Raw genomic sequence first — 113,097 nt, forward strand, 5'->3', positions numbered from 1 at the left:
CGGGCCGACAGAATGGTCGAGCGCGGCACGCTGCCATGCTCGGCATCGAAGCGGAAGAAGCGCAGCATGCTGGCCCCGCTCAGGCCCTCGCGGACGAAGGTGCCGCGGCCATGCACGCGCTCGATCAGGCCTTCGTCGACCAGCAGCTGCAGCGCTCGCCGCATCGTGCCCAGCGCGACCTGGCTCTCCTGTGCGAGGGTCTGTTCTGAGGGCAGCGCCACGCCAGGCACCCATTCGCCGGCCTGGATACGGCGCCTCAGTGCCTGCGCCAGCAAGGCGTATCGGGCGCGGCCGCTGCCGTCGGGGTCGCTGGGCACGAGCTTGAGGGAAGGGGGCATCGAAGGCATCTGGCGATGGGTTGTGATGACGGGAGGAGCGAGCCGCGCCGGCTCAGTTGTCGGGCTTGATCTTGGCGCGGTCCACGACCACCTTCCAGCGCTTCTGCTCCTGCTCGATGAAGCGGCTGAAGTCGGCCGGCGTGCTGCCCACCGCGATGGCGGCATCGTTGTTCAGGTGCTCGAGCAGCGCCGGTTCCTTCATGGCCTTGGCCGCGGCGGCCGCCAGCTTGTCGGCAGCGGCCTGCGGCAGGTTGGAAGGTGCGAGCAGGCCGTACCACTGCGTCATCTCGAAGCCCGGGTAGCCCTGCTCCGCGACGGTGGGCACATCGGGCAACTGGGGGATACGCTGCGTCGTGCCGGTGGCGATGCAACGGAGTTTGCCGGCCTTGATGAACTGCAGCACGGCGGAAGCGCCCACCGAGGCAGCGTCCAGGCGGCCGGCCATCAGGTCGGTCAGCTGCGGGCCGGTGCCGCGATAGGGCACGTGGGTGATGAAGGTGTCGGTCACCATCTTCAGGTATTCCATCGCCAGGTGCCCGGCGCTGCCGTTGCCGGCCGAGCCGTAGTTCAGCTTGCCCGGGTTCTTCTTGGCATAGGCCACGAACTCCTTGAGGTTCTTGACCGGCAGATCGGGGTGCACCAGGTACAGGCTCGGCACCTTGGCCAGCAGCGAGATGGGCCGGAAGTCCTTGGCCACGCTGTAGGGCAGCTTGTCGAAGATGAAAGGGTTCACGGCGAGCGTGCCGATGTGCCCGAGGATCAGGGTGTGCTGGTCATCCGCGCGCGCCACCTCGGCCATGGCGACGTTGCCGGCAGCACCCGGCTTGTTGTCGACGAACATCGACGTGCCGAGCAGCTTGGCCATCTCCACTGCCGACGACCGCGCGACGACCTCCGAGCTGCCGCCCGGCGCGAAAGGAACGACAAACCGGATGGGCTTGGTCGGCCAGGCGCCCTGTGCCCTGGCGATGCCAGGCAGCGCGGCGGCAGCGAGCCCCGCGGCGCCGCCCGCGATCAGCTGGCGACGGGTGATGGCGATGGGTTGCATCTGGGTGCTCCTAAGTCCTATAGATGACTAGAGCTTATTCCCGTAGCCAACCCGATGCGTGAGAGGTACTACGTAGCGTGTCAACGGCCTGCAAGCAGTTTCGGAGCACGACGGCAGGTGAAGCCAGAGGTTCTCCGCGACGCTCAGGCTCGCCGAACACCACGTTGTCCTGCGGTGCATACGTCAGGCTGGCGGACAGTCGGACGTGTGCCGGAACGCTGCCCAGATCCTCGCCGCGCCAGCCAACCCGACCGCGGCCCAATGGAAGGAAGCCGGCCAGCGCCTTCAGCAGCGTCGAATTGCCGACGTCCACCTCGCCAACGCCTTCCTCAAGCTGCAGACGGACAACCGTGCCGCGCTGGCGTCGCGCGTGCAGGCGCTGGTCGAGATGCGCCGGCAGACGATGGGTCGTACCGCGGTGAACTGATCGTCCGTCTTCTCAGGGGCGTCTCGGCGCCGATCCGAAAAGCCGGATCAGCAGCTCACGAGCCCAACGCAGCATCGGCAGGTGCTCATGACGGCGGCTCCAATGCAATGCGACCGTGAAGTCGCCGGCCGGCAAGCGGGCCTCGACGATGCGGAAGCGCTTGGCGGGTTCGAAGCCCATGGCGATGGCCTTGGGCATCAGCACCGCCAGATCCGTCTGTCGAACGATGGACGGAAGCGCGAGGAAGGTCGACGTCTCGAGCCGGATCCGGTTCTCCAGGTTCAGCGAGTGGAGGATGCGCCGCGTCTGCGCATGCGACTGCACCGAGACGAGATCCAGGCGCCGCAACTGATCCAGGTTGAGCGTCCGGCGCCCGAGCGATTCCGCCAGCGGGTGATCTGAACGCATCACCAGCACGTAGCGGTCGGTGAGCAGGTCGACCTTGACCGTGTCGACCAGCTCGGGCAGGAAGCCGATCGCGAAGTGGATCAGGCCGTTGTCGAGCGCCTGAACGATGTCCTCCTTCGGCCAGGTCGAGGCGTGTACCCGGATGCCCGGCGCCGCACGTCGCACTTCCGACATCAGCTCGGGCAGGAAGCGTGCCTCGCCGATGTCCGTGAGGTGCAGCCGAAGCTGCCCGGACGAAGTCCCCGGCTCGAAGGCATCGTCGTCGGCGAGTCCGGCTTCCAGCAGAGCGAGGCCGGCCTGGACCGAGCGCGCGAGGCGCTCGGCGCGCGGCGTGGGCCGCACACCGCCCGGCGTGCGTTCGAACAGGTGATCCCCCAGAGCCAGCCGCAGCCGCGTCAGCGCCTGGCTGGTGGCGGGCTGCGACATGTCGAGCTCCTCGGCGGCGCGACTGATGTTGCGCGTCCGGTAGACCGTGTCGAACAGGCGAAGCAGGTTGAGGTCGACCGCGCGCATATTGGTTTTGTGGATGAGGCTTAGTCGGTGCATCTTATTGCCGAATGAAGAACAGGTGCCCAGACTGCACGCAGGAGCTTGAACCCAACATGCAAAGCGAACAGTCCACACCCCAGGTACCGAACCGACCCACCGTCCGCGAAGCCTTCGTGCGCCTGATGCGCGACCTCGGCCTCGACACGGTGTTCGGCAACCCCGGGTCAACCGAGCTGCCGATGTTTCGCGACTTCCCGAAGGACTTTCGTTATGTCCTGGGCCTGCAGGAGTCGGTCGTCGTCGGCATGGCCGACGGCTACGCCCAGGCCACCCGGCGCGCGGCGCTCGTCAACCTGCACTCGGCCGCGGGCGTCGGCCATGCGATGGGCAATCTGTTCACCGCCTACAAGAACCAGACGCCCTTGATCGTCACCGCCGGCCAGCAGTCGCGTTCCATCCTGCCGTTCGACCCGTTCCTGTCGGCCGTGCAGGCGACGGATCTTCCGCGCCCGTACGTGAAGTGGGCGTGCGAGCCGGCACGCGCCGAAGACGTCCCGCTGGCGCTGCTGCGTGCGTACCACATGGCTATGCAGCCGCCTTGCGGGCCGGTGTTTCTCTCCATCCCGGCCGACGACTGGGATCGCCCGAGCGATTGGGTGCAGGTTCGCCAGGTGAGCCACGCCATCGCACCCGAGCCGCAAGCCATCTCGCGCGTTGCCGAGGCCCTGGCCGAGAGCCACCGGCCGCTGATCGTCGTGGGGGCCGGTGTGGACCGCGACGATGCAGTGGATCGCGTGGTGCAGCTCGCGGAGCGTCATGAGGCCGCCGTGGTGGCCGCGCCGATGAGCGCGCGTTGCGGGTTTCCGGAGCGCCACCGCCTCTTCCAGGGCTTCCTGCCGGCGATGCGCGAAGCCATCGTCGAGACGCTCGCGCCGCACGACCTGATCCTGGTGCTCGGCGCACCCGCCTTCACCTACCACGTGGAAGGCCGCGGCCCGCACATTCCTCCAACCGCGCGGCTCTGGCAGATCGTCGACGATCCGCAGGTGGCGGCGTGGACGCCCTGCGGCGACAGCGTGGTGTCGAGCATCGGCCTCGCCGTCGACGCGCTGCTCGAGGGGCCCGGCCCGCGGGCGCAACGCGTGCCGCCCGCACCGCGCCCGGCCGTGGCTCCCGCGCCAGCGAGCGAGCCGATGTCGGCCGCCTTCGCGCTGCAGACGCTGGATGCCGTGCGCCGGCCGGGCGACGTGGTGGTGGAAGAAGCGCCGGGTTCACGCGGCACGATGCAGCGCTGCCTGCCGATGGCGGGGGCGCAGAGCTTCTACACGATGGCCAGCGGCGGGCTCGGGCATGGCATGCCCGCCGCAGTCGGCATCGCCCTGGCTCGCCAGCGACAGCGACAAGCCGGCCGGGTGATCTGCCTCATCGGCGACGGCTCGAGCCTGTACTCGATCCAGGCGCTGTACAGCGCGGTGCAGTGGGGCGTGCCAATGAGCTTCGTGATCCTCAACAACCGGCGCTATGCCGCACTGCAGGACTTCGCCCCCGTGTTCGGCTACGGCCCGGACGACAAGCCGGCCGGCACCGACCTCCCGGGCCTGGACTTCGTCGCGCTCGCCAAGGGCCACGGGCTCGCCGGGCGACGCGTGGCGCGCGCCGCGGAGCTCGGTCCCGCGTTGCGGGCTGCCTTTGAAGACGCCGGTCCCAATCTGGTCGAGATCGTCGTGAACTGACCCCGGCGCGCCGGCCCATCCTCCCAGTACCGCAAGGAGACATCCATGAGTTCGATTTCCATGCTGATCAACGGCGAGCCGGCGCAAGCGCGTTCGGGCGCCACCTTCACGCGCGCCAACCCGCTGGACGGCCAGGTCGCGACAACGGCCCCCGCCGCCTCGCCCGAGGATGCGATCGCGGCCGTGGAAGCGGCCGCCGCGGCGTTCCCGAATTGGTCGCGCACCAGCCCCGGCGAGCGGCGCGCGCTGCTGCTGAAGGCGGCCCAGGCGCTCGAGGCGCGCGCCGCCGACTTCACGCAGGCGATGGCCGCGGAGACCGGGTCCTCGGCGATCTGGGCGGGGTTCAACGTGCATCTCGCGGCCGACATGCTCGTCGAGGCCGCGGCGATGACGACGCAGATCGACGGCCAGGTGATCCCGTCGAACGTGCCGGGCAGTCTTGCGATGGGCGTGCGGCAACCCGCGGGCGTGGTGCTGGGCATCGCGCCGTGGAACGCGCCGGTGATCCTCGGCGTGCGCGCGGTCGCGCTGCCGCTGGCCTGCGGGAACACCGTGGTGTTCAAGGGCAGCGAGCTGTGCCCTGCGACGCACGGCCTCATCATCCAGGCGCTGCAGGAAGCGGGGCTGCCCAAGGGCGTGGTGAACTTCGTCACCAACGCACCGGCCGATGCCGGGCCGGTGGTCGAAGCGATGATCGCCCACCCAGCGGTGCGGCGCGTCAACTTCACCGGGTCCACGCACGTGGGCCGCATCATTGCCAAGGTCTGTGCCGAGCACCTCAAGCCCTCGGTGCTCGAGCTGGGCGGCAAGGCGCCGCTGCTGGTCCTGGATGATGCCGACCTCGACGCCGCGGTGAACGGGGCCGCCTTCGGCGCCTTCGCCAACTCGGGCCAGATCTGCATGTCCACCGAGCGGATCGTGGTCGACGCGGCGGTCGCCGACGCCTTCGTCGCCAAGCTCGCGGCCAAGGCCAAGGCGCTGCCGCTGGGCGACCCCCGCAAGGGGTCGGTGGTGCTCGGCTCGGTGGTCGACCTGAAGACGGTCCATCGTGTCAACGAGCTGATCGACGACGCGCTGGCCAAGGGGGCGACGCTGGTCTGCGGCGGCAAGGCCGAGAACACGCTGATGCCTGCCACCCTGCTCGACCACGTGACGCCGGCCATGCGCATCTACCGCGAGGAGACCTTCGCGCCGGTCAAGGCCATCGTGCGCGTGGATGGGGAGGAGGCCGCGATCGCCTGCGCCAACGACAACGAGTTCGGACTGTCGTCCGCCGTCTTCACCCGCGACATGGCTCGCGGCTGGCGTGTCGCGCAGCGCATCGAGTCGGGCATCTGCCACGTCAACGGTCCGACCGTGCATGACGAAGCGCAGATGCCTTTCGGCGGCGTCAAGGCCAGTGGCTGGGGCCGCTTCGGCGGTCGCGCCGGCATCGACGCGTTCACCGAGTTGCGCTGGGTGACGCTGCAGGCGACCGATCGCCACTACCCGTTCTGAGTTGCCAGTTCCGGCTGAAGGCTAGAAGGAATCGAGATGAATCGCTCCAACATGACCCGCCGCGCGTTTGCGGCACTCACCCTCGCCACGCCGCTGTTCGCGCTGGCGCAAGACGCCCGACCGATCGAGTGGGTCGTCGGCTACCCGGCCGGCGGCGGATCCGATGCCGTAGCCCGCGTGGTGGCCGAGCAGATGGCCAAGTCGCTCGGCGCCAGCATCGTCGTCAACAACAAGCCCGGCGCCGCGACCAACATCGCGGCCGAGTATGTCGCCAGGTCCAAGGCGCCGGGCCAGATGCTGTTCACCGCCGACTTCGCGACCTTGGCGGCGAACCCGTCGCTGTTCGCCAAGTTGCCCTACGACCCCGACAAGGACTTCGTGCCCATCGGCCTGCTCGCGCGCTTTCCGCTCGTCCTCGTCGTCGGTCCGGCGGTGCCGGCGGCGAACTTCAAGGAGTTCGTCGCGTGGGTGAAGGCGAGCAAGGACCCGGTCAACTTTGCTTCGGCGGGCATCGGCAGTCCGCAGCACCTGGCCGGCGAGCTCTTCGCGCAGAAGAGCGGCCTGAAGCTGCAGCACGTGCCGTATCGCGGCGGCGCGCCGGCGGTGCAGGACTTGATCGGCGGACAGGTGCCGTTCGCGTTGATGGACAGCGCGACGGTCGTGCAGCACCTGCAAAGCGGAAAGCTGCGCGCCCTCGGCGTCGCGAGCGCGAGCCGCGTCAAGGTCCTGCCCGACATTCCGACGCTGGCCGAACAAGGCCTCCCCGGCGTCGAGGCGTTCGCCTGGCAGGGCCTCGTGGCACCGGCGAGCACGTCGCCCGATCAGGTCGCCTCCTTCGCGAAGGCGCTGCGTTCCGCGCTCGAATCGGAACCCGTCAAGGCCCGCTATCAGGCGCTCGCCATCGAGGCGTTGCCGGGGTCGCCGCAGCAGATGAGCGAGTTCGCCAAGGCCGAACGCAGCCGCTGGGGCGCGCTGATCAAGGCGGCCAACGTCACGCTCGACTGAAGGCAAGCAGGTCCCGGCCATGCTGCTCAACGCCGACGACTGGCGCCGCGAGGCACGGCGCCGACTGCCGCGCTTCGTGTTCGACTATGTCGACGGTGCGGCCGACGACGGTCTCTGCCTGCGCCGCAACCGGACCGACCTCGACGCGATCACGCTGAAGCCGCGCGTCCTGCGCGACACGAGCACGGTCGATACCGGCGTGGAGATCTTCGGGCGGGGCTGGGCCATGCCGGTCGGCGTCGCGCCGACCGGACTGAACGGCCTGGTCAGGCCCGGAGGTGACGGACTGCTGGCGTCGGCAGCCGCCGGTGCAGGCATCCCCTTCACCTTGTCGACGGCGTCCAACGAGCGCCTCGAGCAGTTGCGCGTGGCCGCGGCCGAGGGCGAACAGTGGATGCAGCTCTACGTGATGCACCGCGAGATGGCCGAGCGCATCGTGCGGCGAGCGGCGGCAACCGGATACCGCGCCCTGGTGCTCACCGTCGATGTCCCGGTCAGCGGCAACCGCGAACTGGATCTTCGCAACGGGTTCCGACTGCCGTTCCGGCCGACCCCGCGGCTTGCGTGGGACGTCGCATCGCATCCGCGCTGGGCGCTGCGGCTCGCACGTCATGGCGCGCCCGACTTCGCCAACCTCCGGCCCGACGAAGGAGAGCCCGCCTCCGCGGCCTTGCAGGCTGCCTTGCTGGCCCGGGCGATGGATCGGACGCTGGTCTGGGAGCACCTCGCGTGGCTGCGCGAGCTGTGGAAGGGCCCCTTGCTGCTCAAGGGCATCCTGCATGCGGAAGACGCCCGGCGCGCCGTCGACCACGGCGCGGATGGCGTGATCGTCTCGAACCATGGCGGCCGGCAACTCGATGCGGCGCCTTCCGCGATCAGCGCACTTCCTGCCGTCGTGTCAGCGGCTGCGGGGCGCGTTCCCGTCTTCATGGACGGGGGGGTGCGGCGCGGATCGGATGTCGCGAAGGCGCTCGCGCTAGGCGCCGCTGCTGTCTTCGTCGGGCGGCCGCTCCTCTACGCGCTCGCAGCCGGGGGGCGGGATGGAGCAAGCGCCTGGTTGCAGTCGCTCCGGGACGACCTGGTGCGAACCATGGTGCTGCTCGGCACAAGGCGCGCCGAGGAACTGCGGGAGACGGTGGCCTGACGACGGGCCGACTCGACCCCTTGTCGAAACGCGGAAACACGCAACCGGCGAGCTTGTCGCCGATAACCGAATGGAGACCTCGATGAACACCCGACCCCGACCATGTCGACCCGCACCGACCGCTCGTGACGGCTTCGCGCCGACGAAGGCGCGATCCTGGACGCATCGCGCGGCGCCATGGCTCGCCGCCGTCGTGATGGCCGTGCCGGGCGCCACCGCGTTCGCGCAGGCATGGCCGACGAAGCCGGTGAAGATCATCGTCAACTTCCCACCCGGCGGCGCGGCGGACCAGATCGCGCGTGCGGTCGGCCAACCGCTGCAGGAGGCGCTCGGCCAACCGATCGTCATCGAGAACCGCAGCGGCTCGGGCGGCAATCTGGGCGGCGACGCAGTGGCCAAGGCGGCGCCCGACGGCTACACGCTCCTGATGAGTTCCGGCGGCATGGTGTCGGTGAATCCGTTCATCTACCCGAAGATGTCGTTCGACCCGGCGAAGGACCTGGTTCCCGTCGCCGCCGCGGCGCGCGTGCTCGTCTTCCTGGTCACCAAGCCGGAGTTCCCGGCGAAGGACGCGAAGGAGTTCCTCGCCTACCTTCGGTCGCATCCGGGCAAGACCTCATTCGGCTCGCCGGGCAACGGCAGCTCGCCGCACCTGGCCGCCGAGATGATGAAATCCCAGGCGGGCGTGTTCTCCACCCACGTGCCGTACCGTGGGGCCGCGCCGGCGCTGACGGACCTGCTGGCCGGGCAGATCGAGTTCCTGTTCGATCCGGGCGTGGCGATCCCGCACATCAAGGCGGGCAAGCTCAAGCTGCTCGCTGTCGGGAGCCCCAAGCGGTCACCGCTGTTTCCGGACGTGCCCACGCTCGACGAGGTGGGGCTGAAGGGATTCGACGCGGACACCGTGTTCGGCTTCTACGCGCCCGCAGGAACACCCGCCGACGTGATCGCGCGGCTCAACCGGGAGATCAACCGCATCCTCGCGTTGCCGGGTCCGCGGGAGCGAATCCAGGCCCTCGGCGGCGAGCCGGCACCCATGACACCCGCTCAGTTCCACGACAAGGCGATGGAAGACGCGAAGCGCTTCGGCCAGATCATCCACGAGCGAAAGATCGTCGGCGACTGATGGACCCCTGCACGAGGGCTGCAACATCATGCGAATCACGGTACTGGGTGCGGGCGCGATGGGCTCGCTGTTCGGGGGGGGGCTGGCCGAGAGCGGCCAGGACGTCACCCTGATCGACGTCAACGACGCTCACCTGGAGGCGATCCGCGCAAGTGGCTTGCGGCTGGAAACCGATCGAGGCGACCGGCGCATCACCCGGCTTGTTGCCCGCAGACCGGAAGCGGCCACCGAAGCCCCGGATCTCCTCATCGTCTTCACCAAGACGCTGCACACTGGCAGCGCTCTGGAAGGCGTCAGGCACCTGATCGACGACCACACGCACGTGCTGTCCCTTCAGAACGGCCTCGGGAACGTCGAGACGATTGCTCAGTTTCTGCCCTCGGCGCGCATCCTCGTCGGCGTCACCACCTGGCCCGCGGACATGGTTGCCGCCGGTCACGTCCATTCCCACGGCGAAGGCGCCATTCGGCTCTGGGCCGTCGACGGCACGAACGGGCCTGCCTTGGCGCAATGCGTCGAGGCGCTGACCGCCGCCGGACTTCGCTGCACTGCCGACCCGAACGTGTGGGCGTCGATCTGGGAAAAGGTGGCGTTCAACGCTGCACTCAACAGCATCTGCGCGGTGACCCGCTGCACGGTCGACCAGATCGACCTCCTGCCCGAGGGCCGCGATCTCGCGCTGCGGATCGTCGGCGAAGTCACGGCGGTCGCACGGGCCACCGGCGTCGCTGCGGATCCCGACAAACCGTCAAGCAATGTCCTGCATGCCATGGCCCACCATCGCGGCCACAAGCCCTCGATGCTGCAGGACGTGCTGGCCGGCCGACCGACGGAGATCGAGGCCATCAACGGAGCCGTCGTCGCGGCTGCCGTCAAGGCCGGAGTGCCGGCGACGTGCACTCAGGTCATGGCGACGCTCGTTCGCCTGATCGACGCGCGTGGATCGGCGCAACGGCAACGTTGATCCCGAACCTCAAAGGAGCTGAACATGTTGAGCAATGAAGCTCTTCGCGCACTGCTGGAGCAGCGCAAGCAACTGAAGAACCAGGTGAGCCCCGGCGAATGGCAGGCCCGAGTCGAACTCGCCGCTTGCTACCGGCTGATCGCGCACTTCCGGATGACCGACTGGATCTACAACCACATTTCGGCGCGGCTTCCGGATTCGCATGAGCACTACCTGATCAATCCGTTCGGTCTGCTCTACGAAGAGGTGTCGGCATCGAGTCTCGTCAAGGTGGACGTCCACGGCAAGCTTGCCGAGGACGTGGCGCTCGAAGTCAACCCGGCGGCCTTCGTGATCCACGGGGCCATCCACCAGGCGCGGCCCGACGTGGGCTGCGTGCTGCACACGCACAGCGCAGCGGGCGTCGCCGTGGCGGCGCAGGAGCAAGGGCTGTTGCCCATCTCGCAGCACGCCTTCAAGGTCTACGACCACGTTGCATACCACGACTTCGAAGGCATCGCCCTCGATACCGACGAACAGCAGCGGCTGGTGGCGGACATCGGAGACAAGGACGTGCTCATCCTGCGCAATCACGGCCTGCTCACCATGGGGGAGACCGTCGCCAAGGCGTTCGAGCTGATGTTCTTCCTCGAGCGTGCGTGCCAGATTCAGATCGCGGCGCTCGCCGGAGGCAGCGCCGTCATCCGTCCTTCGCAAGCAGTCTGCAACCGGACGATGGAACAGTTCGCCGGCGACGACAGCTACGTTCAGGGCCGTGACTGGCAGGCGCTTCTTCGGCTGCTCGATCGCATCGACCCTTCCTACAGGGACTGAAGGAGACGACATGAAGCCGATCCGAACCCAAGTCGCCATCATCGGCGCCGGTCCTACGACTGGGGACGTTCTGGGACGTCGCTGGAACAGCCGGTGGCGGAGGGAGCGGGATTCGAACCCGCGGTGGGCTGTTAACCCACACACGCTTTCCAGGCGTGCGACTTAAACCACTCATCCATCCCTCCGCAGGGACAGCCTTGCATTCTAGCGTGGAGTTCCGGGGTGGGAAGCCGGACTGCGCATCAGAGCCATGGCGGACGCCACCAGCGTCGAGACTTCGCTCATGTTGCCGGGCACGATCATGGTGTTGTTTTTCTGGGCCAGTTGGGAGAAGGCATCGACGGCGCGCTCGGCCACCTTGAGCTGGACGGCCTGTTCGCCTCCCGGCTCGCGGATGGCCGCGGCGATCTGGCGAATGGCTCCCGCCGTCGCTTCTGCCACGGCCGTGATGGCCGCCGCCTCGCCCTGTGCCTTGTTGATCTCGGCCTGCTTCTCGCCCTCGGAGCGGGCGATGAAGGCCTCACGTTCGCCGGTGGCGATGTTGATCTGTTCCTGGCGGCGGCCCTCGGACGCGGCGATGAGGGCGCGCTTCTCGCGTTCGGCCGTGATCTGGGCCTGCATCGAATGCAGGATGGCGGCCGGCGGCGTCAGGTCCTTGATCTCGTAGCGCAACACCTTGACGCCCCAGTTCAGCGCTGCGTCGTCCAGAGCCGCGACCACGCCGCTGTTGATCAGGTCGCGCTCCTCGAAGGTGCGGTCCAGCTCCATCTTGCCGATGACGCTGCGAAGCGTGGTCTGCGCCAGCTGGGTGATGGCCACGATGTAGTTCGAAGAGCCATAGCTGGCGCGCATCGGGTCGGTCACCTGGAAGTACAGGATGCCGTCGACCGTCAGCTGGGTGTTGTCCTTGGTGATGCAGACCTGGCTGGGCACGTCGAGCGGGATCTCCTTGAGCGAATGCTTGTAGGCCAGCCGGTCTACGAACGGCACCAGGAAGTTCAGGCCCGGGGCCAGGGTGGCGTGGTAGCGGCCCAGCCTTTCGACGACCCAGGCGTTCTGCTGCGGCACCACCTTGACGGCACGCACGATGAACAGAGCGGCGATCGCGAAAACGATCAGGGAGATGATTTCCATCGGTAGGTTCTCGGTGTGTTGACGGATTTGATGGAGGAAACTTCAGCCGGGACTGCGATCCAGCACCAGCCGCGACCCTTCGACGGCGACGATCACATGCTCGCCTGGTGACGGCGTGCCGGCACCGCCGAAGCGCGCGCTCCAGGCGGCGCCACGGTAGTTCACCCGGGCGTGGCGGTCTATGCCCCAGGCGTCCACCTGCACGCGCGAGCCGACGTCCAGGTTCATGTCCGGGTTCTCGGCGGCGGGCGGAGCCGGCGGGCGCCCCAGTCGCCGGCGGTGCCAGAGCGTGACGGCGGCACCGCCGACGACCGCCGCCGCCACCAGCTGACCCGGAAAGCCGAGGCCTGCGTGCGCTCCGAGCGCGCCCGCGACGGTGCCTATGGCCAGCATCAACAGGTAGAAGGTGCCACTGGTGAGTTCCAGAACGACCAGCAATCCGGTGGCTATCCACCACGCGGTGGAATGATCCCACGTCATCTTTGTCTCCTTCCTTCGGCCCTACACTTCGCGCTTTCCATTTTCTGCCCGCCCGACGAAGGGCCGACGCCATGCAGCGCTTTTCTTTTCCCATCGTGATCATCGATGAGGACTTCCGCTCCGAGAACACCTCGGGCCTGGGCATTCGCGCGTTGGCCGAGGCGATCCAGAAGGAGGGCTTCGAGGTCACGGGCGTGACGAGCTACGGCGACCTTTCGCAGTTCGCGCAGCAGCAAAGCCGGGCCAGCGCCTTCATCCTGTCGATCGACGACGAGGAGTTCACGCCCGGCCCTGAACTCGATCCGGCCGTGCTGAACCTGCGCAAGTTCATCGAGGAGATCCGCTTTCGCAACGCCGAGATCCCGATCTACCTCTATGGCGAGACGCGCACTTCGCAGCACATCCCGAACGACATCCTGCGGGAGCTGCACGGTTTCATCCACATGTTCGAGGACACGCCGGAGTTCGTCGCCCGCCACATCATCCGCGAGGCCCGCAGCTACCTCGATTCGCTGGCGCCGCCGTTCTTCCGCGCGCTGATGGACTACGCCCAGGACGGCTCCTACTCCTGGCATTGCCCGGGGCACTCGGGCGGCGTGGCTTTCCTCAAGAGCCCCATCGGACGCATGTTCCACCAGTTCTTCGGCGAGAACATGCTGCGGGCCGATGTCTGCAATGCGGTGGAGGAGCTGGGCCAGCTGCTGGATCACACCGGGCCGGTGGCGGCCAGCGAGAAGAACGCGGCGCGCATCTTCAATGCCGATCACTGCTTCTTCGTCACCAACGGCACCTCTACCAGCAACAAGATGGTCTGGCACCACAACGTGGCGCCGGACGACGTGGTGCTGGTGGACCGCAATTGCCACAAGTCCATCCTGCACTCGATCATCATGACGGGCGCGGTGCCGGTGTTCCTCACGCCGACGCGCAATCACTACGGCATCATCGGCCCCATCCCGCAGAGCGAGTTCAGCAAGGCCTCGATCCAGAAGAAGATTGCCAAGCACCCGCTGCTGCAGGGCGTGGATCCGAAGAAGGTCCGGCCCAAGATCCTGACCGTCACCCAGAGCACCTACGACGGCGTGCTCTACAACACCGAGACGATCAAGAAGACGCTCGACGGCTGGGTCGACACGCTGCACTTCGACGAAGCCTGGCTGCCTCACGCCGCCTTCCACAAGTTCTACGGCACCTATCACGCGATGGGCAAGGGCCGCGTGCGACCCAAGCAGGCCATGGTCTATGCCACGCAGTCCACCCACAAGCTGCTGGCCGGCATCAGCCAGGCCTCACAGGTGCTGGTGCAGGAATCGCAGACCGTGCAGCTGGACCGCGACCTCTTCAACGAGGCGTACCTCATGCACACCTCGACTTCGCCGCAGTACGCCATCATCGCCTCCTGCGACGTGGCCGCCGCGATGATGGAGCCTCCTGGCGGCACTGCGCTGGTCGAGGAGAGCATCCTCGAGGCGCTGGACTTCCGCCGCGCCATGCGCAAGGTCGAGAAGGATTACGGGCGCGACTGGTGGTTCAAGGTGTGGGGCCCCGAAAAGCTGGCGACCGAGGGCGTGGGCAAGCCCATGGACTGGGTCCTGAAGGCGAACGAGAAGTGGCACGGCTTCGGCAACCTGGCCGCCGGCTTCAACCTGTTGGACCCGATCAAGTCCACCATCATCACGCCCGGGCTCGACGTGTCGGGCAAGTTCGCCAAGACCGGCATCCCGGCCTCCATCGTGACCAAGTACCTGGCCGAGCATGGCGTGGTGGTCGAGAAGACGGGTCTCTACTCGTTCTTCATCATGTTCACCATCGGCATCACCAAGGGCCGCTGGAACACCCTGCTCACGGCGCTGCAGCAGTTCAAGGACGACTACGACCGCAACCAGCCGCTGTGGCGCATCCTCCCGGAGTTCTGCGCCGCGCACCCGCGCTACGAGCGCCTGGGGTTGAAAGACCTGTGCCAGGCCATCCATGAGGCGTATGCGAAGGGCGACATCGCCCGGCTCACGACCGAGATGTACCTGTCGGATCTGCATCCGGCGATGAAGCCCAGCGATGCCTTCGCCAACATCGCCCGCCGGCGCATCGAGCGGGTGGAGGTCGACAAGCTGGAGGGCCGCATCACCACCTCGCTGCTGACGCCGTACCCCCCCGGCATCCCGCTGCTGATCCCGGGCGAGCGCTTCAACAAGAAGATCGTCGACTACCTGCGCTTCACGCAGTCGTTCAACGCAGCCTTCCCAGGCTTCGACACCGACGTTCACGGCCTGGTCGCCGAGGACCTGCCGAACGGCCAGCGCCGCTACTGCGTCGACTGCGTGAGGGACTGACCTCCGACGGGCGCTCCCTATCAGGGCGTGCGCGGATCCGGCTTTGCCGGTCCGCTGCGCGAGCCCCTTCGGGGGCAGCCCCTTGGCAAGGGGGCGTGGGGGTCAAGAAGGTACTTCGCCCATCATGACCTGGTTGAAGCCGCCGTCCACGTAGGTGATCTCGGCGGTGACGCCGGCGGCCAGGTCGGACAGCAGGAAGGCGGCGACGTTGCCGACGTCCTCGATCGTCACGTTGCGGCGCAGGGGAGCGTTCCTGGAGAAGACCTCCAGCAACTTGCCGAAGCCCTTGATGCCGGAGGCGGCCAGCGTCTTGATGGGGCCGGCGGAGATGCCGTTGACGCGGTAGCCCTTGGGCCCGAGGTTGGCGGCCAGGTAGCGCACGCTGGCCTCCAGCGAGGCCTTGGCCAGGCCCATCGTGTTGTAGGCGGGCACGGCGCGCACGGCACCCAGGTAGCTCAGGGTGAGCAAGGCGGCGTTGGGGCGCAAGGTCGGCAGGGCGGCCTTGGCCATGGCCGGGAAGCTGTAGGCCGAGATGTCGTGCGCGATGCGGAAGTTCTCGCGGGTCAGGCCATCCAGGAATTCGCCGGCAATCGCGTCGCGCGGCGCGAAGCCGATCGAGTGGACGAAGCCGTCGAAGCCTTCTGGCCAGGCCGCCTGGAGATCGGTGAACAGCCGCTCGATGGCCGCGTCATCGCCCACGTCGCAGTCGAAGACCAGCGTGGAGCCGAACTCGGCAGCGAATTCGGTGATCCGCTCCTTGAAGCGCTCGCCGACGTAGCTGAAGGCCAGTTCGGCGCCTTCGCGCCGGCAGGCCTGGGCGATGCCGTAGGCGATGGAGCGGTTGGACAGCAGGCCGGTGATCAGAAGGCGCTTGCCGGCAAGAAAACCCATGCGGTCTCCGGTCTGGGAGTTGAAACGAGGCCCGGATTCTCGCACCTTTGTTCCCCGCGCCTTGCGGGTACGGCTCTTGCAGGCTATAATCACGCTTTTCACACACTTGACGAGTGGGCGGATTCATCCAGCCCATTTTTTTTGCGTGGGCGAATCGTTGTATTCAGGATCGTTTCATTCAGGGGTAATCAGCACCAGATGAGCTGGAGTCAGGCCGTCGAGAAGACGGTAACCGGTTTGGGTTATGAACTCGTCGAGGTCGAGCGATCGGCCGGCGGGTTGCTGCGCGTGTACATCGACCGTGTCCCCGGTCATGCCTATCCGACCGGCGAGCATGAGTTCGTCACGGTCGAGGACTGCGAGGCCGTGACGCGCCAGCTGCAATACGTGCTCGAGGTCGAGAACGTCGACTACGCCCGGCTGGAGGTGTCCTCGCCGGGCCTGGACCGGCCCCTGAAGCGACCCGAGGACTACGCCCGGTTCGCCGGCCAGGTGGTCCAGATCACCTTGAAGCTGCCGTTCCAGGGACGCAAGAAGTTCCAGGGCGCGCTCCATCCGGCCACCGAAGGCTCGGGATGGCAATTGATATTCAACGATGGCAAGGTCGACCAGGTACTCGACTTCGCCTTCGACGAGGTTCGCGAGGCCCGGCTGGTGCCGGTGCTCGATTTCAAGGGGCGCCGTGGCAAGGGCGCTCCGACCGGCAGCCAGTCCGCCGGCGAAACTGACGGAGGTCAACAACAATGAACCGCGAAATGCTGATGTTGGTGGATGCGATCTCGCGCGAGAAGAGCGTGGACCGCGAGGTGGTGTTCGGCGCCGTCGAGGCAGCCCTGGCCCAGGCCACCAAGAAGCTGCACGGTGGCGAGGTGGACATCCGTGTCACCGTCGACCGGGAAACCGGCGAATACGAGACCTTCCGCCGCTGGCACGTCGTGCCGGATGAAGCCGGCCTGCAGATTCCGGATGCCGAAATCCTCCTGTTCGAGGCCAAGGAGCAGATCGACGACATCGAGGTCGAGGATTACATCGAGGAACCGATCGAGTCGGTGCCCATCGGCCGCATCGGCGCGCAGGCCGCCAAGCAGGTCATCCTGCAGAAGATCCGCGATGCCGAGCGCGAGCAGCTGCTGAACGATTTCCTCTCGCGCGGCGAGAAGATCTTCGTCGGCACGGTCAAGCGCCTGGACAAGGGCGACCTCATCGTCGAGTCGGGCCGCGTAGAGGGCCGGCTGAAGCGCAACGAGATGATCCCGAAGGAGAACCTCCGTTCGGGTGACCGCGTGCGCGCCTTCCTGGCCGGCATCGACACCGCTGCGCGCGGTCCTCAGATCATGCTTTCGCGCTCGGCGCCCGGCTTCATGGTCGAGCTGTTCGCGCAGGAAGTGCCCGAGATCGAGCAGGGCCTGCTGGAGATCAAGAGCTGCGCCCGCGACCCGGGTTCGCGCGCCAAGATTGCCGTCGTGTCGCACGACAAGCGGGTCGACCCCATCGGCACCTGCGTGGGCGTGCGCGGCTCGCGGGTGACCGCGGTCACCAACGAGCTCGCGGGCGAGCGCGTCGACATCGTGCTGTGGTCCGAGGATCCGGCGCAGTTCGTGATCGGTGCACTGGCGCCGGCCAACGTGCAGTCCATCGTCGTCGACGAGGAGAAGCACGCGATGGACGTGGTGGTGGACGAGGAGAACCTCGCCATCGCCATCGGCCGCGGCGGCCAGAACGTGCGCCTCGCGTCCGAGCTGACCGGCTGGCGCATCAACATCATGACGGCCGAGGAATCGGCCGCCAAGCAGGCCGAGGAATCCGGCTCGATCCGCAAGCTCTTCGTCAACAAGCTCGATGTCGACGAGGAAGTCGCCGACATCCTGATCGAGGAAGGCTTCACCAGCCTCGAGGAAGTGGCCTACGTGCCCCTGCAGGAGATGCTGGAGATCGAAGGCTTCGACGAAGACACGGTCGGCGAGCTGCGCAACCGTGCCAAGGATGCGCTGCTGACGATGGAGATCGCCCGCGAGGAGAAGGTCGAGGAGGTTTCGCAGGACCTGCGCGATCTCGAGGGCCTGAGCGCGGAGCTGATCGCCAAGCTGTCGGACGGCGGCGTGCACACCCGAGACGACCTGGCCGACCTGGCCGTCGACGAACTCATCGAGATGACCGGCGTGGATGACGCGCAGGCCAAGGCGCTGATCATGAAGGCGCGTGAACACTGGTTCAACGCCTGATCCGCCCACCCCTTCGAGACACCGGCATCAAGATCAAGGAATTCAACACATGGCAGTGACCACCGTCGCCCAACTCGCCACGGAGCTCAACCGGCCCGCGGCGACGCTGCTCGAGCAGCTGAAGTCGGCCGGCGTCGCCAAGATATCGCCGGACGACTCGCTGACCGAGTCGGACAAGGAACGTCTGCTCGACTTCCTGCGCAGCTCTCACGGCACGTCCGGCGGGGATCGCAAGAAGATCACGCTGACCCGCAAGTCGACCAGCGAGATCAAGCAGGCGGACGCCTCCGGCAAGGCCCGCACCATCCAGGTCGAGGTGCGCAAGAAGCGCGTCTTCGTCAAGCGCGACGACGTGCCCGGTGCCGCCCAGGAAGAAGAAGCGCCCGCCGCTCCCGCCGTCGACGAGGACGAACTGTCCCGCCGCGAGGAAGAGGCGCGCCGTCAGGCCGAGCTGATCCGCCTGCAGGAGGAAGAGCTGGCCGAGAAGCGTCGCCAACGCGAGGAGCGTGAACGCGCCGAGCGCGAGGCTGCCGAACGCGCAGCGGCCGAGAAGGCCGCCGCGGAGAAGGCCGCTGCAGAGGCCGCTGCACAGGCGCAGGCCGCGCTGGCCAAGGCTGCCGCCGCGGCGCCGGCTCCTGCCGCCACGGCAGCGCCGGCGGGACCCGCGACACCTGCGGCTGCTCAGGCACCTGCCGCAGCTCCTGCCGAGCCCGCAGCCCCGCCGAAGCCGGCCCTGCGCGTGGTGAAGGCCGCGGACGCGGATGCCGACGAGAAGCAGCGCCTGGCCGACCTCGGCAAGCGCCGCAAGGCTGCCGAGGCCGAAGCCGCCGCCATCCGCGACATGATGGCGCGCAAGAGCAAGGTCCTCGTCGCCAAGAAGCCCGAGGAGCCGAAGCCCGTCGATGCCGCCGCCAAGGAGGGCATCAAGGGCACCATCCACAAGGCCAAGGCCGTGCCCGGCGCTCCCGCGTCGGCGACGACGGCGGCCACCGCCGGCGCCAAGCCGGGCGACAAGAAGTCGGTCAAGTCCGAGAAGCTGTCGTCGAGCTGGGCTGACGACGCCAAGAAGCGCGGCGCCGCTCCCAAGGGTCGCACCGACTCCGCGGCCGGCCGGGCCGGCTGGCGTGCGCCGCGTGGCGGCCGCCGGGGCGACTCGCGCGATGGCGGTCACTCCAACTTCCAGGCGCCGACCGAGCCGATGGTGCAGGAGGTGCACATCCCCGAGACCATCTCGGTGGCGGACCTCGCGCACAAGATGTCGGTCAAGGCCTCCGAGCTGATCAAGCAGCTGATGAAGCTGGGACAGATGGTCACCATCAACCAGCAGCTGGACCAGGAGACCGCGATGATCCTGGTCGAGGAGATGGGCCACAAGGCCCTCGCCGCCAAGCTGGACGACCCGGAAGCCTTCTCGGAAGAAGAGCAGGCCGCTGCCGCCGCCGGCGATCAGCTGCCGCGCGCGCCGGTCGTCACCGTGATGGGCCACGTCGACCACGGCAAGACCTCGCTGCTGGATTACATCCGCCGTGCCCGCGTCGCCGCGGGCGAAGCGGGCGGCATCACGCAGCACATCGGGGCTTACCACGTCGATACCCCCCGCGGCATGATCACCTTCCTGGACACCCCGGGCCACGCGGCGTTCACTGCCATGCGGGCACGAGGCGCGAAGGCGACCGACATCGTCATCCTGGTGGTGGCCGCCGACGACGGCGTGATGCCGCAGACCAAGGAAGCGATCCACCATGCCAAGGCGGCGGGCGTGCCCATCGTCGTGGCGATGAACAAGATCGACAAGCCTGATGCCAACCCCGAGCGCGTGAAGAGCGAGCTCGTGGCCGAGCAGGTGGTGCCGGAAGAATTCGGCGGCGAGTCGCCGTTCGTGGCCGTGTCTGCCAAGACCGGCCAGGGCATCGACGACCTGCTGGAACAGGTACTGCTGCAAGCTGAAGTGCTGGAGCTCAAGGCCCCGGCCGACGCGATGGCCAAGGGCTTGGTGATCGAAGCGCGCCTCGACAAGGGCCGCGGCCCGGTGGCCACGGTGCTGGTGCAGTCGGGCACCCTCAAGCGCGGCGACGTCGTGCTGGCCGGTGCCAGCTACGGCCGGGTGCGCGCGATGCTCGACGAGGATGGCAAGAACACGGCCGAGGCCGGCCCGTCCATCCCGGTGGAGATCCAGGGCCTGACCGAGGTGCCGCAGGCCGGCGACGACTTCATGGTGTTGTCCGACGAGCGGCGTGCGCGAGAGATCGCGACCTTCCGCCAGGGCAAGTACCGCGACGTCAAGCTGGCCAAGCAGCAGGCCGCCAAGCTGGAAAACATGTTCGAGAACATGGGCGAAGGCCAGGCGCAGACCCTGCCGCTGATCATCAAGGCCGACGTCCAGGGCTCGCAGGAAGCGCTGGCGACCTCGCTGCTCAAGCTGTCGACCGACGAGGTCCGGGTACAGATCGTGCACGCGGCCGTAGGCGGCATCAGCGAGTCGGACGTCAACCTGGCGATCGCCTCCAAGGCCATCATCATCGGCTTCAACACCCGTGCCGACGCCGGCGCTCGCAAGCTGGCCGAGGGCAACGGCGTCGACATCCGCTACTACAACATCATCTACGACGCGGTGGATGAGGTGAAGGCGGCGATGAGCGGCATGCTGGCACCCGAGCAGCGCGAGGAAGCCCTGGGCACCGCCGAGATCCGCAAGGTCTTCGTGGCCTCCAAGATCGGCACGGTGGCCGGCTCGATGGTCACTTCCGGCCTGGTCCGCCGCGGCGCGAAGTTCCGTCTGCTGCGCGAGAACATCGTCATCTACACCGGCGAGGTCGATTCGGTCCGCCGCGAGAAGGACGACGTCCGCGAGGTCAAGGAAGGCTTCGAGTGCGGTATCAAGCTGAAAAACTACAACGACATCGCAGAGGGCGACCAGTTGGAGTTCTTCGAGGTCAAGGAAGTCGCCCGAACGCTGTAAGGCGGGTCCGGCTTCACGCCAGGAAAACCCCGCCGGAACCGGCGGGGTTTTTTGCTTCGGGAGCGGAACAAAACCATGAAACACAAGCGCAGCATCCCCAACCGCAGCCACCGCGTGGCCGACCAGATCCAGCGAGACGTGGCCGAACTCATCCGTGAGTTGAAGGACCCGCGCATCGGCATGGTGACGATCAACGCGGTCGAGGTCACGCCCGACTATGCGCACGCGACCGTCTTCTTCTCGCTGCTGGTCGGCGACCCGCACGAGTGCGAGGTCGGGCTGAACGAGGCGGCCGGCTTCATCCGCAACGGCCTGTTCAAGCGCCTGGCGATCCACACGGTGCCCACGCTGCACTTCAAGTTCGACCAGACCACCGAGCGCGCGGCCGACCTGAATTCGCTGATCCAGCGGGCCAATGCCACGCGGGCCAAGGACGACGAAGACCAGACGCCGTGAGCCAGCCGCATCGTCCACGTCTTCCACGCCGCGCCCTGCACGGTGTGTTGTTGCTCGACAAGCCCCTGGGCCTGTCGAGCAACGACGCATTGCAGAAGGTCAAGCGCCTGTTCCGGGCCGAGAAGGCGGGCCACACGGGCACGCTGGATCCGCTGGCGTCCGGCCTGCTGCCGATCTGCTTCGGCGCGGCCACCAAGTTCTCGCAAGTGAGCCTGGACGCCGACAAGGCCTACACCGCCGTGCTGCGGCTCGGCCAGCGCACGGTGGGCGGTGACCGGGAGGGTGAGGTCATCGAGGAGCGCCCGGTCGATGTGTCGAGCGACCGGCTGGCTGCGGCCTGCGCCGCTTTCGTGGGTGAGATCGACCAGATCCCGCCCATGCATTCGGCGCTGAAGAAGGACGGCAAGGCGCTGTACGAATACGCCCGCGCCGGCATCGAGGTCGAGCGCGAAGCTCGCCGGGTCTGCATTCATTCGATAGACATCCTCGGTTGGGATGATGCGGCCCTGGAGCTGACGATGGACGTGCGCTGCAGCAAGGGCACCTACATCCGCACGCTGGCCGAGGACATCGGCGAGCGCCTGGGTTGCGGCGCGCACCTGGCCTCCCTTCGCCGCACCGAGACCGGCGCCCTGACGCTGGCCGGCGCGATCACGCTGGATGCGCTGGCTGCGCTCGACGAACCCGCCCGCGATGCGCTGCTGCACCCGCCGGACTGCCTCCTCGGCGACTGGCCGTTGTTGCGGCTGGCGTCGGACGAGGCGGCGCGTTTCCTTTCCGGGCTGCGCCGCCGGGTCGATGAGCCGGATCGCCAGGCGGTCCGCGTCTACGGTCCCGAGTCCGCCGCCTTCCTCGGCAGCGCCCACATCACCGCCGGCGAATTGATCGCCGACCGCCTGCTGAGCCCGATCGAGGTGCAGGCCCTGATCCAGATTCCAGAGAGCACGACATGACCCGCCAGATCCGCAACATAGCCATCATTGCCCACGTCGACCACGGCAAGACCACGCTCGTCGACCAACTGCTGCGCCAGAGCGGCACCTTCCGTGAGAACGAGAAGGTCGCCGAGCGGGTGATGGACAGCAACGACATCGAGAAGGAGCGCGGCATCACCATCCTGGCGAAGAACTGCGCCGTCGAATGGAAGGGCACGCACGTCAACATCGTCGACACCCCGGGCCACGCGGATTTCGGCGGCGAAGTCGAACGCGCCCTGTCGATGGTCGACGGCGTCGTGCTGCTGATCGACGCGCAGGAAGGCCCGATGCCGCAGACCCGCTTCGTCACCAAGAAGGCGCTGGCGCTCGGCCTGAAGCCCATCGTCGTGGTCAACAAGGTCGACAAGCCGGGCGCCCGTCCGGACTACGTCATCAACGCGGCGTTCGAGCTGTTCGACAAGCTGGGCGCGAACGACGAGCAACTCGACTTCCCGGTCGTCTATGCCTCGGGCCTGAACGGCTGGGCGTCGCTGGAAGAAGGCACGCCGGGCGAGCAGTGGGGCCCCGACATGACCGCGCTGTTCGACACCGTGCTCAAACATGTGCCGGCCCACGAGGGCGACCCTGCCGCGCCGCTGCAGCTGCAGATCTCGTCGCTCGACTATTCGACCTACGTCGGCCGCATCGGCGTGGGCCGCGTCAACCAGGGCACGATCAGGCCCGCGATGGACGTGCTGGTGATGGAAGGCCCGGATGGCCGGACCCTCAAGGGCCGCATCAACCAGGTGCTGACCTTCGAGGGCCTGGAGCGCGTGCAGGCCACCGAGGCCGGCCCCGGCGACATCGTGCTGATCAACGGCATCGAGGACATCGGCATCGGCGTGACCATCACCGATCCGCTGAACCCGCAGCCGCTGCCGATGCTGCGCGTCGACGAGCCGACGCTGACGATGAACTTCTGCGTCAACACCTCGCCGCTGGCCGGCCGCGAAGGCAAGTTCGTCACCAGCCGCCAGATCTGGGACCGGCTGCAGAAGGAACTGCAGTCCAACGTCGCGCTGCGCGTGAAGGAGACCGACGAAGACGGCATCTTCGAAGTCTCGGGCCGCGGCGAACTGCACCTGACCATCCTGCTGGAGAACATGCGCCGCGAGGGCTACGAGCTGGCCGTGTCCAAGCCGCGCGTGGTGTTCCACGAGGTCAACGGCGAGAAGCACGAGCCGATCGAGCTGGTCACCGCCGACGTCGAAGACACCCACCAGGGCGGCGTGATGCAGGCCCTCGGCGAGCGCAAGGCCGAGCTGGTCAACATGGAGACGGACGGCAACGGCCGCGTGCGGCTGGAGTACCGCATCCCGGCTCGGGGCCTGATCGGCTTCTCCAACGAGTTCATGAACCTGACCCGCGGCACGGGCCTCATCAGCAACATCTTCGACGGCTACGAGCCCCACAAGGGCGAGATCGAAGGGCGCAAGAACGGCGTGCTGATCAGCATGGACGACGGCGAGATCTTCACCTACGCGCTGGGCAAGCTGGACGACCGCGGCCGCATGTTCGTGAAGCCGGGCGACCCGGTGTACGAAGGCCTGATCATCGGCATCCACAGCCGCGACAACGACCTGGTCGTCAACGCCACCCGCACCAAGCAGCTGACGAACTTCCGCGTCAGCGGCAAGGAAGACGCGATCAAGATCACCCCGCCCATCGACCTGACCCTGGAGTACGCGGTCGAGTTCATCGCCGACGACGAGCTGGTCGAGATCACGCCGAAGAGCATTCGTGTACGCAAGCGCTTCTTGAAGGAGCACGACCGCAAGCGGGCTTCGCGAGAAGGCGCTTAAGCGCCTTATCGCTGTGCCCGCGGAGCGGAAAACCCTCTGCTCCTCCAGCCCCCTCCGAGAGGGGGCTCCAGTTTGGACATTGACTGCGGCCTCTCTGGAGGCCGCTCTGATTCATGACCCACCGGCGTGCGGTGTTTGTGATGGTGTTGGTGACCCTGCTGTGGAGCACGGCTGGCGTCGTCACCAGGCAGCTGGACCAGGCGCTCTCCTTCGAGGTCACCTTCTGGCGCAGCCTGTTCAATGCGGCCGGCCTGTTGGCGATCCTCACCTGGCTGCGTGGCCCGAGGGTGCTGGCGGACAGGCTGAGGAACGGCGGCAGGCTGCTGTGGTTCTCCGGCCTGTGCTGGGCCGTGATGTTCACCGCCTTCATGGTGGCCATCACCATGACCACCGTGGCCAACGTCCTGGTGGTGATGGCCACGGCACCGCTGTTCACGGCGTTGCTGTCGCGCTTCGTCCTGCACCACCGCCTGCCGGCGCGCACCTGGGCCGCCATCGTGGTGGCAGGTGCCGGCATCGCCTGGATGTACGGGGCGGACATCAGTGGGGCCGGCGGCCGGCACGTCCTCGGCACGATGATCGCGCTGGGCGTGCCGGCCTCGGCGGCGATCAACTGGACGCTGATCCAGCATGTTTCGCGCGGCGACGAACCGGCGGACATGCTGCCGGCGGTGCTCATCGGCGCATTGCTCTCGGCGGCCGTTACGCTGCCCATCGCCTGGCCCTTGCAGGCGTCGGTCTCGGATGTGGCCTGGCTGGCCGCGCTGGGAGTAGGGCAACTGGCCATTCCCTGCGTCATGGCCGTCACGGCGGCACGCACCCTGGCTGCGCCGGAGGTCGCCTTGCTGTCGCTGCTCGAAGTGCTGTTCGGCGTCGCCTGGGCCTGGGCCGGTGCCGGCGAGAAGCCTTCGGTCGCCGTGCTGGGGGGCGGTGCGCTGGTCCTGGCCGCGCTCGCCGCCAACGAAGTCGTTGCACTGACCAGGCGCAGGCCAGCCTTCTGAGCCCCCTGGTTCATCGCTCCGGGCGAGCTGCGCTGGAGCGCGATCTCCGCCGCCGGGCTAGGGCCACTCCCGAGCGCCGGGGGCCGGTGGCGGCCCTAGCATGGCCCGATCCCATCGATCGACTGCCACAGCCATGCAACAGCTCAGCGGCCTGGACGCGACCTTTCTCCACCTGGAGTCCGCCGAGATGCCGATGCATGTCGGCGCGCTGCATGTGCTGGAGTTGCCCCCGGGGCATCGCGGCCGTTTCGCCACGCAACTGAAGGCGCTCATGGCCCAGCGCCTGCCGCTCATGCCGGCACTGCGCCGGCGCCTGTGGTGGATGCCGCTGAACCTGGCCAACCCGGCCTGGGTGGACGCCACGCCCGACCTGGACCACCACATCGTCGAGCACAAGCTTCCGAAGACGGCCAGCGATGGCGACGGCATGGCCGCGCTGCACGAGGCCGTGGCCGAACTTCATCCGCAGCTGCTGGACCGCAGCAGGCCGCTCTGGCGCTTCCACGTCCTGGAGGGACTGGGCAAGTCCGCCGCCGGACGCAAGCGCGTCGCGCTGTACACGCAGGTGCATCACGCGGCAGTCGATGGTCAGGCCGCCGTTGCCCTGGCCAACATCCTGTTCGACCTGACCCCCGAGCCCAGGCCCATCGAGCTCAAGCCCTCGACACGCCGCAAGGTGTTCCGGCACGACATGGCGGAGATGCTGCGCGGGGCCCTGGCGGGAGAGGCGCTTCAGGTGGGCCAATTGATCCGCGAGCTGCCCGGCACGGTGACGAGCCTGGCCAAGGCCGCCGGAGCGGTCGTTTCCAACACCACGCTGCTAGGGGGCAAGCGCTCGGGCAAGGTCAGCAACCTGGCCCTGGCGCCCCGTACGCTTCTGAACGTGTCGGTCGGGCCGGGGAGGGCGTTCGCCAGCCTGTCGCTGCCCTTGACCGACATGAAGGCGCTGGCGAAGGCGCACGAATGCAGCCTCAACGACATGGTGCTGATGCTGTGCGCCAGCGCCTTGCGGCGCTACTTCGCGGCGCATGGCCTGGCGATCCCGCGCAAGCCCATGATCGCCGCCGTGCCCATCTCCCTGCGGGCCGCAGGCGACACGAGCTCGGACAACCAGGCCTCGCTCAGCTTCATCAGCCTCGGCACCCACTTGGCCGATCCGCTCAGGCGCCTGGCCCACATCAGGGCGTCTTCGGCGGCAATGAAGTCGACCATGCGCTCGCTCAAGAGCGTGCTGCCGACCGACTTCCCCAGCATAGGCGTGCCGTGGCTGATGGAGGCGGCGCGATCCGTCTACGGCCGTGCCAAGGTGGCCGAGAAGATCCCGCCGGTGGCGACGATGACGATCTCCAACGTCCCGGGCCCGCAGGTCCCCCTGTTTCTGGCGGGCGCCCGCATGCTCACCAACTACCCGACCAGCATCGTGGTCCACGGCCTGGCGCTGAATGTCACGGTGCAGAGCTACGACCAGCACATGGACTTCGGCATGATGGCCGACGCCGCGGCGATGCCCGATGTGTCACGTTTTGCGCTGGCGGTGGGGCAGGCCTACGAGGAGATGCAGCAACTGCCTGTCGCCATGGCGACACCTGCCGCCCCGCAACGGTCTAGGGCGCCCTCTCGGATTCGGAAGGCGGCCGCTCGCTAAGATGCCTGAATGCGTTTTCGCCGTACCGACGCTCCGATCTCCGACCTGCAGCCGCCCGGGCTGCTGAAGCTGGCCTTGGAAGGGCGCGCGCCCTGGGAGTTCGCCGCCTTGCTCGCCGCCGCGCCGTGGCTGCGCCAGCTGCCCGAGGGTGATGGCCATCCCGTCATCGTGTTCCCGGGCCTCGGCGTGTCCGACTTCACCACGGTGCCGATGCGCAACTTCCTGAAGGACCGCGGCTACGAGCCTCACCCGTGGCGGCAAGGGTTCAACTTCGGCCCGCGCGATGGCGTGCTCGAGGCTTGCGCCGAGCAGCTCCAGTCGGTTCACCAGCGCAGCGGCAAGCCGGTCAGCCTCATCGGCTGGAGCCTGGGCGGCATCTATGCCCGCGAGCTCGCCAAGCTGCATCCTGACCTGGTGCGCTGCGTGATCACGCTGGGGTCTCCCTTCACCGGCCATCCGAGGGCCACCAACGCTTGGCGATTCTTCGAGCTGGTCAGTGGCCTGTCGTCCCATGATCCCGAGGTGATGGAGGACGTGCGCCGGCCGCCACCGGTGCCGACCACCTCGATCTATTCCCGCACCGACGGTGTCGTCGCCTGGCAATGCAGCGTCAACCCCGAGCTGCCGCACACGGAGAACATCGAGATCCAGGCCAGCCACGTCGGCATGGGCATGCACCCGCTGGCCATGTACCTGATCGCCGACCGCCTGCGCCAGCCGGCGGATGCGTGGCAGCCGTTCCATGCCCATGGGGCGCGGCGCTGGTTCTTCAAGACCCGGCCTGCCGGCCAAGCCCAGGCAGGCGACGCGCAGGCGGCCTGAAGCCATGCAGATCAGCGCCAACGGCATCGCCATCGAGATCGAGGACCAGGGTTCCCCCAACGGCGAGCCGCTGCTGATGATCATGGGCCTGGGCATGCAGCTGACCAGCTGGCCCGACGAACTGGTGCAGGCGCTCGTGTCGCGCGGATTCCGGGTCATCCGGTTCGACAACCGCGACGCGGGCCTGAGCCAGAGTTTCGACCACCTGGGCGTGCCGAACATCCCGCTGACGACGTTGCAGCACTTCCTTCGCTGGCCGCTGAAGCCGCCGTACACCCTCGCGGACATGGCGCGCGACGCGCTCGGCGTGCTGGATGTGCTGGGCATCGCTCGTGCGCACGTGCTGGGTGCCTCGCTCGGCGGCATGGTGGCGCAGCACCTGGCCGCCGAGAACCCTGGCCGCCTGCGCAGCCTGAACCTGATGATGACCACCAGCGGCTCGCGAAGGCTCCCCCAAGCTACGTTGGCCGCGCGCAAGGTCATGCTGCGGCGGCCGCAAGGCCAGGGCGACGACGCGCTGGTGCAGCATTACGTCGAGCTGTTCAGGGTCATCGGCAGCCCCGCCTACCCGCACGACAGCGGCATGTTCCGCGAGCGCGCCTTGCGCAACGTCCGGCGTGCGTTCAGGCCCGCCGGCACCCTGCGCCAACTGGTGGCCGTGGCCGCCGATGGCGACCGAACGCCGCTGCTGGGTCGCATCCAGGCGCCGACGCATGTGATCCACGGTGAAGCCGATCCGCTCATCCCCGCGGAGAACGGCCGCGATCTCGCGCGGCGCATCCCGAACGCCACGAGCGATCTCATCGCCGGCATGGGGCACGACCTGCCGCTGCAACTGGTGCCGCGCTATGCCGAAGGCATAGCCGTTAACGCCGCGCGCTGGGCTTGAGCGGCGACGCGCCGCGCGGGATGAGCGCGGTGTACATGCCTCGCCGCGGCCTCCCGCCTGACGACGGCTGGCAACGCTGGTTATCCGGCCTGTCGAGCTGTCGGGTCCTCGCCGGATTCGAGGCGGTGCTTCTTCCGGTCGTCGAAGCGCACCATCGATGGCGCCTTCTGCCCGAGCTGCGACCAGTGCGTCACATCGAACCGCAGTTCCGCCACGGCGCACAAGGGCATGCTGGCCACCTCGCCGCCGGACAGCTGCTCAGCCAGCTTGGCGACCTCGGGGTTGTGGCCCACGACCATGACGCTCGCCAGGCCCTGATCCAGACTGCCTATGACCGCCAGCAGCGTCTCGGGCGACGAGCCCTGGAGCCTGTCGTCGACGGCCACCGCACCCGGCTCGAGGCCGAAGCGCCTGGCGAAGATCTCGGCCGTCGTTCGCGCGTGCGCCGCGGGGCTGCTCAGCACCACGTCGGGACGCGCGGCGCGCCGGGCCAGGCGCTCGGCCATCCCCTGGACCTCGATCACCGCTCGGGCGGTCAGCGGCCGCTCGGCCTCGGGCTTGCTCTCGTCTTCGCTTTCGACCTTGGCATGGCGGACGAGAAGAAGTGTCTTCATGAACTCGGTAGGCTGGTCGTGGCGGTGGCAAGGGGCGAGGATGCCACGATCGCCGTCAACAAGAACCGCCGCCGAAGCCCTGAGCGGCGGTTCAGCGCCGGTGGCGCCACGCAGCCGTTTCCAGCGGCCAGTCGTCGGTGCGCAGCGGCGGCAAGGGAAGGCCGTTGCCACGCACGGCCCCCCCAAGCGCAGCAGCCCGGCCGGCAGGGCCTAACGACTATGTTGGGGGTACCCGCACAAGGCGCCGCCGTGCGGGGCGCCGTCGTGCTTTTTCAGTCGGTGTACAGCAGACCCCGGCCCGTCCCGCTGACGTAGATCCGGCCATAGAGGTTCTGATCGGCCGCCATCACGCCGATGCCGCCGAACTGGTGCGCGTCGTCGTTGAAGCGCGACCAGGTCGCGCCACCGTCGTCGGAGCGGTGGATGCCCCACACGCCGTTGATCACGCCCACCACGTAAATCGCGGCCGAGTACGCGGCACCAGGCGCCGCCTTGCCCAGTGCGATCAGGCTGGCGCCCGGCGCGCCGTTCGCTGACGCGAAGTCGGGCAGCTTCGTCCAGTTCGCGCCCGAATCGACCGAGTGGTAGACGGTGTTGCCATCCGCCACCCAGAGGTCGCCCTCTACGTTGGGGTTGACCGCGATCGAGGTCGACCACCAGGCGTCGGGCGCCATCCCCGCCGAAACCGAGCCAGCGCTCAACGTGAACGTATGGCCGCCATCCGTCGAGACGTAGATCTTGCCCGGCGAGCTGCTCCACGATGCACCGCCCGAGTCGTAGGCATAGACCTTGTTCGGGTTCTGGCGGTCCGCGGCCAGGCGATAGCCGCGGTTCCAGCCCTGCCCGACGACCGCCAGGGCCGGCAGGTTGGTCGCCACCCAGCTCGCGCCACTGTTCGTGGTGTAGGACGGTACCGAGTTGGCCGGCGCCCAGACGGCGTGGCTGCGTGATGTGACCACGATGTTCCCTTCGGCGCTCGTGTTCTCCTTGGCACCGGCGGGCAGGGCGGCGAAGTTCGCCCACGACTTGCCGCCATCGCCCGACCAGTAGCCGGTGGCGGCGCCGTTCGAGTTGATGACGCCGGTGGCGGCGATGTAGAGCGAATCGGACCACGCCATGTCGGCGGAGTTGCCGTTGCTCCAGCCCAGGCCGGGGCCCAAGGTCGGCGTCTTCGTGAGATCCGTATCGACCCAAGTGCCGACGTCGCCGGCACTGTTGATGAACTTGTACGGCGCGCCGGCCGGCGGCGTGACGATGGCCAGGGTGGCGGTCTCCTCGATGCCCTCGATGCTGCCCTTCCAGGTCGGCGTGGCCGAGGAGGCGTTTTTCGTCTCGAGGATGCCGCCGCCATGCACGTGCAGGATGTGATCGCGGTCGAATGGATCGATCTCGACATCGTCGACCCAGCCTGAAGCGGTTTCGCCCGGCATCGTCGCCTCGATCTCGCGCCAGGTCTTGCCAGCGTCGTCGGACAGCTGCACGATCTGCTGGCCGCTCCAGTTGCCCCAGGAGTTGGTCACGCCCAGCGCGATGCGGGTGGTCGCTCCGCTGCCGTGGACGGACACGCCACCGAGGCCGAAGTTCGTGCCCCCGGCCGGGTCGACGCTCTTGAGCAGGGTCCAGTTGCTGCCGTCGAACTTGTACAGCCGGCCCGGGCCGCCGGCGCCCGGCCCGGCGTCCTTGGTGAAGACGACATAGAACAAGCCGTCCTCGGCCCGAACCATGTGGGGGACGTGGTAGCCCGAGACCGGGACCGAGACCGGCGCCCACGAGGCGCCGCCGTCGGTGGACTTGTAGAGGCTCGAGCCCAGGCCGGCCACGCTGACGTAGTCGGGGGAGATCGCGGTGTAGATGGTCTGCGTCGCCGAGCCGCTGCCCTGGGTGCCGGTGTCGTAGACGACGATCCCGACGCCCATCCCGCCGCCTGCGGCGTTGGCCTGATCCTGTGTCATCTTGGTGGCCGACAGCGATGTGACCTGGGCCCAGGTCAGGCCCGAGTCCGTGCTCTTCCACAGGCCGGCCGTGCGCGAACCGTAGAACAGCGTCGAGGGCTTGTTGGGGTCGACCATCAGGCGTTCGCCGATGGCCCGGCCGCCGTTGTTGCCGCCCAGGGGGAAGGGCAAGCCGACGTGGGTCCAGTGGTCGCCGCGGTCGCTGGAGATGTACAGGCGCCCGTTGCCTTCGAACGTGTACATGCCGGTGGCCATGTAGACGAGCCGGTCGTCGTTCGGATCGACGGCGATGCTCTCGACGCCGTGGTAACGGCTCTCGGTCGCACCGAAACCCGCGCCATCGGTGATGGGCGTCCAGGACGAGGTGGCAGGGTTCCAGCGGTAGGCGCCGCCGATGTCGGTGCGGGCGTAGAGCAGGTTCTCGGTCGATGGATGGAAGATGAGACCGGTGACGTAGCCGCCACCGCCGAACTTCACGCTCCGCCAGGTGGTCTGGCCTGGCGTCCCGCCGCCATCGGGAGGAGGGGGCGGAGGAGGAGGCGGGGGAGGCGGGGGAGGCGGCGCACCGCCGCCATCGGGGGGAGGGGGAGGAGGGGGCGGTCCGCCGCCATCTGCGCCGCCGCCTCCACCGCCGCATCCTGTCGCCACGCTCGCCGCAAGGATGGACAGGAGAAAGGATCGTTTACTGCACTTGTTCATGGGGAAGCCGGGTATGACGTGGAGAGGGCGAAACATTGAAGGGGCAGGTCAGGGAGTGGGTTTGGACAAGGGCTCCAGCACCACGGCGGCGCCGCCAGCCGCGGACAGCGACAGGCTCAGCTGGTCCTTGTTGGTCACCTGGCGCTGCGTGCGGCGCACCTCGCGCACGACCTCGCCGTCCTGCCAGATGGTGGCGCGCCAGTGGCCCGGCGGCAGGAAGCCCAGCGGCACCTTCTGCGTGCGGGCCCGGTCGGCCGTCATCGCGCCGATGTACCAGGTCTTGCCGTGGCGGCGCGCCAGCACGATGTCCTCGCCCGGCTCGCCGGAGATGAAGCGGGTCTCGTCCCAGGCCGTGGGCACGCGCCGGATGAACTCGAAGCCCGGTTCGCCGCGGTAGTTCGAAGGGTCGTCCGACACCATCTGCAGCGGGCTGTCGTAGACCACGTACATCGCCAGCGCCTGGCCTCGCGTGGTCTGCGTCTGGGGCATCACGGCGCGCACCTCGAAGGTCTGCGGCGTGGCGTTGCGGAAGCCACCGGGCGTGTAGTCCATCGGCCCCGCCAGCATGCGCGTGTACGGCAGCATCAGGTTGTGCCGGGGCGTGATGCGCCTGTCCATCTTGTTCCATTCGGCGCCCAGCACGCCTTCCTGCGTGATGTAGTTCGGGTAGCTGCGCTGCAGGCCGGCCGGCACGTAGGCGCCGTGCATGTCCAGCAGCATCCTGCGTTTCGCGGTGCCTTCGGCGACGCGCTGGTAGAAGGCGGTCATCTCCTGGTCGTCGCGGTTCATGAAGTCGACCTTGATGCCCTTGATGCCCCAGCGCGCATAGGTGTCGAGCACCTCGTCCAGGCGCGGCGCCAGGTGCTCCCAGTGCACCCACAGCAGCAGGCCGACGCCCTTGTCGGCCGCATAGCGCACCAGCGCCGGCATGTCGATGCCTTCGGCGGGGCGGGTGATGTCGGTGGTGGGCAGCGGGTCGCAGCACGGGCCGGCGCCCCACGACCAGCCGGCGTCGATCAGGTGGTAGGGGAAGCCGGACTCGGCCGCGAAGTCTATGAATCGCTTGTAGGCGGCCAGGTCGGGCTTCACGCCCTCGAGCGGGCCCGACCACCAGTCCCACGACACCTTGCCGGGCTTGACCCAGCTGAAGTCGCCCAGCTTCTCGGCCTCGGGTGGCGGGTTGAGGTTGCCGACCAGTGGCGACTCGATGAGCTCGCCGGCGCGGTCGGCCACCATCACGGCGCGCCAGGCCGTCGTCAGCCCGGCCGAAGACACGTAGGCCGGACCTGGCCGATGGGGCACGGCCGACAGCCGCAGCCGCAGGGCGGCACCCTCGCGCCACAGCGAAGCACCGGTGTAGCCCTGCAGGTGCGCCTGGGTGATGGCGTAGTGGGTGCGGCCGGACGGCGTGGCGCAGACCACCGGCACGTCGTAGGCGGTGTCCGTCTTCAGCTGCGAGATTCGCAGGCGCTCGAACGGCCTCTCGTGCGCGCCCTCGGCCTCCGTGACGAGGCAGGAGGCGTCGCCGGCGGGCACGAAGGCCGTGAGTTCGCCGCGCAGCTTCACCGGGCCGGCGTCTTCGATCCGGTAGCGGAAGGCGACGCCGTCGTCGTAGGCGCGGGCGTCGATGAACAGGCGCCGCCCGCCGCCGGCTTCACGGAAGGCGAGGGTCGCGCCGCGGTAGTGGTCGCGTGCGCTCGAGGCCTTGGTCGCGACGAGGGGGATCGTGCGATCCACCGTCGCGTCCTCGCGCGATTCGAGCTTGAGCATGGCGAGCGCAGGCGCGCCGTCCAGGTCGAGCCCCATCGGCGAGGCGGAGATCACGGTCTCGCCGCGACGCACGACGCTGAAGGTGGCGCCATCCTCGGCGATGCGCAGGGTGGTGCGGCCGTCGGGGGACGTGATCGCTGCGTCTGCAGCGTGCGCCGAGGCGGCCATCGCGCACAGGGCGCTCGCGGTGAAGACGGCGTGGGAGAACTTGTACTTCATGGGCAGGAGAGTTGGCAGAAGAGGTGGTGGCGTTCGCGCGCGATGCCGTGGAGCGCCAGCGCTGCACCCGGCCGGCGGCAGCTGGCGTCTTCGCACGGGCCTCAGGGCACCGGGGTGATGCGGACCATGATCACGCCATGCGGTGCCACCGTCCCGCCGTAGCTGCCGCTGACGTTCTTCGTGACCTTCTTGGACCACAGGTCCTTGACGGTGGCCTTCTGGCTGGCGGGCAGGCCGAGGCGGTCCCAGCCCAGCTTCATGTCGGCGGGCGTCTTGCCACGGTTGAGAAGCACCGCGGCGTACTCGCCGCCCTGCAGCGGTCGCACCCAGACTTCGAGGTCGCCTTCCTTCAGGGCGCGGCGGCCTTGCTTGCCCAGCGGATCCTGGTCGACGGCGATGACGTCCTTGTTGGTCAGGATGCGCAGCGTGTCGGCATCCATCTTCGACAGGTCGTTGCCGGCGATCAGCGGCGCAGCCAGCATGGCCCACAGCGAGAAGTGCGACTCGTACTCGGTGGTCGTCATGCCGCCGTTGCCCACTTCCAGCATGTCGGGGTCGTTCCAGCCATTGGGGCCGGCATGGGCTGCGCGCTCGACCTGCATGTCGAGGATGTTTGTCATGCCATGCGACCAGTCCTTCTGGCCTTCCCAGGCGTCATAGATGTCGCCGGTGGTGCGCCACAGGTGACCCACTGGCTGGGCCCAGCGCTCGGGCTGGTTGTTGCCCCATTCGCAGATGGACAGCACGATGTCGCGGCCCGATTCGCGCAGCGCCTTGGCCATGATGGTGTAGGCGGCCTCGGCGTTGCGCGGGCCGGTGTGGCACCAGTCGTACTTCAGGTAGTCGACGCCCCATTTCGCGTACTGGCGCGCATCCTGGAATTCACGCCCGGCGCTGCCGGGGCGGCCGCCGCAGGTGAGGGCGCCGGCGTCGGAATACAGGCCGAACTTCAGCCCCTTCGAGTGCACGTAGTCGGCCAGGGCCTTGATGCCGCTCGGGAAGCGCTCAGGGTCGGCGACGATGTTGCCCTCGGCGTCGCGGCTGTTCTGCCAGCAGTCGTCGATGACGATGTACTGGTAGCCGGCGTCCTTCATGCCCGAGGCGGCCATCGCATCGGCCTGCTGGCGGATCAGTTGCTCGCTGACATTGCAGGCGAACTTGTTCCACGAGTTCCAGCCCATGGGCGGCGTGGGCGCGATCAGCGGCTTGGGAGCCTCCAGCTTGAGGGTCTCGTGGGCGTGGACAGACGCGGTGGCGACGAAGGCGAGCAGGGTGATGGCGTGCGCTGCGCGCTGGACAAGTGGGTGCATGGGTCGAACTTCTTCAGTGATGCCTGAGGGCTGGTGAGGGAATGGCGCACGCCGGCAGCAGCAGAGTCGGGAACAGGCCCAGGCCCAATGAAAGCGCGCGGCGAGCCGGATCGGGCGATGCGGGCGAGTCCGCCCGCTCAAGCAGAGTCCTGGGCTTGCTCAATTCGCGGTTCTCCGGTCGAACATGGTGAAAGAGGCTCAGCGCCGGTAGCGCGACCCGGCCGTTTCCAGCGGCCAGTCGTCGGTGCGCAGCGGCGGCAGGGGCAGGCCGTCGCCGCCTACGACGTTGGCCTCGCTGGGGTTGTCGACCCAGGCATAGCGCGCGGCCACCGGTGCCGGCACGGCGGGGCTGCGCACCACGATGCGATCCCCATCGAAGCGGGCTTGCGCCGGCACCCAGCGGCGATCGGCGCCGGCCAAGAGGAAGCCACGCAGCGGCTCCCCGGCGCGCGCGGTGCGCAGACCGCCCGCGGTCTCACCGAAGCGCAGCTGGAACTCTCCACCGCGGGCCTCGTGGCCGAGCAGACGCGGGCCGCTGGCCGGCGCGGCGCGCAGGCCCAGCTCGTGCAGCGCCAGCGCGGCCAGGCGGTGGCCTATGGTGCGCTTGTCGCGCGGGTGGATGTCTTCGGCATTGCCGACGTCGATGGCCGTGGCCATGCCGGTGTGGGGCAGGGCCAGGGCCGCCGCCTGGCTGGCACGCATCTCGGCCCAGTTGCCCGCGCCGGGCCGGTTGTTGGCCAGTGGTTGCCAGGAGGCCAGCTGCACGAAGAAGAAGGGCAGGGCGGGATCGCCGAACTGGCCACGCCAGTCCTGGATCAGGCGCTTGAAGCCCTCGGCATAGGCGGCGGCACGGCCGGAGTTTTCCTCGCCCTGGTACCAGAGCACGCCGCGCACCGACAGGCCCTGCAGGGGCGCGATCAGGCCGTTGTGGCCCAGGGTCGGGGCATCGTTGGCGACGGGGTTGGCCGGCGCGGCGACCTGCTCCACACGCGCCCGCCAGGCGCCGGCCAGCGAGACCGGGCCCGCCGCGGTGTCCAGGCGCATCATCGCGGCATCGCCGTTGAAGCCGCCGGCACCGCCGGTGTCGGTGACACGCACGGCGATCCAGTTGGCGCCCGCCCGCAGCAGGCCGGCGGGCAGGGCATAACGCCTGTCCTGCCTGAACCCGCACAAGGCGCCGACACGCTGGGCGTTGACCCAGGTCTCATCGCAATCGTCCAGCGTGCCCAGGCGCAGCTCGGCAGCACCGGCCGCCTGCGCGGCGCTGAGGTCCACCCGCTTGCGCAGCCAGACGACGCCGTCGAGGTTGGCCAGGCCCTGGCCTTCCCACTCGTGCGGGGCCTGCAACGTGGGCCAGTTGGCGTCGATGTCCGCGGCGGCCGCCCAGCCACTGGCGTCGACGCCGTTCAGCGTCAGCCCCGGCTGCCAGGCGGCCACGCGTTCCATGGCCTGCTGGCGCAGCGTGGCACCGTAGGCGGCGTTGTCGGCCGGCAGCGCGCGGACCCACGGTGCGAGGTCCGGGTCTCGCAGCGCGGCATCGCGGCGCACCCAGGTCTCCAGCATGGAGCCGCCCCAGGCGGTCTGGATGAGGCCGATGGGCACGCCCTGCACGGCCTGCATCTGGCGCGCGAAGTGGTAGCCGACGGCGCTGAACTCGCCGACCCCGCCGGGCTCGGCCACGACCCAGGGCGCCGGCGCGATCTCGGGCTCCGGCCGCACGCTGGCGCGCTGGGGCACGCGCAAGTGGCGCAGCTGCGCGTTCTGCGGCGAAGCGATTTCCTGCGGGCCGGTGTCGGTTTGCGCCAGCGGCCACTCCATGTTGGACTGGCCGCCGAGCAGCCAGACGTCGCCGATCAGCACGTCGTTCAACACCACCGTCTGGTCACCCCGGACCAGCAGCTGGTGCGGCCCGCCCGCGGGCAGCGAGGCCAGCTGCACGCGCCAGCGGCCGTCCGCGCCGACAAGCGTGCGGGCCGTGCGGCCCCCGAGCTCCACGGTCAGGGTCTGGCCCGGCGTGGCCTGGCCCCACACGCGCAGCGGGCGGTCGCGCTGCAGCACCATGTGCTCGGTGAACACGTTGGCGAAGTGCACTTCGGCGTGGGCGGCAGCGGTCAGCAGGGTCATCAGCAGGGGCAGGACAGTCTTCTTCATCGTTCTTGGGGTGGTCATGGGCCGAACAGCAGTGGCGCTGCGCCGTGCTGTGCTCCTCGCATATGCCGGGTGCCTGCAGCGCTGCTGGTCAGGCGTTGCAGGGCGAATGCGCGCATGTGACGGACAGGAAGGCAGGGAATGTTCGAAAGGAAGAGGCCATGGCGAGAGCCATGGCCGGGCCAGGGGGAAAGCGGCGGCACGCGCCGCCGCTCATACGCTCAAGTCATCTGTTCAGTTGCTGTAGAGGAGCCCCCGGCCCGTGCCACTGACGTAGATCCGTCCGTAGACGTTCTGGTCTGCCGCCATCACGCCGATGCCGCCGAACTGATGGGCGTCGTCGTTGTGGCGCGTCCAGGTGGCGCCGCCGTCGTCGGAGCGGTACACGCCCCACACGCCGTTGATCACGCCCACCACGTACACCGCGGCCCAGTACGTGGCGCCGGCCTTCGCTTTGCCGAGGGCCACGACGCTGGCACCCTGCACGTCGGGCCAAGAGTTGGTGCCCCAGATCGATGCGAAATTGCCGAGCTTGGACCAGCTCGCCCCCGAGTCCACCGAGTGGTACACGGCGTTTCCGTCGGCCAGCCACAGGTCACCCTCGACATTGGGGTTGACCGCGAACGAGGTGACCCACCAGCCGTTGGGACTGAGTCCGGCGGACACCGAGCCCTGGCTCAGCGTGAAGCTGTGTCCGCCATCGTTCGAGACGTAGACCTTGCCCGCGGAAGCCCACCAGGCGCCGCCCGAATCGTAGGCATAGACCTTGTTCGGATTCTTGCGATCGGTCACCAGGCGGTAACCGCGATTCCAGCCGACGCCGGGCAATGACGGCAGATTGGTCGCGACCCAGCTCGCACCGTTGTTCGTGGTGTACGACGGGACCGAGTTGGCCGGCGCCCAGACCACCCTGTTGCGCGCGGTGACTGCGACGCTGCCTTCGCTGCTCGTGTTGTTGGCCGCACCGGCGGGAAGGGACGCGAACGTCGCCCAGGTCTTGCCGCCGTCGCCGGACCAGTAACCGGTGCCGGCCCCGCTGGAATTGACGACGCCCGCACCGGCGATGTACTGCGAGTCGGACCACGCCATGTCGGCGGAGATGCCGTTGCTCCAGCCCAGGCCGGGATTCAGCGTGGGCGTCTTCGTGATGTCGGTGTGGACCCAGGTGCCGACGTCGCCCGAGCTGTTGACCAGGACGTACGGCGCGCCGGCCGGCGGCGTGACGATGGCCTGGGGCGCGGTTTCCTCGATGCCGTTGATGGTGCCGCTCCAGGTGGGCGTGGCCGAGGAGGCGTTCTTCGTCTCGAGGACGCCGCCGCCATGCACGTGCAGGATGTGGTCGCGGTTGGACGGATCGATCTCCACATCGTCGACCCAACCCGAGGCGCTTTCGCCCGGCATCGTCGCTTCGATCTCGCGCCAGGTGAGGCCGGCGTTGTCGGACAGCTGCACGATCTGCTGGCCGCTCCAGTTGCCCCAGGAGTTGGTCACGCCCAGCGCGATGCGGGTGGTCGCTCCGCTGCCCTGGACGGACACGCCGCCGAGGCCGAAGTTCGTCCCGCCGTTCGGGTCTTCGCTCTTGAGCAAGGTCCAGGTGCTGCCGTCGAACTTGTACAGGCGGGCGGGACCCCCGGCGCCCGGCCCCGCATCCTTGGTGAACACGACGTAGAACACGCCGTCGGCCGCTCGCACCATGTGCGGAATGTGGTAGCCCGACACCGGGGTCGAGACAGCGGTCCACGAGGCGCCGCCGTTGGTCGACTTGTACAGGTTCGCGCTCAGGCCGGCCAAGCCGGCGTAGTCGGGGGCGACGGCCGTGTAGAGGGTCTGCGTAGCCCCGCCGGTGCCCTTGCTGCCGGTGTCGTACACGACCAGCTCGACGCCCATGGCGGCTCCGCCCACGCCATTGATCTGGTCCTGGGTCATCTTCAGCGTCGACAGCGAAGTGACCTGGGCCCAGGTGCGGCCCGAGTCCGTGCTCTTCCACAGGCCCGCCGTGCGCGAGCCGTAGAACAGGGTCGACGGCTTGTTGGGGTCGACCATCAGGCGTTCGCCGATCGCGCGGCCGCCGTTGTTGCCGCCCGTCGAGAACGGCAGGTTGACGTAGGTCCAGCTGTCGCCGCGGTTGCTGGAGATGTACAGGCGGGCGTCAGCCTTGTCCGAGTTGTACATGCCTGCCGCCATGTAGACGAGCTGGTCGTTGTTCGGGTCGACGGCGATGCTCTCGATGCCGTGGAAGGAACTCTCGCTGCCACCGAAACCCAGGCCGTCCGTGATCGGCACCCACGACGAGGCGCTCGGGTTCCAGCGATAGGCGCCACCGATGTCGGTGCGCGCGTAGAGAAGGTTGGCGGTGGTCGGATGGAAGATCAGGCCCGTGACATAGCCGCCGCCGCCGAACTTCACGCTGGCCCAGGTGCCTACCTTGATCGAGAAGTTCTGCTGGGTCTTGGCGCCGCAGGAGTTGGTGTACGTGGCCGTGGCGGTGCACGCCCCGGCGGGCGTGATGGTCTGCTCGCGCGAGGCGCCTGAGGTGCCGCAGCCGCTCCAGCTCCACGCGCCGCCGCGTGTCGGCTGCGGGCCGAGGATGGCCGAAGTGCCAGTCTTGAGAGTGGCCGACGCCGTCTGCGTCCACGTGCCGTTGACGTTCACATAGGGCGTTATGGCCGTCGGTGCGCAAGTCTGGGCAATGGCTGCCGAGCCCGTGCCGGCACCTAGGGCCATCAGCAAAGTGGATAAGCGCAGTCTCATGGTTCTACCTTTGAGGTAAAGGGCTCGGCCGGTTGTCTCCTCCGGTCACGAGCGTTGTGGAGAACTGGTTCAGGGGCTGGCGCGACCTCGTCGGCGAGGGTCGCCATCCTTGTGCGCTTGGCACGGGTCGAGTGGCTGTGTGCGGCGCGCCACTGCAACGTCATCCAACCGACGCGGTGGGACGGGTCGGCCCGGGGTGGCCGTTCGTGTCGCCGATGTCACGTCCTGTGCCGCTGCGGCTCGATGCTCGTTTCGCAAGGAGGCTGGACAGAGGGAAAGACGTTGACTGCGCATGTTCGTGAACGGCGATTCGAGGCTGATATAGCGCTATATTTACCGCGGATAATAGTTCGATCGTCGAATGAACTTATGAGGGAAAACACGGGCCTGCGGTTGCAGGTCCGCGCGCCGCAACAATGCGCGCGACAGACCGAACGCTCGCTCAGGCGATGTTCAGTCGGCTGCGCCTAGACGCGGCCAGCGTGGCGCCGGGGACGATCTCGGTGGGCACGACGATGTTCAAGGGCTCGTTGAAGGGCTCGCCGCGGCGGGAAATCTCGATGCGCCGCATCAACGCTTCGACGGCGCGCCGACCCATCTCGTGCAGGGGCTGACGCACGGTGGCAATCTGCATCCAGCGGGCCATCAGGGTGTGGTCGTAGCCGACGACGGAGATGTCGTCGGGGACGACCAGCCCGCGCGAGCGCAAGGCCTCGATGCAGCCCAAGGCAATCGCATCGTTGCCCGCGAACACCGCCTCGGGCAGCGGGCGGCCGCGGTGACGCTGCAGCCACTGCAGCATGGCTTCGCGGCCCGCCTCGCTGTTGAGGTCGGTCCGAACGACGTGGCCCGCCGCCGGTTTCACGCCGGCTTCGGCGTGGGCCCGCAGATAGCCTTCGGCCCGCCGGTTCGCCCCGGTGTACGCGGACGGCCCGCCTATGTGCAGGATCCGGCGATGGCCCATCTCGAGCAAGCGGCGAACCATCTCGAAGGCGCCGGCCTCGTCGTCCGACGCGATGTTCAGCACCCCGGCGATCGGACGGTCTGCCTGCACCGACACCATCGGCGTGTGCGGCGGCAGCCAGGCCGAGCCATCGTCTTGCAGGCGCGGCCCCAAAAGGATCAGGCCGTCCACGCGCCCGTCGCAAACGGCGGGGAGGTGGGCAGGCGCCTCGGCCCAGTCGGCCAGCGTGAACACCGACGTCGTCTGACCGGCCGCCGTGGCCCCCTGGATCACGCCGCTGAACACCTCGAGGAAGTACAGGTTCGGCTCGTCGCCCAGGAAGTTGGCGACCAGGCCGATGGCATTCGTGCGTTGGTTCGCGAGCGCCCGCGCGGTGGCGTTCGGCCGATACCCCAATTGCTTTGCGGCGGCCAGCACGCGCTCGCAGGTCTGTGCCGACACGCGGGCCGAGCCTCGACGGCCTCCGTTGAGGGCCGAGGAGGCTGCCATCTCCGACACGCCCGCCGCGCGCGCGACGTCGAGAAGCGTCGGCGCATCACTGTGTCGGCGGCCCGTTGGGGGTTTCGCGGGAGGCGGATTCGACTTCGAAGTGGGCACGGAGGTCCGGGGGCAGACGGAGCGCCGCGGTCGGCACCTCGGGAAGCGGCGCACTTTAGCATCGGCCGGTCGGACCCCCTTCGACAGGGGTGCCCGCTTCGGCCTGGAAGCGAACACCCCGAACTCACGGCGATCGCCTGGCCTAGTTGAACTCCCGCACCTTGACGCCGCGCGTGGTGCCGGGCAGCCCGTCGTTGTAGTGCTCCACGCCATACAGGACCAGCTTGCCGTTGCCATCGACGTAGACGCCTGCGCCGGCCGCGAAATCGCAGTAGCGCTCGTTGCCGGTGTTGCCGGTTCGGCACTTGGCGTTGAAGTTGCCCAGCTTGGTGAAGCTCGGCACGTAGCTGTCCGACACATCCAGGCGCCAGATGTCGGCCCAGTCGTTCTCCGAGCTCCAGTGGCGGTGGGTGCCCACGATGTACAACTGGCCGCTGCAGTCGGAGACGATCTGGATGTTCTGGTACCAGGAGTCGCCGAACGGCGTGTCGGCCGCGGCCACCGATACCCACTTCGAGGCGCTGTCGCTGAAGCCGGGCATCTGGGCCAGCGTGGAGACGAAGACCTCGACGTTGTCGGAGTTGTTGCCGAACACGAGCGCCATGAAGCGGCCCGATTGCAGGCGCACGAGGCTCGCGGCGCCGGCATCGGTGGTGTGGCTGCGAACACGGTTCGTGGAGCTCGACCACACCGGCCGGGTCGGGTCGCTCAGCCGCACGATGCGAAAGCCCGCGGTGACGCTGTCGTTCACCGCCTCCAGCGGCTGGATCGCGTACTCGCCGGTGATCTGGAAGCCGCTCGCGTGGTTGCGCGTGGAAGCCTCGCCGAGGTAGGCGCGCACCGCGTCATTGGCGGGAGCGAGCTGGAACGGCGCGACGTTGCCGCCCATGGCGAAAAGCGTCGGGCCGCGTGAGCCCATGGCCGTGATCTCGAGGCCGGCCGCCGTGCCCGGCTGGGTGGACATCGAGACGGCGAAGTAGTTCTGCCCGTTGCGGTTCAGGCGCTGGATGCCCTGGCGGTGCTCCATACCGCTGGCCGTGGTCGGCGCCCACACGCTGGCCTCGTCGCTGCCGCTGCGATAGCCCATCACGTAGCCGGGGTCGGCTTGCAGATTGACCAGGCTGCCCACCGGGTTCGCCACGCAGCGGTTGGCAAACGGCTCCCAGGTGCTGCCCGTGACCCAGGCGCGGACCGGGAAGACATCCTGCACGCCGGCTTGCTGGACGGCACTGAAGCTGCCGATGTAGCTGCCGCTCCTGGAGCGGGCCATCGGCACGGTGTTCCAGAACCAGTTGCCGGTCAGCGCCACGTCGATGCGGCCATCGCCGTCGTAGTCGCCGACGACGGCACGCACGCCCACCTCGTGCGAACGCGAGGCGAAGTCGCCGGGCTGCGAGGTGATGATGGTGAACTGGCCGTCGCCGCGCGACAGGCCGGTGTAGACGAAGGTGCCTGCGCTGACCACGGTGATGTCGGCCAGGCCGTCGCCGTTGGTGTCGCCCGCGAACACCGTGGCCGCACCGTGCGCGGCCAGCGCCGAAAGATTGCCGCCTTCGAAGTACACCTGGAAGTTGGTGACGGTGAAGCTGCCGTCGCCATTGGAGAAGGCCACCGGGACCGTGCTCCACCAGTTGGGATCGCCACCGATCAGCGCAATGTCGCTGCGGTGGTCGCCATTGAAGTCGCCGACCATCACCTTCACGCCCGGCACCGCGGCCCAGGCGGCGAACTCGCCGATCGCCGTGTCGCGGATGTCGAACATGCCCTTGCGGCGCGAGAACGCGACCGGCATCGTGCGGGCGGACGAGCCGACCACCGCGATGTCGGCCTTGCCGTCGCCGTCGAAGTCGCCGACGACCTTGCGGGTGCCGGGCTCGCCGGCACGCACGGCGAAGATGCCGGCCTCGGTGTTGGTGATCCTGAACGTGCCGTCCTTCTTGGAGAAGGCGACCGGCATCGTGTGCCACCAGCCGGGGTCGCCACCGGCGAGCGCCACGTCGGTGCGGCCGTCGCCGTCGAAGTCACCGGCCAGTGCGTCGACGTTGGCCGAGGCGGCCCAGGCCGCAAAGGGTCCGACGCCGGCGTTGGTGATGCGGAAGCTGCCGTCGCCGTTCGAATAGGCGACCGGCATGCTGCTCCAGCCGGCCGGGCCGATGAGCGCGAGGTCGCTCTTGCGGTCGCCGTTGAAGTCGCCGACCAGGGCCTTGGCGTTGGGTGTGGAGGCCCAGGTGCCGAAGTCGCCGACGAACAGGTTGGTGACGCGGAAGGAACCATCGCGGTTGGAGAACGCCACCGGCAGGCTGGTCCAGCCCGCGCCGCCGGTGAGCAGGATGTCGCTCGCGTGGTCGCCGTCGAAGTCGCCGGCGAGGGCCTTGACGTTGGGTTGCGCCGACCAGGAGGCGAATTGCGCGTGCGCGCTGTGCGCAGGCAGGGCGCAGCACACGGCCGCCATGAGGGCGCTGCCGATGGATTGCAGACAGAAGGTTTTCATGGATGGGGACGTTCAGGGGAATGAATGGGGGCTCAGCAGGCCGACCTCGGTGATGCGCCCGGCCGGAAACCCGTTGCGTTCGGCCACCTGGCGGATGGCGTCCGGCGACGGGGCTTCGTACAGGCACCAGGTCTTCCTGCCGTCGGGGCTCACGTAGGAGCGGATCCAGGTGACCCCCCAAGGCGAGTTGACGGAGACCACGCTCCCGCAGGTCTGGCGGCCCTCGGCGTTCATGGGAACGTCGAGGCCGTGCGGGAAGGTCCGTTCGACCAGGTAGCGCTTCATGGAGACAGGCCCGGCCGGGTCTCAGGCCGGCAGGTAGAAGTAGGGGTCGAGCACGGTCACCGGGGTGATCGTGTCCACCGGCAGGCCGTTGCGCTCGGCGACCTGGCGGATCGCCTCGGGCGACGGGCCGTCGTAGATGCAGAAGGTCTTCTTGCGGTCCGGGCTCACGTAGGAGTGGACCCAGGTCACGCCTTCGCTGGCGTTGACCTTGACGACCTGGGCGCAGCCGTTTCGACCTTCCGGGGTCATGGGGATGGTCAGGCCCTGCGGGAAGCTGCGTTCGATGAGGTAGCGGTTCATGGGAAGTCCTTTCAGGTCGAGTAGGGGCGGGTGGGGAAGCGGGTCAGGCGCGGGCCGTTCGACGCAGGGTGGGCGTGCGCAGGCCGTGCGCCTCGGCGGAGACAGCCTCGATTTCGCTGCGGTCCATGCCGAGGTCGTGCAAGGTGCGGTCGTCAAGATCCGCGAGCGTCCGGGCCGTCTGGCGCGCGCCGCGGCGGGCGGCCCAGCGCAGCTGGGCGTCCGCGAGCGCGATGCGGGCGGTGGCGAGGATGCCGGGCTGGACCGGCAGGAGGGTGAGCAGGGTGTGCATGGTTCGTCCTTTCGTGAGGTCGAACTCTGAGCGGCACCCCGTTCTGTGGGCGTTCCTCGGGCCGCGGGCGCAGCGATATGCCGGACGGATGGTCAGCCGTGCGAAGCGTCGCCGCGGTCTGTCGCGCGGTGCAGGTCAACGAGCCGGAGGCTGGTGCGAAGCGGGCGCTGCGCCAACGGGAGCGACCGCAGGCGCGGCTGGCGTGAGGTCAGCCGCCGAGGGACGCGACGAGCGAGACGAAGCCGCCCGACGCCTCGACCGTGGCGCGCTGCAGCAGGCCGTCGAGGTCGATGGCGGGCAGCGCGGGCAAGGCCGTGTCCTCGACTTCACTCCACTGCGCGAGAGGTCGCGCCAACTCCTCGCGGTCGCCCGCGCTGAGCGACGGCTCCGCCGAGGCGATGCGCAACGCCTGCCGGGCGGCCACCGCATGCCCGAGGCGGTACACCAGCTGCGCGAAGGCCACCGTGGCCTTGGCCTTCAGCAATGGCGCCTGGAGCCCGAGCGCGATCTCGCAGGCCGCGCTGACGGACGCGCTGGCCGATGCGACTTCGCCACGAAGGGCCGCCACGATGCCGAGCTGCGCATGCAGCCAGCCGAGGAGCAGGCGCTGGCCTGTGGGCTGCACGAGTTCCAGCGCCCGCCGGGCGTGGTGCTGTGCGGAGGCGAGGTCACTGCGCATCAAGGCCATGTCGCTGAGGTTGGCCAGGACCAGGCCGGCGGTGGCCGACAGGCCGCTGCGCTCGCACAAGGCCAGCGCCTCGGTCAACGGCGCTTCGGCGGCCTCGGGCTCGCCGCGGTCCAGGTGCAGCGAGCCGAGGTTGTTCAGGCCCAGCGACAGCACGGCCACGTCGCCCTGGCGCCGTTGCAGCACGAGCGATTCGCGCGACAGGCGCAGCGCTTCGTCGTGGCGGCCGACGCGGCGCTCGATCAACGAAAGGTGGTCGAGCGACACCGCGCGGTCGCGTGTGGCAGAGGGCCCACTCGCCAGTTCGAGCATGGCCTGGAAATGCTCGCGCGCCTCGTCGAGCCGGCCCAGGCGCAGCGCGCTGGCGCCCAGCACCCGCCAGGCCATCCGGCGCGTGTGGGTGGCCTCGTTCGCGTCCCCTTGCGAAGCAGCCGCCAGCGCCTCGCGCGCCTCGGTTTCGGCCTGGGCGAAGCGGTCCAGCCGCAGCTGCAGATGGGCGGCGTGCACCAGCAAGCGCGAGCGCAAGGTGGGCTCGCGTGCTGCCACGGGAGCCGCCAGGGCCGCCTGCAGCACCACCAGCGCGCGCTGCGGCTGCCCGCGGTGCTCGGCGTAGTCCGAAAGGCCCCAGGCGGCGGTGGCCAGTCTCTCGCCAGGCCCGTGCTTCGAAAGCCACTCCAGCGCCACGCGGCAGTTCTCGAATTCGTCGTCGATGCAGCGAAGCGCCTCGGCATCGCCGCCTCTCAGCGCGACCTGTCGTTCCGCCAACACCTCGCGGAAGAACAGAGCGTGGGCCACGCGCGCGGCGACGTACGCCGCGTCGTCGCCCAGCCGGAGCGCCGCGAACTGCTGCACCAGCGGGTGCAGCGTCATGCGCGTGCCTTCCTTGCGCAGCAGCGATTTGTCGAGCAGCGCACCCAGCACCGGCAGCGGCGCTGCGGCCACCACGCGAGCCGCATCGACCGTGAACCCGCCGCGGAACGCCGACAGCCGCGCCAGCGCCTGCCGCTCGCGCTCGCCCAGCAAGCGCCACGATTGCTCGAAGACCGCCTCGAGGCTGGCCTGGCGCGCGGGGAAGGCCGGGTTGGTCGCGCGCAGCAGCTCGGTGCCTTCGCGCAGCTCGCGGGCGATGTCCGCGCAGCGCATCAGGCGCGTCCACGCGGCGGTCAGCTCCAGAGCCAGCGGCAGGCCGTCGACCTGGCGGCAGATGTCGACGATGGTGGCAGGCTCGCCGGCAGCGTCGCTCGCCGGATCGGCCCGGCGGGCGGCGGCCAGGAACAGGCGCGAGGCATCGAAGGCCTCGAGCCGGTCCATGTCCTCCGGCTCCGGGCAGGGCAGGCCCTCGAGCGGCAGCGCCCACTGGGCGGCCAGCACCAGGCGTTCGCGCGTGGTGACGATCAGCTTCAGCCCCGGGGCGGCCTCCAGCAGCCTTTCGATCAGGGGCGTGGCCATCGACGCGATGGGCTCGAAGTTGTCGAGCACCAGCAGCAGCCGGCGCTCGCGCAGATGGCCGGCGAGCGACTCGAATTCGTCGCCCGTGCGCAGGCGAGGCACGCCGAGGAGACGGCACAGGCGCGCGACGAAGGCCGCGGCGCTGTCCACGTCCTCCAGCGGGACGAAGACCGCGCCGTCATCGAAGAGCGGCGACACCTCGTCCATCGCCCGCCGGGCGAGGCGGGTCTTGCCGATGCCGCCCGGCCCGACGATCGCCAGCAGGCGGCAGGCCGGCCGAGCCATCAGCTCCCCTATGCGTCGCAGTTCGGCGACGCGGCCGACGTAGCCGTCGTCCCGGGCTTCAGGCGCGGCGGTGGCGGGGACGGGGCTGAGGAGGCTGTCGTGCAAGGCGCGCAGCGCGCTGCCGGGCTGCACGCCCAGGTCCTGCTCCAGTCGCTGGGCGAAGGTGCGCCAGGCTTGCCTCGCACGCGCTGCCTGCCCCGCGTGGGCCAGGTGCCTCACATGGGCGTCGAGCGCGGCCTCGTCGAGCGCGTCGGCCTCCAGCATCGCGGCCGAGAGCGCGATGGCCTCGTCGTCCGGGATGCCGGCCTGGAGCCGCTGCAGCGCCGCGCCGCGCCAGGCCCTGCGCCAGCGCTCGCGCTGGCCGTTCAACCACTGCGTCCAGCTTTCGTTGGCGTCGTCGTCGAAGCCCGCCAGCAGATCGGCCGGCGCCTGCTGCAGCGCCTCGGCCAACCGGCCCTCTCGGACCTGCTCGTGGAAGGCCTGGAGATCGGTGGAAGCCACCGAGCGAAGCAGCGGACCGTCGCTTTCGATGGCATCGGCGCAAGGCGTGCCGCTCAGACGGAAAAGCGCCTTGCGCAGGTTCGTCGAGGCGAGGCTGCGCGGCACGTCCGGCCAGAGGATGGCGGCCAGTTCGGCCCGCTGCATCCAGTCGCCCTGCAGCGCCAGCAGGGCGACGAGCTGCCAGCGTCTCTCGAACGGCAGCGGCAGGCGGTCGGCGCCGGCTTGCGCCGAGGGCGTGCCGATCAGACGCAGATGGCAGCTCATGGCCGCATTGTCCGGACGATTGCGTCGACAGGCACGCCCGAGTTTGTTACGGCGAGTCGGGCAGGGCGGCGACCGGCGCGGTGTCTATCGGCCGGCCCACCGCCAGCGCGTCGCGAAGGGGGGCCGGCAAATCGCCCATCGGCCCGTCGGCCATTACGCCGACCGCATCGAGCAGCTTGGTGAAGAGAGCACGCGCGGCGACGACGGCGGCGATGTCGAAGACCTCGGCATCGCTGAAGCCGTGCGCCTTGAGCTCGGCCACGTGGTGGGCGGTGACCGACCCCGCATCGCGAGCGACGCGCCGCGCGAAACGTAGCATCGCCTGCTCGGCCGGCGTCAACAGCGCCTCGACGCGGCCTTCGGCGAGGTGGACGATCTCTTCATCGGAGAAGAACTCCCGCAGCACGCGCCCGTGCGCCAGGCTGCAGGCGGAGTGGCCCAGTTCGTGAGCGGCCGAGAAGGTGACGAGCTCCAGGCGCCGCTTGTCGAGCGGGCGCTTGACCTCGGCGAGCAGCGCGGCCCAGCGCCCCATCAGCCCGGGCCGATGGCAGAAGACCTTGGCGAAGTTGGGCACGAAGCCCCAGGACTCCTGCTGGCGGCGGTACATCGCGGCGACCTCGTCGCGCGCTTCGGCAGGCGACACGGTGGTGATGAAAGACATGGTCAGCGGCCTTCGTAGAGCAGGTAGTCGGCGGTGTAGGCCACGCGCTGGCGCACGCCGGCCGTGGTGGCTTCGCAGCCGGCCGGTGGCGCGATGCCGCCCTGGGTGTTGACACGCCGGATCCGCGTGACGGCCCGCAGGCGGCCGGGGCCGCCGCTGCTGTGCACGTCGAGCAGCAGCCACGGAATGGCGCCTGCGACCGGCGCGTCCGCTCGCGCGACCGCCTTGCCTTCGACGCGGCTGCCATCCTGGAGCTGCCAGAAGGGGCCTGCGCCGTGCTGGCCGACGGCCTGGCCGTGTGGGTCGAACAGCGTCGCGTCCGGCGCCACCAGGGCCCAGCTCGCCTGGCCATCGGTGAGCCGGCACTCGTAGATCTGCGCGCCGCGCGCCGGCAGCGAGCCGACCCAGCGTTCGCCCGGCGAGAGCTGCAAGGCGGACGGCATGGTGGGCGGGGCCGGAGGGGGCGTGCTGCAACCGGCCATGGCAAGCAGCGTCGCCGACAAGAAGACGGGCGAGGTTTTCAAGGGGAATCTCCAGGTTGGTTCAGGCTTCGGCGCGCGGATGCAGCCAGCGCGGCAGGAATTCGCCCGGGTCGATGTCGGCCGAGGCGTCGAAGGCCAGGCCTGCCGCGGCCAGCAGGCTTTGGGCGCGGCCCTGGCGAAAGGCATTGAACAGGTCCATCGCGCCGCCGATGTGCGTGCCGCCGATCCAGATCTGCGGGATGGTCGGCTCCCCGGCGCGCCGGCGCAGCACCGGGCGCAGCCGCGTGCCGAGCTGGCCCTGCTGCATCGCGACGCTGTCGAGGTCCACGCTGCGGTAGGGGATGCCCAGCCGGGCGAAGAGCTTGCGCACCGCCCAGCAGAACTCGCACCACTGCAGCGCGAACATCACGACCGGCGCGCCGTCGATCGCTTCGGCCACGAAGGCCTCGGCCTCGGCGTCGGCCGCGGCCGCGGCCGGTGCCTCGACCGCAGGAGCCGCAGCGGCCGGCGGACCGGCCGGCGAGGGCGCGGCGGCGGGCGCTGGCGCATCGAAGCGGCAGCCGGGCGTGGAGCGCGACAGGGCGAGCTCCTCGTCGTTCATGTCCACGCCTATGCCTTCGAACAGCGGCGTCGAGAGATAGCGTTCACCGGTGTCGGGCAGCATGCAGACGATGTGGCTGCCCGCCGGGGCGCGCTTGGCCACCTCGAGCGCGGCAGCCAGGGTCGCGCCGCTGGAGATGCCGACGAAGATGCCCTCCTGCGTTGCCAGGGCGCGCGACAGGCGGATCGCCTCGTGACCGCTGACCGGCACGACCTCGTCGACCAGCTTCTCGCGCAGCGCGGTGTCGGTGAGCGGCGAGATGAAGTCGGGTGCCCACCCCTGCATGAGGTGCGGGCGGAACTGCGGATGGCTGACGTAGGGCGAGCCGCTGGCGTCGCGCGGCTGCGGGATGCCGCTGGCCACGACCGGCGCGTTGTCGGGCTCGGCGGCGACCACGCGGATGCCGGGGTCGTGGGCCTTCAGTGCCCGCGCGACACCCAGCAGCGTTCCGCCGGTTCCGAAGCCGGAGGCGAAGGCGTGCAGGCGCTCCCCGGCCAGGTCCGCGAGGATCTCCGGCCCGGTGGTGCGGGCGTGCATCGCCGCGTTGGCCTCGTTCTCGAACTGGCGGCAGAGGAACCAGCCGTGCGCGCGCGCCAGCTCCACCGCCTTGGCCAGCATGCCGCTTCCCTTCTCGGCCGCCGGCGTGAGCACCACGCGGGCGCCGAGAAAGCGCAGGAGACGCCGGCGCTCGATGCTGAAGCTCTCGGCCATGGTCAGCACCAGCGGATAGCCCTTCTGGGCGCAGACCATGGCGAGGCCTATGCCGGTGTTGCCGCTGGTGGCTTCGACCACCGTCTGGCCGGGCTGCAGCAGGCCGCGCTGCTCGGCATCCTCGATGACGGCCAGCGCGAGGCGATCCTTGACCGAGCCGAGCGGGTTGAAGGACTCCACCTTCACGTGCAGGTGGATGCCGGCCGGCGCCAGCTTGTTCAGGCGCACGAGCGGCGTGCGGCCTATGGTTTCGAGGATGTTCGCGTAGCGGGCCAATTCGATCTCCTGGTGGGTGGGTGGCGCAATGTGGTGGCCGGCGCGTTCCACGGGCGTTCCTCGCCTGTGGACGAGCCCGCGGAACGGCAGCGGAACGGAGGGCCTCGCACAGTGCGGCGGCATTGCAAGGACCCGCCATGACCTCCAGCCCGCTTCTGCCGACCTCCACCGAACGCCGCCCGACGGTGGTGCTGCTGCATGCCAGCGCATCGTCCTCGCGCCAGTGGGACCAGCTCGCCCAGGCCCTGCGCCCCAGCCACGACGTGCACGCCATCGACCTGCATGGCCACGGCCGGCGCGAAGCCTGGACAGACCTGCGCCCGCTTTCGCTGCACGACGATGCAGCCCTGGCGCTGAAGGCGCTGGAAAGGCAGGGCGGCGGTCACCTCGTCGGGCATTCGTACGGCGGCGCGGTGGCCCTTCACCTGGCGGCGATGCAGCCGTCTCTCGTTCACAGCCTGGCGGTCTACGAGCCCGTGGTCTTCAGCCTTCTGGCCGACAAGGCGCCGGACAGCCACGGTGCACGCGAGGCCTTCGCGATCGCGGCGGGGCTGCACGCGTTGGTCGGCCAGGGCCGGCCGGAGGTGGCGGGCGAGGTGTTCGTCGACTACTGGTCCGGCCCCGGCACCTGGCGGCTGATGGGCCAGGAGCGCCAGCGCGCGATCGCGAACCGGATGCCGACCATCGTGGCGCACTTCGACACGCTGATGAACGAGCCGCTGCCGCCGGCCCTGAACCAACGCCTGACCATGCCCGTGCTCGTGATGCACGGAACCCGGACCACCACGGCCGCGCTCGCCTTGGCGCAGCTGATGCGAGAGCTGTTGCCCGCGGCGGCACACGAAGCCATGCCCGGCCTCGGCCACATGGGGCCGCTGGCCGACCCCGCGCGCGTCAATGCGCGGCTGCTGCGCTTCCTGCAGGCGCAGGAGCCCGCAGGCCTCGAGACCGAGCCGCCGGCCCGATGGCTGAGCCCTCTTGCCATGGCCTGAGCCCCAGGCCCGGTACCGCATCTGCGGCGCCATGCCCGAGGGCAGCGCGCGGACGCCTTGCCCGCCGGGCGTCATCGGCGAGCCCCTTTCCCGTTCCACCCACCTGTTCTCTTCGAGGAAACGACCATGACCACGACCCAGACCCGCGCCATCGACAACGGCGTCAACGTTGCCGCGCTGCTCGGCGCCCGCGAAGCGCTGGCCGCGCAACCCCCGGCCGCGCGCTTCCAGTGGCGCGCCAGCAGCGAATGGCTGCACGGCACCCACAGCCGCGCCACCGTCGAGGGCTTCCACGGCCTCGGGGCGGAGCAGAAGCACCGCCGCGCCTACCGCTATGACACCGACCACCCGGAGGTCTTCGCGGCGGCCGACAACGGCGCCACGCCGGTCGAGATGGTGCTCGTCGGGCTGGCCGGCTGCCTGACGGCGGGCGTGGCAGCGGTCGCGCAGAACCGCCAGATCGCCCTGCACTCGGTGAAGGCCACGCTGGAGGGCGACATGGACCTGCGCGGCATCCTCGGCATAGGCGACCAGACGCGCAACGGCTTCGAGGCCATCCGCGTGCACTACGAGATCGACGCCGATGCGACGCAGGCCGAGATCGAGGCGCTGGTCGCGCAATCGCAGAAACGCTCGGCCGTGTTCGACATCGTGACCAATCCGACCGACGTGGCCGTCACGGCGCGCAAGCGGGTCTGAGTTGTGCGTGCCATCGACGTGGTCGTGGTCGGCGCCGGCCACAACGGGCTGGCGATGAGCACCGTGCTGGCCGGCCAGGGCATCGACCACGTCGTGCTCGAGCGCGGCGCGGTGGCGCAGAGCTGGCGCCGCGAGCGTTGGGACTCGATGCGCCTGCTCACGCCGAACTGGATGACGCGCCTGCCGGGTTGGCGCTACGACGGCCCCGACCCCGACGGCTTCATGCGCGCCGGCGAGCTGGCCGACACCATCGCGCGCTATGCGGTTCGCGTGTCGGCACCGGTGCGCAGTCACACCGCCGTGCGGGGCGTGTGGCGCGAGGGCGAGGGCTATCGCGTCCAGACCAGCGAAGGCGATTGGCGCTGCCGCGCGCTCGTCATTGCCAGCGGCGCGTTCGGCCAGCCGGTCGTTCCGCGCCTGGCCGATCGCCTCCCGCAGGAGGTGCACAGCCTGCATGCCGCGCACTACCGCCGGCCCGGGGACTTGCCCCCGGGCGGCGTGCTCGTCGTCGGCGCGTCGGCCACCGGCTTGCAGCTCGCGCGCGAGATCCACGCGAGCGGCCGGCCGGTGACGCTGGCCGTCGGGGAGCACGTCAGGTTGCCGCGGCTGTATCGAGGCAAAGACATCCACTGGTGGATGGACGCCGCCGGCTGGCTGCAGCAGCGCATCGAGGACGAGGCCGAGCCCGAGCGGGCGCGCCGGCTGCCTTCGCCGCAGCTCGTCGGCACGCCGGAACGCGCCTCGCTCGACCTCAACACCTTGCGCGCCGACGGCGTCGAGATCGTCGGCCGGCTGGCCGGTGTGCGCGATGGCCAGGCGCAGTTCTCCGGCTCCTTGCGCGCCGTCTGCGCGCTGGCCGACCTGAAGCTGGGCCGGCTGCTCGAGGGCATCGACGCCTACGCGCGGTCCACCGGACTGGAGCGCGAGATCGGGCCGGTGGAGCGCTTCGCCTCCACGCAGCCCGACACTGCGCCGCGGCTTTCGCTGGCGCTGGGCCGCGAGCTGCGCACCGTGCTCTGGGCCACCGGCTACCGCCCGGAGCTGTCGTGGCTGCATCTGCCGGTGTTCGATGCTCAGGGCGCGCTGCGCCACGTTCGCGGCGTGGTGGCCGGCGCGGCGGGCGTGTATGTGCTTGGGCTGCCTTTCATGCGGCGCCGCCAGTCGAGCTTCATCCATGGCTGCGTGGACGACGTGCAGGCCCTGGGCAAGCAGCTCGTCGGCCACCTGCAATCGAGCCGGTCGGGTCAGGGTTCGCATGCGCTGGTCAGCGGCTGAGCCGCAGGTCGCGACGCATGAAGACCAGCCAGTCGCGCAACGGCCCGGCCAAGGTCTCGGGGGCGGGAACTTCGCGGAAGCCGAGGCTGCGGTACAGGCCGGCGGCCTCCTCCTGGCGGATGCTGGTGTCGAGCTGCATCCACTCGTGGCCGGCGCGGCGCGCCTCGTCCAGCAGCGTCGTGGCCAATGCGCGACCGATGCCCCGGCCCTGCAACGCCGGACGCACGAACATGCGCTTCATCTCGCAGCCGCCGCCGGCCAGCGGCTTCAGCGCCACGCAGCCCGCGCTTTCGCCTTGCCAACGCGCGAGCAGCAGGCGCCCGGCCGGTGGCGCATAGGCGCCGGGCAGCCCGGCCAGCTCGGCCTCGAAGGCCGCCGCGTCGAAATAGCTCTGCACCAGGTGCAGGTCGCTCGCGTGGCGCTCCAGGTGCCAGGCGAGGAACTCCCGCATCAGCGTGCGCACCTCGTCCAGCGCCGGGCCGGCCGGGGCCTGCTCTATCTGCATCATGGCGACTCCCTTGTCGAAGCCGCCACGGTAGGCGCGGCCGCCGCCCGGGGCATCGGGAAGCTTCCCCAGATTGAGGCTCCGCCCCCACGTTTGCAGCCCGCACAATCGCCACCCATGCGAGGGGATGGAACCGCGACATCGGAGCTCGTCGAGCGCGAGCCGGCCCTGCGCGCCTTGGCCGAAGCGGTGCAGGAGGCCGCGCAGGGCAGCGGCCGCACCGTCCTGGTGTACGGCGAGGCCGGCATCGGCAAGACCAGCCTGCTGCGGGCGGCCCTCGACCCGGCCTCGGGACTGCGCGGCTGGCGCGTGCTGTGGGGCGGCTGCGAGGCGCTGTTTTCTCCGCGTCCGCTCGGCCCCTTGTTCGACATGGCGCCGGAACTCGGCGAGCGGCTGCGCGGGCTGCTCGTGCGCGAGGGCCAGCGCAGCGAGCTGTTCGCGGCCCTTCTGGAGCAGCTGCGCAGCGCGCCCGAGCCGCTGGCGCTCGTCTTCGAGGACGTGCATTGGGCGGACGCCGCCACGCTCGACTGCATCAAGTTCCTCGGCCGCCGCCTGGAGGGCCAGCGGGCCCTGCTGGTGCTGAGCTACCGCGACGACGAGCTGGGCGAGCGCCACCCGCTGCGCGCCGTGCTGGGAGACCTGCCACCGGCGCAGGTGCGCCGCATCCCGCTGGATGTCCTGAGCGAGGCGGGCGTGGCGGAGCTGGCGCGGCGTCATGGGGTGGAGCGAGTGGGCCTGTTCGCCGCTACCCAGGGCAATCCCTTTTTCGTCACCGAGAGCCTGCACGGCACGGGATTGCCCACGACCGTGCGCGACGCGGTGCTGGCCCGTGCCTCGCGCCTGCCGCCCGCAGTGCGCTCGCTGGTGGACCTGGTCGCCATCGTGCCCTCGCGCATGGAGGGCTGGCTGCTGCAGGCAGTGGCCCATCCGCCGCCGGAGGACCTCCTCGCCGCGCTGCACTCGGGCCTGCTTCAACCCCAGGGCGACTGCCTGGCGTTTCGCCACGAGCTGGCGCGCCAGGCGCTGGAGCAGGCGCTCTTCGCACCCGTGGCCGCGCAGCTGCATGCGCGTGTGCTCGGCGCCCTGGAGTCGGCCGGCGCACCGGATGTGCCTCCGGCGCGGCTTGTGCACCACGCCGCGCGCGCCGGCCAGCGCGCAGCCGTGCAACGCCTGGCCCCGATGGCGGCGGCGCGCGCGGCCGAGCTGGGGGCACACAGGGAGGCTGCGGCGCTCTACGCGACGGCCCTCGAAGCCGCCGTCGGCCTGTCATCCGAAGAGCGCGCCGAGCTGCTCGAGAAGCGCTCCTACCAGTGCTACCTGGTGGGCCTGATCGAGGATGCCGTGGCGCCGCGCGAGGCGGCGCTCGCCCTGTGGCGGCAAGTCGGCGACCGCACGCACGAAGCCCGTACGCTGCGCTGGCTGTCGCGGCTGAACTGGTTTCTCGGCCGCAATGCCGAGGCGGTACGGTTCGCCGACGAGGCGCTCGATCTGCTGAAGGGCCAGCCGCCGAGCGAGGAGCTCGCGTGGGTGATGAGCAACCGTGCCCAGCTGCACATGCTCTCGGAGGAGGTCGGCGCGGCGGTGGAATGGGGCACGCGCGCCGCCGAGATGGCCGCCGGGCTCGGCGCGGTGGAGGTGCAGGCCCACGCGCTGAACAACACCGGCGCGGCCTTGTACACGCGCTCACCGCCGGCCGGGCGGGAGCAGCTCGAACGCAGCCTGCAACTCGCGTTGGAGAACGACCTGCGCGAGCACGTGGCGCGCGCCTACGTGAACCTCGTGGCGGCCGAGATCACCCACGGCCTGCACGCGCTGGCGAGGCAGCATCTCGACGACGCCACGGCTTATCTCTCGGCCCGCGACCTGGACGCCTGGTCGCACTACCTCGCTGCGTGGACCTGCCGCCTCGACCTCGAGACCGGGCGCTGGGAGGAGGCCGCCGACGGCGCGCGGCAGGTCCTGTCTCGGCCCCAGCTGGCGCCGGTGAGCCGGCTGCCGACGCTGATCGTGCTCGCGCGCCTGCGCATGAGGCGCGGCGATCCGGGCGCCGGCGACGTGCTCCAAGAGGCCACCACGCTGGCCCTGCGCACCGGCGAATTCCAGCGCCTCGTGCCCCTGGCGGTGACGCACGCCGAGGCCGCGTGGCTCGGCCTGCCGCAGGCCGATGTCTCTTTCGCGCAGGAGCAACTGCGGGCTGCGCAGGCGCGGCAGGCTCCGGCCGCCGGCGAGATCGCGTTCTGGCTGGCCCTGGGCGGCCATCTCTCGGGCGAGAACACATGGGACATGCCGGAGCGCCCGTTCGAGCAGGCGATCGCGCGGTTGCACGGTGGTGGCCCCGAAGAGATGCAGGCGGCACTGGGCCAGCTCGCGGCCCTGGGCTGCGAGGCCACGGTGGCGCGGGTGCAGGCGGAATTGCGGCGGCAAGGCATCAGGTGGCCGGAAGCGGCGAGCCGCGGGCCGCGCCCCACCACGGCGGCCCACCCCGCCGGGCTCACCCAGCGCGAGGCGCAGATCCTGGTGCTGCTCGCGCAGGGGCTGACGAATGCCGAGATCGCCGCGCGCCTGGTGCGCTCGGCCAAGACGGTGGACCACCATGTGTCCGCGATCCTGGCCAAGCTGAATGCCCGCTCGCGGGCCGAGGCCAGTGCCCTGGCGGCCCGGCTGGGCCTGCTGGATCCGCCGCAATCTGGGGAACTGCCGGGCCAATCTGGGTAAGGCTGCCGAGGCGCGGAGTGGCCCGTGCGGGCATCGTGGCGATACCGGCGGCGCGGTGCCGCCCGGACTCACCAAAGGACTCTCCCATGCCCCGCTATCTCGTCGAACGCAACTTTCCCGATGGCCTTTCGATTCCCATGGACGACAACGGCCGCAAGGCCGTTGCCGGCGTGGTCAAGACCAACGCCGAGGAAGGCGTGACCTGGGTGCACAGCTATGTGAACCCGGAGCGCACCCAGACCTTCTGCATCTACGACGGCCCCTCGCCGGAGTCCATCCGCCACGTCGCCCAGCGCAACGGGCTGCCGGTCAATCGCATCACCGAGGTGCGCGTGCTGGCGCCGTACTTCTATAGCGCCTGAGGCCCTGCAGCCGCGCCCGACGAGCCTTTGCACCACGCGGCAGCGTTGCAACGGTTTCGCGGGCGCGACACACGAAACGCGAGCAGAAGCGTGCGTGCAACCGCGGCTGTCGACAATGTCGAACACCGACTGCCAGGAGCCGCCCGATGCCTACCGACCGCTGCCGCACCACCGTCCTGGACCAGGCCGGCCGCGAGCCATGAGCGGAGCACCTCGTTTCGTGCCGCTGGGCTTCGTCGGCGTGGCCGCCTGCGGATACCTGGCGGCCTACGGCGGCACGTTGGCGCTGCTGGCCGCCACCGACCCGGTCGATGCGATCGTCTGCGCCGCGCCGCTGTTGCTGGCGCTCGTGCTGGCGCGCACGTCCCAGCAGGATCGCCAGCAGTACATCGCGCGGCTGCTGGCAGCGGCGCTGATGTCGCCGCTGCTGCAACTGATGTTCTTCAGTGATCGCCTGTCGTGGCCTATCGTCGTCGTGCTGGCGGTCGCGCATTTCGCCGCGGTCGTCGGCGCGGTGTTCTGGCTGGCATCGGCGACCACCCGCATCGCGCCGCCCATCGGCACGCCGCGGACGTCGCCCGGCCAGCTGCTGGAGCAAATGCAGGAACTGCCCCTCCCGATCCGACGTGAAGGGCCGTCGCCGACGTGGATCATCGACCACGGCTTCGAGACGGGCGAGGCCCGCTCGCACCGCATCCTGCTCGATGTCGACCCGAGCCGCGGGACGGTGTTCGTGCGGGAGCAGGTCGGCGCGTCGGGCGCCCGGCCACGCGATGCCGACGAGGCCTCCATGCGCCATGTGGGCGACGACATCATCGACGCCTCGCGGCCGGACGCGCAGTTCGTCTGGACCCGCTGCTGGCAGGCATCGATCATCAACCTGGATCAGCTCGGCGACCCCGCGCCGGCGAAGGATCCGGACAGCGTGGTGCTCCAACTTTGCGCGCTGGTGTTGCGCTGCGGGTGGATTTGGCAGCCGGTGCTGATCCGGCCGCGCTGAGGCGCTGGCCCGCGCTCGTCAGCCTGCGCCGGTGGGGGTGGTGGCCGCCACCAGGCGAAGCCGCGTGATCTCGGAGGGAGCGCCCAGGCGCAGCGGCGGGCCCCAGTAGCCAGTGCCCCGGCTGGTGTAGACCCACAGGTTCCGCAGGCGGTGCAGGCCGGCCGTGAACGGCTGCTGCAGCGGGACGAAGAAGTTCCATGGCCAGAACTGGCCGCCATGGGTGTGGCCGGACAGCTGCAGGTCGAAGCCCGCGTCCGCCGCCGCCGGCGCCGACCGCGGCTGGTGTGCCAGCAGCACGCGCAGCGCCGCCTCCGGCGGTGCGCCGGCGAGCGCGGCGTGCGGGTCGCTGCGGTGTGTCGCGATGAAGTGGTGGGCGCTCCAGTCGCTGACCCCGGCCAGCACGAGGCGCGCGCCCTCGTGGTCGAGGGTCACGTGCTCATTCAGCAGCACCCGCAGGCCGAGCTGGCCCAGGTGCGCCAGCCACTCCTCGGCGCCGCTGTAGTACTCATGGTTGCCGGCGACGAAGAAGCTGCCGTGGCGCGCACGCAGCCCGGCCAGCGGCTGCACGTCGGCACGGAGATCGGCGACGCGCCCGTCCACCAGGTCGCCGGTCACGGCAATCGCGTCGGCGTCCAGGCGGTTGACGGCATCGACGATGGCCTGCACGTAGGGCCGCTTGACGGTCGGCCCGACGTGCAAGTCGGTGATCTGCACGATGGTGAAGCCATGCAACGCTGCGGGAAGGCCGGCGATCGGGATGTCGACCTCCCGCACCCGGGCGGTCCGCCGTGCTTCGTACAAGCCCCAGCCCACGGCCGCGAGGGCCAGCACCGGCACCGCCGCCGCGGTGGCCGGGGCGAACCCGCCGTGCGAAAAGGGCAGGGCGGCCAGCAGCACGGCGTCGCGCAGCAGTGTCAGCACGAGCAGCATCGAGAACAGGCCGAGCGCCAGCATGCCAGCCCAGGTCCAGCGATCGGCTACCGCGCGATCCGGCAGCCGGCGCGAAGCGAACGCAGCCGGCACCAGCAACGCGTTCAGGCCGAGCAGCAGCAGGAAAGCCACGCCGGCGGCCGGCCATGGCAGGTTCGGCGCCACGCGCCAGCCGATGTACAGGTTCAGCAAGGCCATCAGGCCGATCGCGCGCATGCGTGCCCAGGTGGTGGCGCGAGGCCTCGTTTCAAGCGCAGGCGACCGCTGGCGTGACCGGGCTCGGGACTGATGAGGGCTGACGCTCGGCGACCAACGCGCCTGCGCTCCTGCACACAGGCACGTGCGACGATGTCACGCTTCCGGCCGGCGCCAGAGCCAGGCGGCTACCACGGCCATCGTGGTCACGGCAGCGACCTTCAGCCAGACCGGAAGAGGCAGCAGAACCAGCGTCAAGGCGCCGCCGCTCATGCCGAGCGTCGCCGCCCACTTGGCGCGGCGCGGGACCGCGCCGCGTTCGCGCCAGCGCCGCAGTGGTGGGCCGAGGTGTGCATGATCCAGGAGCCACGCTTCCAACGCCGGCCAGCCGTTCCCGGCGGCCCAGGCCGCAACCAGCACGAAGGGGACGGTCGGCAACACTGGCAGAAAGACACCTGCCAGCCCCAGCAGCAGCGAGACCAGCGCCAGCGCGCGCCAAAACAGCCTGCGCACGACGAGAGACAGCATGGCTCATTGTCGCGCGCCGGGTGGCTCTGGCCCCATCAAGGGACGACGGCGTGATCGCACGGCGAGCGCCTACGTGGGCGAGCCCAAGCGCTTGGACGGTTGCACACACCAAATCGCGGGCTGGACTCACTGCCGCACCGCTGCGGGTGCAGCGACCGAGAGGACATTGGCGACCGGCTGGTTGTGGCCTGGACTATCAGTTCAAGACTCGTTCAGGCAGCACCCAAACTTGACGGCGAAGTGGCATGGAGCCGACGCCGGCAGCCCCTTCTTTGCAGCTTTGACAGCCCGGATGGCCCGCGCGCAAACTCGCCGGCGCACGATCCAGCGAAAACTGCGAGAAGCCCCATGACCGTCCATCGTCGCACTCTCCTCGCCAGTGGTTTCGGGATGCTGGGCGCATCAATCAGCCGCAGCGCATGGCCTGCTGCCGGCACCGATGCCGTCGACTCTGGAGGCTTGCAGACGCTGCACGTCTTTCACAGCTGGCAGGACGATCCTCACAACCCTCGCGAACCCACGGGACCGCTGTATATCGCCGACGACGGCGCGTGCTACGGAACCACGCATTTCGGCGGACCGGCCGATGCCGGCACGATCTTTCGCATGTCGGTCGACGGCAGCGATTTCGTGTTCCTTCACGAGTTCGAGGGCCCGTTTGGCGGTGGCCCCGCGACCGGCTTGATCCAGGCCCGCGACGGCCAGCTGTACGGCACCACGCCGGGGGGTGGGCAGTACAGCGTGGGCACCTTGTATTCGCTGACGCTGGGCGGCCGGTTCGCGACCCTGTACTCCTTCGGACTCGGTGGGCAGGTGCCCGCCAGCGGCTTGTACGAAGCCACCGACGGACAACTCTACGGAACCACGCGATACCACCCCCACGGCGCCGGCTGCCTCTATCGATTCGATCCGCGGGCAGACGGCAACGAACCCGAAGTCCTCCACGTTTTCGCGGGCGGCGTCGCAGGAGTGGAGCCCGATGGCGGCGTGGTTGAGGGCCCTGACGGCCGCTTGTATGGCGGCACGCTGAAGGGCGGACGGGGTCAGCGCGGCACGCTCTGGCGTTGGAGCCCGGCGGGGTTCGAGCCCCTGCATGACTTTTCAGGCCAGGATGGCGGCGAGCCGATCGGCAGCATGACGCTCACGCGCGATGGGGAGCTCTTCGGCGTGACCAGTGGAGGCGGTACCCACGGAAACGGCACGGTGTACCACCTGGCACGCGATGGCCAAGCCACCACGTTGGCCTCCTTGAACAGCGACACCGAAGGCGTGTCGCCGTCCCACGGCCTCCTCGAAGCCAGTGACGGGCACCTCTACCTGACCACGAGTTACGACTACAAGCGGCGTGCCGGGGCTCTGGTGCGGGTGACGCGTGACGGGCACGTGCATGTGCCCTACCGGTTCAGAAGAACAGGCCCGCAACAATGCCAGGCGCCACTGATCGAAGAACCGAAGGGCACCTTGCTCGGTGTGGCGTCAGCGATGGCAGGCGAGGGCGGTGCCGTGTTCAGCTTGCGTAGGCAAGGTCGTTGAGAGCGCCCCCGGGGTGGCGCAGCGCCCAGCCGGCGACGGCCTCTGTCAAAACGGTGGCAGCTCCGCACGCCCCGAGACCTGCAGCTTCAGCATCTGCCCGGGGGCGCGTACTCCGGTGACTGCCGCGACGGGCTGGCCGCCGCCGACCCACAGCCACACCGACCCGGCCTCCACCACGCGCTCCCCGTCGGCCTGGACGACGCTCATCGCCTTGGCGTCCAGATCGAAGCTGAGCCGGCGCGATTCACCCGCCCGCAGCACCACGCGCTGGAAGGCCACCAGCGTGCGCTCAGGCGCCATCGCACCGGAGCGCCGGGCATAGACCTGCACCACCTCGGCTGCCTCGCGCGGGCTCTCGTTCTTCAACAGCACCGAAAGCTGCGTGCCTTGCCCTGCGGTGATGCGGCTGCGTGCCAGCCTGGGCTGGGCGTAGGCGAATCGCGCGTAACTCAGGCCGTGGCCGAAGGGGAACGAGGTCTCGCCCTTGAACCAACGGTAGGTGCGACCCTGCATGCCGTAGTCCTTGAAGGGCGGCAACTGCTCGGCCGAGCGGTAGAAGGTGAGCGGCAAGCGGCCGGACGGGCTGAAGTCGCCGGCCAGCAGCTCGGCCACCGCCTGGCCACCTTCGCCGCCCGGGTACCAGGCCTGCACGATGGCCGCCGCCTTCTGCGTGGCGGCGCCGAAGGTCATGGGGCTGCCGCTGAAGTTCACCAGCACCAGTGGGCGGCCCAGCGCCGCCAGACGCTCCAGCATCTTCAGTTGCGGCGCGGGCAGGTCGATGCGGGTGCGGTCGCCGCCGGCAAAGCCGGGAGCCAGCACGGTCATTTCCTCGCCTTCCAGTTCCCAGGTCAGGCCGCTGGCGAACACCACCAGGTCCGCCTTGCGCGCGGCCGCCACGGCCGCATCGTCGCTGGCGCCAGGGCGGCTCCACTGAAGCCGCTGGTCGCCCTCCCAGCCGGTCTGCAGGGCCTCCACGCGCAGGGCGTAGGTCTGGCCCGCCTTCAGCGTCACGCCTCGGGTGCTGGTGGGCCAGGCGATGTCCCACAGGTCCACCACCAGCTGGCCGTCGATCCAGACACGGTAGCCGCGGTTGCCCTTCAGCCGGAACAGATGCTCGCCGCTCTCGCTGGCGCGCACGAAGCCGGTCCAGCGCGCCGATTCCAGGCGGTCGTAGGCGTCCGGCCAGCCCCACTTGAACGCGGCCTGAGGCGTGGGCCCAGCCGAACTGGGCGAACCCTCGAGCTTGAGATTGGCAAAGCGCTCGACGTTCAGGCCGGCGCGGCTGCAAGTGGCGTCGGCGCAAAGGCTGGACGCCGGCACGTCTTCCAGTGCCGGCGCGACCCAGCCCGTGCCCTCGACGAAATCGATGCGCGCGCCGGGAAAGCGCGCCTTCAGGCCGGCCAGCAGCGTGATCGGCTTGGACGGCGTGCCGTTGTAGTTGCCCACCAGCGCATCCACGCTGTCGGCGTTGGGGCCGATCACGGCAATTCGCCGGGGCGGGGCCTTCAACGGCAGCAGGCCATCGTTCTTCAGCAGCACCAGCGAGCGGCGGGCCGACTCGAGGTTGAGCGCGCGGTGGGCCGGGGTGTCGAAATCACGCGCCGTGATTTCTGGAAAAGGTCTTTGGCCAGGCGCAGCGAGCAATCCCAGGCGCAGGCGAACGTCGAACAGGCGGTGCAGCGCACGGTCGAGTTCGGCCTCACTGAGCAGCCCCTGCTGCACCGCGGCTACGGTGGTGGCGGGCGAGGCGGTCTTGTTGCCGCCGAAGTCGCAGATCACGTCGGTCCCGGCGTGCACGGCCCGGGCCACGGCCTCCTCAGGCGTCTTCACGTAGTGGTGCGCCCAATCCATGTGGATGTCGGCGACGGCACCGCAGTCCGACACGACATGGCCCTGGAACTTCCACTCGTCGCGCAAGTAGTGCTGCAGCAGGCGCTCGTTGGCGCAGGCGGGTACGCCGTCCACCGCGTTGTAGGCGCACATCACTGATTCGGCCCGGCCTTCGGTGACGGCCGCATGGAAGGCCGGGAGGTAGGTGTCCACCAGGTCGCGGGGCGAGACCTGCACGTCCTCCTTGTGCCGATCCGCCTCCGGGCCGCTGTGCACTGCGAAGTGCTTCACGGCGGCCGACACACGCGGCTGGTTCGGATCCGGCCCTTGCAGCCCCTGGATGAAGGCCACGCCCATGCGCGAGGTCAGGGCCGGGTCTTCGCCGTAGGTCTCCTGGCCCCGGCCCCAGCGCGGGTCACGGAAGATGTTGACGTTGGGCGACCACACTGTCAGGCCGCGGTACAGGCCGGACGAACCGTCGGCGGCGACGGTGTTCAGGAACTTGGCGCGGAACTCGGTGCCGATGACTTCGCCCACACGCTGCACGAGCGGCGTGTCCCAGCTCGCGGCCAGGCCGATGGCCTGCGGGAACACGGTGGCCACGTCCGCGCGCGCCACGCCGTGCAGGCCCTCGCTCCACCAGTTGTACGCCGGGATGCCCAGGCGCGGGATGGCCGGCGAGTCGTGCTGCAACTGGCTGGCCTTCTCCGCCAGCGTCATTTGCGCCACCAGGGCCTGCGCCCTTTGCATCGAGGGACCCGAGGCCGCTGAGGCGGCCGCTGGTGCCGTCACTGCAGCGGCCGTCGCCCCGGTGGCGGCCGACAAGGCGAGGGCGATCGCCCCGATCAGACAGAGTCTCATGGGAAGCATCGTCAGGGGGCGGTGTCGCAGCTCAGCGCTTGACCCGCTCCAGCGTCAGCAAGGTGATGTCGTTGCTGCGCATGGGCAAGGTGAAGTTCAGCAGGCCGTTCTTGCCGACCTTGACGGTGCGCTTCACCTCGGGCAGATCCTGCGTCAGCGACTGCAGCTTCGCGAGTTGCGTGGCGTCGAGTTGCTTGGGCGAGCCCATCTCGAGGTAGGCGGTGTGGGCGTCGTTGACCTTGTAGCCGGCGCGCCGGAGCTCCAGCCGGTAGGCGCCGGGCTTGAGGTGGCGCAGCGTCAGCTTGATCGCCGGCGCCGGGCCGTTGGGCACCGGCTTGCCGAAGAAGATGCCGTTGCTGTTGCCCTTCTGGTCGGGATGCTGCCAGTCCCAGGCCACGACCGCCGTCTTGTCGCCGTCGGCCGCAGCCAGCACCTTGTCGTCGGCGCTGGGGATCTCGTTGCCGCGCAACGCGTTGAGGTACTTGTAGGCGAACCAGGCCGGCTTGCGCACGCCCTCGCGCGTCATCAGCCCGAAGCCGCCGTGGAAGGGCGCGTCGGGCGGGCCCGGCTCCTCGAACAGGTCGCTGTAGGTCCAGTAGCTCATCGCCTGCGCGTAGCCGCGCGTGGCGCGCAGCTTGGTCAGGATCCAGGGCGCGCTGACGTAGCTGTCATGCACCTTGTCGCGAGGGTTGTAGCTGGTGCTCCACTCGGTGACGTAAAGCGGGAGGCCGGGGAAGGGCGAGGCCTCGATCTCCTGTCGGTTGCGGCGCACGTCGCCGATGATCGAGTTCGGGTCGGTCGCGAGGATGCGGTCGGACTTGCCGAATTCGTCGAGGAAGCCTTCGGTCACGCCGTAGGTGTGGGTGGTGACGAAGTCCACCGGCACGTCGTTGGCCTTGGCGTAGGCCAGGAGCTCCGGCACCCAGGCCGCTCCCGCGGTCGCCGGGCCACCGACCTTCAGCCTGGGGTCGATCTTCTTGATCGTGCGAGCGGTGTTGGCGTAGAGCTCGAAGTAGGCCTTCTGGTCGGCCTTCTCCCAGAAGCCGTCGAGGTTGGGCTCGTTCCATACCTCGAACGGCCAGGCGCGCACCTCCTCGATGCCGTAGCGCTGGATCAGGTGGCGAACGAAGGCGTCGATCAGCTCGGCCCATGGGCCGGGCTGCGGGTGCGAGGTGTTGCCCTTCCAGTAGAAGATCGACAGCGGCGAGGTCTTCATCACGCCGGGCGTGAAACCGAGCTCGACGAAGGGCTTGATGCCCCGCGCCAACAGGGCGTCGTAGAGCTTGTCGATGCCGGTCCAGTCGAAGACGAGCTTGTCGCCGTCCTTCTTCACCGTACCGTAGCTGTCGTGGAAGATGTCGTGGAAGCGCAGGTAGCGGAAGCCGAGTTCATCGACCGCGGTCTTGAGTTGCGCCAGGTTCTCAGGCCGGCCGGTGGTGCCGGGGTAATCGGCACCGACCGACAGGTCGAAGAAGCGATCCATCGGCTCGGTGGCTGCGGCGCGGTCCAGGGTCACCTGGCGGCTGGCGGGCGGCGCGGCGGGGACCGTCGCGCACAGGCCCAGGGTGAGCAGCGCGGCCGCCAGGGGGCGCAGGACGGGCAGCGGCAGGAGAAGCTGGGAATTGGCCATCGGAAGCGGGTTGGGAGACTGTGCGGTGAGAGGAACCATGGCGTCTGCCATGGACCTGCGAGTGGTGATCGACGCGGCACGCGGATGCCGCCATGCGGAGCACGGTTTCAGTGGCTGTACAGCACCTCCGAGCCACGGGCCGGAGCCACAGGCGTTCCGAGCAGCTGCAACCGGCAGGTGGTTGATATGGCGCTAAATCGTCACGACAGGAATAATAATTTGTTCGTTGCTCGAACTATGTAAGGGAAACACCTATCGGACTGGAGAGCGGATTCATCGCAGCGCCCCCTGTGGCTGCCGCGACGTGAGCCCTCAAAAGTGGCGAGGCGGAGCGTCCGGGCGAGTGCGAACCCCTGGACGTGCATCGCTGCGCAGCCATAGCAGCGCCATGAAGGCCGCCATGCCCAGGCCGGTGGTGAGCCACAGGGCACCGGCTTGCAGGCGGTCGAGCACCAGACCGAACAGCAAGGGGGCCATCGCTTGGGCCACTCGGGCGGGCAGCATCAGCCAGCCTTGGCGGCTCCCGTAGTCCAGTGGCCCGAAGAGCACGAGAGGCAGCGTGCCCTTCGCGATCGTCAGGATGCCGTTGCCCGCACCGTGCATCACGGCGAACAACGGTGCCGCGGCCGGTCCCGCCAGCAGCAGGGCGGCGGCCCCCATCGGGTGGGCCAGTGCCGCCAGGCGCGCCGACAGCAACGGATGCACACGGCGCAGCAGGCCGAACTCGAGCAGGCGGCCCGCCACCTGGGCCGGGCCGATCAGGGCGCCTACCGCCACTGCGCCGGCCAGGCTGGCGCCGGCCGCCAGCATCATGCGCGGCAGGTGCGCTGCCATCGCGGTGCTGGTGAACCACGTGGCCGCGAAGACGAAGGCCAGCAGGAGGGTCGTCAAGGCGGTCGAGGACGCTCGGGGTGGTACAGCGAAGGCGATCGGGGCCGGCCCCGTTTCGATGGCGTCCTTCCGGGATATCGGCGCGGCACTGGGCAGCCAGGCGTTCAGCGGCAACCCCAAGAGCAGGTGCAGGCCGGCCCACGTGAAGCAGGCGCCACGCCAGCCGAAGCGCGCGTCGAGCCAGGCCGACAGGGGCCATCCGATCGTGCTGGCGAAGCCGGCCATCAGCGTGATGCCGGTGATCGCGTTGCGCGAGTCATGGCCGTACAGGCGGACCAGGGTCGCGAAGGCCGCTTCGTACAGGCCGCTGCCCATCGCGATGCCCATCAATCCCCAGGCCGCGAAGAGGGCAGGGGCGCTGTCTGCGGTGCCGAGTGCGAGGAGAGCGGCGGCGAAGAGCACGCTGGTGCCCATCAGCACGGGCCGCCCGCCGTGGCGGTCGATCAAGCGTCCGGACCAGGGGCCGACGATGGCGGAAAGCACCAGCGCCAACGAGAAAGCGGCGAAGACGGTCGGCGTGGCGATCCCGATCTCGCGCGCCATCGGTTGCGCCAGCATGGCCGGCAGGTAGTAGGAGGAGGCCCAGGCCAGCGTCTGGGCCAGGCCCAGCGGAAGCACGGCGCGGGCCTGGGCGAACTTCCTCACGGCGGCTCAGCCGCAACAGCCGGCAGCGAGCGGCGCCTTGAGCTCCCGCACGGGCGCCTCGGCTGCTGGCGATACGCCGCACACACCGGTCTGCGGCAGCTCCAGCTCGACGCGGTCGGCCGCCGCCAGGTCCCCGGCGATCGCGGCGACCACCGAGCGCGCCTGCTCGAAACCCGTGGCCATCAGGAAGGTCGGTGCGCGGCCGTAGCTCTTCACGCCCAAGGTGTAGAAGCCTGGCTCGGGATGCGCGAGTTCGCGATGGCCATGGGGCCGCACCGTGCCGCAGCTGTGGAGGTTGGGGTCGATCAGCGGCCCGAGCGCCTCGGTCGATTCGAGCCAGGGGTCCAGCTTCAGGCGCAGTTCGCCGACCATGGCAAGGTCGGGACGCTGACCGGTCGCGCAGACGATCTGGTCTATGCCCTCGAGCTCCACGACTGCCCCCTCGGCGCCCTGGCCGCGCACCGTCAGCGTGGCCCCGGTTCGCGCCACTTCGCGGATGCGAAGGCCGCTCACGAATTCCATCCGCCCGCCGTCCCTCAAGGCCTTCAGCGCCAAGCCGAGCCGACCGCGGGCGGGCAATGCGTCGGCTTGCCCGCCGCCGAAGACTCGCGCCAGCACCGGTGATCGCACGGCCCACGCGAGGCGCGTGCCAGGAACCACCTCGGCCAGCTCGGCCAGTGCCAACAGCGCGTTGGCCGCCGAGTGGCCCGCGCCGACGACCAGGGTGCGCCTGCCGGCGTATCGCGCGCGGTCGCGGCCCAGCACGTCAGGGATGCCGTAGACGATGCCTGAAGCGTTCTCCCGTTCGCCGATCGCCGGCAGGCCGTTCGCGCCCAGCGGATTGGGGTGGGACCAGGTGCCGCTGGCATCGATCACCGCGCGGGCCCGGAACTCGACCGTGCGACCCTCCCGCGTCGCGCGGATCACGAAGGGCGCGCTCTCGCGGCCGGTGGTCTTGACCTTGTCGAAGCCTTCGCGGCTGATCGCCGTCACGCGGGTGCCCAGGTGCAGCGCGCGCTGCACGGCCGGCAGCGCCGCGTAGGGTTTCAGCACTCGGTCGACGACTTCGGAGGCCAGCGGCAATTCGTCGGCATCCGGCGCGGCCCACCCCGTGCCTTCGAGCTGTGCGGCCATCGCGTGGTCGACGTTGTAGCGCCACGGCGAGAACAAGCGCACATGGCCGTAGTCGCGCAAGCTCGCGCCGACATCGTCGCCGGCTTCGATGAGCAGCGGCTCGATGCCACGCTCGATCAGGCGGGCGACCGCTGCCAGTCCCACCGGGCCGGCGCCTATCACGGCGACCGGCAGGTCGGTACGCGGCGCTTTCGGCTGTGCCAACGTCAATGACATGAAGGCCGCGCAAGCCGGGCAGGCGCCTTGGAACTCCGCAGAGGCCTTGAGGGCCTCGGGCGCCTGGGCCATCGGCCCGCGCTTGAAGCCGTGGCGGGCAAAGTATTCCGGCGCGGTGACGGTCAGCAGGAAGAGCTTTCGGATCTGCCGGCGGGCGGCCTCCTGCAGCAGGCGTTCGACGAGCAGTTGGCCGATGCCCTGGCGCTGCAGGCCCGGCGCGACGGCGACGGAGCGCAGCAGCGCCACGTCACCGTAGACCTCGGCGCCGGCGCAGCCTACGACTTCACCGTTGCTCACGGCCAGGAGGTAGGCAGGCAGGTGCTGTCGCGCGCCCTCGGTGGGCAGCTTGTTGGCCAGCAGCAGCGCTTCGACGGCAGGCCAGTCGGTGGCCGCAGCCTGGCGCAGGGAGATGTTCTCGTTCAGCAGCATGACTTTCGATCCTTCGCAGAGGCCGCGTCCTGCGGGAGGGGGCAGCACGAGGCGATGTCTACGTCCTCGCGCAGGGCCTTCAGCAAGAGCAGCAGGGACTTCTCGACCGTCGCCCGTTCGCGCTCGCTCAGGTACTCGAGCACGCGACAGGCATGGTTGTCGAGCGTGGCGTTGAGTTCACGCACCCGGTCTTCGCCATCGGGGGTGAGCGTGACGAGCCAGCTTCTCGCGTCGAGCGGATTCGGTTCCTTCGTCGCCCAGCCACGTTCGACCAGCCCATCCACGGCCCGGGAGACCCAGCTCTTCTCCAGGCTCAGGCGCGCGCCGAGCTCGCTCAGCGGCAAGGGCCCGGAGCGGCCCAGCTCGACCAGCAGGTGGCACTGCGTGCTGCCGGTGCGACAGCACTCGGCCACCGCGCGCTGCGCCCGGGTGTACAGGCGCGCGACCTCGCGCAGCATCTCGCCGGGCAGCGCCGGCTTCGCGGCCATCTTCTTCATCTGGTGATGGGTAGCAACGATCGGCTCGCACCTTAGGTCTCACGCAGTAGGTTGTCAATAGCAACTAAATGCCCTGAGAAAACGGAGCCGAGGCTCCGTCCCTGCCCGGGGGTTCAGCGCATGGCGCCGGCCTCGTACCAGCCCTTGCTCCGGTTGACGACGCGAACCACCAGCAGCATCACCGGCACCTCGATCAGTACGCCCACCACGGTGGCCAGGGCGGCGCCGGATTCGAAGCCGAACAGGCTGATGGCCGCAGCCACGGCCAGCTCGAAGAAGTTGCTCGCGCCTATGAGGGCCGAAGGGCAGGCCACGCTGTGGGATTCGCCGAGCCGGCGATTCAGCCCATAGGCGAGGGCGGAATTGAAGAACACCTGGATCAGGATGGGCACGGCCAGCATCGCGATCACCAGCGGCTGCTTCAGGATGGCCTCGCCCTGGAAGGCGAACAGCAGCACCAGAGTCGCCAGCAGCGCGGTGATCGACCAAGGGCCGATCTTCGCGAGCGCGGCTTCAAGCGCGGCCTGGCCCTTGGCGAGCAACCCCTTGCGCCAGGCTTGCGCGATGGCCACCGGGATCAGGATATAGAGCACCACCGAGGTCAGCAGCGTGTCCCACGGCACCGTGATCGACGACAGGCCCAGCAGCAACGCGACGATGGGCGCGAAGGCGAACACCATGATGGTGTCGTTCAGCGCCACCTGGCTGAGCGTGAACAGGGGATGCCCGCCGGTCAGGCGGCTCCAGACGAACACCATGGCGGTGCACGGTGCAGCGGCCAGCAGGATCAGGCCGGCGATGTAGCTGTCGGCCTGGCCGGCCGGCAGGTAGGGGGCGAACACGTGGCGGACGAAGATCCAGCCGAGCAGCGCCATCGAGAAGGGCTTGACCGCCCAGTTGACGAACAGCGTGACCCCGATCCCACGCCAGTGCTGCCTGACCTGGTGCAGCGCGCCGAAGTCGACCTTCAGCAGCATCGGGATGATCATCACCCAGATGAGCAGGCCGACGGGGAGGTTGACCTGGGCGACCTGCATGCGGCCGATGGCCTGGAAGGGCCCCGGCAGCAGCTGGCCGAGCGCGATGCCGGTGACGATGCACAGCAGGACCCAGACAGTGAGGTAGCGCTCGAAGACGCTCATCGGCGCCGGCGACTCGGCGCGCGCGGGCAGGGTGGTGGTGTTCATCGCCGGTCAGCTCCTGCCGATGTCGACCAGCGCGGCCGCCAGGACCTGGCGGTCCATGCTTTCCAGCGGCAGGGCGAGCAGCTGCAGCATGCGGTAGCCGATCGCCTGCCGGGTCAGCTCGAACGCGCGGCGCTTGCCTTCGTCGCCGCCTTCGGCATTCGAGGGATCGGGGTAGCCCCAGTGCACCTTGACCGGTTGGCCGCCTGAGCCGCCAAAGAAGACGGGGCACGTCTCGGCCGCAGCGCTGTCGCAGACCGTGATGACGATGGACAGCGGCGGGGCGCCGTCCTGGCTGAACTCGTCCCAGCTCTTGCTGCGGTAGCCACCGGTCTGGATGCCCGCGTTCTGCAGCGCCTCGATGGCGAAGGGATTGATGCGACCGCTCGGCGTGCTGCCGGCGCTGTGCGCCTGGACATCCTTGCGGAGCTGGGCGGCCAGGTGGTTCAGCATCCCTTCGCTCAGCACGCTGCGCGCCGAGTTGTGGGTGCACAGGATGAGGACGTGCGTGGTCATCTCAGCAGCAGGAGCCCGAAGCCTTGACGGGAATGCCGACCGCCTTGCCGCGGGGCTTCGGGGTGCAGCAGGCGGAGGTTTCGGCCGCCGGGGGCGCTTCGGGCTCGACCGGCGCGCAGCAGGCCGATGCGGTTTCGCCCTGGCGGTCTTCGCCGAAGATGGGGACATCAGCCAGCGTGTGGAAGTGCTCCCAGGCGATGCCTTGCGGGTCGGTGACCCAGTGCTTCTCGCTGCGGGCGTAGCAGCAGGTGGTCTGGCCCTCGTCGAGCAGCGCCATGTCGGCGGCTTCGGCGCGTGCCTTCAATCCGGCGAGCTCCTCGGCGTCGTCGGTCTGGAAGCCTAGGTGGTCGACGCCCGGCGAGTGGCCCCGGGTGGAGATCGCGAAGTTGATGCGCGGGTCCTCGAGCATCCACTTGGCGTAGTCGCTCTCGACGCGGGTGGGCTCGGCGGCGAAGAGCTTCGAATAGAAGCCGATGCTCTGGCCGAGATCCTCGACATGGACGTGGACGTGGAATCGCTTCATGACGTACTCCGGGTCAGCAGGTGGAGCGGCGCTTCGTGCCGCTGGGTGAACACGACTTGCCCATGCAGCAGTGGGCGGTGAGGTACTCGAGCAGATCGTTCATCTGCCCCAGGGCCGGGCGGTAGTGCAGGTTGCGGCCTTCGCGCTCGACGCTCACGAGGTCTGCGTGCATGAGTTCCTTCAGGTGGAAGGACAGCGTGGAACCCGGGATGTCGAGCATGGCGGACAGGGCGCTGGGCGTCATGCCCTCGGGGCCGGCGCCGACGAGGGCACGGAAGACGCGCAGGCGCGCCTCCTGGGCCAGGGCGGCGAGGGCGGCGACGGCGGCTTTTTCATTCATGATTCCATCATAATCGAAATATCGATCTGAGTCAAGCGCCTGGCTTGAGGGCGCGCCGACGGGGTGCCGGGTGGCTGCTGCCAGCCTCATCTTTCACGCCGGTGCGTCGAGTGTTGTCGCTGCCCTGCGCCGGTGCGCCGATGTCCATGCAGGCACCTTGATGCAGCACAAGCCTTCCGCGTGCAGATGAGGCTAGAGGGCTCCACCTCCCTCGTACGCCCGGTCCGCAGGGACCTGGTCCGTGGGTGGCACGCAAGCTGCTAGTCATGACCTGACATAACAGGTTGGACCGCTTCGATGAATGCCATCCGCAAGGCCCCGCCAAGGGCTCGCGCCGACAACAAGGTCGTCGCCATGTCGTCGGTACCGATGCATGCGCAGATCCGCGAAATCATCCGCCGCCGCGTGCTCGACGGCACCTATGCGCCGCACAGCCAGATGCCTTCCGAGAGCCAGATGATGGAGGCCTTCTCGGTCAGCCGCATCACGGTCCGACAGGCCCTGGGCGACCTGCAGAAGGAGGGGCTGATCTTCAAGGTGGCCGGCAAGGGCAGCTTCGTCGCCAAGCCCAAGGCCTTCCAGAACCTTTCGCGCCTGCAGGGCTTCGGCGAGGCGATGACGCCCTCGGGCTACGAGACCTTCTCGCAAGTGCTGAGCATGCGGCGCGTCGCCGCCACCGAGGTGGTCGCGCGGCGACTGGATTGCCGGCTGGGCGACGCGGTGTTCGAGATCCAGCGCCTGCGCTACCTGAACCGGGAGCCGATCTCGGTGGACCAGAGCTACTTCCCCCTCGAGATCGGCGAGCGCCTGTCGCAGGAGGACCTGCCCACGCGCGACATCTTCGTGATCCTCGAGAACGACTACGGCCTGCACCTCACCCATGCCGACGTGCAGATCGAGGCCATCTCCGCCGACGAGGGGCTGGCCAGACACCTCCGCATCGACGAGGCCTCGCCGCTGCTGCGCATCGAGCGCCTGACCTACGTCGGCGATCGCCCGATCGACTTCGAGTACCTCTACTACCGCGGCGATGCCTTCCAGTACCGCCTGCGCATCGAACGAACCTAGGAGCCACTGCATGAAGACCATAGAGATGGAGTTCGACCTCGTCGTCATAGGCGGGGGCACCGGCGGCCCCATGGCCGCGGTCAAGGCGAAGGAGCGCAATCCGAAGCTGCGCGTGCTGCTGATAGACAAGGCCAACGTCAAGCGCAGCGGCGCGATCTCGATGGGCATGGATGGCCTCAACAACGCCGTCATCCCCGGCCATGCGACGCCCGAACAGTACGTCAAGGAGATCACCGTCGCCAACGACGGCATCGTCGACCAGGAGGCGGTGATGGCCTACGCCGCCGGCAGCTTCGACATGATCCAGGAGCTCGATCGCTGGGGCGTGAAGTTCGAGAAGGACGAGACCGGCGACTACTCGGTGCGCAAGGTCCATCACCTGGGTGCCTACGTGCTGCCGATGCCCGAGGGGCACCACATGAAGCGCATTCTCTACCGCCAGCTCAAGCGGGCGAGGGTGGAGATCACCAACCGCGTCGTCGTCACGCGCGTGCTCACCGGCGAGAACGGCGAGGTGGCGGCGGTGATGGGTTTCGATTGCCGCACCGCCGAGCTGTACCTCATCCGCACCAAGGCCGCGGTGATCAGCACCGGCGCGGCCGGGCGCCTGGGTCTGCCGGCCTCGGGCTACCTGATGGGCACCTACGAGAACCCGACCAATTGCGGAGACGGCCACGCGATGGCCTATCACGCGGGCGCCGACCTGGCCAACCTCGAATGCTTCCAGATCAACCCGCTGATCAAGGACTACAACGGGCCGGCCTGTGCCTACGTCACCGGCCCGCTGGGCGGCTACACCGCGAACGCCAAGGGCCAGCGCTTCATCGAGTGCGACTACTGGAGCGGCCAGATGATGCAGGAGTTCCACAACGAGCTCCTCAGCGGCAACGGCCCGGTGTTCCTCAAGCTCGACCACCTGGCCGAAGAGACCATCCAGGAGATCGAGACCATCCTGCACAGCAACGAGCGGCCCAGCCGAGGCCGCTTCCATGAGAAGCGCGGGACCGACTACCGCCAGCAGATGGTCGAGATGCACATCTCGGAGATCGGCTTCTGCAGCGGCCACAGCGCCTCGGGCATCCACGTCAACTCGCGCGGCGAGACCTCGGTCAAGGGCCTGTACGCCGCCGGCGACTGCGCCAGCGTGCCGCACAACTACATGCTCGGCGCCTTCGTCTACGGCAAGCTGTGCGGCGAGAACGCTGCCGAATATTGCGCTGGTGCGAGCCATGCTCACGCCGATGCCGGCGCGGTGGCCGCGGAGTCCGCGCGCATCCTCGCGCCGCTGCAGCGCCAGGGCGGCCTGACGCCGTTCCAGATCGAGTTCAAGACCCGTCGCCTGGTCAACGACTACCTGCAGCCGCCCAAGGTCACGAGCAAGTTCCACATCGGCCTGCGCCGCTTCGGCGAGATCCGCGAGGACCTCGGATCGATGTCGGCCGCCGACCCGCACGAGCTGATGCGGGCGATGGAGGCGCACTCCATCCTCGATTGCGCCGAGATGGCCGCCCGTGCCTCGCTGTTCCGCACCGAGAGCCGCTGGGGCCTGTACCACCACTACGTCGACCACCCCGAGCGGGACGACGAGAACTGGTTCTGCCACTCGCTGCTCAGCCGCGATGCGCAAGGCCGGATGTCGCTGCGCAAGAAGCCCGTCGAGCCCTACATCGTGCCGGTCGACGAGCAGGAGCGCACCGCCTACCAGCGCCTGCGCGTGGCCACCAGCGCCCAGGCCGCCTGACCCCGCACCCGACCGAATCCCAGGAGATCCGCATGACCCTTGCCGCCACCATCACCCAAGTGCCGGTCCGCGTGGACGAATCGAAGTGCATCGCCGAGAAGGGCTGCACCGTGTGCGTCGACGTGTGCCCCCTCGACGTGCTCGCGATCGACCTGCTGAGCAAGAAGGCCCACATGAAGTTCGACGAGTGCTGGTACTGCCTGCCGTGCGAGCAGGACTGCCCGACCGGCGCCATCACGGTCGACATCCCCTACCTGCTGCGCTGAACGGAGCGACCGATGCACACCGAGACCTCGGCGCTGGCCCAGCGCCTGACCGACCCGGACGCCACCGTTCGCCGCCTGGCGGTGATGGACGTGCCCTACAGCGACGAAGAGGACACCGTCGCGCTGCTGCTGCCGCGCCTGGCGGACGAGGATGCGCTGGTGCGCATCGAAGCCATCCGCGGCCTCGAAGGCTTCGAGGAGCCGCACGTCGTCGAGGCCCTGGCGCCCATGCTGCTCGACAGCGACTCCGCCGTGCGCAAGGTCGCCGGCGAGGTGCTTGCCGAGCTCAAGGAGACGGCGTCTGCCGGACCTTTGCTGCCTTTGCTGGGCGACGGCCCGGCGGAGGTGCGCGCGCTGGCCTTCCATGCGGTGCGCGCCCTGCGTTCGCCGCTGGCCTTCGAGCCGGCGATGAATTCATTGCGCGATGCCGATGCCGCCGTGCGCAAGGAGGCCGTGGGCGTGCTGGGCTACCTGAAGGACCCGGCCGCCATCGGCGACCTGGCCGAGGTGGCGGCCAACGATCCGGACATGGAGGTGCGGCGCACCGCCGTCGGCGCGCTGGGCTATGCCAGCAACGTCAGCGTATTGCCGGCGCTCACGAGGGCGCTGAACGACAGCGGCTGGATGGTCCGTGACGAGGCGGCCCAGACGATCGGCAAGCTGCGGCTGTCGATGGCCATCCCCGACCTGGTGAGGGCCATGCACGACGACTACTGGCAGGTTCGCGTGAAGGCCGCGCGCAGCCTCGGCCTGCTCAAGGCGGAGGCCGGGTTGCCGTCGCTCGTGGAATCGCTCACCCACAGCATCAGCAACCTTCGCAAGGAATCGGCGATCGCCCTTGGCGAGATCGGCGACACCCGGGCGATCGCGCCGCTGGAAGCCGCGCTCGCCGATCCGGATCCGGACGTCCGCAAGCTCGCCCGGCTGGCGCTGACGGCCATCGGCCTGGCGCAGAAGGCTCGCGCGGAAGGAGGCCAGGCATGACATTCGTCGTCACCGAGGCCTGCATCCGCTGCAAGTACACCGACTGCGTGTCCGTGTGTCCCGTCGACTGCTTCCACGAGGGGCCGAACTTCCTGGTGATCAACCCGGAAGGCTGCATCGACTGCGCCGTCTGTGTACCCGAGTGCCCCGTGTCGGCCATCGTGGCCGACACGGACTTGTCGCCTGTTCAGGCCGAGTTCCTCGAGCTCAATGCGCGCCTGGCCGCGCAGTGGCCGGTCATCTCGCAGGCCGGCGAGCCGCTGCCGGATGCCGAGCAGTGGGCCGAGGTCACGGGCAAGCGGGCGCAGCTCGTCGAGCACGCCTGAGTCCACGGCCGCCTCCAGGAATGTCCCTGTCCATGCTCCGCCAGACGACGGTGCGCATAGCGCGCCGCAGCCCACGAAAAGTGGCACCCGTCTTGCGTCAGGGGCAGGCGAAAGCCACCGTCACCGTCCATCACCTCGATCGGGAACCATGTTGTTCATGAAGCCTTTCTTGTCTCGAGCGATCGTCGCGCTGTCCCTCTCCGTCACGGCCGTCTTCGGTGCCCACGCACGCGAAGAACTGGTCATCGGCATCGGCACGCAGAACACCACCACCAACACGGTGACCGGTGGCGTGGTCATCAAGGAACTGAAGCTGCTGGAGAAGCACCTGCCGCGAACCGGCAAGTACAAGGACATCGACTTCAAGCTCGACTGGCAGAACGCCACGTCGGGGCCGCCGATCATCAACGGCATGATGGCCAAGAAGCTGGACATCGGCATGATGGGCGACTACCCGCTGCTGGTGGCCGGCGCCACCGGGCAATCGCAGCCGGGCAACGAGACGCAGCTGGTGGCGATCATTGCCTACAACGCGTTCGGCTCGGGCAACGGGATCGTGGTCCACAAGGACTCGCCGTACTACCAGCTTTCCGACCTGAAGGGCAAGGTCGTGTCGGTGCCCTTCGGCTCGGCCGCCCACGGCATGGTGCTGCAGGCCCTGCAGTCGCGCGGCCTGCCGCCCGACTACTTCAGCCTGGTGAGCCAGAGCCCCGAGGTGGGCACCACCAACCTGCAGGAACGCAAGATCGACGCCCACGCCGACTTCGTCCCCTTCGCGGACCTGCTGCCCTACCGCGGCTTCGCCCGCAAGATCTTCGACGGCGTGCAGACCAACGTGCCCACTTTCCATGGCGTGGTCGTGCGCAAGGATTTCGCCGAGAAGTACCCCGAGGTGGTGGTTGCCTACATCGCCTCGCTGATGGAGGCCAACGCCTGGCTGAAGGCCGACCCGGTGCGCGCCGCCACCAAGATCGAGGAGTGGACCAAGGTCGAGAAGGAGGTCGCCTACCTCTACCTCGGCCCGGGCGGCATCCACACGCTGGACCCGACGATCAAGCCGCGCTGGCTCGACACGATCAAGATCGGCCACGGCGTGCTCACCGGCCTGAACCGCGTCAAGCCGCTGGACGTCAACGCGTGGGTCAATGAGTCCTACGTCCGCGAGGCCTTCAAGCAGGCCAGGCTCGACTACGACGCGCAGAAGCAGACGCTGGGCGGCTTCGACATCAGCGGCCAGGACAAGCTGTGCAAGACCGCGGTCGTCAACCCGAAGGAAGCCGGGGAGGTGTGGGTGGATGGCGGCGGCGTGGAGCCGTACTCCTCTCCGCTGTGCACGCTGGGCGCCGTCGCCAAGCTCGAGGCCGCCGGCAAGAAGGTCCGCGTCGCCTACCTCATCGACAAGTCGCTGGGCATCAAGGTGTTCGCCGACAAGGCCTACTACGCGGTCAACGCCAGCGATGCCAGGAAGCCGGTCATCGTGCCCTTCCTCTTGAAGAAGGACGCCGAGGACCATGCGGCTCGAATAGGCGGCAAGCTCGCGAGCTACGCCGAGGCCCTGGCCGCCGCTGCCATCCCCTTCTGAGCCGCACACCGGAGCGCACGATGTCCACAGCCCCGCTGCGCCGCGTGGAAGACGCGGATTCGCCCGGCGCCGAGACGGCCCCTGCCGTGGCCGCCACGAAGCACCGATTGGCCGAGGTGCTCGAGCCGCCGCCGCGCCCCCGGCCGAAGGCGGCCGAGGCTGGCGTGCCGCGCGCCGGCAAGCCCCGGCATCGCGCCCGGCTGGCGGGCTGGGTGGAGCGCCAGGGCATGGCGACGCTGCTCGGGGCGTGCTCGCTCGGCGGCCTCGTGCTGTTCTGGTACCTGGCCACGCGGTTTCACCTCGATCTCTACGTCCGCTTCACCAACATCCCGACGCCCGGCGAGGTCTGGCATTCGGTGCTGCAGGCCGGCAGCAACGGCAAGTTCCTGACCAACATCGGTGTCAGCCTGCGCCGCATCCTGATCGGCTTCGCGCTGGCCACCTTGCTCGGCGTGACGGTGGGCTTGTTGATCGGCCGCTATCGCCGGCTGCGCGAGCTGCTGTTCCCGGCCGCCGAGGCCCTGCGGCCCATCCCGGCCATCGCATGGGTGCCCATCTCGATCATGCTGTGGCCGGACAACGAGGTGAGCATCGTCTTCATCACCTTCGTCGGTGCCTTCTTCCCCATCCTGCTCAACACCGTGAGCGGCGTGCAGGCGGTCGATGCGGTGCTGCTGCGTGCCGGGCAGTGCCTGGGCGCGGACGAGCGACGGTTGATGTGGCACGTGGTGCTGCCGGGGGCGGCGCCGCAGATCTTCACCGGCCTGGCAGTGGGCATGGGCGTGGCCTGGGTCTCGCTGATCGCGGCCGAGATGATCTCGGGCCAGTTCGGCATCGGCTACTTCACCTGGGAGGCCTACTCGCTGATCGCCTACTCGGACATCGTGCTGGGAATGATCACCATCGGCGTGCTCGGCCTGATGTGCAGCTGGCTGATCCGCCTCGCCGGCCAGGCGCTCATGCCCTGGCTGGAGTTCTCGAAGCAGGGGGGACGCTGATGAACACGACCCAGACCAGCGGCCACATCGAGTTGCGCGGCTTGAGCATGGCCTTCGGCAGCGCGCAGCAAAGGGTCCAGGCCGTGAGCGACGTCTCGCTGCACGTTTCCCCGGGCGAGTTCGTCTCCATCATCGGGCCCTCGGGCTGCGGCAAGTCGACCCTGCTGAACGTGGTGGCCGGGTTCACCAAGGCCACGGAAGGCGAAGTGCGGCTCGACGGCCGCGCCATCAGCGGCCCCGGCTCGGATCGCGGCGTGGTGTTCCAGCAGTACTCGCTGTTCCCGTGGATGTCGGTGCGCAGGAACGTCGAGTTCGGCCTGAAGATGCAGGGCGTGCCGGCCAGCAAGCGCGAAACCACGGCGCGCACGCTGCTCGGCCTGGCCGGATTGCTCGCCTTCGAGAACCACTATCCCGACCAGCTCTCGGGCGGCATGAAGCAGCGCGTGGGCATCGTGCGGGCCCTGGCCACCAGCCCGCAGGTGATGCTGATGGACGAGCCCTTCGGCGCGCTGGATTCGCAGACCCGCGTGGTGATGCAGCAGATCCTCACCAACATGTGGCAGCGGCTGCGGCTGTCCGTCCTGTTCATCACGCACGACATCGAGGAGGCCATCTTCCTCAGCGACCGGGTCTACGTGATGACGGCCCGCCCAGGGCGCATCAAGGCCGAGATCGAGATCCCGCTGCCGCGCCCGCGGACGGCCGAGATGATGTCGTCGCTGGTCTTCACGCAGATCCTGCACAAGCTGCGCAACCTCATCCGCGAGGAGAGCCTGGTCGCCATGGGCAACGAGCTCGACAGCGGCGGCCTCGAAGGCTTCGCGGTGGATGTCGGCACGCACGGTGTCGGCGAGCTGATCTGAAAGGCCGCCCATGGAAGACACCACGCCGACCGGGATCACCGACCACCGCCTCACGGGCCTGCTGGAGATCACGTGGGCCGATGGCCTGACCAGCCGGCTGCGCCATTCGCTGTTGCGCGAGCACTGCCGGTGCGCCGGCTGCGAGCAACTGCGGCGTCACGGCGACGGCGTGCTTGCGGCCGGCGAGGCCCTGCGACTGGTCCGCATCGAGCCCGTGGGCGAACACGGGCTGAACCTGGGCTTCAGCGACGGCCACGACCGCGGCATCTATCCCTGGACCTACCTGCGCCAGCTTGGCGCCCTCTGACGAACACCTGGCCCCCCATGTCCAACACCGGAACCGAACGCGTCCTGAGCGTCCACCACTGGAACGAAACCCTCTTCACCTTCCGCACGACGCGAGACGCGTCGCTGCGGTTCCGCAACGGCCACTTCGTGATGCTGGGGCTGCACGTCGAGGGCAAGCCGCTGATGCGCGCCTACAGCGTGGCCAGCGCCAACCACGACGAGCACCTGGAGTTCCTCAGCATCAAGGTGCCCGACGGCCCGCTCACATCGCGGCTGCAGCACCTGAAGCCGGGCGACGAGCTCCTCGTCGGCCGCAAGCCCGTCGGCAGCCTGGTGCTCGACGACCTGAGGCCCGGGCGGCACCTGTACCTGCTTTCCACCGGCACCGGCCTGGCCCCCTTCATGAGCATCATCCAGGACCCGGACACCTACGAGCGGTTCGAGAAGGTGGTGCTCATCCACGGCGTTCGCCTCGTCAGCGAACTGGCCTACGCCGACTTCATCGAGCGGGAACTTCCGCAGCACGAGTTCCTGGGCGAGCTGGTGCGCGACCGGTTGATCTACTACCCCACCGTCACGCGCGAGCCCTTCCGGAACCAGGGCCGCCTCACCGACGTCATCGAATCGGGACGGCTGTTCACCGACATCGGCCTGCCGCCCCTCGATCCGGCCGTCGACCGCGCCATGATCTGCGGCAGCGCCGCCATGCTGGCCGACAGCTGCCGCCTGCTCGACGAGCGCGGCTTCCACATCAGCCCGCGCCAGGGCGAACTGGGCGACTACGTGATCGAGCGGGCCTTCGTCGAGAAGTAGGCGAAGCGCCATGCTCAGCGATACGACGCCGGCCGACCCCGTGCCGGTGCAGGGCCCTGACGCGCGGGCCGACGGGGCCCCGCCGCCCGCACGGCTGATCGATGCGATGCGAGCCCGATGGCCGGGCCTGCTGCTGTGTGCCGTCATCGCGATGGCGGCCAGCCTGATCTCGCGGCTGCACGGTGGGCCTCAGCTGCTCTACGCGCTGCTGTTCGGCGTCTCCTTCCACTTCCTGCATGCCGATCCGCGCATCGGGCCGGGCATAGAGCTGTGCACCGGACATGTCCTCCGGCTGGGCGTGGCCCTGCTCGGGGCGCGCATCACGCTGGAGCAGATCGTTGCCCTCGGCTGGAGCACGGCGCTGACCGTCGTTGCATGCGTGCTCAGCACTATCGTCCTCGGCCTGGCGCTGGCCCGCCGGCTGGGGTTGAGCACGGCCCAAGGCCTGCTCTCGGGCGGGGCGACGGCGATCTGCGGCGCCTCGGCGGCGCTGGCCATTTCGGCCGTGCTGCCCCGCAACCGCGAGCAGGACCGCTTCACGCTGCTGGTGGTCGTCACCGTCACCGCGTTCTCGACGCTGGCGATGCTGATCTACCCGCTGCTGGCGCATGCGTTGCACCTGTCCGCGGTCCAGGCCGGCTTGTTCCTCGGCGGGTCCATCCACGACGTGGCCCAGGTCGTGGCCTCGGGCTACCTGCTGGGGGCCGAGGCGGGCGATACGGCGACCGTCGTGAAGCTGTTCCGCGTCTCGATGCTGACGCTGGTGGTCGTCGCAGCCTCGGCCGCTTTCCGTTCGGGCGCTTCGCCGGGTACGCCTTGCGCACGTCCCGGCCTGTTGCAGCTGGTGCCGTGGTTCCTGTGGCTGTTCATGGCGCTGGTGCTGGTGCAGTCCCTGCATGGCGTCCCGCCCGCGGTGCTGCCCCTGCTGAGCGAGGTCTCGCGCGACTGCCTGGTGCTCGCCATCGCCGCACTCGGCGTCAAGACCTCGTTCCAGACCCTGCTGCAGACCGGGTGGAGGCCCTTCGTTCTGCTGCTGGCCGAGACGCTCTGGCTGGCGGCCGCCTTGCTGGTCACCGTGCTGGTGGGGCGGTCGGGCTGACGCTGGCCGGTCGCGGATGAGCCCGTCCACCTGGGCCTCGATGTCGGCGGTCGTGCTGGTGGCCGCCTTCGTGCAGGGCAGCACCGGCTTCGGCTTCGCCTTGATCGTGGCGCCGATGCTGGGCCTGCTCGCACCCGCGCTGATGCCGGTGTGCCTGCTGCTGCTCATGCTGCCGCTGAACTTCCTCGTGGCTTGGCGAGAGCGCAGGGCCCTGGACATCCGCAGCAGCCTGTGGATCACCTTGGGGCGCATCGCCGGGACGGCCGGCGGGCTGGCGCTCATGCTGGTGCTTTCCATGCGCCAGCTGAACGCGCTCACCGGCATCGCGACCATCGTTGCGGCTTCGCTGACGCTGATGTTGCCGGCGTTCACGCCGGCGCGTCACGCGCTGATCGGCGCCGGCCTCGTCACCGGCGTCACCGAGACGACCACCGGCATCGGCGGCCCGCCGCTGGCCCTGGTCTACCAGCATCAACCCGCCTCGGTGATGCGATCCACCCTGGCGGCGTGTTTCCTGGTCGGCGAGCTGCTGTCGCTCGGCATGCTGTGGATGACCGGTCGAACCGGGTGGGCGCACGCCGTGGGAGCGATCCAGCTCCTGCCGGCGCTGATGGCTGGCGCGCTCGTCAGCAAGGTCGCTCACGTGCACCTGAATCCCCGGGGCCTGCGGTGGTTCGTGGTCGCGTTCTCCGTCACCTCCGGCGCGGTGCTGCTGTTGCGCTCCTGAGGCGTTTGCGTTGCAGGGCGCACCCTGCGGTCCTCAATCCGCGGGAAGACATCCCGCGCCGGACGGCGCAGCATCCGACGGCGTCGAGGGCAGCCGGCCATGTCCGGTCCGGCGGGGGGATTCCGTCTGATGAGAAGGACTGAAGGGGAGAACACCATGCAAACGCCACTCAGGCATGCGGAGTCACCGCCGCAGCCCTTGCCCGCGAAGCAGCGCATCCCGACGATGGACATCGTCCGCGGCATGGCGCTGCTCGGCATCCTGATCATGAACATGCCGAGCTTCGGGACCTCGAACTTCGCGGAAGCCGACGGCAGCCACCTTTGGCCCAGCCCGGTCGACCAGCTGGCCGAGCAGGTGCGCGACCTGCTGTTCTCGGGCAAGTTCAACAGCATGTTCAGCCTCCTGTTCGGGCTCGGCTTCACCATCCAGTTCCAGCGCATGCAGCAGTCGGACCCGGCGCGGGCCGTCTCGCTCTACCTCAGGCGCCTGACGGTGCTGGGCGTGGTGGGCGTGCTGCATGCCTGCCTGCTGTGGACGGGGGACGTGCTGCACATCTACGCCATCCTCGGCATCCTGCTGCTGCTCGTCCTGCGGCGGGCGAGCGATCGCATGCTGGTCGTGCTGATGGCGCTGTGCCTGCTGTATCCCGTGCTGTCGGGCTCCTTGCGGCTGCTGATCGTGACCCCCGAGATGACGGCGGAGCTGGTGGCCAGGGCCCAGGCCTTCGAGGCCAGCAACAACGCGGCCTATGGCCACGGCAGCTTCCTCGCCGCCGCGGCAGAGCACACGCGCGAATTCGCCTACTTCTACAGCACGCCGATGACGCTGTGGGGCTCTCTAGGCTTCTACGTGCAGATGCTTCTGACGATGCTGTTGGGGGTGCTCGCCGGGCGCCGCTGCTGGGCCGAACGCATCCCCGAGCTGATGCCGCAGATCCGCCGGATCCACCTCTGGGCCCTGGCCCTGGGCCTGGTCTGCGGCGCGCTGTTCACGGTGATCTTCGAGCTGCAGCGGGTGCCCGGACCGACGCCGCTGAAGCTGCTGGGCTCGGTGTCCTACTGGCTCAGCCGCGTCTCGCTGATGGTCTTCTACGTGCTGACCGTCGTCCGCCTGGCGCAGCGTCCGGCCTGGCAACGGGCCTTCGCCCCCATCGCCTGCGCAGGCAGGATGCCGCTGACGAACTACCTGATGCAGACGCTCATCTGCACGGCCCTGTTCAACGGCTGGGGCCTGGGCCTGTGGGGCCGTGTGGGTCCGGCTGCCGGGCTGGCGCTCGCGCTGGCCATCTACTTTGCCATCCAGCTGCCGTGGAGCGTGTGGTGGCTGCGGCGGCACGAAACCGGTCCGCTGGAGGACGTCTGGAAGCGCCTGACCTACGGGCGAGCCGCTTCCACAAGGGTGCGCGCCATCGCCTGACGCCGGTTCAGCGCGCAGACAAGCTGCAAGTCACTTGACCTTCACGACGACCTTGCCCTTCGCGCGGCCTGCTTCGACGTAGGCCAGGGCTTCGTTGGTCGCTTCGAAGGCAAACACCCGGTCGATGACGGGGCGGACGACGCCTGCATCGAGCAGGCGCGTGATCTCTCGCAATGCGCTGCCGCTCGCCTTCATGAAGAGGAACGAGTAGTCGATGCCACGCCGGGCAGCCCGGCGTCGGACGCCGGAGCTCAGCAGCCGCATGACCAGCTTCACGAAGCCTGCCGCGCGGATGTCCTGGCCGAACCGGGGATCGGGCGGGCCGGAAATGGAGATGAGCTTGCCGCCGGCCTTGAGCACGCGAAGGGACTTCTCCAGCGTCTTGCCGTCCTGGCTGTTCAGCACGACGTCGTAGTCATGCAGGACATCCTCGAAGTTCTGCTTCTTGTAGTCGATGACGACGTCTGCGCCGAGGCTCTTCACGAGCGCGACGTTGGTGGTGCTCGTCGTCGTGGCCACGGTGGCGCCCAGGTGCTTGGCCAGCTGGATGGCGAAGCTGCCGACACCGCCGGAGCCGGCCTGGACGAAGACCTTCTGGCCCTTCTTCAGGCCGGCCTTCTCGACCAGGGCTTGCCAGGCGGTCAGGGCCACCAACGGGATGGAGGCCGCCTGCTCCATCGTGAGCCCCTGGGGCTTGAGCGCGAGGGAGGCTTCCTTGACCGGGACGAACTCGGCGAAGGTGCCGATGCGGAAGTCATCTACCCGGGCGTAGACCTCGTCGCCCGGCTTGAACAGCCGCACACGGGGGCCGGCCTTGACGACCACCCCCGCGACGTCGTGGCCCAGGACGAGGGGCATGCGATAGGGCAGGATGAGCTTGAACTCTCCGTCCCGGATCTTGCTGTCCAGCAGGTTCACGCCGGCGGCATGGACCTCGACCAGGACCTCGTCGTCGCGAAGCTCCGGCATCGGCAGGTCTGCCATCCGCAACGCGCCCTTCTTGCCGTAGCGCTCCAGGACAAATGCTTTCATGGTCTTCCTTTTGGAATGACGAGCGTCATACATAAAAACGAACGGAAACGCACTGGTCCCGATGACTCAGGTGGGGGTGAGTGACTTCAGTGCAGCCTCGCACAGGCGGCTAGACAGGGCGGGGTCGTCCACCGCCCGGGCCAGCACGAGGGTGCCCACCATGGTGGCGATCGTCACCAGGGCCCGGTCGTGTGCGGCGGGCTTTCCCCAGTCGGGCGACTGGCGGGCGATCAGGTCGACCATCTCCTTGACGTGCCGCGTCGTCACGCTGCGCACCTCAGGCACCTGGCGCGCGGTCTCCGACCCCAGCGCCGCCAGCGGGCATCCGCGCTCGATCTGCGCGACGTGCTCGGGCGAGAGGTAGGCCTGGAGCATCGAGTCCAGGGCCTGGCGGGGCGGCATGCTGGCAGCGACCTGGGCCGCCAGGGACGCCGATTCGGCGCAGGCCCGGCTGGCGGCTTCGGCCAGCATGGCCTCGCGCGAGGGGAAGTGGGCGTAGAAGCCGCCGTGGGTCAGGCCGGCCTCCTTCATGATGTCCGCGACCCCCGTGCCGTCGTAGCCGCTGCGCCGGATGGCCCGCGCGGCGGCGGACACGATGCGTTCGTGCGAGGCCTCCTTGGCGGCCGTGCGTGCGTTTGGCTTGGTCGTTCGCATGATGCTCATCATACATTTGTTGCGCGACCGGTGTCGTGAAGAAGTGCCTGCACCCGCCAGGCGATGCCGTCAGGCGCGCGGCGCGTGCGGCATGCCGCCGTGCGTTGCGAGCTGGGCCTCCAGGTCGCCCATCTCGGCCCGCAGGAAGGCCTCGGCCCGCTCCACCACGAAGTAGCGGAACGCCTCGGCAGCGGGGGAGAGCACCTTGCTCTGCAGGCGCACGATGTGCCAGGTGCGCATCACCGGCGTGCCATCTATCGCCAGCAGCTTCAGCAGGCCGGCGCGCAGTTCCAGGCCGATGGTGTGCAGCGACAGGAAGCTCACGCCCATTTCGGCCATCACGGCCTGCTTGATGGTCTCGTTGCTGGTCATCTCCATCGTGATCTGCGGCTCGAAGTGGTGCTCGGCGAAGAACTGGCCCATCGCGGCCCGCGTGCCCGAGCCATGCTCGCGAACGATGAAGGGGTAGGGCGCCAGCGCGGTGACGGGCGAGTGGTCCACCGAGAGCAGCGGATGACCGGGCGCGCTGAAGAACACCATCGGGTGAGCGGCGAAGGCCTCGGAGCGCGTGGCGAGTTCCTTCGGTGGCCGGCCCATGACCGACAGGTCCACCTCGCCGGCCCTCATCAGCGCGACGAGGGCATCGCGGTTGGAAGCGACCACGAGTCGCACGTCGACGCCCGGGTGCTCCTTGCGAAACATGGCCAGCAGGCGCGGCACGAAGTACTGCGCCGTGCTGACCATGCCGACGGTGAGCCGCCCGCCTTCGAGCTTCTTCATGCGCGCCATCTCGTTCTCTGCGTCGCGCAGCGCCGCGAGCAGCCGCTTGGCATGGACCATGAAGTACTCGCCCGCGGTGGACAGGTTCACCTGCCTTCCCTGGCGATCGAACAGCGGCAGTCCGACCTGCGCCTCCAGCTCCTTGATCTGCATGGACACGGCCGGGGCCGTGAGGTGAAGGGCTTCGGCCGCGCGGGCCATGCTGCCCTGGCGTACGACCTCAGTGAAAACCCGCAACTGGCGAAAACTGAGGTTCATCGGTTAAGCAAAAGCTGAACTTCGGGAGAAGAAAGTCTGACTTTTATTTAGGTCGACCGCAACCTATCTTGAGCGCCATCGACACCGACCCGCTTCAAGGAGACCTCGTGAACAAGCCCGTCGAACCCGGCGTCATGGATGCCCCCACCCAGATCACCGATGCCAAGAAGCGCTACTCGGCCGGGGTCCTGAAGTACCGGCAAATGGGCTACTGGCAGCCCGACTACGTGCCCAGCGACACCGACACCATCTGCCTGTTCCGCATCACGCCGCAGGAGGGCGTGGATCCGGTGGAGGCGGGCGCCGCAGTGGCCGGTGAATCCAGCACCGCCACCTGGACGGTGGTCTGGACCGACCGCCTCACCGCCTGCGAGAACTACCGCGCCAAGTGCTACCGCGTCGACCCGGTGCCCGGGCGCCCCGGCGAGTACTTCGCCTGGGTGGCCTACGACATCATCCTGTTCGAGGAGGGCTCGATCGCCAACATGACGGCGAGCCTGATCGGCAACATTTTCTCGTTCAAGCCGCTGAAGGCGGCGCGGCTGGAAGACATCCGCATCCCGGTGGCCTACGTGAAGACCTTCAAGGGCCCGCCCACCGGCCTGGTCGTCGAGCGCGAGCGCCTGGACAAGTTCGGCCGCCCGCTGCTGGGGGCCACCACCAAGCCCAAGCTCGGGTTGAGCGGCCGCAACTACGGCCGCGTGATCTACGAGGGCCTGAAGGGCGGCCTGGATTTCATGAAGGACGACGAGAACATCAACTCGCAGCCCTTCATGCACTGGCGTGACCGCTTCCTCTACGTGATGGACGCCGTGGCCAAGGCCAGCGCCGCGACGGGCGAGGTGAAAGGCTCGTACCTCAACGTCACCGCCGGCACGATGGAGGGGATCTACGAGCGCGCCGAGTTCGCCAAGAACCTGGGCAGCGTGGTGATCATGGTCGACCTGATCGTCGGCTGGCCCTGCATTCAGAGCCTGGGCGAATGGTGTCGCCGCAACGACATGATCCTGCACCTGCACCGCGCGGGCCACGGCACCTACACGCGGCAGAAGAACCACGGCGTGTCCTTCCGCGTCATCGCCAAGTGGCTGCGCCTGGCGGGCGTGGACCACATGCATGCCGGCACGGCCGTTGGCAAGCTCGAGGGCGACCCGCTCACCGTGCAGGGCTACTACAACGTCTGCCGCGACGCCTTCACCAAGACCGACCTGCCGCGCGGCCTGTACTTCGACATGGACTGGTGCGACATGAAGAAGGTGATGCCGGTAGCCTCCGGCGGCATCCACGCCGGGCAGATGCACCAGCTGCTCGACCTGTTCGGCGACGACGTGATCCTGCAGTTCGGCGGCGGCACGATAGGCCACCCGGGCGGCATCCAGGCGGGCGCCGTGGCCAACCGCGTGGCGCTCGAGGCGATGGTCAAGGCGCGCAACGAGGGCCGCGACATCAAGAACGAGGGCCTGGAGATCCTGCAGAAGGCGGCCCAGTTCTGCGGCCCCTTGAAGCAGGCGCTCGATACCTGGGGCGAGATCAGCTTCAACTACACGTCCACCGACACGAGCGACTACGCCGTGACCCCCGCGATCGCCTGAGGAGCTTTCCACCATGATGACCAACCCCACCGGCCGCGTGACCCAGGGCCAGTTCAGCTTCCTGCCCGATCTCACCGACGCCGAGATCGCGCTGCAGGTCGACTACGGCCTGCAGCGCGGCTACGCCTGGAGCGTCGAATACACCGACGACCCGCATCCGCGCAACACCTACTGGGAGATGTTCGGCATGCCCATGTTCGACCTGCGCGACGCGGCCGGCGTGGTGCATGAGATGAGGGAGTGCCGCAAGACCTTCCCGAGCCACTACATCCGCCTGATGGCCTTCGATTCGACGCGCGGCATCGAATCGATTGCGATGAGCTTCATCGTCAACCGGCCGGTCGACGAGCCGGGCTTTGGCCTGGTGCGGCAGGAGGCCGAGGGCCGGGCGATGCGCTACACGGTGCACAGCTACGCCGCCGACCGGCCCGAGTCGCAACGGTACTGAGCGCTACAGATGTACCGCATCGCCCCTTCCATCCTGTCGGCCGATTTCGCGCGCCTGGGCGACGAGGTGCGCGCGGTGATCGCCGCCGGCGCCGACTGGATCCACTTCGACGTGATGGACAACCACTACGTGCCCAACCTGACGATGGGGCCCGCCGTCGCGAACGCGATCAAGCCGCATTGCGTGAGGCCCGACGGCACGCCGGTTCCGCTGGACGTGCACCTCATGGTGCAGCCTGTCGATGCGCTGGCGCAGGGGTTTGCCGAGGCGGGCGCGGACCTGATCAGCTTTCATCCGGATGCGTCGACGCACGTCGATCGCACGCTGCAACTGATCCGCAGCACGGGCTGCCAGGCCGGGTTGGTCTTCAATCCGGCCGAGCCGCTCGATGTGCTGGAGTGGGTGATCGACAAGGTCGACCTGGTGCTCGTCATGAGCGTCAACCCCGGGTTCGGCGGGCAGGGCTTCATAGCCTCGGCGCTGCGCAAGATCGAACGGGCGCGGCGGCTCATCGAGGCCTCGGGGCGAGACATCCGCCTGGAGGTGGATGGCGGCATCAAGGTGGACAACATCCGGCGCGTGGCCGATGCGGGGGCCGACACCTTCGTGGCGGGCAGCGCGATATTCGGCCAGCCGAACTACCGGCGGGTCGTCGATGCGATGAGGACGGAGCTCGGCGCCGTCCGGCCTTCGACAGGCTCAGCCCGAACGGAAGGTGGGGGCTCAGGCCTGGCGAAAGGAGGTGTGCGATGAGCCGGCCGCTGTATGCCATTCCCGGTGCGTCCGCCCAGGCCCAGCCCGAGGCACCGGCGCCCGCCGACACCGCCGTGCGCGGCACCGCGCGTTCCGTCGCGCAAGTGCTGCGCGACAGCCAGGTCGAGGCGGTGCTCGAGGAGCTGGACCGCGACCTCGTCGGCCTGGCGCCGGTCAAGCAGCGCATCCGCGACATCGCGGCGCTGCTCGTGATCGACAAGCTGCGCGCCAACCTCGGGCTGCAGGCGCAGATGCCGTCGCTTCACATGTCGTTCACCGGCAACCCCGGCACCGGCAAGACGACGGTGGCGATGCGAATGGCCGAGATCCTGCATCGCCTGGGCTATGTGCGCAAAGGCCACATGGTGGCCGTGACGCGTGACGACCTGGTCGGCCAGTACATCGGCCACACGGCGCCCAAGACCAAGGAGGTGCTGAAGAAGGCGATGGGCGGCGTGCTCTTCATCGACGAGGCCTACTACCTCTACAAGCCCGAGAACGAGCGCGACTACGGCCAGGAGGCGATTGAGATCCTGCTGCAGGTGATGGAGAACCAGCGCGACGACCTGGTGGTGATCCTGGCCGGCTATGCCGACCGCATGGAGACGTTCTTCCGCTCCAACCCGGGCATGAGCAGCCGCATCGCGCACCACCTCGACTTCCCCGACTACAGCCAGGACGAGCTGCGCCAGATCGCCGACCGGATGCTGGGCGGAATGAACTATCGCTTCGGCGAAGGGGCGCGCGAGACGCTGGGCGAGTACCTCACGCGGCGGATCGCGCAACCGCATTTCGCCAACGCCCGGAGCGTGCGCAACGCGCTCGACCGCGCGCGCCTGCGCCAGGCGAGCCGCCTGTTCGCCGACCGCGACCGCGAGCTGACCGAGAACGACCTGACCACGCTGCAACCCGACGACATCCGGGCCAGCCGTGTGTTCACGAACTGAAGGAGGGATCCATGTCACTCAACGGCCGCCAGACCCTGACCCGCTACCTGATCGAGGAGCGCCGCCGCTTCCCGCAGGCCAGCGGCGAGCTCAATGGCCTGATCCTCGACATCTCGCTGGCCTTCAAGTCGCTGGCGCGCATCGTCTCGCGCGGGCCGCTGACGGACGTCGAAATGCCCGAGGCTGGCGCGGTCAACGTGCAGGGCGAGGTGCAGAAGCCGCTGGACGTGCTGTCCAACGAGATCTTCGTGCGCATGAACGAATGGAGCGGCCACCTCGGCGGCATGGCGTCGGAGGAGATGGACGAGCCTTGCCAGATCCCGCCGTCGTATCCGCGCGGCAAGTACCTGCTGGTGTTCGATCCGCTCGATGGCTCCTCGAACATCGACGTCAACGTCGCGGTGGGCAGCATCTTCTCCATCCTTCGGGCGCCGCCCGAGGTGGTGAAGACCGGCCGCGACGTGGTCGAGGCCGACTTCCTGCAACCCGGCGCCGCGCAAGTGGCGGCGGGCTACGCAATCTACGGGCCGACGACGCAGTTCGTGCTGACGGTGGGCAATGGCGTCGCGGTGTTCACGCTGGACCATGACCTCGGCGAGTTCGTGCTCACGAGGCAGAACGTGCAGGTGCCCGAAGACACGCAGGAGTTCGCGATCAACAGCTCCAACTCGCGCTTCTGGGAGCCGCCGGTCAAGCGCTATGTCGACGAATGCCTGGCTGGCCGCACGGGGCCGCGCGGCAAGGACTTCAACATGCGCTGGATCGCCAGCATGGTCGCCGAGGCCCATCGCATTCTCATGCGCGGTGGCGTCTTCATGTACCCGCGGGACACGAAAGACCCGGCCCGCTCCGGGCGGCTGCGCCTGCTCTATGAGGCCAATCCGCTCGGCTTCGTGATGGAACAGGCGGGAGGGCGCGCCAGCACTGGCCGCCAGCCCGTGCTCGGCGTCAAGCCCAGCGAGCTGCACCAGCGCATAGGCCTGGTGTTCGGGTCGAAGAACGAGGTCGAGCGCATAGAGCGCTATCACCACGAGCCGGTGGCGATGAGCGTGGCGCCGGCGCCGCTTTTCGCCACCCGCAGCCTGTTTCGAGACTGAACGGGGAATCCACCATGTCGGAACGACATCCCATCATCGCCATCACCGGCTCGTCAGGGGCCGGCACCACCTCGGTGACGCGCACCTTCGAGAACATCTTCCGGCGCGAGAAGGTCGCGCCGGCCATCATCGAGGGCGACAGCTTCCACCGCTTCGACCGGCAGGAGATGAAGCAGCGCCAGGCCGAGGCCGAGAAGCGGGGCGACACCCACTTCAGCCACTTCGGGCCGGACAACAACCTCTTCGCCGAGCTGGAGCAGCTGTTTCGCGACTACAGCGAGACCGGCTCCGGCAAGCGCCGCAAGTACCTGCACGACCGCGTCGAGGCCGCGCCCTACAAGCAGGAGCCGGGCACCTTCACGCCGTGGGAAGACCTGGAGCCGAACACCGACATCCTCTTCTACGAAGGCTTGCACGGCGCAGTGGTGACGCCCGAGGTCAACGTCGCCAAGTACCCGGACCTGCTGATCGGCGTGGTGCCGGTGATCAACCTGGAGTGGATCCAGAAGCTGTGGCGCGACAAGAACGTGCGCGGCTACAGCTCCGAGGCGGTGACCGACACCATCCTGCGCCGCATGCCCGACTACGTGCACTACATCTGCCCGCAGTTCCGGCACACGCACGTCAACTTCCAGCGCGTGCCGGTGGTCGACACCAGCAACCCGTTCATCGCCCGCGACATTCCCAGCGCCGACGAGAGCATCTGCGTGATCCGCTTCTCCAACCCCAAGGGCATCGACTTCCCCTACCTGCTCAACATGATCAACAACTCGTGGATGAGCCGCGCCAACACCATCGTCGTGCCGGGCGGCAAGATGGAGCTGGCGATGCAGCTGATCTTCACGCCCTTCATCTGGCGGATGATGGAGCGCCGCCAGCGCGCCCTGGGAGCGCTGTGATGAGCGGCTCATCGACAGACCGCGTGTTGCGCGCCGACAGCGGCCGCTTCGACGCGATGGCCAATGCCCTGCGAGCGTTGGCGATGGATGCGGTGCAGCAGGCCAACTCGGGCCATCCGGGCGCGCCCATGGGCATGGCCGAGATGGCGGTGGCGCTGTGGGGCGGCCACCTGCACCACAACCCGGCCAATCCGCTGTGGCCGGATCGCGATCGCTTCGTGCTGTCCAACGGCCATGCCTCGATGCTGCTGTACGCGCTGCTGCATCTCACCGGCTACGACCTGCCGATGGACGAGCTGAAGCGCTTCCGCCAGCTGCACAGCAGGACGCCGGGCCACCCCGAGGTCGGGCTGACGCCGGGCGTGGAGACGACCACTGGCCCGCTGGGCCAGGGCCTCGCCAACGCGGTGGGCATGGCACTGGCCGAGAAGCTGCTGGCCGACGAGTTCAACCGGCCGGGCCACCGAGTGGTGGATCACCACACCTACGTCTTCCTCGGCGACGGCTGCCTGATGGAAGGCATCAGCCACGAGGCCTGCTCGCTGGCGGGCGCGCTGCAACTGAACAAGCTGGTCGCGCTGTACGACGACAACGGCATCTCGATCGACGGCGCGGTCACGGGCTGGTTCCGCGACGACACCGCGAAGCGCTTCGAGGCCTACGGCTGGAACGTGATCGGGCCGGTGGACGGCCACGACACCGACGCCGTCGTCAGGGCGATCGGCCAGGCGAAGACTAGCGCGGATCGGCCGACGCTGATCCTCTGCCGGACGACCATAGGCCGCGGCTCGCCCGCGCGCGCCGGCACGGCCAAGGCCCATGGCGAACCGCTGGGCGCCGAGGAGATCGCCGCGACCAAGGCGGCCATCGGCTGGCAGGCCGGAGCCTTCGAGGTGCCTGACGCCGTGCGCGAACAGTGGAAAGCCACGCAGCGGGGCGCCTCGCAGGAGGCGGCCTGGCGCCGCGCCTTCGAGGCCTACCGCAGCGAGCACCCCGAGCTGGCGGCCGAGTTCGAACGCCGGATCACAGGCACGCTGCCCACGAGCTTTCACGAGACGGCGCTGGCCTTGATGGCGCGCCAGGGGCAGTCCACCGACGGCGTGGCCACGCGAAAGGCCTCGCAGCAGGCGCTGGCCGTGCTCGCCCCGGCGATTCCCGAGCTGATCGGCGGCAGCGCGGACCTGACCGGCTCCAACCTCACCGATTTCCCCGGGTGCGGCGCCGTGCGGGCAGGGCAGGCCGGTGGCCGGCACATCCACTACGGCGTGCGTGAGTTCGGCATGGCCGCCGCGCTGAACGGAATCGCCTTGCACGGGGGCTTCATCCCTTACGGCGGCACCTTCCTCACCTTCAGCGACTACAGCCGCAACGCGGTGCGCATGGCCGCGCTGATGAAGCAGCGCGTGATCCACGTCTTCACCCACGACTCGATCGGCCTGGGCGAAGACGGGCCGACGCACCAGGCCGTCGAGCACGCGGCCAGCCTGCGCCTCATCCCGAACCTCGATGTCTGGCGTCCTTGCGACGCGGCGGAGACTGCAGCCGCCTGGCTGCATGCGCTGGAGGAGGCGAAGCGGCCGAGTGCCTTGCTGCTGTCGCGCCAGAACCTGCCGGCGCAGCCGCGCACGCCTGAGCAGATCGTGCAGATCCGACGCGGAGGCTATGTGCTGAGCGACCGGCCTGGCGCCTGCGCCGTGGTCCTGGCCACCGGCTCCGAGGTGGCGCTGGCGATGGCCGCACAGCAACTGCTCGATGTTCAGGGCGTGCCGGTCCGCGTGGTCTCGCTGCCGAGCAGCACGGTGTTCGACCGGCAGCCCCGCGAGTGGCGCGAATCGGTGCTGGGCCGCGGCCTGCCGCGCATCGGCATCGAGGCCGGCGTGACGCGCTGGTGGGGCCAGTACGGCTGCGTGGCCGCGCTGGGCGTAGACGGGTTCGGCGAATCGGCGCCGGCGGCCCAGGTCTACGAACACTTCGGCCTGACGGCGCGGCGGTTGGTCGAGCAGGTCGTCGCCTGCGTCGAGATGCGCGGCGCCGAGGCGTTCAACGGGATGTAGGGACCGGCGGCATGGACATCGACATCATCAGCTTCGACCTCGACGGGACCCTGGTCGACACGGCCGGCGAGATCGCCGAGGCCGCCAACCGCGCGCTGGAGTCGCACGGCATCGCGCGCCGGCCCGAGGGCGAGATCACGCGCTTCATCGGCGCCGGCACGAAGGAGCTCATGCTGCGCGTGCTGGCCCGTGTCTTCATGGAGCAGCCGGGCCTGGCCGATCGAGTCCGGCCCCAGGAGGTGCTGGAAAGCCTGGACCGGCATTACGAGGCGACCACCGGCACCACCTCGACGCCGTATCCCGGTGCCGTCGATCTGCTCGCGCGGCTGAAGGCCGAGGGCGTGCTCCTGGCCTGCACCACCAACAAGGAGCTGCGCCACGTCCGCCGCCTGCTGGACAAGCAGGGCATGGAGCATTGCTTCGACCTCGTGGTTGCTGGCGATTCGCTGCCGGTGAAGAAGCCCGATGCCGGTGTCCTGCGTCATGTCGTCGCCACGCTGCGCGGGGACGCACGCCGGACGGCGCATCTGGGCGATTCGCACACCGACGTGATGGCGGCGCGCAATGCGGGCGTCGAGGCCTGGGCCGTGCCCTATGGCTACAACGCCGGCGAGCCGATCGAAGCCTCGCGGCCGGACCATGTCTTTGCGAGCCTGCACGCCGTCACGGCGCATGTCTTCGCGCAGAGGCCCACGAGCCGGGAGCGGCCGTCCGCAGAGGCGGGGGTGCGACCATGAGCTCCAACCTCAAGGCCCTGCTGTGGGATGTCGACGGGACGCTCGCCGAGACCGAGCGCGATGGCCATCGCATCGCGTTCAACCAGGCCTTCGACGCCCTGGGCCTGCCGTGGCGCTGGGGCGTGTTGCGTTACGGTGAGCTGCTGGCCGTCACCGGAGGCCGCGAGCGCCTGCTGCACGACATGGCCCGGCGCAGCGATGCGCCCATCCTGCCCGCGGAGCGCGAGGCACTGGCGCGCGCGGTGCACCAGCGCAAGAACGCGCTCTATGGCGAGATCGTGCAGGCCGGCAGCGTCACCCTGCGGCCGGGCGTGGCGGAGTTGCTCGAAGAATGTCGCTCGCGCGGCGTCAGGCTGGCGATCACGACCACGACGAGCCGGGCGAACGTGGAGGCCTTGCTGCGCGCCAACCTGGGTCCATCCTGGGCCGCCTGGTTCGAGGCCCTGGTGTGCGGCGAGGACGTGAGGGCGAAGAAGCCCGATCCCGAGGTCTACACGATCGCCCTGCAACGACTGCGCGTCGGCCCGCTGCAATGCCTGGCCCTGGAGGATTCGCCGGGTGGCGTGGCGGCTGCCCGCGGCGCCGACGTGCCGGTGCTCGTGACTCGCAGCGCCTACTTCGCGACCGCCCCCATCGAAGGCGCCATCGCCATCGGGCCTGGTCTCGATAGCCGTGTGGGCTGGCACCCCGCCTTGGCTGATGGCGACGGCGCCGACCGGGTCACGCTGGACGACCTGGCCGAGTGGCACAGGCGCATGGACGAGGTGTCCGCGCTGGGCTGATCCGACCGCCTTCTTCTTGTCGACCCCGAAGGGAACTCCCATGGCTCTCGTCTCGCTTCGCCAGGTGCTGGACCACGCCGCAGAACGCGGCTATGGCGTGCCGGCCTTCAACGTCAACAACCTGGAGCAGATCCAGGCCATCATGGAGGCGGCTGAAGCGACGCAGTCGCCGGTCATCCTGCAGGCTTCCGCGGGCGCCCGCAAGTACGCCGGCGAGGCTTATCTGCGGCACATGGTGCTGGCGGCCGTCGAGTCGCATCCGGACATCCCGGTCGTTCTGCACCAGGACCACGGGGCGTCGCCCGCCGTCTGCCAGCAGTCCATCCGCTCGGGATTCACCAGCGTGATGATGGACGGCTCGCTGCAGGAGGATGCCAAGACGCCGGCCCGCTACGACTACAACGTCGAGGTCACTCGCAAGGTCTGCGAGATGGCGCACGCGGTGGGCGTGTCGGTCGAAGGCGAACTCGGCTGCCTGGGCTCGCTGGAGACCGGCGAGGCGGGCGAGGAGGATGGCGTCGGCGCGGCCGGCATCCTGAGCCACGACATGCTGCTGACCGACCCGGCGCAGGCGCGCGACTTCGTCGAGCGCACCGGCGTCGATGCGCTGGCCATCGCCATCGGCACCAGCCACGGCGCCTACAAGTTCAGCCGCCAACCCACCGGCGACATCCTGGCCATAGACCGCATCGCCAGCATCCACGCCGCGGTGCCCGGCACGCACCTCGTGATGCACGGATCGTCCAGCGTGCCGCAGGAGTGGCTCGAGACCATCCGCCAGTACGGCGGCGACATCAAGGAGACCTACGGCGTGCCGGTGGAGGAAATCGTGCGCGGCATCGCCCAAGGCGTGCGCAAGGTCAACATCGACACCGACATCCGCCTGGCCATGACCGGCGCGATGCGCAAGAGCCTGGCCGATGCGCCGGCCGAGTTCGACCCGCGCAAGGCGATGATCGAGGCGCGCCAGGCTGCCCGCGGCATCTGCAAGCTGCGCTTCGAGGCCTTCGGCTGCGCGGGCATGGCGCCGCTCATCAAGCCGGTGGCCATGGACGCGATGGTCAGGTGCTACCACTGACCAGACGGCTTCGACAAGCTCAGCCCGAACGAACCCCACACCGTTCGCCCTGAGCCTGTCGAAGGGCCCGCACACACGAGGCTTCGACAGGCCCAGCCCGAACGGTGGAGGTGCACAAGGCTTCGACAAGCTCAGCCCGAACGGGGGGGTGCCCAGCCCGAACGAACCCCATACCGTTCGCCCTGAGCCTGTCGAAGGGCCCACACACACGAGGCTTCGACAGGCCCAGCCCGAACGGGGGGTGGCCTCAGCCCGAACGAACCCCACTCCGTTCGCCCTGAGCCTGTCGAAGGGCCCTTGCGCACACACGCGGCTTCGACAAGCTCAGCCCGAACGGGGAGTGGTGTTCAGCCCGAGCGGGAATGTGGTGCCCAGGTCGAACGAAGGGTGGCGCCGTGGCGGGCGGTCGGCCCAACCTGAGAGCGGGGCAGGGGCGGTGCGGATGCATCCACGAGCCATTCGGTTCATCATGGCGCCGGGGCTAAGGGCCTGGCCATGCGCAAACGGACCTTCAATGCAGTGATCTCGCTCGCCTGCATCGCGGCAGCTCGCGGCGCGCGCGCCGCGCCGCCGGCGGTGGCTGAGGTGCGCGAGCTGATCGCACGGGCCAAGGCCGGCGGCACGCGCCCGGAGCTCTCGGGCCTGGACCTGTCCGACCTGGACTTGAGCGGGATGGATTTCGCCGCCGCGCGCCTCGTCGGCACCCGGTTGTTCAGCGCGCGCCTGGTTTCATCCAAGCTCGCCGGCGCCGATCTCACGAAGGCCAACCTCAACGGGGCCTGGCTGATGGGCACCAACTTCAACGGCGCCGTGCTGGTCGATGCCTCGCTGATGAGCGTGGTCGTCCTCGGGGGGCAGGTGACCGCCAAGCCGAGCTTCGCCGGCGCCGATCTTTCCGGGGCGCGCATCATCGCGGAGTTCGCGGGTGTCGATTTCAGCGGCGCGCGGCTGGCCCGCGCCAACCTGGGCGTGGACATCAAGAACCAGGGCATGGGCCAGATGCGCACGAACCTGGCCGGCGCGCGAATGCCGGCCGCCGATCTGTCGGGCGCCGACCTGAACCGCTCGCTCCTGGAGTTCGCTGACCTCACGAAAGCCAACCTGGCCGGCGCGACGCTCTTTCGCGCCAAGCTGGCCGGCGCGGACCTGCGAGGTGCCAACGTGGCCGGCGCCGATTTCTCGGAGGCCGATCTCGACGGCACGCGTTTCGAAGGCGCCCTCGGCGTCGACCAGGCCAAGGGCCTGGACTCGACGACGAATCGCGAACGGGCCCACTGGTGAAGGAGCAAGCATGACGCAATGGCGCAAGAAGACCGCGGACGAGATCTACCCGCAGGACGAGATCGAGGCCCGGCTGAAGGAGGAACTGCCCGCCTGGTACTTCGAGGATGGCTGGATCCGCCGCAAGTACAAGACGAGCGGCTGGAAGGGCACGCTGATGGTGGTCAACACCGTGGGCCATCTCGCCGAGGCGGCCTGGCACCACCCCGACCTGACCGTCTCCTATGCCTTCGTCATCGTGAAGCTGGTGAACCACGCGGCCAAGGGCATCACCGACAAGGACTTCGAGCTGGCCCGCAAGATCGAGGAGACGGTGATGTGGCGGCCGCAGGCGAGCGCCGGCTCGGCCCTCGAAGGCACGCCGGACGATCCGCGCTTCAAGTACATCAAGTACGACTGAAGGCCGGCATGACACTGTGTCCCGGCGGCGGTACATCGACCTCGCCGGCCGAGGCGGCGGCCCGTGTTGGCCGGGGGCACGGCCGGGGGAACGATGCTTGCTTTGAAGGGGGATCCCAGGCGATTCCAGGCAGGCTTCGAGATGGCGCTTTCTTCCAGGACCAGCACCAGCACCAGCGGGCGCAATGCGCGCTGAGGGTCATGACGCGCTGACCGTGCGGGCGCCTGGCCGCCTGCACCTGGGCTTCCTCGACCCCGCCGGCAGCCTCGGGCGCCGCTTCGGCAGCGTGGGCCTGGTCATCGAAGGCTACGAGACGGCGATCGAGTTCAGCCCGGCACCGCGCGACGAGGTGGAGGCCGTCGGCGAGCATGCCCGCGCAGAGATCGATCGCGTCGCCGCCTGCCTGCACGCGCTGCGCCAGCACAGTGGCCGTGTCGAGCCCTTGCGGCTGCGCCTCCTGAGGGCACTGCCTGCCCATGCCGGCTTCGGGTCCGGAACGCAGCTGGCGCTGGCGGTCGGCCGGGGATTCACCCAATGGCACGGGCTCGACGTGAGCACCGCCACGCTGGCCCGGTGGCTGGGGCGCGGCCTCCGGTCGGGCGTGGGCATTGCGGGGTTCGACCAGGGCGGGCTGCTGGTCGACGGCGGTCCCGGCGCGGACGGCAGCCCGGCGCCCTTGCTGGCGCGGCTGGAGCTGCCGGAACGCTGGCGCGTCGTGGTCGTCGAGGATCCCGGACACCGTGGCCTCTCCGGCACGGCCGAGCGGCAGGCCCTGGCGGCGCTGGCGCCGCTGCCCCAGGCGGCCGCGGCCGAGATCTGCCACCAGGTCCTGATGCGCGTGCTGCCCGGTGCGGCCAGCGGTGACTTCCCGCTCTTCGCCGCCGGGGTCACGCGGATGCAGCAGATCCTGGGCGGGCACTTCGCGCCGGTGCAGGGCGGCACCGGCTACACCAGCCATGCGGTCGGCCGACTGGTCGACTGGCTCGGCGAGGCGAGCCTCGATCCGGCGCGGGGCGGGGATGCCGCCGCACCGGGCGCTGCCACGGGCCAGAGCTCCTGGGGCCCGACGGGCTTTGCCATCGTGTCTTCTCAGACGGCGGCGCAGCGCCTGCTCGACGCCGCCCGAGCCGCCGGCGTGATGCCTGCCGGCCTGTTGGCCCGCATCGTCGCGCCCCGCCATCGTGGCGCCACCCTGGCCTGGCATCGGCTGGACCACGCTCCGCTGGCCGACTCGGCCTCGCATTGCCATTGAAGCCCTTGACAGGAGACGCCATGGAGCGCCCGTACATCCTCCACATGTTCACGCCGGGCAAACAGATGAGCCCGTTCGACGTCAACATGGCCGCCGACGCCGGCTACCAGATCATCGTGCCGTACTGCGAAGTCGGCCTCGATGGCGTGAAGGGCCTGACGCAGGACGCGATCTTCTCGCGCGGCCCCAAGGGAGTCGCTCGCACCGGCATCTTCATCGGAGGCCGCAGCGCGACAGTGGCCGCCGACATGCTCGACAAGGCGAAGGACTCGATGGTCAAGCCTTTCGTCGTCTCGCTCATGGCCGATCCGAGCGGCGCCTTCTCCACAGCCGCCGCCATGGTCGCCTGCGTCGACGCGGCCCTCAGGAAGCACCACGGGCACGGGTTGAAGGACCAGCGCGTGGTGGTGCTCGGCGGTACCGGGCCCGTCGGGCGCGTGGCGGGCGTCCTGGCCGCCCTGAGCGGCGCGCAGGCGCTGCTGTCGAGCCGTGAGGGCGACGAGGCGGCCGAGGCCGCTGCGCGGGACACCGGCCAGCGCTTCGGGGTCACCTTGCACGGCGTTTCCGGCCGGGGCCACGACGCGGTCAGAGCGTCCATCGGCGAAGCAGACGTCGTGCTCGGTTGCGCGGCCGCGGGCGTGCAGGTCGTGTCGGTCGAGGATCTCGCCGTGGCCAAGAGGCTCAAGGTGGCTGCCGATGTGAACGCGGTCCCGCCCGAGGGCATCGCCGGCGTCGGAGTGATGGACGACGCCGTGCCGCTGAAGGGCACCTCCGCGGTGGGCATCGGTGCGCTGGCCATTGGCAACGTCAAGTACCAGACGCAGCACCGCCTGCTGGTCCAGATGAGGGACGCCGAGAAGCCGGTCGTGCTGAGCTTCCGGGAGGCTTTTGCCGCAGCCAGAGCGTTCCTCGAAGAGAAGCCCTGACGCCATGGCCGTGCTCGCGGTCGCCGGCCTGTCGGCCCGTGCCCCGGCCGAGGCGGCGCGGTGCAGCGGCTACGAGGTCATCGCGCTGGACCTGTTCGGCGACCAGGACACCCGCGAGGCGAGCCTGCAGTGGATGCCGATCGGCGACCCGGCCCGCATGCGCATCGAGCCGGCGCGGGTGCTCTCTGCGCTGGCCTCCCTGGCCGAGCGTGGCGACGTGGCGGGCTGGGTGGTGGGCGGTGGGTTCGACGGGCACGCGGCCCTGTTGGAGGAGGGCGCGGCCCTCTTGCCGCTGGTCGGGAACGCGGCGCGCACCGTGGAGCGCATCCGCGATCCCGCCGGCTTCTTCGCCGCGCTCGACCGCCACGGCATCGCGCACCCCGAGGTGCAGGTCGCGCAGCCGGCCGACCCCGCCGGCTGGCTGCTGAAGGACGCGCACGGCAGCGGCGGCTGGCACATCCAGCGAGCGCAAGGCCGGGCACCGTTGCACCACTACTTCGAGCGCGAAGTGCCGGGTGCGCCGATGTCGGCCACCTTCATCGCCGCTGGCTGCCACGCCACCGTGTTGGGCTTCAACGAGTTGATCGTGCAGCCACTGGGGAGCCGGCCCTTCGTCTATCGAGGCGTGGTCGGGCCGGTGTCTCTGCCCGACGCCGGGGCAGCGACCTTGCGCGCCGCGCTGGATCGCCTCGTCGGCGAGTTCTCGCTGCGCGGCCTGGGCAGCCTGGATTTCATCTGGGACGGCCGGCAGGCCTGTGTCCTCGAGATCAACCCGCGCCTTCCGGCGAGCCTTTCGCTGTACGACTGGCGCGTGGTGCACGGCGTGATGCGGGCGCATGTGCAGGCCTGCCTGGAGGGCGAGTCGCCGCGCCTGATGGAGCCGCCTTCGCCGCCGGCCGTGAGTGGACAGGAAATCGTCTTTGCGCGCCGCCCGCTGCAGATCGGCGACCGGGCCATCCGCCACCTGGCCAGTCGACCGGACGTGCACGATCGACCTTGGGGCCAGATGATGGTGGCCGAAGGCGACCCGGTGTGCAGCCTGAGCGCGCGCGGCTCCGATGCGCAGCAGGTGAGGGCGCTATTGCGCGTCGCCCGCGACCAACTGCTGGACGAACTGGAGACCATGACATGACGACACAAGCCTCACCCCCCCTGGCCGGGTGCCGGCTCAGCGTGAACGCGCTCGCCGAGCCGCTGGTCCGGCGCCTGCTGGACGAGGCCGAAGCGCTGGGGATCGCCTACGAACGGGATGCGGCTGGGGTGTGCATCGTCGATGCCGGCGTGGCCACCCGCGGCAGCGTGGCGGCCGGCGTGCTGGTGGGCGAGATCTGCATGGGCGGGCTCGGCCGCGTCGGCTTGCGGGCCGATGGGAGCGGCGGCTGGCCCACCTGGCTCGACGTGGCGAGCGCCCAGCCCGTTCTCGCCTGTCTCGGCAGCCAGTACGCGGGATGGAGCCTGGCGGCGAGCAAGGAGGAGACAGGGGGCAAGAAGTTCTTCTCGCTGGGCTCCGGCCCGGCGCGCGCGCTGGCCGGCAAGGAGCCCCTGTTCGCCGAACTGGGCTACCGCGATCAGTCGGCGGCTGGCGTGCTGGTGCTGGAAGTCGATCGCGTCCCGCCGAAGATCATCGTCGACAAGCTGCTCAGGGACTGTGGCCTCACGCCGGAAGGTCTCACGGTGATCCTCACGCCGACGACGAGCCTGGCCGGCACGACGCAGGTGGTGGCTCGCGTGCTGGAGGTGGCGCTTCACAAGGCCCACGAGCTGGGTTTCGCGCTGGCCGACATCGTCGACGGCGCAGCCACGGCTCCGTTGCCGGCACCCAGCCCCGACGGCGTGGAGGCGATGGGGCGCACCAACGACGCCATCCTCTACGGCGGCCGCGTGCAGCTGTCGGTGAAGGGCAGCGACGGGGCCGCGCGCGAGCTCGCGCGCCAGCTGCCCTCGCGCAACTCGCGCGACTACGGCCGCTCGTTCGCCGAGATCTTCAAGGAGGCGGGCCACGACTTCTACAAGATCGACGGCGCCTTGTTCGCCCCCGCCGAGGTCTGGGTGAGCAACATCGCGAGTGGCACCACCTGGCATGGCGGCGCCACCGACCTGCCGTTGCTGCAGCGCCTGTGGATGAAGGAGGCCACGTGATCCCGACGTCTACCCCATCTTCGGCCGAGCGGCCGTCCGCAGGTGCCGGCTTGCGAGTGGCGATCATGACCGACGAGAAGGGTTGGCACACCCGCCAGTTGCAGGCCGCGTTGAGAGCCCGGGGAGCTGTCGGCTGGTGCGTGGACCTGGCCGATTGCCACATCGACACCACCGCCTCCTGGCACGGGCTGGTCATCCCCGGCTTCGGCCGCGAGCTGCCCGATGCGGCGCTGGTGCGCGGCATCGCCGGCGGCAGCTTCGAGCAGGTCACCAAGCGACTGGGCATCCTGCATGCGCTGCGCGAACTCGGCGTGCCGGTCTACAACGACGCGCGGGCCATAGAGCGCAGTGTCGACAAGTCCATGACCAGCCTGCTGCTGCATGCGGCCGGCATCCCGACGCCGGCGACCTGGGCCACGGAGTCGCCGGCCCTGGCGCAGCGGCTGGCCATCCGCGAAGGGGCGAAGGGAAGGTCGCTGGTGCTCAAGCCCCTGTTCGGCTCGCAAGGCAAGGGGCTTGAGCGGGTCGGTGACGTAGGCGGCGTGCACCATCCGCTGCCGCCGCTCGACAAGGGCTTCGGCTCGCTGGCCTACCTGCAGCGCTTCGTGCCGCCGGTAGGCGAGCCAGGCTTCGACTGGCGGGTGCTGGTGGTCGGCGGGCGTGCGCTCACCGCGATGCGGCGGGTCAGCTCCCACTGGATCCACAACATCGCCCAGGGTGCGCGCGCCGAGGCCGCCGCGCTGACGCCCGCGCTGGCCGAACTCGCCGAGCGTGCGGCGCTCGCGCTGGGCATGGACTACGCCGGGGTGGATCTCGTGCCCAGCGCCAGCGGACCCGCCATCCAGGTGCTGGAGGTCAACGGAGTCGCCGCCTGGCAAGGCCTGCAGCGCGTGACGACGTTCAACATTGCGCGCGCCATCGTCGACGACCTGCTGGACCGCAAATGGGCCGCCGCGAGCGAAGGGCGGCAGGAAGCGAGCGCCGGGCGTGCATGAGGGTGTCGCGCGCGAGGCTTTCCTGTGTGCCTGCGAGCTCGACGTGCGGGTGCGCAAGCCCGGCAACGTGAGCCTGGCATCGCCGGGCCATGGCATGCAGGCGGAGATGTTCATCCGCAGCGCCCGAGCCGCCGCTGCGGGGCTCTTCGCGCCCGGTGCCCGCGTCGGGGCGCGCATAGAAGCCGCCCAGGCCGCCTCCTGGGCCGAGGCGGGCTGCAACACCAACCTGGGCATCCTGCTGCTGTGTGCGCCCATCGCTGCGGCTGCCGAGCGCTGCGGGGACGCCGGAGATGACGGCGAGCCGCTGCACGCGGCGCTGAAGGAGGTGCTGGACGGCCTGGACGTGGACGACACGAGGGCCGCGTACCGCGCCATCGCGGCCGCCAATCCGGGTGGGCTCGGGTCGGCTCCCGCCGAGGACGTGCATTCGGCGCCGAGCGTGAACCTGCGCACGGCGATGGCACTCGCCGCCGAACGCGACAGCATCGCGCGCCAGTACCGCGGCGGATTTGCGGACCTCTTCGATTGGGCGCTGCCGGCGCTCGGGCCTGCCGTCGGGGAATTCGACTGCCGCCCCGGCGAGCCGCCGGGCGCCGCCATGGTCCAGGCCGTGCAACGGCTTTACCTGACGCTGCTGGCCCGCCTGCCCGATTCACACATTGTTCGAAAGCACGGGGAAGCCGTGGCACACACTGTCATGCGCTCGGCGCAGGGTTGGCGAGCACGCGCCGAAGCGGGCGAGGCGCTCGATGCCGACCCGGGCTTCGCCTCGTGGGACGAGCAGCTGAAGGCCCGAGGGCTCAACCCCGGCACCACGGCGGATCTGACGGTGGCCACGCTGATGCTGGCGGGACTCGTCCGCGGGGTCCGCGCCAAGTGGCACGGATCGTGATTGGCAGGGGAGTCGGGGCTGGTAGGTCGGCCAGCATCGTCATGACCCATTACTGCATACAGGAGATAAGGACCCATGGCAAAGATCAATCACATGATGGTCGGCGAATCGCTCGTCGGTGATGGCAATGAAGTCGCCCACATCGACCTCATCATCGGCCCCCGGGGCAGCGCTGCAGAGACGGCCTTCGCCAACGCGCTGACCAACAACAAGGACGGCTTCACCTCGCTGCTGGCCGTGGTCGCGCCGAACCTGCTGACCAAGCCGGCCACGGTGCTGTTCAACAAGGTGACGATCAAGGGCGCCAAGCAGGCCGTGCAGATGTTCGGCCCGGCGCAGCGCGGCGTGGCGATGGCCGTGGCCGATTCCGTCGAGGACGGCACCATCCCGGCCTCCGAAGCCGACAACCTGTTCATCTGCGTCGGCGTCTTCATCCACTGGCTGGCCGAGGACGACAAGAAGATCCAGGACTACAACTACCAGGCCACGCGCGAGTCGATCCAGCGTGCCGTGGCCGGCCTGCCGACGGCCGAGGAAGTGGTGGCCAAGAAGGGCACCGCCGCGCATCCGTTCGCCGCCCACCTGTAGAACCGGTCTGCCTGCCTGAATGCGAACCGCCCCGGGCTCCGGGGCGGTTTGTCGTTCATGGCCGGCGCTGGGGCGGCCGGCTCCTGCGCTCAGCGCTTGCCCGGCACCATGCCGCTTCCGATGAGATGCAGCACGGCGGCGTGGCGGGCCGCGGCCGGAGATTCGCGCTCGATCTGTACGCCCACCGCGGTCACGTCGTCGAACTTGCGCGGCTTGGTCACCTTGACCCGCACCCAGCGCGCGCCGAACTCGTGGATCAGGATGTCCGCGATGGTCTCGGCAAAGGCCTCCAGCAACTGGACGCGATGCTCGCGCAGCAGGCGGTGAAGGCGTGCGTGGACGACGCTGTAGTCGATGGTGTCGCCGATGCGGTCGGTGTCACAGGCCCGCGCGCGTTCCACCCCGACGTGCAGGTCTATGCCCACCGGCTGGGGCTCGTGCAGCTCGCCGTCGTGGATGCCGATGATCGTCCGGCCGACGAAGCCTTCGATGAAGATCACGTCCAGCGGCCGCCCAGAGGCTGGCGAGCCGGCTTCGTCGGGCAGGGGAGGTTCGCGAAAAGTGGGGTTCAAGGGCTTCTCCGGTGGGAACGGGCGCGCGGGGGCGTAGAGTGCGCCGCGTAAGGTGCGAGGCATCGCTCCGCAGAAGTGCAATATGCGGGCCAGTGACGTGAACTTCCGCTCGATACAACTACCCGTGTTTAACCGGGTGTGTGGCCTGGCGGCACGACCCACAATGGCCCGGTTCTGTCGGGTGCCGCCCGGTGCTCTGGAGGCTGTATGGTCATGACACTGCTCGAATCGACGCGAATGGCCGACCAGCACGCCGAGCGCATCCTGCAGCTCGTGCGAGGCGGGAACTTCCACGAGAGCGCCAACGAGGTCCTCGTGCGCTCGTGGGGCCGCTGTCTTGACGAATATCAGCTCGATCCCTCCAAGCCGCGCGATCCGGCCATCGTCACCCAGGCCGAGCTCGAGCAGGCCCGTGCCCGCCGCGCCGATGTCATCCGCTGCGCGCGCTACGAGATGACGACGCTGTACCAGCAGCTCGCCGACATGGAGACCGCGGTCGTCCTCACGGACACCGACGGCGTCATCGTGCATATGGTCTCGTCGCCCGAGTTCGCGGCGGAGGCGGCGCCGCTGGGCCTGCGCTGCGGCGGCGTGTGGAGCGAGGTCCAGGCCGGCACCAACGGCATGGGCACCTGCCTGGCGGCCGGCGCGCCGGTGTCCGTGCGCCGGGAGGACCATTTCTACAACCAGTTCACCCAGCTGACCTGCTCGGCGGTGCCGGTGTGCGACCCGGCCGGCAAGATCGCTGCGGTGCTCGATGTCACCAGCCGCTCCAGCCTCATGCAGCAGCACGTGCTGGTGCTGCTGGGCATGACGGCCCGGATGATCGAGAACCGGCTCATCGACCTGCAGTTCCGCGATGCGCACCCGGTGCACTTCCACAGCCGGCCGGAGTTCGTCTACACCCTGCACGAGGGCAAGCTCGCGGTGTCGGACGACGGCCGGGTGCTGGCGGCCAACCGCAGTGCACTGTTCCAGCTCGGCCTGCAGTCGATGGACGACATCCGCATGCGGCGGGTCGACGACATCTTCCAGAATTCCCTCGAGGACATCCTGACGCGTAGCGCCTCGTCCTCGTACCACCCGGTGGTCACCTACCGCAGCGGGGCCGCGCTTCGATTCTTCGCCGTCGCCCGGCGGCCGGCGGCCGAGCATGCCTCCGAGCGCACGCACGAGCACGGCACCGCCGAAAGGGGCGTCCCGACGGTGATCACGCCGGAAGCGCCTTCGTCCCGGCTGCGAGCAGCGAGCCAGCGGCCGGTGACCGCCGCCAGCACCTTCCGCGATCCGCAACTCGTGACGCACCTGGAGACGGCGCGCCGCGTCATTGCTCGTCGCACGCCGGTGCTGCTGTGCGCCGAGACGGGAGCCGGCAAGGAGATCTTCGCCCGCGCCGTGCATGAGGCCAGCCCGCACGCCGGCGGGGCCTTCGTGGCGGTGAACTGCGCGAGCCTGCCGGAGACGCTGATCGAGGCCGAGCTCTTCGGCTACCGCGCCGGCGCCTTCACGGGTGCCCAGCGCACCGGCCGTCGAGGCAAGGTGCTGCAGGCCGATGGCGGCACCCTCTTCCTCGACGAGATAGCCGACATGCCGCTGGCCCTGCAGGCCCGGCTGCTGCGCGTGCTGGACGAGCGGCAGGTCACGCCGCTCGGCACCGAGGAGACGCTGCCGGTCGACTTCCAGCTCATCAGCGCCAGTCACCGCCACCTGCCCACGCTGGTCAAGGAAGGCAGCTTCCGCGAAGACCTGTACTACCGCCTCGCCGGCATAGAGTTGCAACTGCCCGCCCTGCGCGAGCGCAGCGACCGGCTCGACATCATCATGGCGGCACTGGCCAGCGAGGCCGGGCCCAAGACCACGCTCAGTGCCGATGCGCAGGCGCTGCTGATGGATCACCCCTGGCCCGGCAACATCCGCCAGCTGCGCCACGTGCTGCGCAGCGCCGCCGCGCTGGCCGACGGCAAGACCATCACCCGCGAGCACCTGCCATCGCTGGTCACTTCGCACGCGCCGGCACAGCTGCTCGGCGAACGCCAGCAGCCCCGGCTGTCCGGCCTCGCCGCGCCGGTCCCGCCGGTGGCGGCCGCGGATGCCGCTGCGAACGAGGCCCCGGCGCCGGTCAAGCTCAACCCCATTCAAGCGAACGAACGTCAGGTGTTGCTGCAGATGCTGGAGCTGCACCGCTGGAACGTGAGCAATGTCGCCAAGGCGCTGGATGTCAGCCGAAACACCCTCTACCGCAAGCTCCACAAGCTTCACATCGAGATCTCCCACCCCGACTGAAGCGCAGGTCCCGGCCGCCGAGCCTCGCGCCCACGGCGCCAGGGTCGCGCGCGAGTCGGGTGAAGACGATCTGCCGCTGCTGGATTCGCCGCCGCGCTCGCGCTTTGCCTGGTGCGTCACCGGCTCCGGCCACTTCCTCGAAGAGTCCATGGCGCTGGCCGCGCGCCTGCCGGCGGTGGACCTGTTCCTCTCGGCCGCGGCCGAGGAGGTGCTGCCGCTGTACAAGCTGCGCCTCGAGGAGCTGAAGAAGCAGTTCCGCGTCATCCGGGACAGGACGGCCAGCGGAGTGCCGGTCGGCATGCTCTACGAGGACATCTACCACACCGTGGTGGTCGCGCCCGCCACCAGCAACACCGTGGCCAAGTGCGCCTTCGGCATCAGCGATTCGCTGCCGACCAACATGTTCGCCCAGGCGGGCAAGCTGGGCATTCTCGGCATCGTCTTCGCCTGCGACACCGAGCCGGTGGTCGTCACCAAGTCGCCGCATGACTGGGTCACGTTGCGGCCGCGGCGCATAGAGTTGTCCAACGTGGAGCGCCTGCGGGAGATCGACTACTGCCAGGTCGTGAGCTCGCCGGCCGACCTGGAGGCTGCGCTGGAGGCCCGCCTGAAGGAACTCTCGCTGGCATGGAACACATCGTCTTCCTGACCGGGCGGCTGGCCCAGCCCAGCCTGGAGCGCGTGCTGGCCGGCATCGAAGGGGCGCCCTTCACCTGGGAGGTGCGCGAAATCGGCCTGCAGGTGGCGGCGCTGATGACCGCCGACATGATCCGGCGCCGCGTTGCCGCGCCGGTCGCGGCCAGCCGCATCATCGTGCCCGGCCGCTGCCGGGGCGACGTGGAAGAACTCAGCCGGCATTTCGGGGTGAAGGTGCAGCGCGGGCCTGAGGAGCTGAAGGACCTGCCTCGATTCTTCGACCGCGCCGCCAAGCCGATCGACCTGGACGAGTACGAGGTCGCAATCTTTGCCGAGATCGTCGATGCGCCCCGGCTGTCGGTCGAAGCCATCGTGGAACGGGCGCGCCGCTACGCCGCGGATGGCGCCAACGTCATCGACCTCGGCGGCCTGCCCGAAACGCGCTTCGACCACCTGGAAGACAGCGTACGTGCGCTCAAGGCCGAGGGCTTCTCGGTGAGCGTCGATTCAATCGACCCGGACGAGCTCCTGCGCGGCGGCCAAGCCGGCGCCGACTACCTGCTCAGCCTCAACCTGGACACGCTCTGGGTGGCCGACGAGGTGGCCTCGACGCCGGTGCTGATCCCGCGGGTGCCCAGCGACGAAGCCTCCTTGCACGAGGCCATCGAGCAGCTGCAGCGAAGAGGCCGCGCGTTCCTGGCCGACCCCATCCTGGACCCGATTCCTTTCGGCCTCACGGCGTCCATCGTGCGCTACCACCGGCTGCGCGAGCGCTTCCCCGAAGTGCCGATCATGATGGGCATAGGCAACGTGACCGAGCTCACCGAGGCCGACACCAGCGGCATCAACGCCGTGCTGTTCGGCATGGCGGCCGAGCTGAAGATCGCGGCGGTGCTGACCACGCAGGTGAGCGCACATGCCAGGCGCGCCGTGCGCGAGGCCGACAAGGCGCGGCGCATCATGCATGCCGCGGCTCGCCTGAACAGCCTGCCCAAGGGCATGGACGACGCGCTGATGACGGTGCACGACAAGCGGCCGTTCCCCGACACGCCGGCCGAGATCGAGGCCGTCGCGGCCCAGGTGAAGGACCCCAACTTTCGCGTCCAGGTGTCGGCCGAGGGCCTGCACGTCTACAACCGGGATGGGCTGCGCCTCGGGCACGACCCTTTCGAGCTGTGGCCGCAGTTGCGGCTGGGCGAGGACGCGCCGCACGCCTTCTACATGGGCGTGGAACTTGCACGCGCCGAGATTGCGTGGCGGCTCGGCAAGCGCTACGTGCAGGACCAGCCGCTGGACTGGGGCTGCGCCGACGACCGAGCGCCGCAGGACCTGAACCGCTGGTGTGCCCCCGGAACGACGATGTCGAGCAAGACGAAGACCGAATCCTGAAGATGAACGATGTGATCTTCGAAACCGTCGTCACGACGGTGTCGCCCGACGGCACGCCGCACGTGGCGCCCATGGGCATCCGTTACCGTGAGGGTGAAGGCGAAGTCGTGCTGATGCCCTTCAAGCCCTCCACGACGCTGGACAACATCCTCGCCACCGGCCACGCGGCGCTCAACATCGTGGTCGACACGCGGGTGTTCGCCGGATGCGTGACCGGCAGGCGAACCTGGCCGCTGGTGCCCACGCAGCGCATCGAGGGCATCCGTCTCGCCAGCGCCTTGCGGCACCTCGAGCTGCGGCTGGCCGACCAACAGGACGACGACCAGCGGCCGGTCCTGCGCATGGCCGTGGTCCATGAGGCCGACCACGCGCCGTTTCCAGGCTTCAACCGGGCGCAGGCCGCGGTGGTGGAGGGCGCCATCCTCGTCAGCCGCCTGCGCATGCTGCCGGCCGCCAAGGTGGACGCCGAGATGGCCTACCTGCAAATCGCCATCGACAAGACCGCCGGGCCGAACGAGCACGAGGCGTGGGGCTGGATCGTCGAGGCGGTGGCCAAGCACCGCGCGCGATCCGGGGAGCCGAGCTGATGCGCTTGCTCGTCAGTGTGAGAGACGTCGATGAAGCGCTGACCGCGGCCCGAGGCGGTGCCGACTTCATAGACCTCAAGGAGCCCGGGCAGGGCGCGCTAGGCGGCCTGCCGCCAGAGGTGATCCGCGAGATCGTCGCCGCGCTGCGCGGGCAGGACATCCGGCTGCCGGTGAGCGCGACCATTGGTGACGTGCCTGTGGATCGCCTGGACGAGCTGCTGGCGCAGGTGGCTGCGGTGGGCTGCAGCGCGGTCGACTACGTGAAGGTAGGCATCGAGCCCGCGCCCGAGGGCAGCCCGGCCTGGCGTGCCCTGGAGGAGCTGGCCCGCTGCGGCTTCAGCATCGTGCCGGTGTTCCTGGCCGACCGCGGCCTGGATTTCGCGCAGCTGCGGCACGCCTGCCGGCTCGGTTTCCCGGCCCTCATGGCCGACACCGCGGAAAAGCGCTCGGGCAGCCTGCTCGAGGTCGTTTCAAGGGCTGATATTCGCCGCTTCGTCGATGTCGTGCGTGATGCGGGAAAGCTGGTGGGTCTCGCCGGTGCCTTGCGTGCTACGGATGCCCCGGCGCTGGCCGCGATCGGCCCGGACTTCGCAGGCTTTCGCACGGCGGTCTGCGAAGGCCATCGCGCTGCGGCGCTCGACCCGAAGCGCCTGCAGGGCCTGCGAGCCGCGATGCAAGAGGCGGTCGCCATCGCGGGCTGATGGACAGCCTCAAAGCGCCTCGTAGCGGGCGTCGCCCAGCAGCAGGCTGCGCATGCGGCCCAGTTCGCTCTTGTGCAGGATCTCGATCGGGAAGGCGGCTGCGCTGGCCAGCGTCGCGAAGCGCCGGTCCACGATGCCGGCTTCGCCCAGCTGGCCGACGGTGAGTTCGGGATCGACAAGGCAGGACTTCACCAGCACCAGCCGTTCGGCGTTGAGCTTGCGCGCCAGGTCCAGGGCAATGCTGTCCGACGTGGCGTCCCAGTTGGTGTCGGCCTCGAGCTTGTCGCGCTGCAGCTCGAAAGGCAGCCACACCGCCGTCTTGCCCTTGTGCAGCACGCGCCGGATCTCGGCCTTGCTCGTGGTCAGCTGCAGCATAGGGTTCAGGGCGTGCAGCTGGTAGGCGAACTGCACCATCGCCAGCACGGCCATGTTGTGCGCCGCCAGGTCGCCGAAGGACCAGTGGGCCTGGATGCGCCGCACCTCGTCGGCGAAAGTTCCGCCGCCGGAAACCACGGTGACTCGCCCTCCGCCGAGGCTGGTGAGCAGGTCCAGCCAGTCGGGCAGGACCGGATCCACGCTCAGGCTGCCGCCCAGCTTGACGATCCACATCAGGGCTGCTCCGCATGCAGCAAGGCCGCGACGGCGACGCAGGGCGCGCACACCTGCGCCCAGGCGCGCACCGAGGCGGCTTCGGCCTGCGCGCCTGGAGCCAGGCGCGCGACGTCGGTTCCATAGGCGTGGCCGCCGTCGAAGGATTCGCTCCCGCCGGCATCGGCCAACGTGCGCGCACGGGCCGCCACATTGGCGGCCAGGAAATCGCCGCAGCCCGCGCTGACG

At 69.2% G+C, this 113,097-nt stretch carries 102 protein-coding genes and 1 tRNA gene (2 of these 103 only partly in view); 63 read left to right on the plus strand and 40 right to left on the minus strand.

All coding sequences use genetic code 11. The annotated features are described in order from the left end of the window. Together ACS5PM_RS23860 and ACS5PM_RS23865 are read right to left on the minus strand one after the other, a co-directional pair. Positions 1–338, minus strand: partial view of a GntR family transcriptional regulator gene (locus ACS5PM_RS23860; RefSeq protein ID WP_439390211.1) — the start only. It extends 409 nt beyond the left edge of the window; 338 of the gene's 747 nt are visible here — the first part of the coding sequence; it begins with the start codon at positions 336–338; its stop codon lies off the left edge, out of view. Between the two features lie 52 nt (positions 339–390). Then, on the minus strand, positions 391–1,386 hold the full coding sequence (locus ACS5PM_RS23865) for a Bug family tripartite tricarboxylate transporter substrate binding protein (protein ID WP_439390212.1): 996 nt from the start codon (positions 1,384–1,386) through the stop codon (positions 391–393). 205 nt (positions 1,387–1,591) lie between these two features. Between ACS5PM_RS23865 and ACS5PM_RS23870 the strand changes: the two genes are divergently transcribed. Further along, positions 1,592–1,813 (plus strand): hypothetical protein, encoded by a 222-nt coding sequence (locus tag ACS5PM_RS23870; RefSeq protein ID WP_439390213.1) that lies wholly within the window; start codon positions 1,592–1,594, stop codon positions 1,811–1,813. A 12-nt stretch (positions 1,814–1,825) separates the two neighbouring features. On the opposite strand, the gene ACS5PM_RS23875 is transcribed toward ACS5PM_RS23870, so the two are convergent. Further along, on the minus strand, positions 1,826–2,767 hold the full coding sequence (locus tag ACS5PM_RS23875) for a LysR family transcriptional regulator (RefSeq protein ID WP_439390350.1): 942 nt from the start codon (positions 2,765–2,767) through the stop codon (positions 1,826–1,828). Positions 2,768–2,823: 56 nt separating this feature from the next. Here ACS5PM_RS23875 and mdlC point away from each other — a divergent pair, with 56 nt between their 5' ends. The 7 genes from mdlC (at position 2,824) to ACS5PM_RS23910 (ending at position 10,992) form a co-directional block, all read left to right on the plus strand. After that, positions 2,824–4,443 carry a benzoylformate decarboxylase gene (mdlC, locus tag ACS5PM_RS23880; RefSeq protein WP_439390214.1) on the plus strand — a complete coding sequence of 540 codons (1,620 nt, stop codon included), beginning with the start codon at positions 2,824–2,826 and terminating at the stop codon, positions 4,441–4,443. Positions 4,444–4,488: 45 nt separating this feature from the next. Next, positions 4,489–5,940: an aldehyde dehydrogenase gene (locus ACS5PM_RS23885; RefSeq protein WP_439390215.1), complete on the plus strand. Its 1,452-nt coding sequence runs from the start codon at positions 4,489–4,491 to the stop codon at positions 5,938–5,940. 36 nt (positions 5,941–5,976) lie between these two features. Continuing rightward, a complete protein-coding gene (locus ACS5PM_RS23890) occupies positions 5,977–6,945 on the plus strand; it encodes a Bug family tripartite tricarboxylate transporter substrate binding protein (RefSeq protein WP_439390216.1) in 969 nt (322 codons plus the stop codon). Positions 6,946–6,964: 19 nt separating this feature from the next. Beyond that, on the plus strand, positions 6,965–8,089 hold the full coding sequence (locus ACS5PM_RS23895) for an alpha-hydroxy acid oxidase (RefSeq protein WP_439390217.1): 1,125 nt from the start codon (positions 6,965–6,967) through the stop codon (positions 8,087–8,089). A gap of 196 nt (positions 8,090–8,285) precedes the next feature. Further along, complete coding sequence (locus ACS5PM_RS23900; RefSeq protein ID WP_439390351.1) at positions 8,286–9,215, plus strand: Bug family tripartite tricarboxylate transporter substrate binding protein; 930 nt, start codon at positions 8,286–8,288, stop codon at positions 9,213–9,215. Positions 9,216–9,243: 28 nt separating this feature from the next. Further along, a complete protein-coding gene (locus tag ACS5PM_RS23905) occupies positions 9,244–10,179 on the plus strand; it encodes a ketopantoate reductase family protein (protein WP_439390218.1) in 936 nt (311 codons plus the stop codon). A 24-nt stretch (positions 10,180–10,203) separates the two neighbouring features. Next, complete coding sequence (locus ACS5PM_RS23910; RefSeq protein ID WP_439390219.1) at positions 10,204–10,992, plus strand: class II aldolase/adducin family protein; 789 nt, start codon at positions 10,204–10,206, stop codon at positions 10,990–10,992. A 94-nt stretch (positions 10,993–11,086) separates the two neighbouring features. On the opposite strand, the gene ACS5PM_RS23915 is transcribed toward ACS5PM_RS23910, so the two are convergent. The 3 genes from ACS5PM_RS23915 to ACS5PM_RS23925 all read right to left on the minus strand — a co-directional run bounded on the left by ACS5PM_RS23915 (position 11,087) and on the right by ACS5PM_RS23925 (position 12,606). Then, positions 11,087–11,177: transfer RNA gene (locus ACS5PM_RS23915), tRNA-Ser, on the minus strand. Between the two features lie 19 nt (positions 11,178–11,196). Then, complete coding sequence (locus ACS5PM_RS23920; RefSeq protein ID WP_439390220.1) at positions 11,197–12,126, minus strand: SPFH domain-containing protein; 930 nt, start codon at positions 12,124–12,126, stop codon at positions 11,197–11,199. 42 nt (positions 12,127–12,168) lie between these two features. Further along, on the minus strand, positions 12,169–12,606 hold the full coding sequence (locus ACS5PM_RS23925; RefSeq protein ID WP_439390222.1) for an NfeD family protein: 438 nt from the start codon (positions 12,604–12,606) through the stop codon (positions 12,169–12,171). Between the two features lie 71 nt (positions 12,607–12,677). Between ACS5PM_RS23925 and ACS5PM_RS23930 the strand changes: the two genes are divergently transcribed. Continuing rightward, positions 12,678–14,936: an Orn/Lys/Arg family decarboxylase gene (locus ACS5PM_RS23930; protein WP_439390223.1), complete on the plus strand. Its 2,259-nt coding sequence runs from the start codon at positions 12,678–12,680 to the stop codon at positions 14,934–14,936. 102 nt (positions 14,937–15,038) lie between these two features. Here the strand turns inward: ACS5PM_RS23930 and fabI are convergent, their stop codons facing one another. Further along, entirely contained in the window at positions 15,039–15,827 is a 789-nt protein-coding gene (fabI, locus tag ACS5PM_RS23935; protein WP_439390224.1) for an enoyl-ACP reductase FabI, read from the minus strand. Positions 15,828–16,025: 198 nt separating this feature from the next. Between fabI and rimP the strand changes: the two genes are divergently transcribed. The 10 genes from rimP to ACS5PM_RS23985 all read left to right on the plus strand — a co-directional run bounded on the left by rimP (position 16,026) and on the right by ACS5PM_RS23985 (position 28,600). Then, positions 16,026–16,574, plus strand: coding sequence for a ribosome maturation factor RimP (rimP, locus tag ACS5PM_RS23940; RefSeq protein WP_439390225.1), 549 nt, complete (start codon positions 16,026–16,028; stop codon positions 16,572–16,574). Beyond that, complete coding sequence (nusA, locus tag ACS5PM_RS23945; RefSeq protein ID WP_439390227.1) at positions 16,571–18,049, plus strand: transcription termination factor NusA; 1,479 nt, start codon at positions 16,571–16,573, stop codon at positions 18,047–18,049. The genes rimP and nusA overlap by 4 nt, the downstream gene beginning before the upstream one ends. A gap of 49 nt (positions 18,050–18,098) precedes the next feature. Continuing rightward, entirely contained in the window at positions 18,099–21,008 is a 2,910-nt protein-coding gene (gene infB / locus ACS5PM_RS23950) for a translation initiation factor IF-2 (RefSeq protein ID WP_439390228.1), read from the plus strand. 75 nt (positions 21,009–21,083) lie between these two features. Beyond that, positions 21,084–21,464, plus strand: a complete 381-nt coding sequence (gene rbfA / locus ACS5PM_RS23955) for a 30S ribosome-binding factor RbfA (protein ID WP_439390229.1) — start codon at positions 21,084–21,086, stop codon at positions 21,462–21,464. Further along, positions 21,461–22,417, plus strand: a complete 957-nt coding sequence (gene truB / locus ACS5PM_RS23960; protein ID WP_439390230.1) for a tRNA pseudouridine(55) synthase TruB — start codon at positions 21,461–21,463, stop codon at positions 22,415–22,417. Before rbfA ends, truB begins: the two co-directional genes overlap by 4 nt. Further along, positions 22,414–24,243 carry a translational GTPase TypA gene (gene typA, locus ACS5PM_RS23965; protein WP_439390231.1) on the plus strand — a complete coding sequence of 610 codons (1,830 nt, stop codon included), beginning with the start codon at positions 22,414–22,416 and terminating at the stop codon, positions 24,241–24,243. The genes truB and typA overlap by 4 nt, the downstream gene beginning before the upstream one ends. Positions 24,244–24,356: 113 nt before the next feature. Next, positions 24,357–25,244 carry a DMT family transporter gene (locus tag ACS5PM_RS23970; RefSeq protein WP_439390232.1) on the plus strand — a complete coding sequence of 296 codons (888 nt, stop codon included), beginning with the start codon at positions 24,357–24,359 and terminating at the stop codon, positions 25,242–25,244. Between the two features lie 133 nt (positions 25,245–25,377). After that, a complete protein-coding gene (locus ACS5PM_RS23975) occupies positions 25,378–26,889 on the plus strand; it encodes a wax ester/triacylglycerol synthase family O-acyltransferase (RefSeq protein ID WP_439390234.1) in 1,512 nt (503 codons plus the stop codon). 9 nt (positions 26,890–26,898) lie between these two features. Beyond that, positions 26,899–27,711, plus strand: a complete 813-nt coding sequence (locus tag ACS5PM_RS23980; RefSeq protein WP_439390235.1) for an esterase/lipase family protein — start codon at positions 26,899–26,901, stop codon at positions 27,709–27,711. A 4-nt stretch (positions 27,712–27,715) separates the two neighbouring features. After that, complete coding sequence (locus ACS5PM_RS23985; protein ID WP_439390236.1) at positions 27,716–28,600, plus strand: alpha/beta fold hydrolase; 885 nt, start codon at positions 27,716–27,718, stop codon at positions 28,598–28,600. A gap of 80 nt (positions 28,601–28,680) precedes the next feature. On the opposite strand, the gene ACS5PM_RS23990 is transcribed toward ACS5PM_RS23985, so the two are convergent. The 15 genes from ACS5PM_RS23990 to cysK all read right to left on the minus strand — a co-directional run bounded on the left by ACS5PM_RS23990 (position 28,681) and on the right by cysK (position 50,955). Continuing rightward, positions 28,681–29,214, minus strand: a complete 534-nt coding sequence (locus ACS5PM_RS23990) for a SixA phosphatase family protein (RefSeq protein ID WP_439390238.1) — start codon at positions 29,212–29,214, stop codon at positions 28,681–28,683. A gap of 272 nt (positions 29,215–29,486) precedes the next feature. Further along, on the minus strand, positions 29,487–31,643 hold the full coding sequence (locus ACS5PM_RS23995; protein ID WP_439390239.1) for a dockerin: 2,157 nt from the start codon (positions 31,641–31,643) through the stop codon (positions 29,487–29,489). A 270-nt stretch (positions 31,644–31,913) separates the two neighbouring features. Further along, positions 31,914–33,854, minus strand: coding sequence for a glycoside hydrolase family 97 protein (locus ACS5PM_RS24000; RefSeq protein WP_439390240.1), 1,941 nt, complete (start codon positions 33,852–33,854; stop codon positions 31,914–31,916). 101 nt (positions 33,855–33,955) lie between these two features. After that, positions 33,956–35,164 carry a glycoside hydrolase family 27 protein gene (locus ACS5PM_RS24005; RefSeq protein WP_439390241.1) on the minus strand — a complete coding sequence of 403 codons (1,209 nt, stop codon included), beginning with the start codon at positions 35,162–35,164 and terminating at the stop codon, positions 33,956–33,958. A 198-nt stretch (positions 35,165–35,362) separates the two neighbouring features. Continuing rightward, the gene (locus ACS5PM_RS24010; RefSeq protein WP_439390242.1) at positions 35,363–37,315 is read right to left on the minus strand and encodes a sialate O-acetylesterase; all 1,953 of its coding nucleotides are present in this window, start codon (positions 37,313–37,315) and stop codon (positions 35,363–35,365) included. A gap of 231 nt (positions 37,316–37,546) precedes the next feature. After that, complete coding sequence (locus tag ACS5PM_RS24015) at positions 37,547–40,063, minus strand: dockerin (RefSeq protein ID WP_439390243.1); 2,517 nt, start codon at positions 40,061–40,063, stop codon at positions 37,547–37,549. 442 nt (positions 40,064–40,505) lie between these two features. Continuing rightward, positions 40,506–41,861, minus strand: coding sequence for a LacI family DNA-binding transcriptional regulator (locus tag ACS5PM_RS24020; RefSeq protein WP_439390245.1), 1,356 nt, complete (start codon positions 41,859–41,861; stop codon positions 40,506–40,508). Next, the gene (locus ACS5PM_RS24025; RefSeq protein ID WP_439390246.1) at positions 41,767–44,115 is read right to left on the minus strand and encodes an FG-GAP repeat domain-containing protein; all 2,349 of its coding nucleotides are present in this window, start codon (positions 44,113–44,115) and stop codon (positions 41,767–41,769) included. Before ACS5PM_RS24025 ends, ACS5PM_RS24020 begins: the two co-directional genes overlap by 95 nt. A gap of 12 nt (positions 44,116–44,127) precedes the next feature. Next, complete coding sequence (locus ACS5PM_RS24030) at positions 44,128–44,400, minus strand: DUF4242 domain-containing protein (RefSeq protein ID WP_439390248.1); 273 nt, start codon at positions 44,398–44,400, stop codon at positions 44,128–44,130. 21 nt (positions 44,401–44,421) lie between these two features. Continuing rightward, entirely contained in the window at positions 44,422–44,700 is a 279-nt protein-coding gene (locus ACS5PM_RS24035) for a DUF4242 domain-containing protein (protein ID WP_439390249.1), read from the minus strand. A 43-nt stretch (positions 44,701–44,743) separates the two neighbouring features. Continuing rightward, a complete protein-coding gene (locus tag ACS5PM_RS24040; protein WP_439390250.1) occupies positions 44,744–44,989 on the minus strand; it encodes a DUF1127 domain-containing protein in 246 nt (81 codons plus the stop codon). A 208-nt stretch (positions 44,990–45,197) separates the two neighbouring features. After that, a complete protein-coding gene (locus tag ACS5PM_RS24045) occupies positions 45,198–48,173 on the minus strand; it encodes an ATP-binding protein (RefSeq protein ID WP_439390251.1) in 2,976 nt (991 codons plus the stop codon). 46 nt (positions 48,174–48,219) lie between these two features. Then, complete coding sequence (locus ACS5PM_RS24050; protein WP_439390252.1) at positions 48,220–48,834, minus strand: carboxymuconolactone decarboxylase family protein; 615 nt, start codon at positions 48,832–48,834, stop codon at positions 48,220–48,222. A 2-nt stretch (positions 48,835–48,836) separates the two neighbouring features. Then, entirely contained in the window at positions 48,837–49,358 is a 522-nt protein-coding gene (locus tag ACS5PM_RS24055; RefSeq protein WP_439390253.1) for a DUF3455 domain-containing protein, read from the minus strand. Positions 49,359–49,377: 19 nt separating this feature from the next. Then, positions 49,378–50,955, minus strand: a complete 1,578-nt coding sequence (gene cysK, locus ACS5PM_RS24060) for a cysteine synthase A (protein WP_439390255.1) — start codon at positions 50,953–50,955, stop codon at positions 49,378–49,380. 86 nt (positions 50,956–51,041) lie between these two features. Between cysK and ACS5PM_RS24065 the strand changes: the two genes are divergently transcribed. The 3 genes from ACS5PM_RS24065 (at position 51,042) to ACS5PM_RS24075 (ending at position 53,870) form a co-directional block, all read left to right on the plus strand. After that, on the plus strand, positions 51,042–51,896 hold the full coding sequence (locus ACS5PM_RS24065) for an alpha/beta fold hydrolase (RefSeq protein ID WP_439390256.1): 855 nt from the start codon (positions 51,042–51,044) through the stop codon (positions 51,894–51,896). 126 nt (positions 51,897–52,022) lie between these two features. Next, positions 52,023–52,595: an OsmC family protein gene (locus ACS5PM_RS24070; protein ID WP_439390257.1), complete on the plus strand. Its 573-nt coding sequence runs from the start codon at positions 52,023–52,025 to the stop codon at positions 52,593–52,595. A 3-nt stretch (positions 52,596–52,598) separates the two neighbouring features. Then, the gene (locus ACS5PM_RS24075; protein WP_439390259.1) at positions 52,599–53,870 is read left to right on the plus strand and encodes an NAD(P)-binding domain-containing protein; all 1,272 of its coding nucleotides are present in this window, start codon (positions 52,599–52,601) and stop codon (positions 53,868–53,870) included. On the opposite strand, the gene ACS5PM_RS24080 is transcribed toward ACS5PM_RS24075, so the two are convergent. Next, positions 53,860–54,378 carry a GNAT family N-acetyltransferase gene (locus tag ACS5PM_RS24080; RefSeq protein ID WP_439390260.1) on the minus strand — a complete coding sequence of 173 codons (519 nt, stop codon included), beginning with the start codon at positions 54,376–54,378 and terminating at the stop codon, positions 53,860–53,862. The two genes, ACS5PM_RS24075 and ACS5PM_RS24080, sit on opposite strands and share 11 nt — an antisense overlap. Before the next feature lie 114 nt (positions 54,379–54,492). On the opposite strand from ACS5PM_RS24080, the gene ACS5PM_RS24085 reads away from it, so the two are divergent. The 3 genes from ACS5PM_RS24085 to ACS5PM_RS24095 all read left to right on the plus strand — a co-directional run bounded on the left by ACS5PM_RS24085 (position 54,493) and on the right by ACS5PM_RS24095 (position 58,452). Next, on the plus strand, positions 54,493–57,090 hold the full coding sequence (locus tag ACS5PM_RS24085) for an ATP-binding protein (protein ID WP_439390261.1): 2,598 nt from the start codon (positions 54,493–54,495) through the stop codon (positions 57,088–57,090). Between the two features lie 86 nt (positions 57,091–57,176). Further along, positions 57,177–57,452 carry a DUF4242 domain-containing protein gene (locus ACS5PM_RS24090; RefSeq protein ID WP_439390262.1) on the plus strand — a complete coding sequence of 92 codons (276 nt, stop codon included), beginning with the start codon at positions 57,177–57,179 and terminating at the stop codon, positions 57,450–57,452. A 280-nt stretch (positions 57,453–57,732) separates the two neighbouring features. Next, complete coding sequence (locus tag ACS5PM_RS24095; RefSeq protein ID WP_439390263.1) at positions 57,733–58,452, plus strand: hypothetical protein; 720 nt, start codon at positions 57,733–57,735, stop codon at positions 58,450–58,452. Between the two features lie 18 nt (positions 58,453–58,470). Here ACS5PM_RS24095 and ACS5PM_RS24100 read toward each other — a convergent pair whose 3' ends face one another. Together ACS5PM_RS24100 and ACS5PM_RS24105 are read right to left on the minus strand one after the other, a co-directional pair. Next, entirely contained in the window at positions 58,471–59,598 is a 1,128-nt protein-coding gene (locus ACS5PM_RS24100; RefSeq protein ID WP_439390264.1) for a metallophosphoesterase, read from the minus strand. A 135-nt stretch (positions 59,599–59,733) separates the two neighbouring features. Continuing rightward, positions 59,734–60,105 carry a YbaN family protein gene (locus tag ACS5PM_RS24105; RefSeq protein ID WP_439390265.1) on the minus strand — a complete coding sequence of 124 codons (372 nt, stop codon included), beginning with the start codon at positions 60,103–60,105 and terminating at the stop codon, positions 59,734–59,736. 348 nt (positions 60,106–60,453) lie between these two features. Here ACS5PM_RS24105 and ACS5PM_RS24110 point away from each other — a divergent pair, with 348 nt between their 5' ends. Further along, entirely contained in the window at positions 60,454–61,638 is a 1,185-nt protein-coding gene (locus ACS5PM_RS24110) for a choice-of-anchor tandem repeat GloVer-containing protein (protein ID WP_439390267.1), read from the plus strand. A gap of 45 nt (positions 61,639–61,683) precedes the next feature. Here the strand turns inward: ACS5PM_RS24110 and ACS5PM_RS24115 are convergent, their stop codons facing one another. The 9 genes from ACS5PM_RS24115 to ACS5PM_RS24155 form a co-directional block, all read right to left on the minus strand. Beyond that, complete coding sequence (locus ACS5PM_RS24115) at positions 61,684–64,329, minus strand: glycoside hydrolase family 3 protein (RefSeq protein WP_439390268.1); 2,646 nt, start codon at positions 64,327–64,329, stop codon at positions 61,684–61,686. A 31-nt stretch (positions 64,330–64,360) separates the two neighbouring features. Further along, complete coding sequence (locus ACS5PM_RS24120) at positions 64,361–65,959, minus strand: GH39 family glycosyl hydrolase (protein WP_439390269.1); 1,599 nt, start codon at positions 65,957–65,959, stop codon at positions 64,361–64,363. A 312-nt stretch (positions 65,960–66,271) separates the two neighbouring features. Then, positions 66,272–67,408, minus strand: a complete 1,137-nt coding sequence (locus ACS5PM_RS24125; RefSeq protein ID WP_439390352.1) for an MFS transporter — start codon at positions 67,406–67,408, stop codon at positions 66,272–66,274. Between the two features lie 93 nt (positions 67,409–67,501). Next, positions 67,502–69,274: an arsenic resistance N-acetyltransferase ArsN2 gene (arsN2, locus tag ACS5PM_RS24130; RefSeq protein WP_439390270.1), complete on the minus strand. Its 1,773-nt coding sequence runs from the start codon at positions 69,272–69,274 to the stop codon at positions 67,502–67,504. Continuing rightward, complete coding sequence (locus ACS5PM_RS24135; protein WP_439390272.1) at positions 69,265–69,771, minus strand: MarR family winged helix-turn-helix transcriptional regulator; 507 nt, start codon at positions 69,769–69,771, stop codon at positions 69,265–69,267. Before ACS5PM_RS24135 ends, arsN2 begins: the two co-directional genes overlap by 10 nt. Positions 69,772–69,884: 113 nt before the next feature. Next, the gene (arsB, locus tag ACS5PM_RS24140; RefSeq protein ID WP_439390273.1) at positions 69,885–70,958 is read right to left on the minus strand and encodes an ACR3 family arsenite efflux transporter; all 1,074 of its coding nucleotides are present in this window, start codon (positions 70,956–70,958) and stop codon (positions 69,885–69,887) included. Positions 70,959–70,964: 6 nt separating this feature from the next. Then, a complete protein-coding gene (locus ACS5PM_RS24145) occupies positions 70,965–71,471 on the minus strand; it encodes an arsenate reductase ArsC (protein ID WP_439390274.1) in 507 nt (168 codons plus the stop codon). Position 71,472: 1 nt separating this feature from the next. Beyond that, positions 71,473–71,994 carry an ArsI/CadI family heavy metal resistance metalloenzyme gene (locus ACS5PM_RS24150; protein ID WP_439390276.1) on the minus strand — a complete coding sequence of 174 codons (522 nt, stop codon included), beginning with the start codon at positions 71,992–71,994 and terminating at the stop codon, positions 71,473–71,475. Between the two features lie 13 nt (positions 71,995–72,007). Then, positions 72,008–72,334, minus strand: a complete 327-nt coding sequence (locus ACS5PM_RS24155; protein ID WP_439390277.1) for an ArsR/SmtB family transcription factor — start codon at positions 72,332–72,334, stop codon at positions 72,008–72,010. Positions 72,335–72,631: 297 nt separating this feature from the next. Here ACS5PM_RS24155 and ACS5PM_RS24160 point away from each other — a divergent pair, with 297 nt between their 5' ends. From ACS5PM_RS24160 to ACS5PM_RS24220, 13 genes are all read left to right on the plus strand, one after another. Further along, positions 72,632–73,402 (plus strand): GntR family transcriptional regulator, encoded by a 771-nt coding sequence (locus tag ACS5PM_RS24160; RefSeq protein WP_439390279.1) that lies wholly within the window; start codon positions 72,632–72,634, stop codon positions 73,400–73,402. 10 nt (positions 73,403–73,412) lie between these two features. Further along, positions 73,413–75,143: a fumarate reductase/succinate dehydrogenase flavoprotein subunit gene (locus ACS5PM_RS24165; RefSeq protein ID WP_439390280.1), complete on the plus strand. Its 1,731-nt coding sequence runs from the start codon at positions 73,413–73,415 to the stop codon at positions 75,141–75,143. A 32-nt stretch (positions 75,144–75,175) separates the two neighbouring features. Further along, entirely contained in the window at positions 75,176–75,409 is a 234-nt protein-coding gene (locus ACS5PM_RS24170; protein ID WP_439390281.1) for a 4Fe-4S dicluster domain-containing protein, read from the plus strand. 12 nt (positions 75,410–75,421) lie between these two features. After that, entirely contained in the window at positions 75,422–76,393 is a 972-nt protein-coding gene (locus tag ACS5PM_RS24175; protein WP_439390283.1) for a HEAT repeat domain-containing protein, read from the plus strand. Then, entirely contained in the window at positions 76,390–76,719 is a 330-nt protein-coding gene (fdxA, locus tag ACS5PM_RS24180) for a ferredoxin FdxA (protein ID WP_439390284.1), read from the plus strand. Before ACS5PM_RS24175 ends, fdxA begins: the two co-directional genes overlap by 4 nt. Positions 76,720–76,888: 169 nt before the next feature. Further along, positions 76,889–78,301 carry an ABC transporter substrate-binding protein gene (locus ACS5PM_RS24185; RefSeq protein ID WP_439390286.1) on the plus strand — a complete coding sequence of 471 codons (1,413 nt, stop codon included), beginning with the start codon at positions 76,889–76,891 and terminating at the stop codon, positions 78,299–78,301. A 20-nt stretch (positions 78,302–78,321) separates the two neighbouring features. Then, positions 78,322–79,299 (plus strand): ABC transporter permease, encoded by a 978-nt coding sequence (locus ACS5PM_RS24190; protein WP_439390287.1) that lies wholly within the window; start codon positions 78,322–78,324, stop codon positions 79,297–79,299. Next, entirely contained in the window at positions 79,299–80,162 is an 864-nt protein-coding gene (locus ACS5PM_RS24195; RefSeq protein WP_439390289.1) for an ABC transporter ATP-binding protein, read from the plus strand. The genes ACS5PM_RS24190 and ACS5PM_RS24195 overlap by 1 nt, the downstream gene beginning before the upstream one ends. Before the next feature lie 10 nt (positions 80,163–80,172). Further along, the gene (locus ACS5PM_RS24200; protein ID WP_439390291.1) at positions 80,173–80,469 is read left to right on the plus strand and encodes a gamma-butyrobetaine hydroxylase-like domain-containing protein; all 297 of its coding nucleotides are present in this window, start codon (positions 80,173–80,175) and stop codon (positions 80,467–80,469) included. A 17-nt stretch (positions 80,470–80,486) separates the two neighbouring features. Further along, on the plus strand, positions 80,487–81,263 hold the full coding sequence (locus ACS5PM_RS24205; protein ID WP_439390293.1) for a ferredoxin--NADP reductase: 777 nt from the start codon (positions 80,487–80,489) through the stop codon (positions 81,261–81,263). A 10-nt stretch (positions 81,264–81,273) separates the two neighbouring features. After that, positions 81,274–82,362, plus strand: coding sequence for a YeiH family protein (locus ACS5PM_RS24210; RefSeq protein ID WP_439390295.1), 1,089 nt, complete (start codon positions 81,274–81,276; stop codon positions 82,360–82,362). A gap of 16 nt (positions 82,363–82,378) precedes the next feature. Continuing rightward, positions 82,379–83,089 carry a sulfite exporter TauE/SafE family protein gene (locus tag ACS5PM_RS24215; RefSeq protein ID WP_439390297.1) on the plus strand — a complete coding sequence of 237 codons (711 nt, stop codon included), beginning with the start codon at positions 82,379–82,381 and terminating at the stop codon, positions 83,087–83,089. 156 nt (positions 83,090–83,245) lie between these two features. Continuing rightward, positions 83,246–84,508 carry a DUF418 domain-containing protein gene (locus ACS5PM_RS24220; protein ID WP_439390299.1) on the plus strand — a complete coding sequence of 421 codons (1,263 nt, stop codon included), beginning with the start codon at positions 83,246–83,248 and terminating at the stop codon, positions 84,506–84,508. 30 nt (positions 84,509–84,538) lie between these two features. Here ACS5PM_RS24220 and ACS5PM_RS24225 read toward each other — a convergent pair whose 3' ends face one another. The 3 genes from ACS5PM_RS24225 to ACS5PM_RS24235 all read right to left on the minus strand — a co-directional run bounded on the left by ACS5PM_RS24225 (position 84,539) and on the right by ACS5PM_RS24235 (position 87,232). Beyond that, positions 84,539–85,540: an NADP-dependent oxidoreductase gene (locus ACS5PM_RS24225; RefSeq protein WP_439390300.1), complete on the minus strand. Its 1,002-nt coding sequence runs from the start codon at positions 85,538–85,540 to the stop codon at positions 84,539–84,541. Between the two features lie 66 nt (positions 85,541–85,606). Next, positions 85,607–86,206, minus strand: a complete 600-nt coding sequence (locus ACS5PM_RS24230; RefSeq protein WP_439390301.1) for a TetR/AcrR family transcriptional regulator — start codon at positions 86,204–86,206, stop codon at positions 85,607–85,609. A gap of 57 nt (positions 86,207–86,263) precedes the next feature. Beyond that, entirely contained in the window at positions 86,264–87,232 is a 969-nt protein-coding gene (locus ACS5PM_RS24235) for a LysR family transcriptional regulator (protein WP_439390303.1), read from the minus strand. Positions 87,233–87,366: 134 nt separating this feature from the next. Between ACS5PM_RS24235 and ACS5PM_RS24240 the strand changes: the two genes are divergently transcribed. The 19 genes from ACS5PM_RS24240 to fae all read left to right on the plus strand — a co-directional run bounded on the left by ACS5PM_RS24240 (position 87,367) and on the right by fae (position 106,092). Next, positions 87,367–88,824: a ribulose-bisphosphate carboxylase large subunit gene (locus ACS5PM_RS24240; protein WP_439390353.1), complete on the plus strand. Its 1,458-nt coding sequence runs from the start codon at positions 87,367–87,369 to the stop codon at positions 88,822–88,824. Between the two features lie 13 nt (positions 88,825–88,837). Continuing rightward, the gene (locus ACS5PM_RS24245) at positions 88,838–89,272 is read left to right on the plus strand and encodes a ribulose bisphosphate carboxylase small subunit (protein WP_439390304.1); all 435 of its coding nucleotides are present in this window, start codon (positions 88,838–88,840) and stop codon (positions 89,270–89,272) included. Positions 89,273–89,281: 9 nt separating this feature from the next. After that, complete coding sequence (gene rpe / locus ACS5PM_RS24250; protein ID WP_439390305.1) at positions 89,282–90,025, plus strand: ribulose-phosphate 3-epimerase; 744 nt, start codon at positions 89,282–89,284, stop codon at positions 90,023–90,025. Then, a complete protein-coding gene (gene cbbX / locus ACS5PM_RS24255) occupies positions 90,022–90,972 on the plus strand; it encodes a CbbX protein (RefSeq protein ID WP_439390306.1) in 951 nt (316 codons plus the stop codon). Before rpe ends, cbbX begins: the two co-directional genes overlap by 4 nt. An 11-nt stretch (positions 90,973–90,983) precedes the next feature. Further along, positions 90,984–92,069: a class 1 fructose-bisphosphatase gene (locus ACS5PM_RS24260; protein ID WP_439390307.1), complete on the plus strand. Its 1,086-nt coding sequence runs from the start codon at positions 90,984–90,986 to the stop codon at positions 92,067–92,069. A 14-nt stretch (positions 92,070–92,083) separates the two neighbouring features. Further along, positions 92,084–92,968: a phosphoribulokinase gene (locus ACS5PM_RS24265; protein ID WP_439390308.1), complete on the plus strand. Its 885-nt coding sequence runs from the start codon at positions 92,084–92,086 to the stop codon at positions 92,966–92,968. Beyond that, entirely contained in the window at positions 92,968–95,022 is a 2,055-nt protein-coding gene (gene tkt, locus ACS5PM_RS24270) for a transketolase (RefSeq protein ID WP_439390309.1), read from the plus strand. The genes ACS5PM_RS24265 and tkt overlap by 1 nt, the downstream gene beginning before the upstream one ends. Before the next feature lie 11 nt (positions 95,023–95,033). After that, positions 95,034–95,759 carry an HAD-IA family hydrolase gene (locus ACS5PM_RS24275; RefSeq protein ID WP_439390311.1) on the plus strand — a complete coding sequence of 242 codons (726 nt, stop codon included), beginning with the start codon at positions 95,034–95,036 and terminating at the stop codon, positions 95,757–95,759. Beyond that, positions 95,756–96,541 carry an HAD-IA family hydrolase gene (locus tag ACS5PM_RS24280; protein WP_439390312.1) on the plus strand — a complete coding sequence of 262 codons (786 nt, stop codon included), beginning with the start codon at positions 95,756–95,758 and terminating at the stop codon, positions 96,539–96,541. The genes ACS5PM_RS24275 and ACS5PM_RS24280 overlap by 4 nt, the downstream gene beginning before the upstream one ends. 40 nt (positions 96,542–96,581) lie before the next feature. Next, complete coding sequence (gene fba / locus ACS5PM_RS24285) at positions 96,582–97,619, plus strand: class II fructose-bisphosphate aldolase (RefSeq protein WP_439390313.1); 1,038 nt, start codon at positions 96,582–96,584, stop codon at positions 97,617–97,619. A gap of 495 nt (positions 97,620–98,114) precedes the next feature. Further along, positions 98,115–98,900 (plus strand): pentapeptide repeat-containing protein, encoded by a 786-nt coding sequence (locus tag ACS5PM_RS24290; protein WP_439390315.1) that lies wholly within the window; start codon positions 98,115–98,117, stop codon positions 98,898–98,900. Between the two features lie 10 nt (positions 98,901–98,910). After that, positions 98,911–99,300, plus strand: coding sequence for a 4a-hydroxytetrahydrobiopterin dehydratase (locus tag ACS5PM_RS24295; RefSeq protein WP_439390316.1), 390 nt, complete (start codon positions 98,911–98,913; stop codon positions 99,298–99,300). 184 nt (positions 99,301–99,484) lie between these two features. Then, positions 99,485–100,552: a beta-ribofuranosylaminobenzene 5'-phosphate synthase family protein gene (locus tag ACS5PM_RS24300; protein WP_439390317.1), complete on the plus strand. Its 1,068-nt coding sequence runs from the start codon at positions 99,485–99,487 to the stop codon at positions 100,550–100,552. Between the two features lie 20 nt (positions 100,553–100,572). Then, on the plus strand, positions 100,573–101,478 hold the full coding sequence (locus tag ACS5PM_RS24305) for an NAD(P)-dependent methylenetetrahydromethanopterin dehydrogenase (RefSeq protein WP_439390318.1): 906 nt from the start codon (positions 100,573–100,575) through the stop codon (positions 101,476–101,478). Positions 101,479–101,482: 4 nt separating this feature from the next. Continuing rightward, the gene (locus tag ACS5PM_RS24310) at positions 101,483–102,610 is read left to right on the plus strand and encodes an ATP-grasp domain-containing protein (RefSeq protein WP_439390319.1); all 1,128 of its coding nucleotides are present in this window, start codon (positions 101,483–101,485) and stop codon (positions 102,608–102,610) included. Beyond that, positions 102,607–103,617 carry a methenyltetrahydromethanopterin cyclohydrolase gene (gene mch / locus ACS5PM_RS24315; RefSeq protein WP_439390320.1) on the plus strand — a complete coding sequence of 337 codons (1,011 nt, stop codon included), beginning with the start codon at positions 102,607–102,609 and terminating at the stop codon, positions 103,615–103,617. The genes ACS5PM_RS24310 and mch overlap by 4 nt, the downstream gene beginning before the upstream one ends. Positions 103,618–103,682: 65 nt before the next feature. Next, positions 103,683–104,612, plus strand: a complete 930-nt coding sequence (locus ACS5PM_RS24320) for an ATP-grasp domain-containing protein (RefSeq protein ID WP_439390355.1) — start codon at positions 103,683–103,685, stop codon at positions 104,610–104,612. Further along, positions 104,605–105,504: a triphosphoribosyl-dephospho-CoA synthase gene (locus ACS5PM_RS24325; RefSeq protein WP_439390321.1), complete on the plus strand. Its 900-nt coding sequence runs from the start codon at positions 104,605–104,607 to the stop codon at positions 105,502–105,504. The genes ACS5PM_RS24320 and ACS5PM_RS24325 overlap by 8 nt, the downstream gene beginning before the upstream one ends. 75 nt (positions 105,505–105,579) lie before the next feature. Then, complete coding sequence (gene fae / locus ACS5PM_RS24330; protein ID WP_439390322.1) at positions 105,580–106,092, plus strand: formaldehyde-activating enzyme; 513 nt, start codon at positions 105,580–105,582, stop codon at positions 106,090–106,092. A gap of 89 nt (positions 106,093–106,181) precedes the next feature. Here the strand turns inward: fae and ACS5PM_RS24335 are convergent, their stop codons facing one another. After that, positions 106,182–106,598 (minus strand): dihydroneopterin aldolase, encoded by a 417-nt coding sequence (locus tag ACS5PM_RS24335; RefSeq protein ID WP_439390356.1) that lies wholly within the window; start codon positions 106,596–106,598, stop codon positions 106,182–106,184. A 279-nt stretch (positions 106,599–106,877) separates the two neighbouring features. Here ACS5PM_RS24335 and ACS5PM_RS24340 point away from each other — a divergent pair, with 279 nt between their 5' ends. The 5 genes from ACS5PM_RS24340 to ACS5PM_RS24360 are packed head-to-tail and all read left to right on the plus strand — an operon-like array spanning position 106,878 to position 112,260. Next, positions 106,878–108,947 carry a sigma-54-dependent Fis family transcriptional regulator gene (locus ACS5PM_RS24340; RefSeq protein ID WP_439390324.1) on the plus strand — a complete coding sequence of 690 codons (2,070 nt, stop codon included), beginning with the start codon at positions 106,878–106,880 and terminating at the stop codon, positions 108,945–108,947. Beyond that, positions 108,880–109,596: a flavoprotein gene (locus ACS5PM_RS24345; protein ID WP_439390326.1), complete on the plus strand. Its 717-nt coding sequence runs from the start codon at positions 108,880–108,882 to the stop codon at positions 109,594–109,596. Before ACS5PM_RS24340 ends, ACS5PM_RS24345 begins: the two co-directional genes overlap by 68 nt. Then, complete coding sequence (locus tag ACS5PM_RS24350; protein ID WP_439390327.1) at positions 109,575–110,972, plus strand: DUF6513 domain-containing protein; 1,398 nt, start codon at positions 109,575–109,577, stop codon at positions 110,970–110,972. Before ACS5PM_RS24345 ends, ACS5PM_RS24350 begins: the two co-directional genes overlap by 22 nt. A 2-nt stretch (positions 110,973–110,974) precedes the next feature. Beyond that, positions 110,975–111,559, plus strand: a complete 585-nt coding sequence (locus ACS5PM_RS24355; protein ID WP_439390328.1) for a DUF447 domain-containing protein — start codon at positions 110,975–110,977, stop codon at positions 111,557–111,559. Next, complete coding sequence (locus ACS5PM_RS24360) at positions 111,559–112,260, plus strand: (5-formylfuran-3-yl)methyl phosphate synthase (RefSeq protein ID WP_439390329.1); 702 nt, start codon at positions 111,559–111,561, stop codon at positions 112,258–112,260. Before ACS5PM_RS24355 ends, ACS5PM_RS24360 begins: the two co-directional genes overlap by 1 nt. Before the next feature lie 9 nt (positions 112,261–112,269). Here ACS5PM_RS24360 and ACS5PM_RS24365 read toward each other — a convergent pair whose 3' ends face one another. Together ACS5PM_RS24365 and ACS5PM_RS24370 are read right to left on the minus strand one after the other, a co-directional pair. After that, entirely contained in the window at positions 112,270–112,869 is a 600-nt protein-coding gene (locus ACS5PM_RS24365) for an amino acid kinase family protein (RefSeq protein WP_439390331.1), read from the minus strand. After that, positions 112,869–113,097, minus strand: the 3' end of a protein-coding gene (locus tag ACS5PM_RS24370) for a hydantoinase/oxoprolinase family protein (protein WP_439390332.1). 893 nt of this gene lie beyond the right edge of the window; 229 of the gene's 1,122 nt are visible here — the last part of the coding sequence; the start codon falls outside the window, past its right edge — the gene reads right to left on this strand; the stop codon is at positions 112,869–112,871. The genes ACS5PM_RS24365 and ACS5PM_RS24370 overlap by 1 nt, the downstream gene beginning before the upstream one ends.

The organism is Ideonella flava (assembly GCF_051857595.1).
Classification (GTDB): domain Bacteria; phylum Pseudomonadota; class Gammaproteobacteria; order Burkholderiales; family Burkholderiaceae_C; genus Ideonella.

Excerpts from the sequence above, each read along its gene's own strand:
- ACS5PM_RS23865 (WP_439390212.1), bottom strand. The coding sequence starts at position 1,386 with ATGCAACCCATCGCCATCACCCGTCGCCAGCTGATCGCGGGCGGCGCC.
- ACS5PM_RS24175 (WP_439390283.1), top strand. The coding sequence starts at position 75,422 with ATGCACACCGAGACCTCGGCGCTGGCCCAGCGCCTGACCGACCCGGAC.
- fabI (WP_439390224.1), bottom strand. The coding sequence starts at position 15,827 with ATGGGTTTTCTTGCCGGCAAGCGCCTTCTGATCACCGGCCTGCTGTCC.
- ACS5PM_RS24305 (WP_439390318.1), top strand. The coding sequence starts at position 100,573 with ATGGAGCGCCCGTACATCCTCCACATGTTCACGCCGGGCAAACAGATG.
- ACS5PM_RS24080 (WP_439390260.1), bottom strand. The coding sequence starts at position 54,378 with ATGATGCAGATAGAGCAGGCCCCGGCCGGCCCGGCGCTGGACGAGGTG.
- ACS5PM_RS23985 (WP_439390236.1), top strand. The coding sequence starts at position 27,716 with ATGCAGATCAGCGCCAACGGCATCGCCATCGAGATCGAGGACCAGGGT.
- nusA (WP_439390227.1), top strand. The coding sequence starts at position 16,571 with ATGAACCGCGAAATGCTGATGTTGGTGGATGCGATCTCGCGCGAGAAG.
- ACS5PM_RS24020 (WP_439390245.1), bottom strand. The coding sequence starts at position 41,861 with ATGGCAACGGCAAGCTGGTCCTGTATGGCGTGGAGCACTACAACGACG.
- cbbX (WP_439390306.1), top strand. The coding sequence starts at position 90,022 with ATGAGCCGGCCGCTGTATGCCATTCCCGGTGCGTCCGCCCAGGCCCAG.
- ACS5PM_RS23975 (WP_439390234.1), top strand. The coding sequence starts at position 25,378 with ATGCAACAGCTCAGCGGCCTGGACGCGACCTTTCTCCACCTGGAGTCC.
- ACS5PM_RS24365 (WP_439390331.1), bottom strand. The coding sequence starts at position 112,869 with ATGTGGATCGTCAAGCTGGGCGGCAGCCTGAGCGTGGATCCGGTCCTG.
- ACS5PM_RS24035 (WP_439390249.1), bottom strand. The coding sequence starts at position 44,700 with ATGAACCGCTACCTCATCGAACGCAGCTTCCCGCAGGGCCTGACCATC.
- ACS5PM_RS24210 (WP_439390295.1), top strand. The coding sequence starts at position 81,274 with ATGCTCAGCGATACGACGCCGGCCGACCCCGTGCCGGTGCAGGGCCCT.
- tkt (WP_439390309.1), top strand. The coding sequence starts at position 92,968 with ATGAGCGGCTCATCGACAGACCGCGTGTTGCGCGCCGACAGCGGCCGC.
- ACS5PM_RS24115 (WP_439390268.1), bottom strand. The coding sequence starts at position 64,329 with ATGAGACTCTGTCTGATCGGGGCGATCGCCCTCGCCTTGTCGGCCGCC.
- ACS5PM_RS23900 (WP_439390351.1), top strand. The coding sequence starts at position 8,286 with ATGGCCGTGCCGGGCGCCACCGCGTTCGCGCAGGCATGGCCGACGAAG.
- fdxA (WP_439390284.1), top strand. The coding sequence starts at position 76,390 with ATGACATTCGTCGTCACCGAGGCCTGCATCCGCTGCAAGTACACCGAC.
- ACS5PM_RS23910 (WP_439390219.1), top strand. The coding sequence starts at position 10,204 with ATGTTGAGCAATGAAGCTCTTCGCGCACTGCTGGAGCAGCGCAAGCAA.
- ACS5PM_RS23890 (WP_439390216.1), top strand. The coding sequence starts at position 5,977 with ATGAATCGCTCCAACATGACCCGCCGCGCGTTTGCGGCACTCACCCTC.
- ACS5PM_RS23980 (WP_439390235.1), top strand. The coding sequence starts at position 26,899 with ATGCGTTTTCGCCGTACCGACGCTCCGATCTCCGACCTGCAGCCGCCC.
- ACS5PM_RS24090 (WP_439390262.1), top strand. The coding sequence starts at position 57,177 with ATGCCCCGCTATCTCGTCGAACGCAACTTTCCCGATGGCCTTTCGATT.
- ACS5PM_RS24280 (WP_439390312.1), top strand. The coding sequence starts at position 95,756 with ATGAGCTCCAACCTCAAGGCCCTGCTGTGGGATGTCGACGGGACGCTC.
- ACS5PM_RS24045 (WP_439390251.1), bottom strand. The coding sequence starts at position 48,173 with ATGAGCTGCCATCTGCGTCTGATCGGCACGCCCTCGGCGCAAGCCGGC.
- ACS5PM_RS24105 (WP_439390265.1), bottom strand. The coding sequence starts at position 60,105 with ATGCTGTCTCTCGTCGTGCGCAGGCTGTTTTGGCGCGCGCTGGCGCTG.
- typA (WP_439390231.1), top strand. The coding sequence starts at position 22,414 with ATGACCCGCCAGATCCGCAACATAGCCATCATTGCCCACGTCGACCAC.
- ACS5PM_RS24245 (WP_439390304.1), top strand. The coding sequence starts at position 88,838 with ATGATGACCAACCCCACCGGCCGCGTGACCCAGGGCCAGTTCAGCTTC.
- ACS5PM_RS24225 (WP_439390300.1), bottom strand. The coding sequence starts at position 85,540 with ATGAAAGCATTTGTCCTGGAGCGCTACGGCAAGAAGGGCGCGTTGCGG.
- ACS5PM_RS24030 (WP_439390248.1), bottom strand. The coding sequence starts at position 44,400 with ATGAAGCGCTACCTGGTCGAACGGACCTTCCCGCACGGCCTCGACGTT.
- fae (WP_439390322.1), top strand. The coding sequence starts at position 105,580 with ATGGCAAAGATCAATCACATGATGGTCGGCGAATCGCTCGTCGGTGAT.
- ACS5PM_RS24200 (WP_439390291.1), top strand. The coding sequence starts at position 80,173 with ATGGAAGACACCACGCCGACCGGGATCACCGACCACCGCCTCACGGGC.
- ACS5PM_RS24190 (WP_439390287.1), top strand. The coding sequence starts at position 78,322 with ATGTCCACAGCCCCGCTGCGCCGCGTGGAAGACGCGGATTCGCCCGGC.
- ACS5PM_RS24260 (WP_439390307.1), top strand. The coding sequence starts at position 90,984 with ATGTCACTCAACGGCCGCCAGACCCTGACCCGCTACCTGATCGAGGAG.
- ACS5PM_RS24125 (WP_439390352.1), bottom strand. The coding sequence starts at position 67,408 with ATGCTGGCGCAACCGATGGCGCGCGAGATCGGGATCGCCACGCCGACC.
- ACS5PM_RS24040 (WP_439390250.1), bottom strand. The coding sequence starts at position 44,989 with ATGCACACCCTGCTCACCCTCCTGCCGGTCCAGCCCGGCATCCTCGCC.
- ACS5PM_RS24355 (WP_439390328.1), top strand. The coding sequence starts at position 110,975 with ATGAACGATGTGATCTTCGAAACCGTCGTCACGACGGTGTCGCCCGAC.
- rpe (WP_439390305.1), top strand. The coding sequence starts at position 89,282 with ATGTACCGCATCGCCCCTTCCATCCTGTCGGCCGATTTCGCGCGCCTG.
- ACS5PM_RS24240 (WP_439390353.1), top strand. The coding sequence starts at position 87,367 with ATGGATGCCCCCACCCAGATCACCGATGCCAAGAAGCGCTACTCGGCC.
- ACS5PM_RS24050 (WP_439390252.1), bottom strand. The coding sequence starts at position 48,834 with ATGTCTTTCATCACCACCGTGTCGCCTGCCGAAGCGCGCGACGAGGTC.
- ACS5PM_RS24160 (WP_439390279.1), top strand. The coding sequence starts at position 72,632 with ATGAATGCCATCCGCAAGGCCCCGCCAAGGGCTCGCGCCGACAACAAG.
- ACS5PM_RS24000 (WP_439390240.1), bottom strand. The coding sequence starts at position 33,854 with ATGAAGTACAAGTTCTCCCACGCCGTCTTCACCGCGAGCGCCCTGTGC.
- ACS5PM_RS24065 (WP_439390256.1), top strand. The coding sequence starts at position 51,042 with ATGACCTCCAGCCCGCTTCTGCCGACCTCCACCGAACGCCGCCCGACG.
- ACS5PM_RS24015 (WP_439390243.1), bottom strand. The coding sequence starts at position 40,063 with ATGAGACTGCGCTTATCCACTTTGCTGATGGCCCTAGGTGCCGGCACG.
- ACS5PM_RS24345 (WP_439390326.1), top strand. The coding sequence starts at position 108,880 with ATGTCAGCCGAAACACCCTCTACCGCAAGCTCCACAAGCTTCACATCG.
- ACS5PM_RS24300 (WP_439390317.1), top strand. The coding sequence starts at position 99,485 with ATGCGCGCTGAGGGTCATGACGCGCTGACCGTGCGGGCGCCTGGCCGC.
- ACS5PM_RS24290 (WP_439390315.1), top strand. The coding sequence starts at position 98,115 with ATGCGCAAACGGACCTTCAATGCAGTGATCTCGCTCGCCTGCATCGCG.
- ACS5PM_RS23930 (WP_439390223.1), top strand. The coding sequence starts at position 12,678 with ATGCAGCGCTTTTCTTTTCCCATCGTGATCATCGATGAGGACTTCCGC.
- ACS5PM_RS24005 (WP_439390241.1), bottom strand. The coding sequence starts at position 35,164 with ATGCACCCACTTGTCCAGCGCGCAGCGCACGCCATCACCCTGCTCGCC.
- ACS5PM_RS24215 (WP_439390297.1), top strand. The coding sequence starts at position 82,379 with ATGAGCCCGTCCACCTGGGCCTCGATGTCGGCGGTCGTGCTGGTGGCC.
- ACS5PM_RS24275 (WP_439390311.1), top strand. The coding sequence starts at position 95,034 with ATGGACATCGACATCATCAGCTTCGACCTCGACGGGACCCTGGTCGAC.
- mch (WP_439390320.1), top strand. The coding sequence starts at position 102,607 with ATGACGACACAAGCCTCACCCCCCCTGGCCGGGTGCCGGCTCAGCGTG.
- ACS5PM_RS24265 (WP_439390308.1), top strand. The coding sequence starts at position 92,084 with ATGTCGGAACGACATCCCATCATCGCCATCACCGGCTCGTCAGGGGCC.
- fba (WP_439390313.1), top strand. The coding sequence starts at position 96,582 with ATGGCTCTCGTCTCGCTTCGCCAGGTGCTGGACCACGCCGCAGAACGC.
- ACS5PM_RS24110 (WP_439390267.1), top strand. The coding sequence starts at position 60,454 with ATGACCGTCCATCGTCGCACTCTCCTCGCCAGTGGTTTCGGGATGCTG.
- ACS5PM_RS24320 (WP_439390355.1), top strand. The coding sequence starts at position 103,683 with ATGACCGACGAGAAGGGTTGGCACACCCGCCAGTTGCAGGCCGCGTTG.
- infB (WP_439390228.1), top strand. The coding sequence starts at position 18,099 with ATGGCAGTGACCACCGTCGCCCAACTCGCCACGGAGCTCAACCGGCCC.
- ACS5PM_RS24205 (WP_439390293.1), top strand. The coding sequence starts at position 80,487 with ATGTCCAACACCGGAACCGAACGCGTCCTGAGCGTCCACCACTGGAAC.
- ACS5PM_RS23875 (WP_439390350.1), bottom strand. The coding sequence starts at position 2,767 with ATGCACCGACTAAGCCTCATCCACAAAACCAATATGCGCGCGGTCGAC.
- ACS5PM_RS24170 (WP_439390281.1), top strand. The coding sequence starts at position 75,176 with ATGACCCTTGCCGCCACCATCACCCAAGTGCCGGTCCGCGTGGACGAA.
- arsN2 (WP_439390270.1), bottom strand. The coding sequence starts at position 69,274 with ATGCTGCTGAACGAGAACATCTCCCTGCGCCAGGCTGCGGCCACCGAC.
- ACS5PM_RS23895 (WP_439390217.1), top strand. The coding sequence starts at position 6,965 with ATGCTGCTCAACGCCGACGACTGGCGCCGCGAGGCACGGCGCCGACTG.
- ACS5PM_RS24150 (WP_439390276.1), bottom strand. The coding sequence starts at position 71,994 with ATGAAGCGATTCCACGTCCACGTCCATGTCGAGGATCTCGGCCAGAGC.
- ACS5PM_RS24350 (WP_439390327.1), top strand. The coding sequence starts at position 109,575 with ATGGAACACATCGTCTTCCTGACCGGGCGGCTGGCCCAGCCCAGCCTG.
- ACS5PM_RS23990 (WP_439390238.1), bottom strand. The coding sequence starts at position 29,214 with ATGAAGACACTTCTTCTCGTCCGCCATGCCAAGGTCGAAAGCGAAGAC.
- rimP (WP_439390225.1), top strand. The coding sequence starts at position 16,026 with ATGAGCTGGAGTCAGGCCGTCGAGAAGACGGTAACCGGTTTGGGTTAT.
- ACS5PM_RS24100 (WP_439390264.1), bottom strand. The coding sequence starts at position 59,598 with ATGCGCGCGATCGGCCTGATGGCCTTGCTGAACCTGTACATCGGCTGG.
- ACS5PM_RS24340 (WP_439390324.1), top strand. The coding sequence starts at position 106,878 with ATGACACTGCTCGAATCGACGCGAATGGCCGACCAGCACGCCGAGCGC.
- ACS5PM_RS24070 (WP_439390257.1), top strand. The coding sequence starts at position 52,023 with ATGACCACGACCCAGACCCGCGCCATCGACAACGGCGTCAACGTTGCC.
- ACS5PM_RS24155 (WP_439390277.1), bottom strand. The coding sequence starts at position 72,334 with ATGAATGAAAAAGCCGCCGTCGCCGCCCTCGCCGCCCTGGCCCAGGAG.
- rbfA (WP_439390229.1), top strand. The coding sequence starts at position 21,084 with ATGAAACACAAGCGCAGCATCCCCAACCGCAGCCACCGCGTGGCCGAC.
- ACS5PM_RS24195 (WP_439390289.1), top strand. The coding sequence starts at position 79,299 with ATGAACACGACCCAGACCAGCGGCCACATCGAGTTGCGCGGCTTGAGC.
- mdlC (WP_439390214.1), top strand. The coding sequence starts at position 2,824 with ATGCAAAGCGAACAGTCCACACCCCAGGTACCGAACCGACCCACCGTC.
- ACS5PM_RS23885 (WP_439390215.1), top strand. The coding sequence starts at position 4,489 with ATGAGTTCGATTTCCATGCTGATCAACGGCGAGCCGGCGCAAGCGCGT.
- ACS5PM_RS24295 (WP_439390316.1), top strand. The coding sequence starts at position 98,911 with ATGACGCAATGGCGCAAGAAGACCGCGGACGAGATCTACCCGCAGGAC.
- ACS5PM_RS24120 (WP_439390269.1), bottom strand. The coding sequence starts at position 65,959 with ATGGCCAATTCCCAGCTTCTCCTGCCGCTGCCCGTCCTGCGCCCCCTG.
- ACS5PM_RS24235 (WP_439390303.1), bottom strand. The coding sequence starts at position 87,232 with ATGAACCTCAGTTTTCGCCAGTTGCGGGTTTTCACTGAGGTCGTACGC.
- ACS5PM_RS24310 (WP_439390319.1), top strand. The coding sequence starts at position 101,483 with ATGGCCGTGCTCGCGGTCGCCGGCCTGTCGGCCCGTGCCCCGGCCGAG.
- ACS5PM_RS24220 (WP_439390299.1), top strand. The coding sequence starts at position 83,246 with ATGCAAACGCCACTCAGGCATGCGGAGTCACCGCCGCAGCCCTTGCCC.
- ACS5PM_RS24165 (WP_439390280.1), top strand. The coding sequence starts at position 73,413 with ATGAAGACCATAGAGATGGAGTTCGACCTCGTCGTCATAGGCGGGGGC.
- ACS5PM_RS23925 (WP_439390222.1), bottom strand. The coding sequence starts at position 12,606 with ATGACGTGGGATCATTCCACCGCGTGGTGGATAGCCACCGGATTGCTG.
- ACS5PM_RS23905 (WP_439390218.1), top strand. The coding sequence starts at position 9,244 with ATGCGAATCACGGTACTGGGTGCGGGCGCGATGGGCTCGCTGTTCGGG.
- ACS5PM_RS23970 (WP_439390232.1), top strand. The coding sequence starts at position 24,357 with ATGACCCACCGGCGTGCGGTGTTTGTGATGGTGTTGGTGACCCTGCTG.
- ACS5PM_RS24010 (WP_439390242.1), bottom strand. The coding sequence starts at position 37,315 with ATGAAGAAGACTGTCCTGCCCCTGCTGATGACCCTGCTGACCGCTGCC.
- arsB (WP_439390273.1), bottom strand. The coding sequence starts at position 70,958 with ATGAACACCACCACCCTGCCCGCGCGCGCCGAGTCGCCGGCGCCGATG.
- ACS5PM_RS23920 (WP_439390220.1), bottom strand. The coding sequence starts at position 12,126 with ATGGAAATCATCTCCCTGATCGTTTTCGCGATCGCCGCTCTGTTCATC.
- ACS5PM_RS24145 (WP_439390274.1), bottom strand. The coding sequence starts at position 71,471 with ATGACCACGCACGTCCTCATCCTGTGCACCCACAACTCGGCGCGCAGC.
- ACS5PM_RS24085 (WP_439390261.1), top strand. The coding sequence starts at position 54,493 with ATGCGAGGGGATGGAACCGCGACATCGGAGCTCGTCGAGCGCGAGCCG.
- ACS5PM_RS24135 (WP_439390272.1), bottom strand. The coding sequence starts at position 69,771 with ATGAAGAAGATGGCCGCGAAGCCGGCGCTGCCCGGCGAGATGCTGCGC.
- ACS5PM_RS24025 (WP_439390246.1), bottom strand. The coding sequence starts at position 44,115 with ATGAAAACCTTCTGTCTGCAATCCATCGGCAGCGCCCTCATGGCGGCC.
- ACS5PM_RS24360 (WP_439390329.1), top strand. The coding sequence starts at position 111,559 with ATGCGCTTGCTCGTCAGTGTGAGAGACGTCGATGAAGCGCTGACCGCG.
- ACS5PM_RS24230 (WP_439390301.1), bottom strand. The coding sequence starts at position 86,206 with ATGATGAGCATCATGCGAACGACCAAGCCAAACGCACGCACGGCCGCC.